At 61.7% G+C, this 111183-nt stretch carries 110 protein-coding genes and 2 pseudogenes (2 of these 112 running past the window's edge); 58 read left to right on the top strand and 54 right to left on the bottom strand.

Annotation, left to right across the window (positions count from 1 at the left end; translation table 11 throughout):
• The 4 genes from AC19YY_RS06775 to aspA form a co-directional block, all read right to left on the bottom strand.
• On the bottom strand, positions 1–624 hold the 5' portion of the coding sequence (locus AC19YY_RS06775; RefSeq protein WP_076963115.1) for an ABC transporter permease. Its footprint begins 150 nt before the window's first position; only the first 624 of its 774 coding nucleotides appear in the window; it begins with the start codon at positions 622–624; its stop codon lies off the left edge, out of view.
• Positions 625–652: 28 nt separating this feature from the next.
• Positions 653–1645 carry an ABC transporter substrate-binding protein gene (locus AC19YY_RS06780; protein WP_170042054.1) on the bottom strand — a complete coding sequence of 331 codons (993 nt, stop codon included), beginning with the start codon at positions 1643–1645 and terminating at the stop codon, positions 653–655.
• Positions 1646–1684: 39 nt separating this feature from the next.
• On the bottom strand, positions 1685–2521 hold the full coding sequence (locus AC19YY_RS06785; protein ID WP_262376972.1) for an ABC transporter ATP-binding protein: 837 nt from the start codon (positions 2519–2521) through the stop codon (positions 1685–1687).
• 521 nt (positions 2522–3042) lie between these two features.
• Positions 3043–4467: an aspartate ammonia-lyase gene (gene aspA / locus AC19YY_RS06790; protein ID WP_038444539.1), complete on the bottom strand. Its 1425-nt coding sequence runs from the start codon at positions 4465–4467 to the stop codon at positions 3043–3045.
• Positions 4468–4647: 180 nt separating this feature from the next.
• On the opposite strand from aspA, the gene AC19YY_RS06795 reads away from it, so the two are divergent.
• The 5 genes from AC19YY_RS06795 (at position 4648) to AC19YY_RS06815 (ending at position 8435) form a co-directional block, all read left to right on the top strand.
• The gene (locus AC19YY_RS06795; protein WP_170057522.1) at positions 4648–5571 is read left to right on the top strand and encodes a LysR substrate-binding domain-containing protein; all 924 of its coding nucleotides are present in this window, start codon (positions 4648–4650) and stop codon (positions 5569–5571) included.
• A 313-nt stretch (positions 5572–5884) separates the two neighbouring features.
• Complete coding sequence (purE, locus tag AC19YY_RS06800) at positions 5885–6376, top strand: 5-(carboxyamino)imidazole ribonucleotide mutase (protein WP_057440545.1); 492 nt, start codon at positions 5885–5887, stop codon at positions 6374–6376.
• A gap of 12 nt (positions 6377–6388) precedes the next feature.
• A complete protein-coding gene (locus AC19YY_RS06805; RefSeq protein WP_092232200.1) occupies positions 6389–7474 on the top strand; it encodes a 5-(carboxyamino)imidazole ribonucleotide synthase in 1086 nt (361 codons plus the stop codon).
• A gap of 100 nt (positions 7475–7574) precedes the next feature.
• A complete protein-coding gene (locus AC19YY_RS06810) occupies positions 7575–7820 on the top strand; it encodes a GlsB/YeaQ/YmgE family stress response membrane protein (RefSeq protein WP_029289950.1) in 246 nt (81 codons plus the stop codon).
• A gap of 78 nt (positions 7821–7898) precedes the next feature.
• Positions 7899–8435, top strand: coding sequence for a DUF3299 domain-containing protein (locus AC19YY_RS06815; RefSeq protein ID WP_169955434.1), 537 nt, complete (start codon positions 7899–7901; stop codon positions 8433–8435).
• Between the two features lie 126 nt (positions 8436–8561).
• Here the strand turns inward: AC19YY_RS06815 and AC19YY_RS06820 are convergent, their stop codons facing one another.
• Together AC19YY_RS06820 and AC19YY_RS06825 are read right to left on the bottom strand one after the other, a co-directional pair.
• On the bottom strand, positions 8562–9449 hold the full coding sequence (locus tag AC19YY_RS06820) for a D-hexose-6-phosphate mutarotase (RefSeq protein ID WP_500603993.1): 888 nt from the start codon (positions 9447–9449) through the stop codon (positions 8562–8564).
• Positions 9450–9506: 57 nt separating this feature from the next.
• Positions 9507–9911, bottom strand: coding sequence for an acyl-CoA thioesterase (locus tag AC19YY_RS06825; RefSeq protein WP_003176975.1), 405 nt, complete (start codon positions 9909–9911; stop codon positions 9507–9509).
• 562 nt (positions 9912–10473) lie between these two features.
• On the opposite strand from AC19YY_RS06825, the gene AC19YY_RS06830 reads away from it, so the two are divergent.
• From AC19YY_RS06830 to AC19YY_RS06865, 8 genes are all read left to right on the top strand, one after another.
• Complete coding sequence (locus AC19YY_RS06830; protein WP_170042267.1) at positions 10474–11754, top strand: MFS transporter; 1281 nt, start codon at positions 10474–10476, stop codon at positions 11752–11754.
• Between the two features lie 292 nt (positions 11755–12046).
• Positions 12047–13033: a phosphate ABC transporter substrate-binding protein PstS gene (locus AC19YY_RS06835; protein ID WP_492633889.1), complete on the top strand. Its 987-nt coding sequence runs from the start codon at positions 12047–12049 to the stop codon at positions 13031–13033.
• A gap of 487 nt (positions 13034–13520) precedes the next feature.
• Positions 13521–15554: an ABC transporter permease subunit gene (locus tag AC19YY_RS06840; RefSeq protein ID WP_172313897.1), complete on the top strand. Its 2034-nt coding sequence runs from the start codon at positions 13521–13523 to the stop codon at positions 15552–15554.
• A 15-nt stretch (positions 15555–15569) separates the two neighbouring features.
• Positions 15570–17240 carry a phosphate ABC transporter permease PstA gene (pstA, locus tag AC19YY_RS06845; protein ID WP_169955431.1) on the top strand — a complete coding sequence of 557 codons (1671 nt, stop codon included), beginning with the start codon at positions 15570–15572 and terminating at the stop codon, positions 17238–17240.
• Positions 17241–17404: 164 nt separating this feature from the next.
• Positions 17405–18238, top strand: a complete 834-nt coding sequence (pstB, locus tag AC19YY_RS06850; RefSeq protein WP_029289934.1) for a phosphate ABC transporter ATP-binding protein PstB — start codon at positions 17405–17407, stop codon at positions 18236–18238.
• A 70-nt stretch (positions 18239–18308) separates the two neighbouring features.
• Complete coding sequence (gene phoU, locus AC19YY_RS06855; RefSeq protein WP_057961181.1) at positions 18309–19070, top strand: phosphate signaling complex protein PhoU; 762 nt, start codon at positions 18309–18311, stop codon at positions 19068–19070.
• Positions 19071–19238: 168 nt separating this feature from the next.
• Positions 19239–20138 (top strand): response regulator, encoded by a 900-nt coding sequence (locus AC19YY_RS06860; RefSeq protein WP_169955430.1) that lies wholly within the window; start codon positions 19239–19241, stop codon positions 20136–20138.
• Positions 20139–20306: 168 nt separating this feature from the next.
• Positions 20307–20987 (top strand): M23 family metallopeptidase, encoded by a 681-nt coding sequence (locus AC19YY_RS06865; RefSeq protein ID WP_170057525.1) that lies wholly within the window; start codon positions 20307–20309, stop codon positions 20985–20987.
• Between the two features lie 117 nt (positions 20988–21104).
• Here AC19YY_RS06865 and AC19YY_RS06870 read toward each other — a convergent pair whose 3' ends face one another.
• The 3 genes from AC19YY_RS06870 to phoB all read right to left on the bottom strand — a co-directional run bounded on the left by AC19YY_RS06870 (position 21105) and on the right by phoB (position 24762).
• Complete coding sequence (locus AC19YY_RS06870) at positions 21105–22445, bottom strand: hemolysin family protein (protein ID WP_029289929.1); 1341 nt, start codon at positions 22443–22445, stop codon at positions 21105–21107.
• Positions 22446–22704: 259 nt separating this feature from the next.
• Positions 22705–23991 carry a phosphate regulon sensor histidine kinase PhoR gene (gene phoR / locus AC19YY_RS06875; RefSeq protein WP_500604086.1) on the bottom strand — a complete coding sequence of 429 codons (1287 nt, stop codon included), beginning with the start codon at positions 23989–23991 and terminating at the stop codon, positions 22705–22707.
• An 81-nt stretch (positions 23992–24072) separates the two neighbouring features.
• The gene (phoB, locus tag AC19YY_RS06880) at positions 24073–24762 is read right to left on the bottom strand and encodes a phosphate regulon transcriptional regulator PhoB (protein ID WP_003176964.1); all 690 of its coding nucleotides are present in this window, start codon (positions 24760–24762) and stop codon (positions 24073–24075) included.
• Between the two features lie 152 nt (positions 24763–24914).
• On the opposite strand from phoB, the gene AC19YY_RS06885 reads away from it, so the two are divergent.
• Positions 24915–25295 carry a COG4315 family predicted lipoprotein gene (locus AC19YY_RS06885; protein WP_169955427.1) on the top strand — a complete coding sequence of 127 codons (381 nt, stop codon included), beginning with the start codon at positions 24915–24917 and terminating at the stop codon, positions 25293–25295.
• A gap of 102 nt (positions 25296–25397) precedes the next feature.
• On the opposite strand, the gene ubiA is transcribed toward AC19YY_RS06885, so the two are convergent.
• Together ubiA and AC19YY_RS06895 are read right to left on the bottom strand one after the other, a co-directional pair.
• Positions 25398–26288 carry a 4-hydroxybenzoate octaprenyltransferase gene (ubiA, locus tag AC19YY_RS06890; protein ID WP_169955426.1) on the bottom strand — a complete coding sequence of 297 codons (891 nt, stop codon included), beginning with the start codon at positions 26286–26288 and terminating at the stop codon, positions 25398–25400.
• Positions 26288–26851 (bottom strand): chorismate lyase, encoded by a 564-nt coding sequence (locus tag AC19YY_RS06895; protein ID WP_169955425.1) that lies wholly within the window; start codon positions 26849–26851, stop codon positions 26288–26290. The genes ubiA and AC19YY_RS06895 overlap by 1 nt, the downstream gene beginning before the upstream one ends.
• A 196-nt stretch (positions 26852–27047) precedes the next feature.
• On the opposite strand from AC19YY_RS06895, the gene AC19YY_RS06900 reads away from it, so the two are divergent.
• The 4 genes from AC19YY_RS06900 (at position 27048) to AC19YY_RS06915 (ending at position 29532) form a co-directional block, all read left to right on the top strand.
• Positions 27048–27215: a rubredoxin gene (locus tag AC19YY_RS06900; RefSeq protein ID WP_003213373.1), complete on the top strand. Its 168-nt coding sequence runs from the start codon at positions 27048–27050 to the stop codon at positions 27213–27215.
• Between the two features lie 38 nt (positions 27216–27253).
• On the top strand, positions 27254–28402 hold the full coding sequence (locus AC19YY_RS06905) for an NAD(P)/FAD-dependent oxidoreductase (RefSeq protein WP_169955424.1): 1149 nt from the start codon (positions 27254–27256) through the stop codon (positions 28400–28402).
• A 190-nt stretch (positions 28403–28592) separates the two neighbouring features.
• Entirely contained in the window at positions 28593–28868 is a 276-nt protein-coding gene (locus tag AC19YY_RS06910) for an HU family DNA-binding protein (RefSeq protein WP_003213368.1), read from the top strand.
• A 286-nt stretch (positions 28869–29154) separates the two neighbouring features.
• Positions 29155–29532 (top strand): hypothetical protein, encoded by a 378-nt coding sequence (locus tag AC19YY_RS06915; RefSeq protein WP_029289848.1) that lies wholly within the window; start codon positions 29155–29157, stop codon positions 29530–29532.
• 122 nt (positions 29533–29654) lie between these two features.
• On the opposite strand, the gene AC19YY_RS06920 is transcribed toward AC19YY_RS06915, so the two are convergent.
• The 6 genes from AC19YY_RS06920 to exbB all read right to left on the bottom strand — a co-directional run bounded on the left by AC19YY_RS06920 (position 29655) and on the right by exbB (position 36586).
• On the bottom strand, positions 29655–31055 hold the full coding sequence (locus AC19YY_RS06920) for an aminoacyl-tRNA deacylase and HDOD domain-containing protein (protein WP_170057527.1): 1401 nt from the start codon (positions 31053–31055) through the stop codon (positions 29655–29657).
• Positions 31056–31157: 102 nt separating this feature from the next.
• The gene (gene recG, locus AC19YY_RS06925) at positions 31158–33233 is read right to left on the bottom strand and encodes an ATP-dependent DNA helicase RecG (protein WP_057961010.1); all 2076 of its coding nucleotides are present in this window, start codon (positions 33231–33233) and stop codon (positions 31158–31160) included.
• Between the two features lie 7 nt (positions 33234–33240).
• Positions 33241–34161, bottom strand: coding sequence for a hydrogen peroxide-inducible genes activator (locus AC19YY_RS06930; protein ID WP_169955422.1), 921 nt, complete (start codon positions 34159–34161; stop codon positions 33241–33243).
• Between the two features lie 236 nt (positions 34162–34397).
• Entirely contained in the window at positions 34398–35144 is a 747-nt protein-coding gene (locus AC19YY_RS06935) for a TonB family protein (protein WP_169955421.1), read from the bottom strand.
• Positions 35141–35566, bottom strand: a complete 426-nt coding sequence (gene exbD, locus AC19YY_RS06940; protein WP_029289838.1) for a TonB system transport protein ExbD — start codon at positions 35564–35566, stop codon at positions 35141–35143. The genes AC19YY_RS06935 and exbD overlap by 4 nt, the downstream gene beginning before the upstream one ends.
• 6 nt (positions 35567–35572) lie before the next feature.
• Complete coding sequence (exbB, locus tag AC19YY_RS06945; RefSeq protein ID WP_500603994.1) at positions 35573–36586, bottom strand: tonB-system energizer ExbB; 1014 nt, start codon at positions 36584–36586, stop codon at positions 35573–35575.
• 190 nt (positions 36587–36776) lie between these two features.
• Between exbB and AC19YY_RS06950 the strand changes: the two genes are divergently transcribed.
• A complete protein-coding gene (locus AC19YY_RS06950) occupies positions 36777–37628 on the top strand; it encodes an NAD-dependent epimerase/dehydratase family protein (RefSeq protein WP_500603995.1) in 852 nt (283 codons plus the stop codon).
• 101 nt (positions 37629–37729) lie between these two features.
• Here AC19YY_RS06950 and AC19YY_RS06955 read toward each other — a convergent pair whose 3' ends face one another.
• The 7 genes from AC19YY_RS06955 to AC19YY_RS06985 all read right to left on the bottom strand — a co-directional run bounded on the left by AC19YY_RS06955 (position 37730) and on the right by AC19YY_RS06985 (position 43839).
• Entirely contained in the window at positions 37730–38464 is a 735-nt protein-coding gene (locus AC19YY_RS06955) for a hypothetical protein (RefSeq protein ID WP_492633886.1), read from the bottom strand.
• A 66-nt stretch (positions 38465–38530) separates the two neighbouring features.
• A complete protein-coding gene (locus AC19YY_RS06960) occupies positions 38531–39274 on the bottom strand; it encodes a hypothetical protein (protein WP_169955417.1) in 744 nt (247 codons plus the stop codon).
• Between the two features lie 55 nt (positions 39275–39329).
• A complete protein-coding gene (locus tag AC19YY_RS06965) occupies positions 39330–39710 on the bottom strand; it encodes a RidA family protein (protein ID WP_025130815.1) in 381 nt (126 codons plus the stop codon).
• Between the two features lie 37 nt (positions 39711–39747).
• A complete protein-coding gene (gene spoT, locus AC19YY_RS06970; RefSeq protein ID WP_032856810.1) occupies positions 39748–41853 on the bottom strand; it encodes a bifunctional GTP diphosphokinase/guanosine-3',5'-bis pyrophosphate 3'-pyrophosphohydrolase in 2106 nt (701 codons plus the stop codon).
• A gap of 60 nt (positions 41854–41913) precedes the next feature.
• Complete coding sequence (rpoZ, locus tag AC19YY_RS06975; RefSeq protein ID WP_169955416.1) at positions 41914–42177, bottom strand: DNA-directed RNA polymerase subunit omega; 264 nt, start codon at positions 42175–42177, stop codon at positions 41914–41916.
• A gap of 167 nt (positions 42178–42344) precedes the next feature.
• Positions 42345–42965 (bottom strand): guanylate kinase, encoded by a 621-nt coding sequence (gene gmk, locus AC19YY_RS06980; RefSeq protein WP_169955415.1) that lies wholly within the window; start codon positions 42963–42965, stop codon positions 42345–42347.
• A 10-nt stretch (positions 42966–42975) separates the two neighbouring features.
• Positions 42976–43839: a YicC/YloC family endoribonuclease gene (locus AC19YY_RS06985; protein ID WP_169955414.1), complete on the bottom strand. Its 864-nt coding sequence runs from the start codon at positions 43837–43839 to the stop codon at positions 42976–42978.
• Between the two features lie 233 nt (positions 43840–44072).
• On the opposite strand from AC19YY_RS06985, the gene rph reads away from it, so the two are divergent.
• The gene (gene rph, locus AC19YY_RS06990; protein WP_057961002.1) at positions 44073–44795 is read left to right on the top strand and encodes a ribonuclease PH; all 723 of its coding nucleotides are present in this window, start codon (positions 44073–44075) and stop codon (positions 44793–44795) included.
• A 23-nt stretch (positions 44796–44818) separates the two neighbouring features.
• Positions 44819–45187, top strand: coding sequence for a DUF4870 domain-containing protein (locus AC19YY_RS06995; RefSeq protein WP_169955413.1), 369 nt, complete (start codon positions 44819–44821; stop codon positions 45185–45187).
• A gap of 58 nt (positions 45188–45245) precedes the next feature.
• Here AC19YY_RS06995 and crc read toward each other — a convergent pair whose 3' ends face one another.
• Positions 45246–46025, bottom strand: coding sequence for a catabolite repression control protein Crc (gene crc / locus AC19YY_RS07000; RefSeq protein ID WP_029289816.1), 780 nt, complete (start codon positions 46023–46025; stop codon positions 45246–45248).
• Between the two features lie 82 nt (positions 46026–46107).
• On the opposite strand from crc, the gene pyrE reads away from it, so the two are divergent.
• Positions 46108–46752 (top strand): orotate phosphoribosyltransferase, encoded by a 645-nt coding sequence (pyrE, locus tag AC19YY_RS07005; protein WP_169955412.1) that lies wholly within the window; start codon positions 46108–46110, stop codon positions 46750–46752.
• 196 nt (positions 46753–46948) lie between these two features.
• Here the strand turns inward: pyrE and argB are convergent, their stop codons facing one another.
• The 4 genes and pseudogenes from argB to coaBC form a co-directional block, all read right to left on the bottom strand.
• On the bottom strand, positions 46949–47854 hold the full coding sequence (gene argB / locus AC19YY_RS07010; RefSeq protein WP_076963434.1) for an acetylglutamate kinase: 906 nt from the start codon (positions 47852–47854) through the stop codon (positions 46949–46951).
• Between the two features lie 21 nt (positions 47855–47875).
• Positions 47876–49279: pseudogene (locus tag AC19YY_RS07015) on the bottom strand (phosphomannomutase/phosphoglucomutase); the annotation flags it as partial.
• A 150-nt stretch (positions 49280–49429) separates the two neighbouring features.
• Positions 49430–49885: a dUTP diphosphatase gene (dut, locus tag AC19YY_RS07020; RefSeq protein ID WP_169955410.1), complete on the bottom strand. Its 456-nt coding sequence runs from the start codon at positions 49883–49885 to the stop codon at positions 49430–49432.
• A 5-nt stretch (positions 49886–49890) separates the two neighbouring features.
• A complete protein-coding gene (coaBC, locus tag AC19YY_RS07025) occupies positions 49891–51099 on the bottom strand; it encodes a bifunctional phosphopantothenoylcysteine decarboxylase/phosphopantothenate--cysteine ligase CoaBC (protein WP_029289805.1) in 1209 nt (402 codons plus the stop codon).
• Positions 51100–51231: 132 nt separating this feature from the next.
• Between coaBC and radC the strand changes: the two genes are divergently transcribed.
• Positions 51232–51906 (top strand): RadC family protein, encoded by a 675-nt coding sequence (radC, locus tag AC19YY_RS07030; protein ID WP_169955409.1) that lies wholly within the window; start codon positions 51232–51234, stop codon positions 51904–51906.
• Between the two features lie 47 nt (positions 51907–51953).
• Here the strand turns inward: radC and AC19YY_RS07035 are convergent, their stop codons facing one another.
• The gene (locus AC19YY_RS07035; RefSeq protein WP_500603996.1) at positions 51954–53546 is read right to left on the bottom strand and encodes an ABC transporter substrate-binding protein; all 1593 of its coding nucleotides are present in this window, start codon (positions 53544–53546) and stop codon (positions 51954–51956) included.
• Positions 53547–54004: 458 nt separating this feature from the next.
• Between AC19YY_RS07035 and rpmB the strand changes: the two genes are divergently transcribed.
• Both rpmB and rpmG read left to right on the top strand, forming a co-directional pair.
• The gene (gene rpmB / locus AC19YY_RS07040; RefSeq protein WP_007920377.1) at positions 54005–54238 is read left to right on the top strand and encodes a 50S ribosomal protein L28; all 234 of its coding nucleotides are present in this window, start codon (positions 54005–54007) and stop codon (positions 54236–54238) included.
• Between the two features lie 11 nt (positions 54239–54249).
• Positions 54250–54405 carry a 50S ribosomal protein L33 gene (rpmG, locus tag AC19YY_RS07045; protein ID WP_003176906.1) on the top strand — a complete coding sequence of 52 codons (156 nt, stop codon included), beginning with the start codon at positions 54250–54252 and terminating at the stop codon, positions 54403–54405.
• Positions 54406–54485: 80 nt separating this feature from the next.
• Here the strand turns inward: rpmG and AC19YY_RS07050 are convergent, their stop codons facing one another.
• Complete coding sequence (locus tag AC19YY_RS07050) at positions 54486–54848, bottom strand: cupin domain-containing protein (RefSeq protein WP_170042068.1); 363 nt, start codon at positions 54846–54848, stop codon at positions 54486–54488.
• A 227-nt stretch (positions 54849–55075) separates the two neighbouring features.
• Between AC19YY_RS07050 and AC19YY_RS07055 the strand changes: the two genes are divergently transcribed.
• Both AC19YY_RS07055 and AC19YY_RS07060 read left to right on the top strand, forming a co-directional pair.
• Positions 55076–56569, top strand: a complete 1494-nt coding sequence (locus AC19YY_RS07055) for an aldehyde dehydrogenase (protein ID WP_057440504.1) — start codon at positions 55076–55078, stop codon at positions 56567–56569.
• A gap of 166 nt (positions 56570–56735) precedes the next feature.
• Positions 56736–57878, top strand: coding sequence for an MFS transporter (locus AC19YY_RS07060; protein WP_500603997.1), 1143 nt, complete (start codon positions 56736–56738; stop codon positions 57876–57878).
• Positions 57879–57960: 82 nt separating this feature from the next.
• Here AC19YY_RS07060 and AC19YY_RS07065 read toward each other — a convergent pair whose 3' ends face one another.
• Together AC19YY_RS07065 and AC19YY_RS07070 are read right to left on the bottom strand one after the other, a co-directional pair.
• Positions 57961–59526, bottom strand: coding sequence for a phospholipase D family protein (locus tag AC19YY_RS07065; RefSeq protein WP_500603998.1), 1566 nt, complete (start codon positions 59524–59526; stop codon positions 57961–57963).
• 62 nt (positions 59527–59588) lie between these two features.
• Positions 59589–61022, bottom strand: a complete 1434-nt coding sequence (locus tag AC19YY_RS07070; RefSeq protein WP_500603999.1) for an aminotransferase-like domain-containing protein — start codon at positions 61020–61022, stop codon at positions 59589–59591.
• A gap of 165 nt (positions 61023–61187) precedes the next feature.
• Between AC19YY_RS07070 and AC19YY_RS07075 the strand changes: the two genes are divergently transcribed.
• Positions 61188–61421: a DUF1127 domain-containing protein gene (locus AC19YY_RS07075; protein ID WP_169955403.1), complete on the top strand. Its 234-nt coding sequence runs from the start codon at positions 61188–61190 to the stop codon at positions 61419–61421.
• Between the two features lies 1 nt (position 61422).
• Here the strand turns inward: AC19YY_RS07075 and AC19YY_RS07080 are convergent, their stop codons facing one another.
• The gene (locus AC19YY_RS07080) at positions 61423–62715 is read right to left on the bottom strand and encodes an NAD(P)/FAD-dependent oxidoreductase (protein ID WP_500604000.1); all 1293 of its coding nucleotides are present in this window, start codon (positions 62713–62715) and stop codon (positions 61423–61425) included.
• Positions 62716–62830: 115 nt separating this feature from the next.
• Here AC19YY_RS07080 and AC19YY_RS07085 point away from each other — a divergent pair, with 115 nt between their 5' ends.
• On the top strand, positions 62831–63184 hold the full coding sequence (locus AC19YY_RS07085; protein WP_169955401.1) for a YkgJ family cysteine cluster protein: 354 nt from the start codon (positions 62831–62833) through the stop codon (positions 63182–63184).
• A gap of 105 nt (positions 63185–63289) precedes the next feature.
• Here AC19YY_RS07085 and AC19YY_RS07090 read toward each other — a convergent pair whose 3' ends face one another.
• Positions 63290–63778, bottom strand: a complete 489-nt coding sequence (locus AC19YY_RS07090; protein ID WP_003206849.1) for an Lrp/AsnC ligand binding domain-containing protein — start codon at positions 63776–63778, stop codon at positions 63290–63292.
• 156 nt (positions 63779–63934) lie between these two features.
• Here AC19YY_RS07090 and dadA point away from each other — a divergent pair, with 156 nt between their 5' ends.
• From dadA to AC19YY_RS07120, 6 genes are all read left to right on the top strand, one after another.
• Positions 63935–65236, top strand: coding sequence for a D-amino acid dehydrogenase (gene dadA, locus AC19YY_RS07095; RefSeq protein ID WP_029289774.1), 1302 nt, complete (start codon positions 63935–63937; stop codon positions 65234–65236).
• Positions 65208–65561, top strand: a complete 354-nt coding sequence (locus AC19YY_RS07100; RefSeq protein WP_032856829.1) for a RidA family protein — start codon at positions 65208–65210, stop codon at positions 65559–65561. Before dadA ends, AC19YY_RS07100 begins: the two co-directional genes overlap by 29 nt.
• Before the next feature lie 77 nt (positions 65562–65638).
• Complete coding sequence (gene alr / locus AC19YY_RS07105) at positions 65639–66712, top strand: alanine racemase (protein ID WP_170057536.1); 1074 nt, start codon at positions 65639–65641, stop codon at positions 66710–66712.
• Positions 66713–66828: 116 nt separating this feature from the next.
• Positions 66829–67377 carry a cupin domain-containing protein gene (locus tag AC19YY_RS07110; RefSeq protein ID WP_029289768.1) on the top strand — a complete coding sequence of 183 codons (549 nt, stop codon included), beginning with the start codon at positions 66829–66831 and terminating at the stop codon, positions 67375–67377.
• Positions 67378–67558: 181 nt separating this feature from the next.
• Complete coding sequence (locus AC19YY_RS07115; protein ID WP_169955452.1) at positions 67559–67972, top strand: c-type cytochrome; 414 nt, start codon at positions 67559–67561, stop codon at positions 67970–67972.
• A gap of 133 nt (positions 67973–68105) precedes the next feature.
• Entirely contained in the window at positions 68106–70028 is a 1923-nt protein-coding gene (locus tag AC19YY_RS07120; RefSeq protein ID WP_500604001.1) for an acetyl-CoA hydrolase/transferase C-terminal domain-containing protein, read from the top strand.
• A 131-nt stretch (positions 70029–70159) separates the two neighbouring features.
• Here the strand turns inward: AC19YY_RS07120 and AC19YY_RS07125 are convergent, their stop codons facing one another.
• Both AC19YY_RS07125 and rep read right to left on the bottom strand, forming a co-directional pair.
• Positions 70160–70732, bottom strand: a complete 573-nt coding sequence (locus tag AC19YY_RS07125; RefSeq protein ID WP_029289761.1) for a xanthine phosphoribosyltransferase — start codon at positions 70730–70732, stop codon at positions 70160–70162.
• A gap of 57 nt (positions 70733–70789) precedes the next feature.
• Positions 70790–72799 carry a DNA helicase Rep gene (gene rep, locus AC19YY_RS07130; RefSeq protein ID WP_169955398.1) on the bottom strand — a complete coding sequence of 670 codons (2010 nt, stop codon included), beginning with the start codon at positions 72797–72799 and terminating at the stop codon, positions 70790–70792.
• A 268-nt stretch (positions 72800–73067) separates the two neighbouring features.
• Here rep and AC19YY_RS07135 point away from each other — a divergent pair, with 268 nt between their 5' ends.
• Positions 73068–74741, top strand: coding sequence for a putative bifunctional diguanylate cyclase/phosphodiesterase (locus tag AC19YY_RS07135; RefSeq protein WP_170042074.1), 1674 nt, complete (start codon positions 73068–73070; stop codon positions 74739–74741).
• A gap of 129 nt (positions 74742–74870) precedes the next feature.
• Here AC19YY_RS07135 and AC19YY_RS07140 read toward each other — a convergent pair whose 3' ends face one another.
• Entirely contained in the window at positions 74871–76238 is a 1368-nt protein-coding gene (locus tag AC19YY_RS07140; RefSeq protein ID WP_500604002.1) for a NorM family multidrug efflux MATE transporter, read from the bottom strand.
• 152 nt (positions 76239–76390) lie between these two features.
• Between AC19YY_RS07140 and AC19YY_RS07145 the strand changes: the two genes are divergently transcribed.
• Both AC19YY_RS07145 and AC19YY_RS07150 read left to right on the top strand, forming a co-directional pair.
• Complete coding sequence (locus AC19YY_RS07145; RefSeq protein ID WP_169955395.1) at positions 76391–77311, top strand: LysR substrate-binding domain-containing protein; 921 nt, start codon at positions 76391–76393, stop codon at positions 77309–77311.
• Positions 77312–77500: 189 nt separating this feature from the next.
• Positions 77501–79483 (top strand): methyl-accepting chemotaxis protein, encoded by a 1983-nt coding sequence (locus AC19YY_RS07150; protein ID WP_500604003.1) that lies wholly within the window; start codon positions 77501–77503, stop codon positions 79481–79483.
• Here AC19YY_RS07150 and AC19YY_RS07155 read toward each other — a convergent pair whose 3' ends face one another.
• Positions 79484–80395, bottom strand: coding sequence for an ABC transporter six-transmembrane domain-containing protein (locus tag AC19YY_RS07155; protein ID WP_500604004.1), 912 nt, complete (start codon positions 80393–80395; stop codon positions 79484–79486).
• A gap of 113 nt (positions 80396–80508) precedes the next feature.
• On the opposite strand from AC19YY_RS07155, the gene AC19YY_RS07160 reads away from it, so the two are divergent.
• Positions 80509–81084 carry a TetR/AcrR family transcriptional regulator gene (locus tag AC19YY_RS07160; RefSeq protein WP_500604005.1) on the top strand — a complete coding sequence of 192 codons (576 nt, stop codon included), beginning with the start codon at positions 80509–80511 and terminating at the stop codon, positions 81082–81084.
• A gap of 6 nt (positions 81085–81090) precedes the next feature.
• Here AC19YY_RS07160 and AC19YY_RS07165 read toward each other — a convergent pair whose 3' ends face one another.
• Together AC19YY_RS07165 and AC19YY_RS07170 are read right to left on the bottom strand one after the other, a co-directional pair.
• Positions 81091–82587: a YifB family Mg chelatase-like AAA ATPase gene (locus AC19YY_RS07165; protein ID WP_170042079.1), complete on the bottom strand. Its 1497-nt coding sequence runs from the start codon at positions 82585–82587 to the stop codon at positions 81091–81093.
• A gap of 176 nt (positions 82588–82763) precedes the next feature.
• Positions 82764–83024 carry an accessory factor UbiK family protein gene (locus AC19YY_RS07170; RefSeq protein ID WP_057444205.1) on the bottom strand — a complete coding sequence of 87 codons (261 nt, stop codon included), beginning with the start codon at positions 83022–83024 and terminating at the stop codon, positions 82764–82766.
• A 420-nt stretch (positions 83025–83444) separates the two neighbouring features.
• Here AC19YY_RS07170 and glnK point away from each other — a divergent pair, with 420 nt between their 5' ends.
• The 4 genes and pseudogenes from glnK to sutA all read left to right on the top strand — a co-directional run bounded on the left by glnK (position 83445) and on the right by sutA (position 85995).
• Positions 83445–83783, top strand: a complete 339-nt coding sequence (glnK, locus tag AC19YY_RS07175; protein ID WP_002555808.1) for a P-II family nitrogen regulator — start codon at positions 83445–83447, stop codon at positions 83781–83783.
• A 34-nt stretch (positions 83784–83817) separates the two neighbouring features.
• The gene (locus AC19YY_RS07180) at positions 83818–85155 is read left to right on the top strand and encodes an ammonium transporter (protein WP_029289659.1); all 1338 of its coding nucleotides are present in this window, start codon (positions 83818–83820) and stop codon (positions 85153–85155) included.
• A 191-nt stretch (positions 85156–85346) separates the two neighbouring features.
• Positions 85347–85568 (top strand): annotated as a pseudogene (locus AC19YY_RS07185) (YjbQ family protein); the annotation flags it as partial.
• A 103-nt stretch (positions 85569–85671) separates the two neighbouring features.
• Positions 85672–85995, top strand: coding sequence for a dormancy-specific transcriptional regulator SutA (gene sutA, locus AC19YY_RS07190; RefSeq protein WP_169955390.1), 324 nt, complete (start codon positions 85672–85674; stop codon positions 85993–85995).
• A 110-nt stretch (positions 85996–86105) separates the two neighbouring features.
• On the opposite strand, the gene AC19YY_RS07195 is transcribed toward sutA, so the two are convergent.
• The 6 genes from AC19YY_RS07195 to lptM are packed head-to-tail and all read right to left on the bottom strand — an operon-like array spanning position 86106 to position 90691.
• Positions 86106–86801, bottom strand: a complete 696-nt coding sequence (locus tag AC19YY_RS07195; protein ID WP_172313735.1) for an HAD family hydrolase — start codon at positions 86799–86801, stop codon at positions 86106–86108.
• Positions 86798–87697 (bottom strand): tyrosine recombinase XerC, encoded by a 900-nt coding sequence (xerC, locus tag AC19YY_RS07200; protein WP_170042082.1) that lies wholly within the window; start codon positions 87695–87697, stop codon positions 86798–86800. Before xerC ends, AC19YY_RS07195 begins: the two co-directional genes overlap by 4 nt.
• A 2-nt stretch (positions 87698–87699) precedes the next feature.
• On the bottom strand, positions 87700–88425 hold the full coding sequence (locus AC19YY_RS07205; RefSeq protein ID WP_169955387.1) for a DUF484 family protein: 726 nt from the start codon (positions 88423–88425) through the stop codon (positions 87700–87702).
• A 13-nt stretch (positions 88426–88438) separates the two neighbouring features.
• Entirely contained in the window at positions 88439–89269 is an 831-nt protein-coding gene (gene dapF / locus AC19YY_RS07210; RefSeq protein WP_169955386.1) for a diaminopimelate epimerase, read from the bottom strand.
• A gap of 3 nt (positions 89270–89272) precedes the next feature.
• The gene (gene lysA, locus AC19YY_RS07215) at positions 89273–90520 is read right to left on the bottom strand and encodes a diaminopimelate decarboxylase (protein ID WP_170042083.1); all 1248 of its coding nucleotides are present in this window, start codon (positions 90518–90520) and stop codon (positions 89273–89275) included.
• A gap of 9 nt (positions 90521–90529) precedes the next feature.
• Positions 90530–90691, bottom strand: a complete 162-nt coding sequence (gene lptM, locus AC19YY_RS07220) for an LPS translocon maturation chaperone LptM (RefSeq protein ID WP_038444426.1) — start codon at positions 90689–90691, stop codon at positions 90530–90532.
• 239 nt (positions 90692–90930) lie between these two features.
• Here lptM and cyaY point away from each other — a divergent pair, with 239 nt between their 5' ends.
• The 3 genes from cyaY to rnk all read left to right on the top strand — a co-directional run bounded on the left by cyaY (position 90931) and on the right by rnk (position 92038).
• Positions 90931–91263 carry an iron donor protein CyaY gene (gene cyaY, locus AC19YY_RS07225; RefSeq protein WP_038444425.1) on the top strand — a complete coding sequence of 111 codons (333 nt, stop codon included), beginning with the start codon at positions 90931–90933 and terminating at the stop codon, positions 91261–91263.
• Positions 91264–91265: 2 nt separating this feature from the next.
• Positions 91266–91484: a DUF1289 domain-containing protein gene (locus AC19YY_RS07230; RefSeq protein ID WP_169955384.1), complete on the top strand. Its 219-nt coding sequence runs from the start codon at positions 91266–91268 to the stop codon at positions 91482–91484.
• Between the two features lie 143 nt (positions 91485–91627).
• The gene (gene rnk / locus AC19YY_RS07235) at positions 91628–92038 is read left to right on the top strand and encodes a nucleoside diphosphate kinase regulator (protein ID WP_169955383.1); all 411 of its coding nucleotides are present in this window, start codon (positions 91628–91630) and stop codon (positions 92036–92038) included.
• Here rnk and AC19YY_RS07240 read toward each other — a convergent pair.
• The 3 genes from AC19YY_RS07240 to AC19YY_RS07250 all read right to left on the bottom strand — a co-directional run bounded on the left by AC19YY_RS07240 (position 92035) and on the right by AC19YY_RS07250 (position 95732).
• Positions 92035–94875 carry a class I adenylate cyclase gene (locus AC19YY_RS07240; RefSeq protein ID WP_500604006.1) on the bottom strand — a complete coding sequence of 947 codons (2841 nt, stop codon included), beginning with the start codon at positions 94873–94875 and terminating at the stop codon, positions 92035–92037. The genes rnk and AC19YY_RS07240 overlap by 4 nt on opposite strands.
• Before the next feature lie 168 nt (positions 94876–95043).
• Positions 95044–95298 carry a TIGR02647 family protein gene (locus tag AC19YY_RS07245; RefSeq protein WP_169955381.1) on the bottom strand — a complete coding sequence of 85 codons (255 nt, stop codon included), beginning with the start codon at positions 95296–95298 and terminating at the stop codon, positions 95044–95046.
• Positions 95299–95447: 149 nt separating this feature from the next.
• A complete protein-coding gene (locus AC19YY_RS07250) occupies positions 95448–95732 on the bottom strand; it encodes a hypothetical protein (RefSeq protein WP_057440482.1) in 285 nt (94 codons plus the stop codon).
• 126 nt (positions 95733–95858) lie between these two features.
• Between AC19YY_RS07250 and AC19YY_RS07255 the strand changes: the two genes are divergently transcribed.
• On the top strand, positions 95859–96521 hold the full coding sequence (locus AC19YY_RS07255) for a glutathione S-transferase family protein (RefSeq protein WP_500604007.1): 663 nt from the start codon (positions 95859–95861) through the stop codon (positions 96519–96521).
• A gap of 167 nt (positions 96522–96688) precedes the next feature.
• On the opposite strand, the gene argH is transcribed toward AC19YY_RS07255, so the two are convergent.
• Positions 96689–98083, bottom strand: coding sequence for an argininosuccinate lyase (gene argH, locus AC19YY_RS07260; RefSeq protein WP_500604008.1), 1395 nt, complete (start codon positions 98081–98083; stop codon positions 96689–96691).
• A gap of 552 nt (positions 98084–98635) precedes the next feature.
• Between argH and AC19YY_RS07265 the strand changes: the two genes are divergently transcribed.
• The 7 genes from AC19YY_RS07265 to AC19YY_RS07295 all read left to right on the top strand — a co-directional run bounded on the left by AC19YY_RS07265 (position 98636) and on the right by AC19YY_RS07295 (position 105025).
• Positions 98636–99382 (top strand): LytR/AlgR family response regulator transcription factor, encoded by a 747-nt coding sequence (locus tag AC19YY_RS07265; protein ID WP_169955379.1) that lies wholly within the window; start codon positions 98636–98638, stop codon positions 99380–99382.
• A gap of 137 nt (positions 99383–99519) precedes the next feature.
• Complete coding sequence (hemC, locus tag AC19YY_RS07270; protein ID WP_432754777.1) at positions 99520–100461, top strand: hydroxymethylbilane synthase; 942 nt, start codon at positions 99520–99522, stop codon at positions 100459–100461.
• Positions 100458–101225, top strand: coding sequence for a uroporphyrinogen-III synthase (locus AC19YY_RS07275; RefSeq protein WP_500604009.1), 768 nt, complete (start codon positions 100458–100460; stop codon positions 101223–101225). The genes hemC and AC19YY_RS07275 overlap by 4 nt, the downstream gene beginning before the upstream one ends.
• Before the next feature lie 19 nt (positions 101226–101244).
• Positions 101245–102357, top strand: a complete 1113-nt coding sequence (locus AC19YY_RS07280) for a uroporphyrinogen-III C-methyltransferase (RefSeq protein ID WP_169955376.1) — start codon at positions 101245–101247, stop codon at positions 102355–102357.
• Positions 102358–102362: 5 nt separating this feature from the next.
• A complete protein-coding gene (locus AC19YY_RS07285; RefSeq protein ID WP_170042086.1) occupies positions 102363–103604 on the top strand; it encodes a heme biosynthesis protein HemY in 1242 nt (413 codons plus the stop codon).
• Between the two features lie 236 nt (positions 103605–103840).
• Positions 103841–104362 carry a disulfide bond formation protein B gene (locus tag AC19YY_RS07290; protein ID WP_169955374.1) on the top strand — a complete coding sequence of 174 codons (522 nt, stop codon included), beginning with the start codon at positions 103841–103843 and terminating at the stop codon, positions 104360–104362.
• A 204-nt stretch (positions 104363–104566) separates the two neighbouring features.
• Complete coding sequence (locus tag AC19YY_RS07295; protein WP_070994033.1) at positions 104567–105025, top strand: Rsd/AlgQ family anti-sigma factor; 459 nt, start codon at positions 104567–104569, stop codon at positions 105023–105025.
• 55 nt (positions 105026–105080) lie between these two features.
• Here the strand turns inward: AC19YY_RS07295 and AC19YY_RS07300 are convergent, their stop codons facing one another.
• A complete protein-coding gene (locus tag AC19YY_RS07300) occupies positions 105081–105746 on the bottom strand; it encodes an FKBP-type peptidyl-prolyl cis-trans isomerase (protein ID WP_170042087.1) in 666 nt (221 codons plus the stop codon).
• Between the two features lie 192 nt (positions 105747–105938).
• Between AC19YY_RS07300 and AC19YY_RS07305 the strand changes: the two genes are divergently transcribed.
• Positions 105939–107069, top strand: a complete 1131-nt coding sequence (locus AC19YY_RS07305; RefSeq protein WP_500604010.1) for an AlgP family protein — start codon at positions 105939–105941, stop codon at positions 107067–107069.
• Here AC19YY_RS07305 and AC19YY_RS07310 read toward each other — a convergent pair.
• On the bottom strand, positions 107066–107530 hold the full coding sequence (locus AC19YY_RS07310; RefSeq protein ID WP_432754773.1) for a TIGR02444 family protein: 465 nt from the start codon (positions 107528–107530) through the stop codon (positions 107066–107068). The genes AC19YY_RS07305 and AC19YY_RS07310 overlap by 4 nt on opposite strands.
• A 50-nt stretch (positions 107531–107580) precedes the next feature.
• Here AC19YY_RS07310 and AC19YY_RS07315 point away from each other — a divergent pair, with 50 nt between their 5' ends.
• The 3 genes from AC19YY_RS07315 to AC19YY_RS07325 all read left to right on the top strand — a co-directional run bounded on the left by AC19YY_RS07315 (position 107581) and on the right by AC19YY_RS07325 (position 110763).
• Positions 107581–109491 (top strand): ATP-binding cassette domain-containing protein, encoded by a 1911-nt coding sequence (locus tag AC19YY_RS07315; RefSeq protein ID WP_029289609.1) that lies wholly within the window; start codon positions 107581–107583, stop codon positions 109489–109491.
• The gene (locus AC19YY_RS07320; RefSeq protein ID WP_057440468.1) at positions 109491–110060 is read left to right on the top strand and encodes a mechanosensitive ion channel family protein; all 570 of its coding nucleotides are present in this window, start codon (positions 109491–109493) and stop codon (positions 110058–110060) included. The genes AC19YY_RS07315 and AC19YY_RS07320 overlap by 1 nt, the downstream gene beginning before the upstream one ends.
• Positions 110061–110130: 70 nt before the next feature.
• The gene (locus AC19YY_RS07325; protein WP_432754771.1) at positions 110131–110763 is read left to right on the top strand and encodes a LysE family transporter; all 633 of its coding nucleotides are present in this window, start codon (positions 110131–110133) and stop codon (positions 110761–110763) included.
• A 122-nt stretch (positions 110764–110885) separates the two neighbouring features.
• Here the strand turns inward: AC19YY_RS07325 and AC19YY_RS07330 are convergent, their stop codons facing one another.
• Positions 110886–111183, bottom strand: the 3' end of a protein-coding gene (locus AC19YY_RS07330; RefSeq protein WP_500604011.1) for a penicillin-binding protein activator LpoB. It continues 443 nt past the right edge of the window; the window shows 298 of its 741 coding nt (coding positions 444–741); its start codon lies beyond the right edge, outside the window; it ends in the stop codon at positions 110886–110888.

The raw sequence follows: 111183 nt of genomic DNA on the forward strand, positions 1-111183 counted from the left end.
CAGCAAGAAGCCCAGGCCCTGGTTGCCACCGACCAGCTCACCGACGGTGACGCCGATCACGGCCAGGGTCGAGGCGATACGCAGGCCGGAAAACAGTGCGGCCATGGCCGACGGGAACTCCACCAGGCGGAAGATCTGCCAGCGGCTGGCATTCATGGTGCGTACCAGGTTGATCATGTCCGGGTCGACGGTGCGGATTGCCGAGAGCACGTTGATCATCACTGGGAAAAACACGATCAGGATCGCGATCAGAATCTTCGGGTAGATGGTGTAGCCCAGCCACATCACGAACAGCGGCGCGAAGGCGACTTTCGGGGCGATCTGCAAGGCCAGGATGTACGGCGACAACATGGCTTCGGCCGCCGGCGACAGGCCCAGCGAGACGCCGATCATCACTCCCAGCAGGGCGCCGAGGGCGAAGCCGACGACGATCTCCAGGGCGGTGATCAGGGTGTGTTGCAGCAGGCCGCCGGTTTGCCACATCACCAGGCCTTCCTGGGCCACGCGGCTGAGTTTGGGCATGACGAACTCGGGCATGCCGAGCAGGCCGGGGCCCCATTGCCACAGCACCAGGAACAGGATCAGCAGCGCGACGCTACCGAGCACGGAGTTGTTGTTTTTCATCGTGTACGTACCTCAATGTCCCGGTGGTTCACTGTGCGGCGACCGGGCTGTCGACGAATTGGTTGGTGAAGAGGTCTTCAAGCGGAGTCGCCTGGGTGACGATGCCTTCGCTGACATAGAACTGCAGGACCTTGTCCAGGTGCTGCGGATCGATGTGCCCGAGCACGGCCTGCTTGGCGTAGACGTGTTCGACGTAGAGCTTGAAGATCTTCTCCAGCGAGTCTTCCTTGCCGGCGTAGGCCGGTACCGCCTTGGCGAAGGTCGCGGCGGCGGCGCGCGGGTCCTGGATGATGTCGCGCATGCCTTGCAGGGTGCCCTGGACCACGCCGCGCACAATCTGGGGCTGGTTCTTGATCGCGTCGTCGGAGGCGAGAATCGCCTGGGCCATGCTCTCGAAAATCTGGTCCTGGGGGATCAGCTTGATCTGCACCCCGGCTTCCTCGGCATTGATCACCCAGTCCGGCACGCCCGCCATGGCCTGGGCCTTGTTGGCGGAGAACAATTGCCAGACCCCGGCGGGGCCGGCGGCCTGGATGTTCACGTCGTTCTTGCCCAGCCCGGCTTTGCGCAGCGAGGCGAGCAGGGCGTAGTAGGTGGTGTCGGAGTACGACATCACCGTCATGGTCTTGCCCTTGAGGTCGCTGACGCTGTTGATGTTGTCCTTGGCATTGGTGGCGATCATCGTCACCCCGCCGTCGCCCAGCACCGCCACGGCGCGCACCGGGATGCCATTGGCCCGCACCACGATCGGCGTGTCACCGATGGCTCCGCCGATCAGCGCATTACCGGCGCCGATCTGCTTGGCCACGTCCACGCCACCTTTGGCGGCGATAAAGGTCAGGTCCAGGTCCTGGGCCGTGTAGTAGCCCTTTTCCTTGGCGATGATCCACGGAGCGAACGCGGGCGAGTTGGGCGGCGCCGGCAGCAGGTAGGTGACCTTGGTCGGCTGCGCCTGGGCGGCACAGGCCATGCCGAGGCCCAGGCTGAGGGCGCAAAGACGTTGAAACAGAGACTTGAGCATGGGGACTCCTGAATCGGTTGGGGGCCGCAAGGGCGGTGATCAGTGCAGTTCGGTGTCGGCGCCGACCTGGAGCAACTCCATCAGGCGGCCGACCAGCGGGCCGATTTCCGGCAGCTTGCGGCGCTCCAGGGGGTTGTCGCGAAACGGCAGGTCGATACTGATTTCTTCGATGATCGTGCCGGGGCGGGCGCTCATGACCAGCAAGCGGTCGGACATGGCAATGCCTTCGATCAGGTCATGGGTGATGAACAGCGCGGTCTTCTTCTCGTCGAACAGCATCCGCGCCATGTCCTGTTGCAGGATCATCTTGGTCTGGGCATCGAGTGCCGAGAACGGCTCGTCGAGGAACAGCACCTGCGGGTCGATGGCCAGGGTGCGAGCCAGGGCGGCGCGCTGGCGCATGCCACCGGATAGCTGGAACGGGTAGTGATCGGCGTAGCCATTGAGGTGGCAGCGCTCGAGCAGGTCGAGGGCGACTTTCTGCCGGGTGGCGGCGGGTACGCCCTGGATCTCCAGGCCCAGCTCGACGTTGCGGCGGATGCTGCGCCAGGGCATCAGCAGGTCCTTTTGCAACATGAACGCGACCTGCGGCACCGGCCCGGTGACCGGCTCGCCACCAACGAACACTTCACCTTCGCTGGGGCGGTACAGGCCTGAGCCCATGTTCAGAATGGTGCTCTTGCCACAACCGGATGGGCCGATGATCGACACCACTTCACCCCGGCGAATCTTGAAGTTCACCTCGCGAATGGCGAAGGGCGCGTCTGCTTTACCCTTGGCCGGGAAACATTTACCGACATTGCGAAATTCAATTTCAGTCGGCTCCAGCTCTTCCCTGAGAGCTTGGTTATTCCATTGGGGCGTCACGGCGTACATCTCTTTCACAGCCATCAGGTAGGTACTCTGGTCTGTTTTATAGGTGATACGCCGTTTAGTGCATGAACAATGCCAGGGGGTTATTTCCTACAAACTATTAGTAAATATCCTTTGATATTAGTGATTTAGGTTCTAGTAGTTGGAAGTTGGTTGTTTCATATATGAAACGTTGGTTCTTATATGGCACGAAATTGCACACTGCTTGAGCGTGTAATGGGAAGTTGCAAGAAGTCGGTGCTTTATTGGGTAACGCGGGGAAGTTGCGAAAGGCGTTATTTGTTTTATATGTAAAACGCATTCGAGGGACTGGTTGCGTTTATGTAGGAGCCGGCTTGCCGGCGATGGCGTTCTTGAAATGTTGTACCTGCCTTGAGGACCTCATCGCCGGCAAGCCGGCTCCTACAAAGGTTGGGGGTTGGCAAATTGCGGGCAAAAAAAAGGGCCTGAAGAGCAAGTCTTCAAGCCCTCAAAAGGGTGAGAGGTGTCTAGTCCCTCAACCTGGTGAGCGGTGCTACATGCGTTCAGGCCTTCAAAGGCACCAGACGCGGGGCAATCATGTTTTCCGGGCGCAGGATGTCGTCGAGCATGGCGTCGTCGAGCAAGCCTTCTTCGCGCACCAGTTCCAGCACGCCGCGGCCGCTTTCGAGGGCAATGCGGGCGATGCGGGTGGCGTTTTCATAGCCGATGTACGGGTTCAGCGCGGTGACCAGGCCGATGGAGTGCTCCACCAGTTCGCGGCAGCGTGCTTCGTTGGCGGTGATGCCGACGATGCAGTGCTCGCGCAGCATGTCCATGGCGCGTTGCAGCAGGCGGATCGAGTCGAAGATCTTGAAGGCGATCAGCGGCTCCATCACGTTCAGTTGCAGCTGGCCGCCTTCGGCCGCCATGGTCAGGGCCAGGTCGTTACCGATGACCTGGAAGGCCACCTGGTTCACGGCTTCCGGGATGACCGGGTTGACCTTGCCGGGCATGATCGAGCTGCCTGGCTGACGCGCTGGCAGGTTGATTTCGTTGATCCCGGTACGTGGGCCGCTGGACAGCAGGCGCAGGTCGTTGCAGATCTTCGACAGCTTCACCGCCGTACGCTTGAGCATGCCGGAGAACAGCACGAACGCGCCCATGTCGGAGGTGGCTTCGATCAAGTCGGCCGCCGGTACCAGCGGCTGGCCGCTGATGGTGGCCAGGCGCTGTACAGCCAGGGCCTGGTAGCGCGGGTCGGCGTTGATGCCGGTACCGATGGCGGTGCCGCCCAGGTTGACTTCGGTCAGCAGCTCCGGCGCCAGGGTCTTGAGGCGTGCCAGGTCTTCACCCAGGGTCGTGGCGAAGGCACGGAATTCCTGGCCGAGGGTCATCGGCACGGCATCTTGCAGCTGGGTACGGCCCATTTTCAGGACGTGGCCGAACTCGACACCCTTGGCGGCGAACGCCTGGATCAGGCTGTCGAGGCTGGCCAGCAGCGCGTCATGGCCCAACAGCAGACCCAGGCGGATCGCGGTCGGATAGGCGTCGTTGGTCGACTGCGCCATGTTCACGTCGTTGTTGGGGTGCAGGTATTGGTACTCGCCCTTGTTGTGGCCCATGGCCTCCAACGCGATGTTGGCGATGACTTCGTTGGCATTCATGTTGGTTGAAGTGCCAGCGCCGCCTTGAATCATGTCCACCACGAACTCTTCGTGGAAGTCGCCGCGGATCAGGCGGGCGCAGGCTTCGCTGATGGCAGCGTGCTTGGCTTCGCTGAGCTGGCCCAACTCGCGGTTGGCATCAGCGGCGGCTTGCTTGACCATTGCCAGACCGACCACCAATTTCGGGTAATGCGAAATCGGAACGCCGGAGAGACGGAAGTTATTCACGGCTCGCAGGGTCTGGATGCCGTAATACGCTTGGGCAGGTACTTCGAGTACGCCAAGCAGGTCTTTTTCTGTGCGGAATGATGCAGCGGAGGACATGACGGAAATCATCTCGATATGGACCCGGGCTAGGCCGGAACGCTGTGAATGCTAGGCTTGTGGGAGTTTTTGGGCCAATGCTATTAAGCGCTGGCCTATGCACAAACGGCATAATGTTGATGTGACCCGGTTAACATGGCGGGCGTGTGTGCCAAAATGGTGCATGCCCTGGAGAATCAGATGAACCTTGAAAGCAAATGGCTGGAAGACTTTAGCGCCCTGGCGGCCACGCGCAGCTTCTCCCAGGCGGCGGAGCGGCGCTTTGTCACCCAGCCGGCCTTCAGTCGACGCATCCGCAGCCTTGAGGCCGCCCTGGGGCTGACGTTGGTCAACCGTTCGCGCACGCCGGTCGAATTGACGGCGGCGGGGCAGTTGTTCCTGGTAACGGCGCGCACGGTGGTCGAGCAACTGGGCGAAGTGCTACGCCATTTGCATCACCTTGAAGGCGGCCAGGGCGAAGTCATGCAAGTCGCGGCGGCGCACTCCCTGGCGCTGGGCTTTTTCCCACGCTGGATCGCGCAATTGCGCAACGAAGGGCTGAACATCGCCACGCGGCTGGTCGCGACCAACGTCGGCGACGCGGTGCATGCCCTGCGCGAAGGTGGCTGCGACCTGATGCTGGCGTTCTACGACCCGGATGCGGCAATGCAGATGGACCCGGATATTTTCCCGTCGCTGCACCTGGGCAACACCGAAATGCTTCCGGTGTGCGCCGCCGATGCCGATGGCAAGCCGCTGTTTGACCTGGAAGGCGAGGGCAGCGTGCCATTGCTGGCCTACAGCGCTGGGGCATTCCTCGGGCGTTCGGTGAACCTGCTGCTGCGCCAGCGCGCCCTGCGCTTTACCACGGTGTATGAAACCGCCATGGCCGACAGCCTTAAAAGCATGGCGCTGGAAGGGCTGGGGATTGCCTGGGTACCACAGTTGAGCGTACGCGCCGAGCTGGCCCGGGGTGAACTGGTAGTGTGCGGCGGGTCGCAGTGGCATGTGCCGCTGGAGATCCGCCTGTATCGCTGCGCGTTGGTGCGCAAGGCGAACGTGCGGTTGTTGTGGCGCAAGTTGGAAGGTGGGGCAACGCAGAATCCGCCGGCCGAACGCGGTTAACTATAGGAGCTGGCTTGCCAGCGATAGCAGTGTGCCAGTCGAATATTTGGTGCTGATTGACCGCAATCGCCGGCAAGCCGGCTCCTACAGGTTTTGGGTGTTTTGGCTGACTCTGAAGTCAATAAAACCGCAGGTTTGACCGGTAAGACAGATGGTCATTCCAGGGGCTGTTTATCTGCATTATTACGGTATACTGCGCGGCCTTCGGCCGGTCCAACCGGCCTTAATTCGTACAACAAGCCACGCCGGATTTCCCGCGTGGCTTGTTGTTTTTTGACGCGCCTGCGGGCGCCCAGAGAGAAGAGGCACGACGATGAGTGCATTGGTTGGCGTGATCATGGGCTCCAAGTCCGATTGGTCCACCCTTAGCCACACCGCCGATATGCTGGAAAAACTCGGCATTCCGTTTGAAGTGAAGGTGGTTTCCGCCCACCGCACGCCGGACTTGCTGTTCCAGTATGCCGATGAAGCAGAATCCCGTGGCATCGAGGTGATTATCGCCGGTGCCGGTGGCGCAGCCCACCTGCCGGGCATGTGTGCGGCCAAGACCCACTTGCCGGTACTCGGTGTGCCGGTGCAGTCGTCGATGCTCTCGGGCGTGGATTCGCTGCTGTCCATCGTGCAGATGCCCGCCGGCATTCCGGTGGCCACCCTGGCGATCGGCAAGGCTGGCGCGATCAACGCGGCATTGCTGTCGGCCAGTATCCTGGGCGCCAAGCATCCACAGTTCCACGCGGCCCTGAAGAAATTTCGCGCCGAACAGACTGACAGCGTCCTGGACAATCCAGACCCACGCATCGCCTGAGGTTGTTGATTGATGAAAATCGGTGTAATCGGTGGCGGCCAACTGGGTCGCATGCTGGCCCTGGCGGGTACGCCGCTGGGGATGAACTTCGCGTTTCTTGATCCGGCGCCGGACGCCTGTGCGGCGGCCCTGGGCGAACACCTGCGGGCGGACTACAGCGACCCGGACCACTTGCGCCAACTGGCCGATGAAGTCGACCTGGTGACCTTCGAGTTCGAAAGTGTGCCGGCCGAAACCGTGGCGTTCCTGTCGCAATTCGTGCCGGTGTACCCGAGCGCCGAAGCCCTGCGCATCGCCCGTGACCGCTGGTTCGAAAAGAGCATGTTCAAGGACCTGGGCATTCCGACCCCGGCCTTCGCCGACATCCAGTCCCAGGCGGACCTGGACGCTGCCGTCGCCAGCATCGGCCTGCCGGCTGTGCTGAAAACCCGCACCCTGGGTTATGACGGCAAGGGCCAGAAAGTCCTGCGTACCGAAGCCGATGTGGTCGGCACCTTCGCCGAGCTGGGCAGTGTCGCCTGCCTGCTGGAAGGCTTCGTGCCGTTCACCGGCGAAGTCTCGCTGGTGGCCGTGCGCGCCCGTGATGGCGAAACGCGCTTCTACCCGTTGGTGCACAACACCCACGACAGCGGCATCCTCAAGCTGTCCGTGGCCAGCACCGACCACCCGTTGCAGGCCCTGGCCGAAGACTATTCCAGCCGCGTGCTCAAGCAACTGGATTATGTCGGCGTGATGGCCTTCGAATTCTTTGAAGTGGACGGTGGCCTCAAGGCCAACGAAATCGCCCCGCGTGTACACAACTCCGGGCACTGGACCACCGAAGGCGCCGAGTGCAGCCAGTTCGAAAACCACCTGCGGGCGGTTGCGGGCCTGCCACTGGGTTCCACGGCCAAGGTGGGCGAGAGCGCGATGCTCAACTTCATTGGTGTGGTGCCGCCGGTAGAGCAGGTCATTGCGATTGATGACTGCCACCTGCATCACTACGGCAAGGCCTTCAAGGTCGGGCGCAAGGTCGGCCACGCCAACCTGCGCTGCAAGGACCGCGCGACACTCGACGCTCAGATCGCCAAGGTCCAGGCACTGATCGCCGCGCAATAAGCCATGGAGCGGCGGGAACCATTGGTGACCGCCATCCTCTGATTGCAGGATGCCAAAGTCTGACTAGGCTTCAGCTAACTTTCATTCAGAGGGAAATGCCATGGGTATCATTGGGACCATCTTTATCGGTTTGATCGTCGGCCTGCTGGCGCGTTTCCTGAAACCAGGCGACGACAGCATGGGCTGGATCATGACCATCCTGCTGGGTATCGCCGGCTCCCTGGCGGCGACCTATGGCGGCCAGGCGCTGGGTATCTACCAGGCAGGCCAGGGCGCAGGCTTCATTGGCGCGCTGGTCGGTGCCATCGTGTTGCTGGTGATCTACGGTCTGCTGAAAAAGAAATGATTTAGCGACAAGCCCTCTGCGCTGCGCAGGCGCAGAGGGCTAGAATGCCGGCACTGTGTTCATTTGCCGAGCTCCTTCATGCGCCGCCTTCTGTTGACTGTCCTTTTGCTGGGTTCAAGCCTGGCCCACGCCGCCCAATTGCCGGAAACCGACTGGCTGGAACTGATGCCTGAGTCAGACCAGAAAGCCCTGGAGCAAATGCCGGATATCGACCACAACTCCCCGGAAGCCCTGGGCACCTTTACCGAAAAGGGTGGCTTGAAGCAGAGCAAAGGCTTGCCGGCGGTGATGTATTCGACCAAGACCGTGGCCGCCCTGAACGGCAAGCATATCCGCCTGGGGGGCTACCCGGTGCCATTGGAAACCGACGCCAAGGGCCGCAGCACCTTGTTCTTCCTGGTGCCTTACCCGGGCGCGTGCATCCACGTGCCGCCGCCGCCGCCAAACCAGTTGGTGTTGGTGCGTTATCCCAAGGGCTTGAAGCTGGATGATATCTACACGCCGCTATGGGTGACCGGCACCTTGAAGGTCGAGACGGTCAACAACGACCTGGCGGATGCGGCTTATGCGCTGGATGCGGGAGTGGTGAGGGTGGTGCAGGAAGCGGATCTATAACCAGCGCTACAAAACCCTGGGCTTGGGTGGGAGCGGGCTTGCTCGCGATAGCGGTGTATCAGTCGCCGAATGTATCGGCTGAAACACCGCCATCGCGGGCAAGCCCGCTCCTACATTTTGGTTAGGTTACAGGGGCAGACTGGTGATGCTCACGCCCATGGTGTGACTAGCGCCCGGTGCCAGTGCCACCACATCGTCCAGCACATTTGCCGTCTCGATGCACAGCATGCCCTGCCAGCCATCGTCGGCCATGTCATCGAAGGCCTTGGCGCGTTCAGTCCAGGGGTTCCAGATCACCGTCGATTTTGATCCTTCGCTGGTGAGCTGGATCTGGCGCTGCCAGTCTTTATCAACGATGTTCAATTGTGCCGGGGTGTCGAGGTAGATGCGGTCGGTCTCGGCAGTAAAGTGCAGGAGGCCAAATTGCTTTTTGGTCACCCAGCCGTCGGCGGTATCGATGTAGTCCAGCCCATCCAGGCCATCGACCTGCACCTTGCGCACGTCGCTGACCGCGAAGTAGCTGTGCAGCGCCTGGCTGATGGTCACGGTGTCGGTGCTGCGGTTGTGGCTGGTCAGGCGGATATGCAGTTGATCGTCGAGCAGGATGCTCATTTTCAGATCGACCTGATGGGGCCAGCCAGGGAAGCCGCCAGCAGGTGCCGGCAGTACCAGCTCAACCCGGTTGTCTTCGACGCCGGCCAGGGTCCAGATGGCTGTGCGCGCGAAACCATGGGCGCCGGCCGGCTGATCACTCTGGCGCATCGCCTTGACGCTTTGCGGGTTGCGCTCGAACACACCAAACCACGGCCAGCACACCGGCACACCCGTACGGATACCTTTGCCAGCCTTGAACACCGCCTTGTCGTTAGGCCAGATCACCGGCTTTGCGCCCGCGGGCTGGTAGCTGAAGATGTGCGCGCCTTGTTGGGCCACCAGCACTTCGGCGCCGTTGTGGCGGATGCGCCAGCAGTCCAGCTCATCCATTTTCACGGCTTCAACGTGGGGCGTAGGCATACAAGGCTCTCTTAGTGACAGGCAATGGGGCAATGGACCGTCAAACCGCCGCGAGGTTTAACGCGCCCGCGACGGAACCGACCGGGTGCGCCCGCTGCCATCGATGGCGACGAACACAAACACCGCCTCGGTGACTTTGCGCCATTCGCTGGACAGCGGGTCATCGCTCCACACTTCGACCATCATCTGGATCGAGCTGCGGCCGATTTCCAGGGCCTGGGTGTAGAAGGACAACTGCGCGCCCACCGCCACCGGAACCAGGAAGGCCATGCGGTCGATGGCTACGGTAGCCACGCGGCCGCCGGCGACCTTGCTGGCCATTGCCGTGCCGGCCAGGTCCATCTGCGCTACCAGCCAGCCGCCGAAAATATCGCCGAAACCGTTGGTTTCACGGGGCAGTGCGGTGATTTGCAGGGCGAGATCGCCTTGCGGGATAGGATCTTCTTGTTCGAGTTCGATCATGCCGGGGGTGCCTCTGACCCGTGACTCTTGGACTATGTAATCGGTGAATAGCCGTCTTGGAAAAACGATTCAGCCCCGAACATACTACGTTCGTCACGTTTTTCGAAAGGCGCCTTGAGGGAAACTCTGCGAAATCGGCTGGCCGGTGCCAACGACGTTTTCGCGCAACTTCCACTGATATGCCGGTGCAAGGCGGGCAGTATATCGGTCGCTAGCCTGCGCGACGACCATTGGGGCCGGATTTTGTACATCTATCTGCGTGGCTTTGAAGGTGTCGGGCAAATGGCCAAAACAGTCATGCAACTTGAGGGGTTTGACCATTGTTTCTTTTAAACCCAGCACCCCAGTATTTGCTGGCGTTTTTGGTCCCCGACAATAATTCGAAGAAGGAAGAGGCGGGCCTTGCAAGGTGGTGACTTTGCGAGTCGGCGCCAACCGCTGTGCAGGTGTTTAGACTGTGCTTTTCCAGGCAATTTGTTATCTTGCCGGACCTGCCAGGCCAAACCAGCACTGTTGCGGATTCCTGATCTGACCTAATAAGAGAAGCCTTGCCATGACCACAGTGCCTTCAAGCATTGCGCCGCCCGCACGACCGCTGAACCGCAACGACTACAAAACCCTGTCGCTGTCGGCCCTGGGCGGCGCGCTGGAGTTCTACGACTTCATTATCTTCGTGTTCTTCGCCACTGTGGTCGGGAAGCTGTTTTTCCCCGCCGACATGCCCGAATGGCTGCGTCTGATGCAGACCTTCGGCATCTTCGCCGCCGGCTACCTGGCGCGGCCGCTGGGCGGGATCATCATGGCGCACTTCGGCGACCTGCTGGGGCGCAAGAAGATGTTCACCTTGAGCATCTTCATGATGGCCGTGCCGACCCTGATCATGGGCCTGTTGCCGACCTACGCGCAGATCGGCCTGTGGGCTCCGATCCTGTTGCTGCTGATGCGCGTGATCCAGGGCGCGGCGATTGGTGGCGAAGTGCCGGGGGCGTGGGTTTTTGTTTCTGAACATGTCCCACCACGCCATATCGGCTACGCCTGCGGCACCCTGACCAGCGGCCTGACCGCCGGGATCCTCCTGGGTTCGCTGGTGGCCACCGCCATCAACACCCTGTACACCCCGGAGCAGGTGTCGGACTACGCCTGGCGGATCCCGTTCCTGTTGGGCGGTGTATTCGGCCTGTTTTCGGTGTACCTGCGCCGCTGGCTGCACGAAACGCCGATCTTCGCCGAAATGCAGCAGCGCAAGACCCTGGCCGCCGAGCTGCCCTTGCGTGCGGTCCTGCGTGACCACCGTGGCGCCATCGTGCTGTCGATGCTGCTGACCTGGCTGCTGTCGGCCGGTATCGTCGTCGTGATCCTGATGACCCCGACCGTGCTGCAGACCATCTACCACTTCAGCCCGACAGTCTCGTTGCAGGCCAACAGCCTGGCGATCGTCACCTTGAGCCTGGGCTGCATCCTCTCCGGCGCGCTGGCTGACCGCTTTGGCGCCGGTCGCGTGCTGATCGCCGGTTGCGCATTGCTGCTTGCGACCTCGTGGACGCTGTATCACAGCCTGCTGGACCACCCGAACTGGCTGTTCCCGCTGTACACCCTCACCGGCCTGTTCGTCGGCGTGGTCGGCGTGGTGCCCTACGTGATGGTCAAGGCCTTCCCGCCGGTGGTGCGCTTCAGCGGCCTGTCGTTTTCCTACAACGTTGCCTACGCGGTGTTCGGTGGTCTGACGCCGTTGGTGGTGTCGCTGCTGATGAAAGAAAGCCCAATGGGCCCGGCGTACTACGTTGCCGTGATCTGCACGATGGGGATGCTGGTGGGTGCCTACCTGTGGAAACGCGGGCGCTGAACCTGGCAAGTCCCCTGTAGGAACCGGCTTACCGGCGATGGCGTCCCTTGATCAGTGCACAATTCAAGGGCCCATTGCCGGCAAGCCGGCTCCTGCAACGTTTACAGAGTGTTTCTGAAATTACCGCAATCCCTCGCCTCGCCCCCGCGTTTACTCAGCGTCCCCCCCCGCATCCGCTTTCCTAGCCAATACTGGCCTTTCATCTAATTGTCATATTCCAGACATAGAGTGTTCACACGGCCTACCGATACTTGGCCCCGATCCAACTATCCCTATCTGCTAGGAGTAAGGCATGAAACTGAAGCGTTTGATGGCGGCAATGACTTTTGTCGCTGCTGGCGTTGCGACTGCCCACGCGGTGGCCGCTGGTGTTGACCCGGCAATTCCGGCCTATACCAAGACCACTGGTGTATCGGGCAACTTGTCCAGCGTCGGTTCCGATACCCTGGCCAACCTGATGACCCTGTGGGCCGAGAACTACAAAAAAGAATACCCGAACGTAAACATCCAGATTCAAGCCGCCGGCTCTTCCACCGCGCCGCCTGCACTCACCGAAGGCACCGCTAACCTGGGCCCGATGAGCCGCAAGATGAAGGACAACGAACTGCAGGCTTTCGAGAACAAATACGGCTACAAGCCGACGGCTATCCCGGTGGCCGTGGACGCCCTGGCTGTATTCGTACACAAGGACAACCCGATCAAGCACCTGACCATGGCTCAGGTCGATGCCGTGTTCTCGTCGACTCGCCTGTGCGGCGCCAAGGCTGACGCCAAGACCTGGGGTGACCTGGGTGTGACCGGTGACCTGGCCAACAAGCCAGTGCAACTGTTCGGCCGTAACTCGGTATCCGGCACCTACGGCTACTTCAAGGAAGAAGCGCTGTGCAAAGGTGACTTCAAGCCAAACGTCAACGAACAACCAGGCTCGGCTTCGGTCGTTCAGTCCATCAGCTCCTCGCTGAACGGCATCGGTTACTCGGGCATCGGCTACAAGACTGCCAGCGTGAAAACCGTGGCCCTGGCCAAGAAAGAAGGCGGCGAGTTCGTCGAAGATACCGAAGAAAACGCCCTGAACGGCAAGTACCCGCTGTCGCGTTTCCTCTACGTGTACATCAACAAAGACCCGAACAAGCCTCTGGCCCCGCTGGAAGCCGAGTTCGTGAAACTGGTTCTGTCCAAACAGGGCCAGGAAGTTGTAGTCAAGGATGGCTACATCCCACTGCCAGCCAAAGTTGCCGCCAAGGCACTGGCTGACCTGGGTCTGAAAGAAGGCAAATAAGCCTGCACTACCTGGTGTAGATGCATGCTCTTGTGTGGGAGCGGGCTTGCCCGCGATGCAGGCGACGCGGTTTAAAATTGAAATCGTGTTGATGCCATCGCGGGCCAACCCGCTCCCATGACAAGCCGGTCTACACCCCTAATTTTTCGGTCCGCTGCCAGCCCTGCTACGCGGCGGATTTTTTGCGTCACTGCATTGTCATCTTTCTGTCATACAGGATCGCTAGGGTGTGCGCATGAATGATCTGGCCAATTCCACCATGACGACGACTTCTCCTCCCAAGCGCATTGATTTCAATACGCCTGAGCTGCAACGCAAGCGCCGCATCCGCGCGCTCAAGGACCGCCTGACCCGTTGGTACGTACTGGTCGGCGGCCTTGCCGTCCTCGGCGCTATCACGCTGATTTTCTTCTTCCTGGCCTACGTGGTCGCGCCGCTGTTCCAGGGTGCCAGCCTGACCAAGGACGAGGCCCTGAGCCCGGCCTGGATGCAGGATGCCGGCAAGCCGTTGCTGATCTCGCTGGAAGAGCAGAACCAGGTCGCCATGCGGGTTTCCGACAAGGGCCAGGCGTTGTTCTTCAGCGTTGATTCCGGTGCTGAACTCAAGCGTGTCGACCTGGCCCTGCCGGCCGGCGCCAGCGTGGTGTCCATCGGTGAAGACCAGCCCGGCAGCCCGCTGGTAATCCTTGGCTTGTCCAATGGCCAGTCCCTGGTGTTCCGTCACTCTTATAAAGTGTCGTACCCGGACGGCAAGAAGACCATTTCGCCCGAAATCGAATACCCCTACGGCGACACGCCAATAGTGCTCGACGAAGCCGGTCGGCCGCTGGAACATGTCGCCCTCAACGCCACTGACAGCTCGCTGATCGTTGCCGGTTCCGCCGGTTCGCACCTGAACGTGCTGTCGGTGAGCCGCGAAGAAAACATGATGACCGGCGAAGTGGTCAGCGAGCAGAAGCGCATCGACCTACCGCAAATGACCGAGCCTGTTAAAGCGATCTTTGTCGATCCGCGCCAGCAATGGCTGTATGTGATCAACGGTCGCGCCCTGGCCGATGTGTTCAGCCTGCGGGACAACAGCCTCAACGGTCGATACAAATTATTGGAAGATGGCAACGCCGAAATCACCGCCAGCACCCAACTGGTGGGCGGTATCTCGCTGATCGTCGGCGACTCCAAGGGTGGCCTGGCCCAGTGGTTCATGGCCCGTGACCCGGATGGTGAGCAACACCTCAAGCAGATCCGTACTTTCCAGATGGGCACCACGCCTATCGTTGAAATCACCGCTGAAGAGCGTCGCAAAGGCTTCACCGCCCTGGATGCCTCCGGCAAGTTCGGGGTGTTCCACAGTACCGCGCACCGCACTTTGCTGGTGGACCCGGTGGTCGAAGGCCAGGGCATCTTTGGCATGTCGCCACGGGCCAACCGCGTGATCGTCGAAGCCGGCGGCAAGCTGCAGCCGTTGACCCTCGACAACCCGCACCCGGAAGTGTCCTGGAGCGCGTTGTGGAGCAAGGTCTGGTACGAAAACTACGACGAGCCTAAATACGTCTGGCAATCGACCGCCGCCAACAGCGACTTCGAACCGAAGATGAGCCTGGCGCCACTGACCTTCGGTACGCTCAAGGCCGCGTTCTACGCCATGCTGCTGGCTGCACCCCTGGCCATCGCCGCGGCGATCTACACCGCTTACTTCATGGCTCCGAGCCTGCGCCGCAAGGTCAAGCCGGTGATCGAGCTGATGGAAGCGATGCCGACGGTGATCCTCGGCTTCTTCGCCGGCCTGTTCCTGGCGCCGTATGTCGAAGGGCACCTGCCGGGGATTTTCAGCCTGCTGATGTTGTTGCCGATTGGCATCCTCGTCGCCGGCTTTGTTTTCAGCCGCCTGCCTGAGTCGATCCGCCTGCGGGTTCCCGATGGCTGGGAAAGCGCGATCCTGATCCCGGTGATCCTGTTTGTGGGCTGGCTCTCGCTGTACATGAGCCCGTACCTGGAAACCTGGTTCTTCGGTGGCGACATGCGCATGTGGATCTCCCACGACCTGGGCATCACCTACGACCAGCGCAACGCCCTGGTAGTCGGCCTGGCCATGGGTTTTGCGGTGATCCCGAACATCTACTCCATCGCCGAAGACGCCGTGTTCAGCGTGCCGCGTGGCCTGACCCTGGGCTCCCTGGCGCTGGGCGCTACGCCTTGGCAGACCATGACCCGTGTGGTGTTGCTGACCGCAAGCCCGGGGATTTTCTCGGCGCTGATGATCGGCATGGGCCGTGCAGTGGGCGAAACCATGATCGTGCTGATGGCCACGGGTAACACCCCGGTCATGGAAATGAACCTGTTCGAAGGCCTGCGAACGCTCGCCGCCAACGTCGCGGTGGAAATGCCCGAGTCGGAAGTGGGCGGCAGTCACTACCGCGTGCTGTTCCTCTCGGCGCTGGTGCTGCTGCTGTTTACCTTCGTCATGAACACCCTCGCCGAGCTGATCCGTCAGCGTCTGCGCAAGAAATACTCGTCGCTTTAAGAAAGGTAGAAGTCTGTGAAACAGAACTCCCTGAATGGATGGTTCAAGAGCGGCGCCCCTGGCGTCTGGATCAGCGGTGGCGCGGTGGCCATCGCGGTCATCATGACCATTGGTTTGCTGGCTGTGATTGCCGTACGCGGCTTGGGTCACTTCTGGCCGGCCGACCTGATCCAGGCCAACTACAACGTGCCGGGCCAGGCCAACCACATCGTCATCGGCGAAGTGGTACAGAAAGAACAAGTGCCGCGCGAGCGCCTGAAAAGCGCTGGCCTGCCGGTGCCGGACGAAGGTCCGGAGTTCATGACCCGCGAGCTGATCAAGGTCGGCAACCGGGACTTGAACGGCAATGACTTCACCTGGATCGTCGGCGAGTGGCTGACCAACCAGACCACGCCTGTCGAGTTGATGGCCATCGAGCGTCGTGAGTGGGGCAACTTCTACGGCACCCTGGTCAACGTCAAGCAGGATGGCAAAGTCATCGCCGAAGGCGAGGCGGCGTGGCCCGAGCTGCAGGCGCGGGTTGAGCGGGTGAACAGGTTGGCCGCCGATCTCAAGACCCTTGAGAAGAGCGACATTGGTGCGATCAACGCCGGCCTGGAGCGAATCCGCCTGCACGGTCGCAAACTGGAACTCAGCGGCAAGCTCGACGCTGCCGCCCAGGCTGACATGGATGCCGACCGCGCCGAGCTGAATGCGCGTTACCAGGCCGTCGAGGCGCGCCTGACCGACCTGCACGCCCAGTTCAACCGCGACAGCCTCACGGCCCGTGATGCCAACGGCAAAGAGCTGGAAATCAACATCGGCCATGTGGTGCATGCCTACCAGCCGAACGCCATGGGCACCCTGACCAAGATGGGTTTCTATGTCAGCAAGGTCTGGGAATTCCTCAGCGATGACCCGCGGGAAGCCAACACCGAAGGCGGGATCTTCCCGGCGATCTTCGGCACCGTGATGATGACCCTGATCATGGCGATGATCGTGACTCCGTTCGGCGTGCTGGCGGCGGTCTACCTGCGTGAATACGCCAAGCAGAACACCTTGACCCGCATTATCCGTATCGCGGTGAACAACCTGGCGGGCGTCCCGGCGATTGTCTACGGCGTGTTCGGCCTGGGCTTCTTTGTGTACGTGCTGGGTGGTTCGGTGGACCGCCTGTTCTTCCCCGAAGCCCTGCCGGCGCCGACCTTCGGTACGCCGGGCCTGTTGTGGGCTTCGTTGACCCTGGCGCTGCTGGCGGTGCCGGTGGTGATCGTGGCCACCGAAGAAGGCCTGGCGCGAATCCCACGCACGGTGCGTGAAGGTTCCCTGGCACTGGGTGCGACCAAGGCCGAAACCCTGTGGAAAATCGTCCTGCCCATGGCCAGCCCGGCGATGATGACCGGCATGATCCTCGCGGTGGCCCGCGCTGCGGGTGAAGTAGCGCCGCTGATGCTGGTGGGTGTGGTCAAGCTGGCGCCATCGCTGCCGCTGGACGGCAACTACCCGTACCTGCACCTGGACCAGAAGATCATGCACCTGGGCTTCCATATCTACGACGTCGGCTTCCAGAGCCCCAACGTCGAGGCCGCCCGTCCGCTGGTGTACGCCACCGCGTTCCTGCTGGTGCTGGTGATCGCCACGCTGAACCTGTCGGCGGTATGGATTCGTAACCACCTGCGCGAAAAGTACAAGGCACTGGATAGCTGACACGGTCCAATGTGGGAGCTGGCTTGCCTGCGATGCAGACGACGCGGTGTATCAGTAAGACCGCAGTGATGCCATCGCAGGCAAGCCAGCTCCCACAGACACAGAATTTGAGTAAGCCGCTCCGGCGGTTCAACGAAACGAATTGGTAGCACAGGGAGCATCCCATGCAACATGAAACCCATTCCCACGGCATCAACATGTCAGCCCTGGGTCGCGACAAGCAGAGCCTGAGCCTGGCCGAAGAAACCGTGGCCATCGAAGTCCCGGGCCTGAGCCTGTACTACGGTGAGAAGCAGGCCCTGTTCGACGTCAGCATGAACATCCCCAAGCAGCGCGTGACCGCCTTTATCGGCCCGTCGGGTTGCGGCAAGTCCACGCTGTTGCGCACCTTCAACCGCATGAACGACCTGGTGGACGGTTGCCGTGTGGAAGGCGCGATCAACCTCTACGGCAGCAACATCTACCGCAAGGGCGAAGACGTGGCCGAGCTGCGTCGCCGGGTGGGCATGGTGTTCCAGAAGCCTAACCCGTTCCCCAAGACTATCTACGAAAACGTGGTCTATGGCCTGCGGATCCAGGGCATCAACAAGAAGCGCATCCTCGACGAAGCGGTGGAGTGGGCCCTCAAGGGCGCGGCGCTGTGGGACGAGGTCAAGGACCGCCTGCACGAATCGGCCCTCGGCCTGTCCGGCGGCCAGCAGCAGCGTCTGGTGATTGCCCGGACCATCGCCGTGGAGCCGGAAGTGCTGCTGCTCGACGAACCGTGCTCGGCACTCGACCCGATCTCGACGCTGAAAGTCGAAGAGCTGATCTACGAGCTCAAGTCCAAGTTCACCATCGTCATCGTGACCCACAACATGCAACAGGCGGCGCGGGTTTCCGACTACACCGCGTTCATGTACATGGGCAAACTGGTGGAGTTCGGCGATACCGATACCCTGTTCACCAATCCGGCGAAGAAGCAGACCGAAGACTACATCACCGGTCGCTACGGCTAGGAAGCTGTGGTTTTTATTGCACTGACGCTGCGGTTCTCCGCACCTTACCGGACGCTCCAAGGACGCCAACATGATTAGCAAAGAAGGCCTTACCCACCACATCTCCGCGCAGTTCAACGCCGAGCTTGAGGAAGTGCGCAGCCACCTCCTGGCCATGGGCGGGCTGGTGGAGAAGCAAGTCAACGACGCGGTGACCGCGCTGATCGAGGCCGACTCGGGCCTGGCCCAGCAAGTGCGCGAGATCGACGACCAGATCAACCAGATGGAGCGCAACATCGACGAGGAATGCCTGCGCATCCTCGCTCGTCGCCAGCCGGCGGCCTCCGACCTGCGGTTGATCATCAGTATTTCCAAGTCGGTGATCGACCTGGAGCGCATCGGCGATGAAGCCACCAAGATCGCCCGTCGCGCCATCCAGTTGTGCGAAGAAGGCGAAGCGCCGCGCGGTTACGTCGAAGTGCGTCACATCGGCGACCAGGTGCGCAACATGGTGCGCGATGCGCTGGATGCGTTTGCCCGCTTTGACGCCGACCTGGCGTTGTCGGTGGCCCAGTACGACAAGATCATCGACCGCGAGTACAAGACCGCCCTGCGTGAGCTGGCGACCTACATGATGGAAGATCCGCGCTCCATCTCGCGGGTATTGAGCATCATCTGGGTGCTGCGCTCCCTGGAGCGGATCGGCGACCACGCGCGCAATATCTCGGAATTGGTCATTTACCTGGTACGCGGCACCGACGTACGGCACATGGGCCTCAAGCGCATGAAAGCCGAAGTTGAAGGCACGGCCGATCAAATCCCTAATGTTCCGGCCGAATCTGACGATAAGTAAGATTGCCCGAGAAATAAACGCCCGGCCTCTGGTCGGGCGTTTGCGTTTGTGGCGTATGAGTTTTGCGCTGCGGGCAGCCATAAAGTCCCGGCGTGACTGACGAGTTTTTGGCAAAATGCCATCAGTTAAGCGTTTTGCTTGCCGGGGTTTTGAGAGGATGAAGGGTCGATGAGTAAAGTCAGTGTATTGGTGGTGGATGACGCCTCGTTTATTCGCGACCTGGTGAAGAAGTGCCTGCGTAACTACTTCCCCGGTATCAAGATTGAAGATGCGGTGAACGGCAAAAAGGCCCAGGCCATCCTGATGCGCGAAACCTTCGACATGGTGCTGTGCGACTGGGAAATGCCGGAAATGTCTGGCCTGGAACTGTTGACCTGGTGCCGTGAGCAGCCACAGCTCAAGTCCATGCCGTTTGTCATGGTCACCAGCCGTGGCGACAAGGAAAACGTGGTCCAGGCCATCCAGGCCGGCGTCTCCGGCTATGTCAGCAAGCCGTTCACCAACGAACAGTTGCTGAACAAGGTCAAGCAGGCCCTGAATAAGATCGGCCGCCTCGACGCTTTGCTGGCCAGTGCGCCGACCAAGATGAACTCGGCTTTCGGCAACGACTCCCTCAGCGCCCTGACCGGTGGCAAGCCCGAAGCGGTCAAGCCCGCCCCGGTGGCCGCGCCGAGCAAAGGCCTGCTCAACAGCCCGCCCGTTCAGTCCACCGCCGCCCCCTCGGCCGCCAGCGGTCGCGGCCAGGGCCAATTGCGCCTGTCCAGTGGCACCCAGCAATGTGTGATCAAGGGCCTGAGCATCAAGGAGGCGCTGCTGGTGGTGCGCCGTGGCGACGTCCTGCCGCAAGTGCTGGAAAGTGCTGTGCTTGACCTTGAACAAGGCGAGAACGCCGAAACCGCCCGCCTCAACGGCTACCTGCACGCCATCGTCGCCTACGAACCACGCCCCGACAGCGACTGGCTGCAACTGACCTTCCGCTTTATCGACCAGGACGCGCAGAAGCTGGACTACATCTCCCGGCTGATTGCCCGGGGCACCGCGCAGAAGCATTTTGTGCCGGGTGCCTGAACCAACCCCCTGATCCCTGTAGATGCTGGCTTGCCAGCGATGGCGTGGCGCGGTGACTGATAAACCGCCATCGCCGGCAAGCCGGCTCCTACAGGGGCTTCGGTCCACACAACAGTGTCATGAACCCTTGCTAGCCTGCCGTTCAGTCATACCCGGCAGGTTTATCCGATGCTTGTGCGTTTTATGTTGTTTTGTGGCCTGTGCGCGGTCGCTTCATCGACCCTGGCCATGACCCTCTATCGTTCCACCGATGCCCGTGGCGTGGTGTTTTTCAGCGAGCAGAAGACCCCCGGCGCCCAGGCGTTTGTGTTCCAGGAACGGCGGGTGGTGCCGGTGAAGCGCCAGGTGCTTGATCCCCAGCCGCGGCGCAACTTGCGGCCGGCGCAGTTCCAGCGCTACCCCTTGCCCTGGCGTGGCGGGCCTTTCCGCCTGACCCAGGGGCCTGGCGGCACGTTCAGTCATTCTGACGTCAAGAGTCGCTACGCCATGGATATCGCCATGCCCGAGGGCACGCCGATCATCGCTGCGCGGGCCGGCTTGGTGGTGAAGACCGAGAACAACCAATCCGGGCGCGGCAGTGACCCGTCGGGCAACTTCGTGCGGGTGTTGCACGATGACGGCACCCAGGGTGTGTATCTGCACCTCAAACGAGGGTCGGTCAGCGTCAGGGATGGGCAGCACGTGGGGGTGGGCAGCCCGCTGGGGCAGTCGGGCAATACCGGTAACAGCAGCGGGCCACACCTGCATTTTGTGGTGCAGCGCGATACGGGGGCGGGGTGGGTGTCGATTCCGTATGAGTTCACGCAGCCGGTACAGGCCTTGCCCAACTTTGCGTCGGGCACGCGGTAAGGCTTTTGTAGGAGCGAGCTTGCTCGCGAAAAACCTGAGGGCGCTGCCGGGTGTCAGGATCCCAGCGTTATCGTTAACGTCCTTCGCGAGCAAGCTCGCTCCTACAGGGGGTGTGCCCTAGTCGAGCATCAGGACCTTGGCCAGCACGATTTTCGGGCCTTTCATCTTCTTGATGATGATCCGCAGGCCTTCCACTTCCAGCACTTCTTCCTCTTCCGGCACCCGGTTGAGGGTGTCGTAGATCAAGCCAGCGAGGGTTTCGGCCTCGATGTGGTCCAGGTCGATGCCCAGCAGGCGCTCGATCTTGAACAGCGGCGTGTCACCACGCACCAGCAGTTTGCCCGGCTGGTAGGCGAGGATGCCGCGCTCGGCCTTGCGGTGTTCGTCCTGGATATCGCCCACCAGCACTTCCAGCACGTCTTCCATGGTCAGGTAGCCGATGATGTTGCCGTCGGCTTCCTCTACCAGGGCAAAGTGCGCGCCGCCCTTGCGGAACTGTTCGAGCAATTGCGACAGCGGCATGTGCCGCGACACGCGCTCCAGCGGGCGGGTCAGCTCGGCCAGGTTGAACGACTCGGGAATATGATCCAGGGCCGCCAGTTCCAGCAGCAGATCCTTGATGTGCAGCAGGCCGACAAACTCACCACGCACCGGGTCGTACACCGGGTAGCGACTGAATTTGTGGCGGCGGAACAGCGCGAGGATTTCCTTGAGCGGCGCGTTGAAGTCCAGGGTCACCAGGTCTTCCCGCGAGTTGGCCCAGTCCACTACTTCCAGCTCGCCCATTTCCACGGCCGAGGCCAGCACGCGCATGCCTTGGTCGCTTGGGTCCTGGCCACGGCTGGAGTGCAGGATCAGCTTGAGTTCTTCGCGGCTGTAATGGTGCTCGTGATGGGGGCCGGGCTCGCCCTGGCCGGCGATGCGCAGGATCGCGTTGGCGCTGGCGTTGAGCAGGTAGATTGCCGGGTACATTGCCCAGTAGAACAGGTACAGCGGCACCGCCGTCCACAGCGACAGCAGCTCGGGCTTGCGAATGGCCCAGGACTTGGGCGCCAGCTCACCGACCACGATGTGCAGGTAGGAAATCACGAAGAAGGCGGCAAAGAACGACACGCCCTTGATGACTTCAGGCGACTCGACGCCCATGGCCCCCAGCAACGGCTCCAGGATGTGCGCAAAAGCCGGCTCACCGACCCAGCCCAAGCCCAGGGAGGCGAGGGTGATACCCAACTGACAGGCCGACAGATACGCGTCGAGCTGGCTGTGTACGGTGCGCAGGATCTGCCCGCGCCAGCCGTTGGTGTGGGCGATGGCCTCGACCCGGGTGGAGCGCAGTTTGACCATGGCAAATTCCGCCGCAACGAAGAAACCGTTGAGCAGTACCAGGATCAGTGCAAAAAGAATCATGCCGAAATCGGCGAAGAGTGTCGCGAGGGTGATACCAGGGGAAGGGTCCATGATGGGGTTTTGCGGGTTCCGTGTATTCAAAAAGGGGTGATGGCTGTGCCTCAAGGGCGGGCACAAGTCAGGCAATGTAGCGGCTGAAGGGGCGCTTGCCTAGTGGCGGCTGCCGGGCGGATCCGTGAATGCCTGCTGCATTGGGCTTATGTGGGAGCTGGCTTGCCTGCGATGCAGGCGCCTAGGTCTTACAGATGCACCGAGGTGATGCTATCGCAGGCAAGCCAGCTCCCACAGGAGGGTGGGGGTTATTTTCAGATTAATCCTTCGTCGCGATTGCTTGCGAACGACTGACCTGCGTCGGCGCAAAGTGGCAGGTAAAGGTGCTGCCGTGGCCCAGGACGCTGCTGATTTCCAGGCGGGCCCGATGGCGCAACAGCACGTGCTTGACGATTGCCAAGCCCAGCCCCGTACCGCCGGTGTTGGAGTTGCGGCTGGAGTCGACGCGGTAGAAACGCTCGGTCAGGCGTGGCAGGTGTTTGCTGTCGATACCAATCCCCGAATCCTGCACGCTCAGGTGCGCCCCCTGCTGATCGACCCACCAGCGGATGCGGATCGTGCCTTTGTCCTGGGTGTACTTCACGGCGTTGAACACCAGGTTGGAAAAAGCACTGCGCAATTCGCCCTCGCTGCCCTTGAGCAGCACCGACGGGTCGGCTTCCAGGGTAATGATCTGGCCGCGCTCGCCGGACAGGGCCTGGGCATCGTTTTTGATGGTCTGCAGCAGGCTCTGTACGGCCACCGGGTGGTTGTCCGAGGGGTAGTCGGTGGCTTCCAGTTTGGCCAGCAGCAGCAGGTCGTTGAGCAGGGTCTGCATGCGTGAGCCCTGTTGCTGCATCTGCTGCAAGGCACGGTTCCAGCGCGGGTTGACGCCTTCGACGTTGTCCAGCAGCGTCTCCAGGTAGCCACAGATCACCGTCAGCGGCGTACGCAATTCGTGGGAGACGTTGGCGACGAAATCCTTGCGCATCTGTTCCAACTGATGGATGCGGGTGACGTCGCGCACCAGCATCAAGTGTTCATTGTTGCCATAGCGCGTGAGGTACAGCTGGATGCGCACCCGATCGTTGGTGGGCGACGGGATTTCCAGGGCTTCTTCGTAGTTATCCTGCTCGAAGTATTCCTTGAAGCGCGGATGGCGTACCAGGTTGGTCACCGGCTGGCCGCTGTCCTGGGGCGTCTTGAGGCCCAGCAGGGTCTCGGCGGCGCGGTTCCACCATTCCAGGTTGCCGTCGCTGTCGAGCATGATCACCGCGTCCTTGAGCGCGGCCGTCGACTCCTGGACCCGGTCGATCACCGCTTGCAGGCGGCCCCGCACCCGCTGGTCGCGGCGTTGCAGGTGATAGATGCTGTCGAACACCTCGCCCCACAGGCCGTAGCCGTCGGGTGGTGCTTCGTCGGGTTTGTGCTGGCGCAGCCACTCGTGCAGGCGCAGCAATTGCTTGAGGGTCCAGCCCAGGTAGAGGCCCAGGCCGATGGCCAGGCTCCAGCCGTAGTAGCCGCTGATCAGGCCGACCAACAGGCAGCCGGTGACCAGCAGGAGCATGTGGCGGATCAGGGTGCCATGCCAGTTTTGGTTCACTTGAACATGCGTCCTTGTCGGCTGTTAAGTCTGGGAAGGGCTGGCTCAGCCTTTGGTGGAAAACCGATAGCCGGTACCGCGCACGGTTTGTACCAGATTCTCGTAGGCATCGCCCAAGGCTTTGCGCAGGCGGCGGATGTGCACGTCCACGGTGCGCTCCTCGACATACACATTGCCGCCCCACACCTGGTCCAGCAATTGCCCACGGGTATAGGCGCGTTCCTGGTGGGTCATGAAGAACTGCAACAGGCGGTATTCGGTGGGGCCCATTTCGGCAGGCTTGCCGTCGATGGTCACGCGGTGGCTGATCGGGTCCAGCAGCAGGCCGCCGACTTCAATCGGCGCCTCGCCATCGGTCGGGCCGGCGCGGCGCAGCACGGCCTTCAGACGTGCAACGAGTTCCCGTGGGGAAAACGGCTTGGTGATGTAGTCATCGGCGCCGACTTCCAGGCCCTGGATCTTGTTGTCCTCTTCGCCCTTGGCGGTGAGCATGATGATCGGGATATCCCCGGTCAGCTCATCGCGCTTGAGGCGCCGGGCCAGCTCGATGCCAGAGGTGCCGGGCAGCATCCAGTCCAGCAGGATCAGGTCCGGCTTGCGGTCGACGATAATGGCGTGGGCCTGCTGGGAGTTCTCTGCCTCCAGGCAGTCATAGCCGGCCATTTCCAACGCAACGGCGATCATTTCGCGAATGGGCGCTTCGTCGTCAACGATCAGAATGCTCCTGCCAACCATGCTAAGTCCTCTTGTCATTTAACTGTCTTGCGCCGCATTAGATAACGGAATTATTGCAGTCGTGTGACAGTATTTTACTGGCCTGCGCAATCGGCCTAGTCCTGAACTACGCTTTGAGTCCGAATCCTGACAACCGCAAAAGGAAGGTTCTGATGACTCAAGGTATTTTTTCCTGGAAAGCCCTGCTGGTCACGGCGGCGTTGACGCTGCCGACACTGGCTGTCGCGGCGGACCCGGCCATGACTAAAGACGGGATGTTGGTGGACCACAAGGGCATGGCGCTCTATACCTTTGCCAAGGATGCCGACGGCAAGTCCAACTGCAACGACAAGTGCGCCACCAACTGGCCGCCGTTGAAGGCCGAGTCCACCGATAAACCGATGGGCAAGTGGACCGTCATCACCCGTGACGACAACACCAGCCAATGGGCCTATGACGGCAAGCCGCTGTATACCTTCATCGCCGACAAGAAGGCCGGCGATGCGACCGGCGACGGCAAAATGGACGGCGCCTGGAAGGTCGCCAAGCCCTAATCTCCCCTGTAGGAGCCGGCTTGCCGGCGATGGCGGCCCTGAAATCACCGCAGGGCTGCTGGCCTCATCGCCGGCAAGCCGGCTCCTACAAGCTACAGGGCATTATCGGAAGGCGTAGTCGGCCACAATCCCGAGAAAAATCGCCAACCCTGCCCAATGGTTGTGCAAAAACGCCTTGAAGCACTTCAACCGGTCCCGATCCCGGGTGTACCAGAACTCCCAGGCAAAACACCCCGCCGCCGCCACCAGCCCCAGGTGGAACCAGCCGCCCAGTTCGAAGCGTGAGCCCGCCAGTAGCAGGCAAAGCAGCGCCAGCCCCTGCAAGGTAAGGATGATGATCCGGTCGGCATCGCCAAACAGGATCGCGGTGGATTTGACGCCGATTTTCAGATCGTCATCGCGGTCGGTCATGGCGTAGTAGGTGTCGTAGGCCACGGTCCACAGCAGGTTGGCGATGTACAGCAGCCACGCAATGGCCGGCAGGCTGCCGGTCTCGGCGGTAAACGCCATGGGCATGCCCCAGGAAAACGCCGCGCCGAGCACCACTTGCGGGTAATAGGTGTAGCGCTTCATGAAGGGGTAGCTGACGGCCAGGGCCAGGCCGCCCAGGGACAGCCAGATGGTGGCGGCATTGGTCAGCAGCACCAGCAAAAAGCTGATGGCCATCAGCACCGCAAAGAACACCAGGGCCTCTTTGGAGCTGATCTTGCCGCTGGCCAACGGGCGTTGCGCGGTGCGCTTCACATGGCCGTCGACCTTGCGGTCAGCCCAGTCATTGATCACGCAGCCCGCCGCCCGGGTCAGGGTCACGCCCAACACAAAAATCACGATATTGCTCAACGATGGCGAGCCCTTGCCGGCAATCCACAGTGCCCACAGGGTGGGCCACAGTAGCAGATAGATGCCGATGGGCTTGTCCATCCGCGTCAGTTGCACAAAGTCCCAGGCCCGTGGGTTCAAGCGGTTCAGGGATTGGAGCAGGCGCTGGTACATCAGCAATCCTCCGCAGATTGCTGCACGGCTTGCCACAGGCTCGGCAGGAACACTTCCGCCACCAACACGCTCAACGCGCCGCGATCAAAGCGCGAGCGCCGCGCCCACAAGCCATTGGCCTGATCGGCTTGCGGCAGCCAGGCGCGTGGGTAGTGGCAGACCTCGATGGCCTGGCGGGTGAAGGCCTGGTCACAAAACAGCAACTCGCCCAGGGAGCGACTGCCCAACTCATCCATATGCAAGCCATCGCCCTGCAAGGCACTGCGCGCCGCCACGCTGCGGGCGAACACCCAGGCCTGGCCGTGACCGCGCAAATACACCTCGCGTACCCAGCCAATACTGGCCGCTGGCAGGTCGAGGGCGGCGCATTCGTCGTCTCGCAGGGGCTGCCAGCCTTCGTACAGCGGCGTAACACTGAAACCATCGTTGGACAGGTGCGTCAGGCGGCGGGTCAGCGAGCCTTCATCGAACAGCCAGTCAAGGGCAGGGGGGGCGGGCAGAGGGCGCAGAAGGCTCTGGTTCAGCCATTGGCAGGCATCGGGAACGGCAATCGAATGCGGCACGGGGAGTCATTATTGGCAGTTAATGAGGCGCCGAGCTTACCATGGCAGCCTGGATTGTTGCCGGCGTGTGCCGGGACATTGGGTCGAACATGCTTGCATCTGGGCGCCCCGATCAGTACAAAACGCCCTGAGCCGCACGGCAATGCTGGATCTATCGACCGTCGGCCAGTAAGCCTGGACCCTGAGGAAGCAAGTAATGAAGAAGTGGCAATGTGTAGTCTGTGGCCTGATCTATGACGAGAAGGACGGTTGGCCGGATGACGGGATCGCCCCAGGTACCCTGTGGCAGGACGTCCCGGAAGACTGGCTGTGCCCGGACTGCGGCGTCGGCAAAATGGATTTTGAAATGATCGAAATCGGTTGATTCGCTGAATTTAAGAAATGCACTACAAGGAGAATGGAATGAGCGCACCTGTCGTGATCATCGGTACGGGCTTGGCCGGTTACAACCTGGCTCGGGAGTTTCGCAAGCTCGACAGCGAAACCCCGCTGTTGCTGATCACCGCGGATGATGGGCGTTCCTACTCCAAGCCCATGCTCTCCACCGGTTTTGGCAAAAACAAGGATGCCGATGGCCTGAGCATGGCGACCCCTGGCGCCATGGCCGAGCAACTCAAGGCCGAGGTGCGCACCCATACCCGAATCAGTGGGATCGACCCTGGGCATAAGCGCCTGTGGATCGGCGAGGAGGCGGTGGCCTACCGCGACCTGATCCTGGCCTGGGGCGCCCAGACTGTGCAGGTGCCCGTCGAGGGCGATGCCGCTGAATTGATTTTCCCGATCAACGACCTGGAAGACTACGCGCGCTTTCGCCACGCCGCTGTCGGCAAGCGCCGGGTGTTGCTATTGGGTGCGGGCCTGATCGGCTGTGAATTTGCCAACGACCTGATCCTGGGTGGCTACACCATCGACCTGGTGGCACCGTGCGAGCAAGTCATGCCGACCCTGCTGCACCCGGCGGCGGCTGCAGCGGTGCAGGCCGGGTTGGAAGGCCTGGGCGCACGCTTCCACCTGGGCCCGGTGCTTAACCGCCTGCAACGCACGGCTGACGGCCTGGAGGCCCACCTGTCCGATGGCACGGTGATTGATTGCGACCTTGTGGTTTCCGCCATCGGCCTGCGCCCCCGGGTGGACCTGGCGGCTGCGGCCGGCCTGCAAATCAGCCGTGGGATCATGGTCGACCGCCACCTCAAGACCTCCCACGCCAATATCTACGCCCTGGGCGACTGCGCCGAGGTCGATGGCCTGAACCTGTTGTACGTCATGCCCCTGATGAGCTGCGCCCGCGCCCTGGCCCAGACCCTGGCGGGCAACGCCACGGCGGTCAACTACGGGCCGATGCCGGTCACGGTGAAAACCCCGGCGTGCCCACTGGTGGTCTCACCACCGCCACGGGGCACTGAAGGCGTGTGGAGTGTCGAAGGGCAGGGCGGGGACATCAAGGCCTTGTGCCGCGATGCCAGCGGTCGCCTGCTGGGCTATGCGCTTACCGGTACGGCAGTCATGGAAAAACTGGCCCTGAATAAGGAACTTCCGCCTCTGCTGGCGTAAATGCTGGTCGTTCTGTCGGAATAAGCACCTTTTTCCCCCTAGAAAGGTCGCCGCGAGACTGGCGCAGGCACCAATGGCATGCCATCCTCACTCCCGTCTGCCGCAGAGTAGAGCCTGCGGCGCCTTGGCGCTGCTCCAGCAGAGAGCAGCACGGACATAACAACAAAAAACCGTCAAAGAGGCTTCACCTATGCGTAAACCAGAACTCGCAGCCGCCATTGCAGAAAAAGCAGACCTGACCAAAGAACAGGCCAACCGCGTCCTCAACGCCGTTCTTGAAGAAATCACTGGCGCCTTGCACCGCAAGGACAGCGTCACCCTGGTTGGTTTCGGCACCTTCCTGCAGCGCCACCGTGGCGCCCGCACCGGCAAAAACCCGCAAACCGGCGAGCCGGTGAAAATCAAGGCGAGCAACACCGTAGCGTTCAAACCGGGCAAGTCGCTTAAAGACAGCGTCAACCCGTAAGCGCGGCACCGCCTCGAAGGGAGGCGTGGAGGTATGAAAAATGGGCACGCCGACTGGGTCGGGTGCCCATTTTTGTTGGGGCGCGTTCTTGGGCCACGACGGTTGTGTGGGTGGCGCTTGGAGTGACCGACTGGGCACCGATGCCTTGCCCTGACGTTTAAGCCAAGTTGTTGCTATAAGCGGTAAACGCCAGCCGATCTCCGGCTAACGCGGGAGATCGGTGGCGTTCCGCGCGCAAATCGTTAAACTGCTGCGGCCACCCAATAATTACACTGAGGCCGTGTGCATGAAATTTCGTTTTCTCCTGTGGGTGCTGGGCCTGATGATGGCCAAAGCCAGCCGCAACAACCCCGCGTTCCAGCAGCAGTTGGGTGACAAAGACCTGGCATTCCAGCTGCAGACCCTCGACGGCAAGGTCGCCCGCCACTTCATCGTCAAAGACCAGCGCATCACCAGCCGCTCGGGCGTACACCCGGAGCCTGCGTTCGCCATCGCCTTCAAAGACGCCGCCTATGGCTTCGCCACGATGCAGGCGAAGAACAAGCAACTGGCGTTTATGACGGGGATTCAGGACAAGTCGATCCAGATCAAGGGCAACCCGGCCCTGGTGATGTGGTTCCAGGGCTTGACCAAGTATTTGAAGCCGAAGAAAAAGAAGGCCTGAAAGACCGAGTTGCATTCATCGCAGGCAAGCCAGCTCCCACTTTTGACCGAGTTCCAACGCTGGAATGCACTCAAAATGTGGGAGCTGGCTTGCCTGCGATAGCGGTACAACAGGCACCAGCTTTACCCCTGGCTGAACTGCGACGCCAGTTCGCGCAATAACACCTCAGCATCGAGCACCTTGCTCACCACGTCCTCAGCCTTGTCGCGGCTCAGACCCAGGCGCTCCAGCAGCTCGTCCGGAATCTCGGCCTCAGGCCCGGAACCAATCCCCCGCCCGCGCAGCAAACGCACCGCCAGGCATACCAGGTTCGGGTATTCGGCGTATTGGCCGTCGTAGCTCGGGTCGTGCTGGAAGCGCAGGGCCGTGGACAGCTCTTGCGGCATATCCCAGTAACGCATCAGCCAGGCGCCGATCTGTTCGCGGCTGATGCCCAGCAAGTGCTGCTCGATATAGCTGTGGCACAGGTGCGGGTTGACCTCCAGGTGCCGGCAGATCAGTGAGAAGTGCGGTGGGAAGACGTGGGCCAGTAACAGGTAACCAAAGTTGTGCAGCAGGCCCGCCAGGTAGGTCAGGCCGGCCTCCGGACGCTGGGCGCGGGGCATGGCGCGGGTCAGGCCTTCGATCACCGCAGCGGTGTAGATCGACTGGTGCCAGTAGGGCGTGGCCTGTTGCGGATGGTCCTTGGGCAGGCTCAGGGTCTTGCCCAGCGCCAGGCCCAGGGCCAGGTTGATCACCAGGTCGAAGCCCAGCACGCGCACAATCGCATCCTCTACCGAGCGGATCTTGCCCGGCGAGGCGTAGTAAGGCGATGCCGCCCAGCTCACCACTTGGGCGGCCAGGGCCGGGTCGGTCTCGACCACGCCGGTGATGTCGTCGATGGTCGCGTTCGGGTCAACCCGCAGCTTGATGATCTTCTGCGCGGTGTCGGCCAGCGGCGGAATCTCGATGGTGGCTTCCAGCCTTTGCTGGATGCGGCGGGCGGTAAACGCCTGCATGGCCTGGGAGATTTCGTCGCGGTCATCGTTAGGGCGATCGAAGTTGGGCCGGATGCTGCTCAAGGGCTCGCCGAAGTTGGCGGCGCTGGCTTTGCTCAGCATGCGCTTGAAGTCATCGCTGGCGATTTCCAGCAGCACCGTGGCTTCGCCCGAGTGCACCAGCAGGGTCGGCTCGCGCAGCAGGCGTTCTTCATACAGGCATGGCGAGCTGGTCAACGGCGGCAGGCCGGGCAGCAGGCTCAGGCTGTGTTTGCCGAGCATGCGCTCCAGGCGCTCCGGTGCGACGGCGGTGAGGTTGCGCCCGGTCAGCTCGGTAAGGCGATTGAGATCCAGCAACTGGCTCTGGGGGAACAGCACCATCAGGGCGCCCACCGCGTCATCGAGCAGTACCGCTTGAACCTTTCGGGCCGGGTTAAGGCCTGGGTGTTCGGTGACTTCCGTGTAGCTGATGGCGAGTTTCGCGAGCAGGTCCCGAATGACCGATGGGGCAGTCGGCGGGGCTGTGGCGTGGGCAACTTCTGACATGGCCGGATCCAATTTCCTACATTTGCTTGGAGTATAACCAGCTTGGTTCGGCGGGGGTGTGTCTAACTGCGGTTTGTGATGGTGTCGGCTACTGGCAGTCTGTCAGACCTGGCCGTATTGCTGGCCGTGGCGTAGCCAGCGATCCAGCAGCGGGCTGACGTGGTGCGGCCAGCGTTCCAGCAGGGCCTGGGCGGCGTCGCGCACGGCGGGCAGCAGGTCGGCGTCGCGCATCAGGTCGGCCACTTTAAATTGCAGCAGGCCGGTCTGGCGGGTGCCGAGCATTTCGCCGGGGCCGCGCAGTTCCAGGTCTTTTTCGGCGATCACGAAGCCGTCGTTGGTCTCGCGCATGATCCCCAGGCGCTGGCGGCCAATCTGCGACAGCGGCGGATGGTAGAGCAGCACACAGTGGCTGGCGGCACTGCCCCGGCCGACACGACCGCGTAGCTGGTGCAGTTGCGCCAGGCCCAGGCGCTCGGGGTTTTCGATGATCATCAGGCTGGCGTTGGGCACATCCACGCCGACTTCGATGACTGTGGTGGCGACCAGCAATTGCAGGTTGCCGGCCTTGAACTCGGCCATCACTGCAGCTTTTTCCGCAGGCTTCATGCGCCCGTGGATCAGCCCGACCTTGAGCTCGCCCAGGGCGCTGGTGAGGTCTTCGTAGGTGGTTTCGGCCGCCTGGCAGGTCAGCTCTTCGGACTCTTCGATCAGCGTGCATACCCAATACGCCTGGCGCCCCTCGGCGCAGGCGCCGCGCACGCGCTCGATGACTTCGACGCGGCGGGTGTCGGTGACCAATACGGTGTTGACCGGGGTGCGGCCGGGCGGCAGCTCGTCGAGGATCGAGGTGTCGAGGTCGGCGTAGGCACTCATGGCCAACGTGCGTGGGATCGGGGTGGCCGTCATGATCAGCTGGTGCGGGTTCATCCGCCCGCCCACGCCCTTTTCGCGCAGGGCCAGGCGTTGCTGCACGCCAAAGCGGTGCTGTTCGTCGATGATCACCAGGGCCAGGTTCTTGAATTTCACTTCGTCCTGGAACAGCGCGTGGGTACCCACCACCATCGGTGCGCCGGCGGCGATCTGCTCCAGGGCGGCAGTGCGGTTCTTGCCCTTGAGCTTGCCCGCCAACCACGCCACTTCCAGGCCCAGGGGTTCGAGCCAGCGCTTGAAGGTGATGAAGTGCTGCTCGGCGAGGATCTCGGTCGGTGCCATCAACGCCACCTGGTAACCGGCCTCCAGGGCCTGCAGCGCGGCCAGGGCGGCGACCACGGTCTTGCCGGCGCCAACATCGCCCTGGATCAGGCGCAGCATTGGTTCTTTCTGACTCAGGTCGTAGGCAATTTCGTTGCCTACCCGCTGCTGCGCGCCGGTCGGCGCAAAGCCGAGGTTGGCCAGGTATTGCGCGGGCAGGCGCGTGGCCTTGGGCATCGCTGGCGCACGCAGGGAGCGCATGCTTTCGCGCAGGCGCTGCTGGGACAGTTGGTGGGTCAGCAACTCTTCAAAGGCCAGGCGATGCTGGGCCCAGTGATGACCCAGGGCCAGCTCATCGACATCGGCATCGGCCGGTGGATGGTGCAGATAGCGAATCGCATCCGCCAGGGGCGCCAACTGGTAGTCACGGGCCAGCTCCTGCGGCAGCCAATCGGGCAGGCTTTGCGGGCCGAGCAGGGTCAGGGTCTGCATGCACAGCTGGCGCAGGCGCTGTTGCGTCAGGCCCTCGGTGAGCGGGTAGATGGGAGTGAGGGTGGTGTCTACCGGCGGCGGTTCGTCGCCGGTAATGGCGCGGTATTCCGGATGGTAGATTTCCAGGCCCGAGGCGCCCGGGCGCGCTTCACCGTAGCAACGCACGCGAGTGCCGCGCTTGAGGCCTTCCTTTTGCGCGTTGCTGAAATGGTAGAAGCGCAGGCTCAGGCCACCGGTGCCGTCCTGCAGGCGCACCACCAGACTGCGGCGCTTGCCCATCACTACATCGGCACCGCTGACGGTGCCTTCGACCACCGCGTCCTGCCCGGGGCGCAGATGGCCGATGGGCACTACGCGGGTGCGGTCCTGATAGCGCAGGGGCAGGTGAAAGAGCACGTCCTGGAGGTTTTCCAGGCCGACCTTGGCCAGCTTCTCGGCCATGGCTTCACCGACACCCTTGAGTGCCGTCACCGACACCTGCGACAACTCAGTCATACAAGGCTTAGCTCGCAGCGGGCGGCTTGGCCACCGAGCACAGGCGGATCGAGTCGGCGAGGATATCAATCGCTTTCGGGCGCGGGAAACTGGCCCGCCAGGCAATCGCCACGGTGCGGAACGGCACGGGTGGGGTGAGCGGACGCACTTCGATCACGCCGGCTGCATAGTGATGGCTGTCCACGGCCGACAGCGGCAGGATCGAGATGCCCAGGCCAGACGCCACCATATGGCGGATGGTCTCCAGGGAGCTGGATTCCACCGTGGTGTGCTTGGCGCCGTCGTTGCCCTTGGTCAGGGTCGGGCAGGCTTCCAGCACCTGGTCGCGGAAGCAATGGCCTTCACCGAGCAGCAGCAGGCTCTTGTCGTTGAGCAGGCCGGCGTCGATCGTGTCTTTTTGCGTCCACGGGTGGGAGGCGGGCATCAGCACGTAGAACGGCTCGTCATAGAGTGGCAACGTCAGCACGTCGGCTTCGTTGAACGGCAGGGCGATGATGATCGCGTCCAACTCACCGTTGCGCAGTTTGTCGCGCAGTACGTGGGTGAAGTTTTCCTCGATATACAGCGGCATCTGCGGCGCAACGCGATGCAGTTGCGGGATCAGGTGTGGGAACAGGTACGGGCCGACGGTGTAGATCGCGCCGACTTTCAGCGGGGCAGTCAGTTGGTTCTTGCCGGCCTGGGCCAGTTCACGAATGCTCTGGGCCTGCTCCAGTACCTTCTGGGCCTGGGCCACAATGCCTTCGCCTACCGGAGTGAGGCGCACGGCGCTCTTGCTGCGCTCGAAAATCAGCACACCGAGTTCGTCTTCAAGCTTCTTCACACCCACCGACAGCGTCGGCTGGCTGACATGGCAACGTTCGGCGGCATGGCCGAAGTGTTGCTCTTGGGCGAGGGTCACGATGTAGCGTAATTCTGTAAGAGTCATAGCGGGCGTCCATGAGGTTGCGGGCCAAGCATACCGGCTGCAATCGATAGGCGCACGTTATCAGAACTAGATTGGGGATTGAGCGGTTTGTGCGGGGGATTTTGCTTAATGGCGTTGGCGGCTTTGTGTGGGGGTGGGCTTGTTCGCGATGGCGGTGTGTCAGTCATTGTGGATGTTGACTGTTACACCGTCATCGCGGGCAAGCCTGCTCCCACACAAGCCCGCTCCCACAGGGGTTAGCGGCGACGCTTCTCGATGTTGTAGACAAACGGCGCAACGATTTCGATGCTGCCGTTTTTCAACATGTCGGCCGGTGGCTTGGGCAGCGGCTGGGCACGACGGATCATCTCCAGAGTGGCGCGGTCCAGGTCGGCGTTGCCGGAACGGCCCACCAATTCATAAGACAGCACCTTGCCTTCAGCATCCACCACGAACCGCAAGCGGTTCAAGCCTTCCTTGCCACGGGCCTGGGCGCCTGGCGGGTACTTCTTGTATTTCGCCAGGTGACCGAGCAGCGTGCTTTCCCAGGTGGCCTTGGCCGCGACTTGCGCCGGCGAAGGGCCGGGTTGCGGTTGGGCCGACTTTTCCGAAGGCGCGTTGTTCTGAGGGCTTTCGCTCGGCGGGTCCTCGGAAGGTTTCTCCTTGGGCTGCTCGACCTTTTTCTCAGGCTTGGGCGGCTGCGGCTTGGGCTTTGGCTTGACCGGCTTGGGCACGGAAATCGTCGGCTTGGGTGCCTCGGCCAGTTTCGGTAAGGGCAACTCTTCCACCGGCGCCGGCGGTTGCGGCGGCGTCACCACCTTCGGCGGGGCCGGAGGCGGTGGTGCCGGCATCGGCGCCAGGTCGATGACCATGGCCGCCGGTGGCAACTGCACCATATGGGGTGCCGACCATTGGTACGCGAGGATGATCGCGACGGCGTGGACGCCCAGCACGACGGCGAGGCTGGTGCCATAACGCGTCAGTTTGTGGCGCGTCGTGATCATTTTTTGGCTGCCGTCTCAAGTCCGACCAGACCGACCTTGAGGTAGCCGGCCGCCCGCAGGGCATCCATCACGCTCATCAGGTCGCCGTAGTCCACGCCTTTGTCGGCTTGGAAGAAGATCGTCGTGTCTTTCTTGCCCTGGGTCCGCGCGTCGAGCACCGCACCCAGGGTTTCGGATTTGACTTCTTCTTCGCCCAGGAACAGGCGCTGGTCAGCCTTGACGCTGAGGAACACCGGTTTCTCCGGCCGCGGCGCAGGTTTCGCGCTGGAGGCGGGGAGGTCGACCTTGATGTCCACCGTGGCCAAGGGTGCTGCCACCATGAAGATGATCAGCAGCACCAGCATCACGTCGATAAACGGCGTGACGTTGATTTCGTGGTTCTCGACGAGCTCGTCGTCGCCTTGATTCAAATGCAGGCCCATGGCCGATTACCCCACTTTCACCATGTGCGGTTGCGAGCTGCGCTCGGTAGGCAGGTGATCGAGGTCACGGCTGACCAGCAACAGGACTTCTGCCGAAGCATCCGACACCTGGGCCTTGTAGCCGGCGATCGAGCGTGCGAAGACGTTGTAGATCACCACCGCCGGAATCGCGGCGACCAGGCCCAGGGCGGTTGCCAGCAGGGCTTCGGCGATGCCGGGGGCAACGACGGCGAGGTTGGTGGTCTGGGTCTTGGCGATGCCGATGAAGCTGTTCATGATGCCCCACACGGTACCGAACAGACCGACGAACGGTGCGGTAGAACCGATGGTTGCCAGCACGCCGGTGCCGTTGCTCATGTTGCGACCGCAGGCCGCTACCAGGCGCTCCAGGCGGAAGCTCACGCGTTCCTTGATGCCTTCCTTTTCGCGGGTGTTGGCCGACAGGCGCATTTCTTCCAGCGCGTCGTGCACCAAGAGATGCGCCAGGGTGCCCTTGATGGCCGCGCTTTCGCTGGCTTCTTTAAGGGTGGTGGCTTTTTTCAGGTTGACGATTTCAGTGCGCAGGCGGCGTTTGGCGCCCAGCAGTTCGAAGCCTTTGGCGATCCAGATGGTCCAGGTGATGATCGAGGCGATAGCCAGGCCGACCATCACGATCTTCACGATGATGTCGGCGTTCTGGTACATGCCCCACGGCGACAGGTCGTGGGCCATGCCCAGGGTGTTGTCTTCTTCCAGGACCACGCCGGTTTCATCTTGTTGGGTAACACCTTCGGCTGCGACCGGGTCGGTGGCCGCAGGTGCGGCAGCCGGTGCGCCGGGAGCGGCGGCGTTTTGCTCAGGTGCTGGGGCTGCAGCCGGGGCTGGTGCAGCGGCGGCAGGCGGGGTGGCCGGTGCCGTGGCATCGGCGAACGCGGCGGTCGGAGCCAGCAGGACGCTGAGCAGCAACGCAGTTATCGCGCGCCAGGCGCGGGACGGGCTGTGAGGCTTGGTTGGCGAAGCGGGGAGGTTATTGCGTGTCATGCTGGCCGGACCTGAGAGGAAAAAATAAGGGATTGCCCTGCCAGGCCGCAAAAGGGCCGAGGACAAATGGGCCGTTATTATTGCAAGTAATTCTTGTTAACAGAAGTAATACAGTAACTTTATTTGTGCTTTTTCTGGCCGCTGGTCACCTGCGAGGGCTAATCTAGACCTTTGAGAACGGAGTTTTGTGATGTCTGCGCCTTCTGTGGTGATTGCCGGTTGTGGTGATGTAGGTAGTCGGCTGGCGAGTCAATTGCTGGTCGCGGGATGGGAGGTGCATGGCCTGCGACGCAATGTCTCGCGCCTGCCGGAAGGGGTGATTGGCATTGCCGGCGACCTGTTCAAAAAGGAATGCCCCGACACCTGGCCGATTGGTGGCGTGGACTACCTGGTGTACTGCGCGGCTGCGACCGACCACGATGAAGCGGGCTATCGCAAAGCCTATGTCGAAGGTTTGCAGCATGTGCTGGAGTGGCTCGATGACTATGGTCAGCAGCCCAAGCACCTGCTGTTTGTGTCCAGTAGCAGCGTCTACGGCCAGCAAAACGGTGAATGGGTCGATGAAACCTCGCCCACCCATGCCGTTGGGTACTCCGGGCAGGTGATGCTGGAAGCCGAGCAAGTGGCATTGGACAGCGGTATCCCGGCCACGACTGTACGCTTGACCGGTATCTATGGTCCTGGTCGCGAGTGGTTGTTGAGCCAGGTGCGCCAAGGCTATCGCGTGGCGGTTGAGCCACCTTTATATGGCAACCGCATCCACGTCGATGATGCGGCAGGGCTGCTGGCCTTTTTGCTGCTGCATGTGGAGCAGGGCGGTACGTTGGACAAGGTCTACATCGGTGTCGACAACGCGCCTGCGCCGCTGGCCGAAGTCGTGGATTGGCTGCGCGAGTACCTTGGGGTCACCGAGTGGGCCGAAGACGCCAGCGTGCGGCGTGCGGGCAGCAAGCAGTGCAGCAATGCGCGAGCCAAGGCGCTGGGCTGGACGCCAACCTATCCAAGCTACCGCGAAGGCTACGCCGCTATCCTCAAGGGCTGACCTCTCCTGTGGGAGCCGGGCTTGCCTGCGATGCAGGCAGCTCGGTGTGTCAGTGAAACAGAGGTGATGCTATTGCAGGCAAGCCAGCTCCCACAGTGGTCTTACTGTTTTTCCAGCAGCCACTGGCGCTGCCCAGGGCTCAACTGAGGAATTTCGTCTGGCCTGGAATGATTGATCGCCTGGAAAATTTCCAGCGTGTTGCCGTTGCGCACGAAAATCCAACTATCCCCCGCGTCGCCTTTGCCCAGGTACAGGGTGTCATTGCCGGCGCCCTGAGTGGCGCAGTCCCCGCCCAGGCACAATTCGTATCGGTCATTCTTCCCCAGGCCCGACAGGTTGCCATGCGCATTGAACACTACGGTGCCGCCGGCGCCTTCGCCCTCAAGGATTTTCCACGGGCCACCCATGTAAGCTGAGTTCAGTGCCTGCCGGAATGTACTCCCCCATTGCGCTCCCTCCGTGGTCGATGGGTGGGCACGCTGGAACACCTGGCCGGGCAGATCCTTGCGAGGCAGTTGGAGCAGTTGCTGATCCTTTAATTGCAGTTCGTCACGGCCATGGCCGTTGTGATCGACGGTCCATGCGCCAGGTGCTTTTGGCAGGAGTTGGCCTTCATCTACCTCAAAGGCACTGCTGGCATGAGCTTGGCCGGTGCGGGTGTCGACATTCCACTCCAGGTTCCTGCCGTTGGCTTGCAGGCTGTTGAGCAGCGGCCGGCCCTGGGCGGCGGCATCGATGGCGGCCTGGTTGATCCAGATCCCGCTGATGTCGACGGGTTGCGATACGTGGGTGCAGCCGCCCAGCAAGGCCAGGCCAATGAGGAGTGGTTTGAACATGGCGTAGTCCGAGGCAAAGGATTGCTGGCTAAAGAAAAAGGAGCCTGTAGGCTCCTTTGTTTCGTATCACTGTTTTTCCAGCAGCCACTGGCGCGGCCCAGGGGTGAACGAAGGCACTTCGTCGGCCTGGGAGGTATTGATCGCCTGGAAAATCTCCAGTTGCTTGTCGTTGCGACTGAAGATCCACGGGTTGCCCTGGCCGCCTTGTTGCAGCCAGATGCTGTCGTAGCCACCGCTCATGGAGGCGCAATCGCCTGCCAGGCACAGTGAATACTGGTCGGCACCCGGCAGGCCGGTAACCTGGCCGTTGGCCTGGAACTGTACGGTCTCGCCCAGGCCGCTGCCGCTGGTGATTTTCCAACTGCCGCCCATGTAGGCCGCGTACAGCGCCCGTTCGAAGTTGGCACCCAACGGTGCGCCTTCAGGGGCAGGGTCCTTGGGGCGATCAAAGAGCTGTTCGGGCTCGTTGTCGTTGGCCACTTGCAGCAGCTGTTTGCCCTTGCGCTTGAGTTCGGTGGTCGAGCTGCCGTAGAAATCAACGTTCCAGGTGCCGGATTTTTCGCCGGCCAGGGTGCCTTCAGGGCGTTCAAAACCGTTGAAGTAGCGCGCCTGGTTGGCCCGGGTGTTGACCTCCCATTCGAGGTTCGGGCCGTAGGCTTGCAGGGCTTCACGCAAAGGGCCGCCCTTGGACGCCGCATCGATGGCAACCTGGTTGATCCAGGTGCCGCTCACATCCCGGGTGGCAGGACTGCTGGCGCAGCCGCCAAGAAGAAGGGCCAGCAGCGTGGAGGCAACGAGCGCTTTGCGCATTACGAAATCCTTTTAAAACGAAGTCGGCGCAACCCCGTGGGTTGCGCCGAATGTATTACTCGATGACCAGAATCGCGTCCATCTCAACCTGGGAACCCTTGGGCAGGGCAGCAACGCCAATGGCGGCGCGGGCTGGGTAGGGTTGTTCGAAGTACTTGCCCATGATCTCGTTGACCTTGGCGAAGTGGCTGAGGTCGGTGAGGAAGATGTTCAGCTTGACGATGTCCTTGAACGAACCGCCTGCTGCTTCAGCTACCGACTTGAGGTTCTCGAAGACTTGTACGGTCTGGGCTTCAAAGCCTTCAACCAGTTCCATGGTCTTTGGGTCCAGTGGGATCTGGCCGGACATGTAGACGGTGTTGCCCGCCTTGATCGCCTGGGAATAAGTACCGATGGCAGCAGGTGCCTTGTCGCTGGTGATAACAGTCTTGGTCATGAATGACTCCTTGTAATGTCCGGGCTATAGGGGGGTGTTATGCGCGCATGCGAGTGATGCGGATAACCCCGGTCAGGGCACGCAGTTTCTTGATCACACGGGCCAAGTGCACGCGGTCGTGCACGCTGACCACCAGTTGGACCACGCTGATGCGACCATCGCGTTCGTCCATGCTGATTTTTTCGATATTGCCGTCGGCCGCGTTGACACTGCTGGCCAGCAGGGCGATCAGGCCGCGCTGGTGCTCCAGCTCCACCCGCAGCTCGACGTTGAATTCGCCGGTCACATCCTTGGCCCATGACAGCTGGATGCATTTTTCCGGGTTGTGGCGGATTTCGCTGATATTGCGGCAGTTGTCCAGGTGCACCACCATGCCTTTGCCGGCGGACAGGTGCCCGACAATCGGGTCGCCCGGGATTGGCGTACAGCATTTGGCGTAGCTCAGCACCAGGCCTTCGGTGCCACGAATGGCCAGCGGGCCTTCGGGGCTCGGCAGTTGCTCGCCTTCGCCCAGCAGGCGACGGGCGACGACGTAGGCCATGCGGTTGCCCAGGCCGATATCTTCGAGCAGGTCTTCGATGGTTTCCTGGCGGTACTCGTGGAGGATCGCCTGCACGCGCTCGGCGGGAATCTTCTCCAGGGAACTGTCGAAACCGTTGAGCACCTTGTTCAGCAGGCGTTCGCCCAGGCTGATGGACTCGGAGCGACGTTGCAGCTTCAGCGCGTGGCGGATATGGGTGCGAGCCTTGCCGGTGACCACGAAGTTGAGCCACGCCGGATTCGGCCGGGCCCCCGGCGCGCTGACGATTTCCACGGTGGAACCGCTTTGCAGCGGTTCCGACAGTGGGGCCAGGCGACGGTTGATCCGGCAGGCAATGCAGCTGTTACCGACGTCGGTGTGAACCGCGTAGGCAAAGTCGACCGCCGTGGAGCCCTTGGGCAGCTCCATGATCCGGCCTTTGGGCGTGAACACGTAGACCTCGTCCGGGAACAGGTCGATCTTCACGCTTTCGATAAATTCCAGGGAGTTGCCGGCACGCTGCTGCATTTCCAGCACGCCCTTGACCCACTGGCGGGCGCGGGCATGGGTGCCTTTGGGCTGCTCGTCGCCGCTGGACTTGTACAGCCAATGGGCGGCGATGCCGTTGTTGGCCATCTCTTCCATTTCCCGGGTGCGGATCTGGATCTCGATCGGCACCCCATGCATACCGAACAGCGTGGTATGCAGCGACTGATAGCCGTTGGCCTTGGGGATCGCGATGTAGTCCTTGAAGCGGCCTGGCAGGGGTTTGTACAAATTATGTACAGCACCCAGCACGCGGTAGCAGGTATCGACCTTGTCGACGATGATCCGGAACGCATACACGTCCATGATCTCGTTGAAGGCCCGGCGCTTGCCGCGCATCTTCTTGTAGATGCCGTAGATATGCTTCTGCCGCCCGCTGACTTCGCCTTCAATCTCGTCGATTGCCAGGCAATGGCTCAGGGACTCTTCGATCTTGTTGACGATTTCCTTGCGATTGCCCCGGGCGCGCTTGACCGCCTGGTAGATACGCGCTGAGCGCATCGGGTGCATCGCCTTGAAACCAAGGTCTTCGAATTCGATACGAATGGCATGCATGCCCAGCCGGTTGGCGATGGGCGCGTAGATTTCCAGGGTTTCCTTGGCAATGCGCCGACGTTTCTCGCCGGACAGCACTTCCAGCGTGCGCATGTTGTGCAGCCGGTCGGCCAGTTTGACCAGGATCACCCGGATATCCCGGGCCATGGCCATGGCCATTTTCTGGAAGTTTTCCGCCTGGGCCTCGGCCTTGGTTTCGAAGTTCATCTGGGTCAGCTTGCTGACCCCGTCGACCAGGTCGGCCACGGTTTCGCCAAATTGCGCGCTGAGCGCTTCCTTGGCAATGCCGGTGTCTTCGATCACGTCATGCAGCATCGCGGCCATCAGGCTTTGATGGTCCATGTGCATGTCGGCAAGAATATTGGCCACCGCAAGAGGATGGGTGACATATGCCTCGCCGCTGCGGCGGCGTTGGCCGTCGTGGGCTTGTTCGGCGTAGAAATACGCTCGGCGGACCAGGTTGACCTGGTCGGTACCGAGGTAGGTCGATAAGCGATCGGCGAGGGCGTCTATGCTCGGCAAGGTATTAACTCCTGCCGAAGGCTTTGACCCCGCGCCGTGCTACGTCGACCAGGCATAGGCTTAGACGGCCTCGTTGGACTCGTCCTCGAACGCTGCAAACAGCGGTTCGTCTTCAACGATCTCGGCGTTGGCGATGAACTCGTAGCTCATCACGCCGGCAGCGATTTCGCGCAGGGCCATCACGGTAGGCTTGTCATTTTCCCAATTGAGCAACGGCTCTTTGCCGCCAGTGGCCAATTGACGGGCACGCTTGGTAGAGAGCATGACCAGCTCAAAGCGGTTATCCACGTGTTCTAGGCAGTCTTCAACGGTTACGCGGGCCATGGTATTCCTCGGAGCGAATGCAAGATGCGCGCTGCCCGGTTGGGCGAGCGGACTCAACAGTTTAAAAAATCACCAGCGTTTAGGGAAGCGCTGATTTTCCGCAGGCCCCGGCAAACACGCTACAAGCGCCAATGTAAGGCCCTTGCAGCGGTTTTGGGAAGAGCCATTCAACCGAGCAGTTCGGCCAACAATTTGCCAAAACGCTGCTGCTGGCGTTTTTGCTGGAGCTGATTGGCACGGAAAATCGCCTTCAGGTCGTCCAGGGCGTGGGCAAAGTCGTCGTTGATGATCAGGTAGTCGTAGTCCACATAGTGGCTCATTTCACTGACGGCTTCGCGCATGCGCCCAGCGATGATCTCGTCACTGTCCTGGCCGCGATTGGTCAGGCGCTGGTGCAAGGCTTCCAGGGACGGCGGCAGGATAAAGATCGAGCGCGCCTTGGGCATCAATTGGCGCACCTGTTCGGCGCCCTGCCAGTCGATTTCCAGGATCAGGTCATGACCTTCGTCGAGGGTCTGCTGCAAATGGCTCTGGGACGTGCCATAGAGGTTGCCGAACACTTCGGCACGCTCCAGGAAGTCACCGTGTTCGATCATCTTCACGAACTCGCTGCGCTCGACGAAGTGATAGTTCACGCCGTTCACCTCACCCGGACGCATGGCGCGGGTGGTATGGGAGACCGATACGCGGATCTCCGGGTTGGCGTCGGTCAGGGCCTTGACCAGGCTGCTTTTGCCCGCGCCCGAGGGCGCGGAAATAATGTAGAGGGTGCCGGTGCTGTGGGTCATGGGAGTTGCCTTACTCAATATTCTGTACTTGTTCGCGCATTTGCTCGATCAACACTTTGAGGTTGACCGCAGCCTGGGTGCTGCGCGGATCGAAGGCTTTGGAGCCCAGTGTATTGGCTTCGCGGTTGAGTTCCTGCATCAGGAAGTCCAGGCGCCGACCAGCGGCACCGGCCGACTTGAGCACGCGGCGCACTTCCAGGATGTGGGTGCTCAGGCGGTCGAGTTCTTCGGCGACGTCGCTTTTTTGCGCGAGCAGGACCATTTCCTGCTCCAGGCGCACCGGGTCGAGGTCGGCCTTCATGTCGGCGAAGCGGTCGAGGACCTTCTGGCGCTGGGTGGCCAGCATTTGCGGGACCAACTCGCGCAGGGTCACCACGTCGGCTTCGATAGCGGTCAAGCGCTCGCTGATCAGGCGCGCCAGTTCGGCGCCTTCGCGCTCGCGCCCGGCCTTGAGCTCCTTCAGGCCTTGGTTGAACAGGGCCAGGGCCTCGGCATTCAGCGCCTGCGGGTCAGTGGCGTCGGCCACCAGTACGCCGGGCCAGGCCAGGACTTCCAGCGGGTTCAGGGCTGCCGGCTGCTTGATCAGGCTGGCGATGGTCTCGGCGGCGGCGACCAGTTGCGCGGCGCGTTCGCGGTCAACCTGCAGCGGCTTGCCGGTGGTTTCCTCGGTAAAGCGCAGGGTGCATTCCAGCTTGCCACGGGAGATGCCGGCGCGCAGGGCTTCGCGCACGGCGCCTTCAAGGTCGCGAAAGGATTCGGGCAGGCGCAGGTGCGGCTCCAGGTAGCGGCTGTTGACCGAGCGCAGTTCCCAGCTCAGGGTGCCCTGGGCGCCGGCTTTTTCGACGCGGGCGAAGGCGGTCATGCTGTGCACCATGGAGGTACCTCGCGATACAGTCCCGCAAACGGGCGGGCTGGTAGGTAGATTGAAGCCGACTGGCTGCGAAGGCGCAGAATTGTAGCGCAACGGGGCGAGCGCCCCCAAATGCTGGCTGTGACAAAGGGTGGCAGCGCTTGTCCATTCGTTACCGAATTTATTAGCAGTGCCGAGAAGCGGCCTGCGGCTCTATAATGCTCGGCAGTTTTTCGTCCTTAGTACAGGTATCCCCTATGAAACGTCCAAGTGGTCGCGCTGCCGATCAGCTCCGCTCGATCCGCATCACCCGCAACTACACCAAACACGCCGAGGGATCTGTACTGGTCGAGTTTGGCGATACCAAGGTCATCTGCACCGTCAGCGTCGAGAACGGCGTGCCGCGTTTTCTCAAGGGCCAGGGCCAGGGTTGGTTGACTGCAGAGTACGGCATGTTGCCGCGCGCCACCGGCGAGCGTAACCAGCGTGAAGCCAGTCGTGGCAAGCAGGGTGGTCGTACCCTGGAAATCCAGCGCCTGATCGGCCGCTCCCTGCGCGCTGCGCTGGACATGTCCAAACTGGGCGACGTGACCCTATATGTCGACTGCGACGTGATCCAGGCCGACGGCGGCACCCGCACCGCGTCCATCACTGGCGCCATGGTCGCCCTGGTCGATGCGCTGAAAGTGATCAAGAAACGCGGTGGCCTGAAAGGTGGCGACCCGCTCAAGCAGATGATTGCCGCTGTGTCGGTGGGCATGTACCAGGGCGAGCCGGTACTGGACCTGGATTACCTGGAGGACTCGGCTGCCGAGACCGACCTGAACGTGGTCATGACCAGCACCGGTGGCTTCATCGAGGTGCAGGGCACCGCCGAAGGTGCGCCATTCCAACCGGCCGACCTGAACGCCATGCTGGCCTTGGCCCAGAAAGGCATGAGCGAAATCTTCGAACTGCAGAACGCCGCACTGGCTGACTGAAACCGGCCTCAAGGAGCAACGCCATGAGTGACAACCAGCTTCCCGTGTCGGCCCAGAACAAAGAAGTGCGTCAGTGGGCGATGCTCTGTCACTTCGCGGCGTTCCTCGGCCTGGTGTTCCCCTTTGGCAGTGTGTTGGGGCCGTTGATCCTGTGGCAGGTGAAGAAGGACATGGACCCGCTGATCGATGACCAGGGCAAGGAAGCGCTGAACTTCCAGCTGACCGTGGCCATCGCGTGGCTGGTCTGCTTTGTCCTGGGGTTCGTGGTGATCGGCTTCCTGTTGATGGTGGTGCTGGTAATTGCCGCGCTGGTGTTGACCATCATCGGCGGGGTCAAGGCGAACAAAGGCATTGCCTACCGTTACCCGCTCACCTGGCGATTGATCAAATAATCATCGCCCACAAAAAAACCGACAGCGATGTCGGTTTTTTTGTGCCTGGATATTGACCTCAGATGGTCAAGGTCCAGTCGTAGTCCACGATCAACGGCGCATGTTGCGAGAAGCGCGGTTGACGCGGCAGACGTGCGCTGCGCACAAACCGGCGCAGGCCGGGGGTCAGCAACTGGTAGTCGAAACGCCAGCCCAGGTTAAGCATCTCGGCCTGTTCGTTGTCCGGCCACCAGCTGTACTGGTCGCCTTCGCGGCTGACTTCACGCAGGGCATCTACATAACCCATGTTGCCGACAATCTCGTCCATCCAAGCCCGTTCCGGCGCCAGGAAACCCGGGGATTGCTGGCTGTCGCGCCAGTTCTTGATATCCAGCTTCTGTTGCGCCACGTACAACGAGCCACAATAAATGTACTCGCGACGTTTGCGTCGCTGTTTATCCAGATAACGGGCGAAATCGTCCATTAGCTTGAACTTCTGGTTCAAGTCTTCATCGCCGTTCATCCCCGAAGGGAGCAGCAAGGTAGCAATACTGACTTTGTCGAAATCGGCTTGCAGGTAGCGCCCGTAGCGATCGGCTGTCTCGAAGCCGAGGCCGCTGATGACCGCCTTGGGTTGCAACCGTGAATACAGAGCCACGCCACCTTGGGCAGGGACTTCGGCATCACAGGCATAAAGGAAGTAGCCATCCAGTTGGAAGGCTGGGTCGTCCAGTTCAAAGGCGGAGGCGCGGGTGTCCTGCAGGCAGATGACGTCGGCATTCTGGGCTTGCAGCCAACTGAGCAAACCACGCTCGACTGCAGCCTGAATACCATTAACGTTCACACTGATGATCCGCATAAATGGCCCCAAAAATCGCGTGCGTGTATGATACACGCCGTCTACCTATTTAGCTAAATCCGTGGTATCTGAGGCTTTTTTCATGCAGGCGTATCAACGCGATTTCATTCGTTTTGCCATCGATCGCGGGGTTTTGCGCTTCGGTGAGTTCACCCTCAAGTCCGGGCGCACCAGCCCATATTTCTTCAATGCTGGCCTGTTCAACTCGGGTTCTGCCCTGGCGCAACTGGGGCGTTTCTACGCCGCCGCCATTGTTGAAAGCGGTATTTCCTTCGATGTGCTGTTTGGCCCTGCCTACAAAGGCATTCCGTTGGCCGCCGCGACCGCAGTGGCCCTGGCCGAACATCACGACCGGGATCTGCCATGGTGTTTCAATCGCAAGGAAGCCAAGGCCCACGGCGAAGGCGGCAGCCTGGTCGGCGCACCGCTGGCCGGTGATGTGCTGATCATCGACGATGTGATCACCGCCGGCACCGCGATTCGTGAAGTGATGCAGATCATTGCATCCCAGGACGGCGCCAAGGCCGCCGGCGTGCTGATCGCACTGAACCGCCAGGAGCGCGGCAACGGTGAGTTATCGGCGATCCAGGAAGTAGAGCGTGATTTTGGCATTCCAGTGGTCAGCATCGTGTCGCTGAACCAGGTATTGCAGTTCCTCGAAGACGACCCGCAGCTCAAGCAGCACCTGCCGGCAGTGCGTGCGTACCGCGAGCAGTTTGGCGTCTGACCCCTTGTAGCTGATGAGCTTGTGTAGAAGCGAGCTTGCTCGCGATGGCGATCTGTCAGTCAACATCAGTGTTGAATGGACTACCGCTATCGCGGGCGAGCCCGCTCCTACAGGGGATCTCCACGATGCTGCAGGTCGGTGCACATAAAAAAGCCCCCGTTCAACCAGGTTGAACGGGGGCTTTTTGTTTCAGCGGTCAGGGACGCTTGCGATTGCTGATCAGCGTGCCCATGCCCGTATCAGTGAAGATCTCTAGCAGCACCGCATTGGGTACCCGGCCGTCGATGATCAGCGAGCTGCCGACACCACCTTGCACGGCTTCCAGTGCGCAGCGGATCTTCGGCAGCATGCCGCCGTAGATAGTGCCGTCGGCGATCAGGTCGTCGACTTGCTGGGTGGTCAGGCCGGTCAGGACCTTGCCTTCCTTGTCCATCAGGCCGGCGATGTTGGTCAGCAGCATCAGCTTCTCGGCCTTCAGGGCCTCGGCCACCTTGCCGGCTACCAGGTCAGCGTTGATGTTGTAGGACTCGCCATTGGCCCCCACGCCAATCGGCGCGATCACCGGGATGAAGTCGCCCTTGACCAGCAGGTTGAGCAAATCGGTGTTGATGCCGATCACTTCGCCCACCTGGCCGATGTCGATGATTTCCGGCTGGGTCATCTCCGGGGTCTTGCGGGTCACGGTGAGTTTCTTCGCGCGGATCAACTCGGCGTCCTTGCCGGTCAGGCCAATGGCGCTGCCGCCGTGACGGTTGATCAGGTTGACGATGTCTTTGTTCACCTGGCCGCCCAGGACCATCTCCACCACATCCATGGTCTGTGCATCAGTGACACGCATGCCGTCGATGAAATGACTCTCGATGGACAGGCGCTTGAGCAGGTCGCCGATCTGCGGGCCGCCGCCGTGCACTACCACCGGGTTGATCCCGACGGCTTTCATCAACACGATGTCGCGGGCAAAGCCGGTTTTCAGCTCGTCGCTTTCCATGGCATTGCCGCCGTACTTGATCACCAGCGTCTTGCCGACGTAGCGTCGAATGTAAGGCAGCGCTTCGGAAAGGACCTTGGCGGTATTGGCGGCGGCGTCGCGTTCGAGGGTCATTCAGGGCTCCGGGGCAAATAATCAGAACGGTAGTTGGAGATCAGGGGCAACACGTTTCAACTGGGCGTGGAACACGTCCTTGATGCGCTGCAACTCGGCCTCGGTATCCGCCTCGAAACGCAGGACCAGCACCGGAGTGGTGTTGGACGCGCGAACCAGGCCCCAGCCTTCGGCATAATCGACTCGCACACCATCAATGGTGGTCAGGTTGGCGCCTTCACCCCATTGCGCATCGTGCAATGCGTCAATGATGCTGAATTTGCTCTCTTCGGTCACATGGATATTGATTTCCGGCGTAGAAATATCGTTCGGGAAGGTCTCGAACAAGTCTTCAGCGCTGGATTTCTCCTTGCTGAGGATCTCCAGCAGGCGGGCGGCGCTGTAGATGCCGTCGTCAAAACCGAACCAGCGTTCCTTGAAGAACACGTGGCCGCTCATTTCGCCGGCCAGCAGGGCACCGGTTTCTTTCATTTTCTTTTTGATCAACGAATGACCGGTCTTCCACATCAGTGGGCGGCCGCCATATTCCTTGATCAACGGCGTCAGGCGCCGGGTGCACTTGACGTCGAAGATGATCTCGGCGCCTGGGTTGCGTGCAACCACGTCGCGGGCGAACAGCATCAGCAGGCGGTCGGGGAACACGATGCTGCCGGTGTTGGTCACCACGCCCACGCGGTCGCCGTCGCCATCGAAGGCCAGGCCGACATCGGCCCCCACTTCTGCGACCTTGGCGATCAGGTCCACCAGGTTTTCAGGCTTGCCCGGGTCCGGGTGATGGTTGGGGAAGTTGCCGTCGACATCGCAGAACAGCGGGATCACTTCGCAGTTCAGGGCTTCGAGCAGTTGCGGGGCGATCACGCCGGCTGCGCCGTTGCCGCAGTCCACCACGACTTTCAGGCGGCGCTGGAGCTTGACGTCCCGGGTGATTTCGTCCGAATAGCGCTGGAGGATATCGACCTGGGTGATGCTACCCTGGCCGCTGGTCAGGTCATTGGTCTTGAGGCGAGTGTGCAGGGCCTGGATCTGCTCGTTGGCCAGGGTGTCGCCGGCAATCACGATCTTGAAGCCGTTGTAGTCCGATGGGTTGTGGCTGCCGGTGAGCATCACGCCGGATTTGCCGGCCAGCACGTTGGCGGCGTAGTACAGCGCCGGCGTTGGCACCAGGCCTACGTCACTGACATGGCAGCCGCTGTCGGCCAGGCCCTGGATCAGGCGCTCCACCAACTCGGGGCCGGACAGGCGACCGTCACGCCCCACCGAGACGTTGGGCTCGCCCTGGGCCAGGCTTTGGGAGCCGATGGCGCGGCCGATCCAGTAGGCGGTTTCGGCGGTCAGGGTTTTCGGGACGACGCCACGGATGTCGTAGGCGCGGAAAATGCTGTCGGGAAACGTCGGTGCGACTGGGGCTGCGTTGCTCATCACTGGGAAACTCCATCGATACGGGGCGGACAGGCCTGAGTGCGGCGACCGGCAGGCTCAAACTGAAGGGTAAGACGGCGTTTTAGCCCTAGAGTTCGTAGTGCGAAAGTGCCACTGGGGCATACCGGACGCTGCGCCCGGCATGCCTGAGCGTAGTCAGTGGCTGCCGGAATGCCCGAAACCGCCTGCGCCGCGCTGGGTTTCGTCGAACTCGGTCACCAGCTCGAAATGCGCCTGCACCACCGGTACCAGCACCAGTTGGGCGATACGCTCGCCGACGGCGATGTTGAAGGCGGTCTGGCCACGGTTCCAGCACGAGACCATCAGCTCACCTTGGTAGTCGGAGTCGATCAGGCCCACCAGGTTACCCAGCACGATCCCGTGTTTGTGGCCAAGGCCCGAGCGCGGCAGGATCAACGCAGCCAGGCCAGGGTCGCCGACGTAGATCGACAGGCCGGTAGGGATCAGCAGGGTCTGGCCCGGCTCAAGGACGGTGTCTTGCTTGAGCATGGCGCGCAGGTCCAGGCCGGCGGAGCCGGGTGTGGCGTAGGCCGGCAGTGGGAAGTCGGTGCCGATGCGGGGGTCGAGGATCTTGGCTTGCAAAGCGTGCATGGAAATTAAACCTGGTTCAGCCGTTGGGCGATAAAAGAGATCAGTTGGCGGGCAATCTTGCCCTTGCTGGTCTGGGCGAAAAGGGTGGCGTGCAGCTCGCGGTCAATCACGCTGCAGGCGTTTTCCTCGCTGTTGAAGCCGATGCTGGGGTTGGCAACATCATTGGCAACGATCAGGTCGAGGTTTTTGTCTTTCAGTTTGCGTGCGGCGTAGTCCAGCAGGTTTTCGGTCTCGGCGGCGAAACCGACGCTGAACGGACGATCGGCGCGGGTGGCAATGGTGGCCAGAATGTCCGGGTTGCGGACCATTTGCAGGAGCAGGCCATCGCCGCTTGTAGGGTCTTTCTTGAGTTTTTGCGGCGCAACCACTTCCGGGCGGTAGTCTGCGACCGCTGCCGAAGCGATAAACACATCACAGGGAATCGCCGCCTCACAGGCCGCGAGCATGTCGCGGGCGCTGACGACGTCGATGCGGGTGACCCGGTCCGGGGTTGGCAGATGCACCGGGCCGGTGATCAGGGTCACGCGCGCGCCTGCCTCAACCGCCGCCTCAGCCAGGGCAAAGCCCATTTTCCCTGAGCTATGGTTGGTGATGTAGCGCACCGGGTCGATGTTTTCCTGGGTCGGGCCGGCGGTAATCAACACGTGCTTGCCGGTCAGGGCCAGGTGCTGGAAACACTCGGCGGCGCACAGCGCCAGGTCCGTGGCTTCGAGCATGCGGCCCAGGCCGACGTCACCACAGGCCTGGCTGCCGGAGGCCGGGCCAAAAACCTTGAGGCCACGGCTTTGCAGCAATTGGGTGTTGGCCTGGGTGGCCGGGTCGCGCCACATGGCCTGGTTCATCGCCGGGGCGATGGCGACGGTGGCGTCGGTGGCCAGTACCAGCGTGGTCAGCAGGTCGTCGGCAATGCCTTGGGCGAGGCGCGCGATGAGGTCGGCGGTGGCGGGTGCGATCAGCACCAGGTCGGCCCATTTGGCCAGTTCGATATGGCCCATGGCGGCTTCGGCAGCCGGGTCCAGCAGGTCCAGGTGTACCGGGTGGCCGGACAGTGCCTGCATGGTCAGTGGGGTAATGAACTCACTGCCGCCACGGGTCATGACCACGCGCACTTCGGCGCCCTGGTCCAGGAGCCTGCGAACCAACTCTGCGCTCTTGTAGGCGGCAATGCCGCCGCCGACGCCGAGAACGATGCGTTTCCGATACAGACGCTGCATTGGTTTGCCTTTCCAGTTCAGTGATGGCGTTGCGATCCCCCCTCCCCAGGGTGAAATCGCGCGCAAAAAAGAGCGGCTAAGATAACACAGCGTCCGCCATGCAACAGCGGCGCACATGCACACGGAGGTGCCATGAGTATTCGCAATTGGCCTGCGGCGGAGCGTCCGCGGGAGAAGCTTTTGGAGTTGGGCGCGCAGAGCCTCTCGGATGCCGAGTTGCTGGCGATTTTCCTGCGTACCGGTGTCTCGGGTAAAAGCGCGGTGGACCTGGCGCGCCACCTGTTGGGGCAGTTTGGCAGCCTGCGTACGCTGCTGGAGGCGCGCCAGGCCGTATTCATCCAGCACCTGGGCCTGGGGCCGGCCAAGTTCGCCCAGTTGCAGGCGGTACTGGAAATGGGGCGGCGTCATCTGGCCGAGCATGTGCGTAACGAGTCGGTACTGGAAAGCCCGGTAGCCGTGCGTGATTACCTCAAGGCCCTGCTGCGCCACCAGCCCCACGAGATATTTGGCTGCCTGTTTCTCGACTCCCGGCATCGGGTGCTGGGTTTCGAGGCGCTGTTCCAGGGCACCATCGACAACGCCACGGTCTACCCGCGACAAGTGGTCAAGCGCGCCCTGGACTACAACGCGGCGGCCTTGATCCTGTGCCACAACCATCCCTCCGGGAATGCCGAGCCGAGCGTTGCTGATCGAAAATTGACCAAAGTGCTGCAAAAGGCCCTGGATCTGGTGGATGTGCGGGTACTGGACCACATCATTGTCGGCGACGGTGACCCGCTGTCGATGGCTGAATATGGCTGGCTGTAAAGCAACCTCTTGTAGGAGCCGGCTTGCCGGCTCCTACAAAGGCCGGGTCAGGGTTTTACGCTGACCTTGGAGAAGTCCTGGCGCCCAAACGGGCTGACCTGATACCCCTCGATACTCTTGCGTGTCAGGGCAAAGGCCGTCGGGTGGGCCAGTGGCAACCACAGTGCCTGCTGCTGGATCTGCGCCTGCGCCTGTTGGTACAGCTTGCTGCGCACGCCTTGCTCGTTGGTGGTCTTGCCGGCACTGATCAGCTTGTCCAGCGCGGGGTCGCAGTAGCGGGCGAAGTTGGTGCCGGATTTGACCGCTGCGCAGGAAAACTGCGGGGTCAGGAAGTTATCCGGGTCGCCGTTGTCGCCGGCCCAGCCCATAAACAGCAGGTCGTGCTCGCCCGCCTTGGCGCGGCGGATCAGCTCGCCCCATTCGATCACGCGGATCTCGGCCTGGATGCCGACCTTGGCCAGGTCCGCCTGCAACAACTGGGCGCCCAGGCTTGGGTTGGGATTGAGCAGGCTGCCCGAGGGCCGGGTCCAGATGGTGGTCTTGAAGCCGTCACTCAAGCCGGCACGGGCCAGCAGGGCCTTGGCCTTGGCGATGTCCTGTGGATAACCCGGCAATTCCTTGGCAAAGCTCCAGGTATTGGGCGGATAGGGGCCGGTGGCGGCTTCGGCGGTGCCTTCAAACACGGCCTTGAGGTAGCTGGCCTTGTCGAAGGCCAGGTTGATCGCCTGGCGCACTTCTGGCTTGTCCAGCGGAGGGTGCTGGCTGTTGATGGCCACAAAGGCGGTCATGAAGGCTGCGGTCTTTTCCACCTTGAGCGCCGCATCCTTTTGCGCCTCGCCGATATCCAGGGGCTTGGGTGACAAGGCGATCTGGCACTCATCCCGGCGCAGTTTCTGCAGGCGCACGTTGGCGTCCGGGGTGATCGCAAAGATCAAGTTATCCACAGCCGGTTTGCCGGCAAAGTAATCCGGGTTGGCCTTGTAGCGAATGGCCGCATCTTTCTGGAAACGCCCGAAAACGAAGGGCCCGGTGCCGATGGGTTGGCTATTGAGCTTCTCCGGGGTGCCGGCCTTGAGCAGCTTGTCGGCGTATTCGGCCGGGTAGATCGAGGCAAAGCCCATGCTCAGCGCGGCAAGGAACGTGGAGTCGGCGTGATTCAGGGTAAAGCGCACGGTCAGCGGGTCGAGGGCGTCGATCTTCTTGATCAGCGCCGGCAGTTGTAGCGACTGGGCGTGAGGGAAGCCGCTCTGGGCAATCTGGTGCCAGGGGTTGGCCGGGTCGAGCATGCGCTCGAAGCTGAAGCGTATGTCTTCGGCGGTGAGGCTGCGGCTTGGGTTGAAATACGCGGTACGGTGAAATTTCACGTCCGGGTGCAATTTAAAGGTGTAGGTCAGGCCGTCTGGCGAGACTTCCCAGCTGTCGGCCAGGCTCGGCACCAGCTTGCCGCTTGCGGCGTCGAAGTCCACCAGGCGGTTCATCAACACATCCGCCGAGGCGTTGGTGGTGGTCAGGGAGTTGTACTGCACCACATCGAACCCTTCGGGGCTGGCCTCGGTGCAGACGCTCAACGTGGAGGCCGCCTGGGCCAACGGGGCGAGGAAGAGCGGGGCGAGCAGGAGTGGCAGGGCAGCGAGGCGCATGGTCGGTTTCCTTTGCAGATCGGAGGCCCATCTGCGAGTGCAGTCTGGAAAAGGCCTACCGTAGTGGCCTGATTCACAAATGACTAGCCCATTTTTGCCTGTGCATTTGCAGCAAATACTGTTTTGATGGCGCCTCAGGTCATTTTGCCCGGGGCCTTGGCCTACAAGCAGCGGCGATAAATCATTTGGTGCGACGAGCGGTTCGCCAGCACGGCGGCCCACCCTGGCAGCGCTTGAGAGCTGTTCGGGCGAGATTTACAGCGGGAAAAACACACCGGCTGTTGTTGCACTGGGGTCTTTCTGGTATAAAGCAGCGCTCTTTTCTAGGGGCCCGGTTCCTTCACTGTAGGTGTAGCCGGTAAGACCCTTAAAGAAACGCGGCGCCTGGCGCCAAATGACTGAGAGATTAAGCGGCCAACCCATGCCGGGTTGGGCATGTGGTTTTAGAGGGCTGAGGCATGTCGAGAGTCTGTCAAGTTACCGGTAAGGGTCCGGTGACTGGGAATAACATTTCCCACGCAAACAACAAAACCCGTCGTCGTTTCCTGCCAAACCTGCAGCATCACCGCTTCTGGGTTGAAGAAGAGAAACGTTTTGTCCGTCTGCGCGTATCTGCCAAAGGCATGCGTATCATCGACAAGCGTGGCATCACTGTCGTGCTCGCTGAACTGCGCCGCGACGGCAAAATCTAAGGAGCTAAATCATGCGTGAATTGATTCGAATGATCTCTAGCGCCGGTACTGGTCACTTCTACACTACCGACAAGAACAAGCGTACTACCCCGGACAAGCTCGAAAAGAAAATGTTCGACCCGCGCGTTCGCAAGCACGTGATCTACAAAGAAGGCAAAATCAAGTAATTGGTTTTCTTTCTTGTGAAAAAAACCCGTATCTCACGATGCGGGTTTTTTTTGCCTTTTGAAAAGTCGCGCTCGACCGATCAGGCCTTTTCTTCGAACACCACGTAGATCTTGCGGCACGGCTCCAGCACTTCCCAGGTGCCACTGAACCCGGCCGGGATCACGAAGCGGTCACCGGCGCGCAAGGTCTTGGCGTTGCCTTCGGCATCGCGTAGCACCGAAACCCCCTGCACGATCTCGCAGTACTCGTGTTCGGTGTAGTTCACCTTCCATTGCCCGACTTCACCTTCCCAGACCCCGGCGTTCATCTGGCCGCACGGGCTGTTGTAGTGGTTGTAGAGCGTCTGCTCGGGGTCGCCCTTGAGGACTTTTTCTGTGGCGGGGCGGTAGCGTTCGGCGGCGGTGTTCGCCTGGCTGAAATCGACGACATCCTGAATGTTCATGCACGTATCCCGTCTAGGCCTGGGGTTGGAGAGCCAAAGTCTATGTTTATTAAAATGAACATCGCAAGGGCGTTTGCCGCGGTTATGTCAAATATATTGAAACATCCCTTGCGGCTGGTTTAGGGTGGCGGGTGCCTCGGACCGAATAGCTGGCTGGCCGGGCAAGCATTTGGAAGGGAGCGGTTATAACGCCGGGCCCTTATATTTAATAAGAGGAGGACACTCGCATGACCACCCTGACCCGTGCCGACTGGGAACAACGCGCCAAGGACCTGAAGATCGAAGGCCGCGCCTACATCAATGGCGAATACACCGCCGCGGTTTCCGGCGACACGTTCGAATGCCTCAGCCCGGTCGATGGCCGCCTGCTGACCACGGTTGCCAGCTGTGACGTCGCCGACGCCCAGCGCGCCGTGGAAAACGCCCGCGCCACCTTCAACTCCGGTGCCTGGTCACGCCTGGCCCCGGCCAAGCGCAAAGCCACCATGATCCGTTTCGCCGCGCTGCTCAAGGCCAATGCCGAAGAGCTGGCCCTGCTCGAAACCCTGGACATGGGCAAGCCCATCGGCGACTCCCTGGGCATCGACATCCCTGGCGCGGCGCAAGCCCTGAGCTGGAGCGGCGAGGCCATCGACAAGATTTACGATGAAGTGGCCGCCACCCCCCATGACCAACTGGGCCTGGTGACCCGCGAGCCCGTCGGCGTAGTGGCGGCCATCGTGCCGTGGAACTTCCCGCTGATGATGGCCTGCTGGAAGCTGGGGCCGGCGCTGTCCACCGGTAACTCGGTCGTGCTCAAGCCGTCGGAAAAATCCCCGCTGACTGCCATCCGCATCGCCGCCCTGGCCGTTGAAGCCGGTATCCCCAAAGGCGTGCTCAACGTGCTGCCGGGTTATGGCCACACTGTCGGCAAGGCCCTGGCGCTGCATATGGACGTCGACACTTTGGTGTTCACCGGTTCGACCAAGATCGCCAAGCAACTGATGATCTACTCCGGCGAATCGAACATGAAACGCGTCTGGCTGGAAGCCGGCGGCAAGAGCCCGAACATCGTGTTTGCCGATGCCCCGGACCTGCAAGCCGCCGCCGAATCCGCTGCGGGCGCCATCGCCTTCAACCAGGGCGAAGTCTGCACCGCCGGCTCGCGCCTGCTGGTGGAGCGTTCGATCAAGGACAAATTCCTGCCAATGGTGATCGAGGCCCTCAAGGGCTGGAAGCCGGGCAACCCGCTGGACCCGGCGACTAATGTCGGTGCGCTGGTGGATACCCAGCAGATGAACACCGTGCTGTCGTACATCGAGGCCGGGCACGCCGATGGCGCCAAGCTGGTGGCCGGTGGCAAGCGCACCCTGCAGGAGACCGGTGGTACTTATGTCGAGCCGACGATTTTCGACGGCGTGACCAACGCCATGAAAATTGCCCAGGAAGAGATCTTTGGCCCGGTGCTGTCGGTGCTGACTTTCGACAGTGCTGAAGAAGCGGTGGCGATTGCCAACGACACGCCTTATGGCCTGGCCGCTGCAGTCTGGACTTCGGATATCTCCAAGGCGCACCTGACCGCCAAGGCCCTGCGCGCCGGTAGCGTGTGGGTCAACCAGTACGATGGCGGCGACATGACTGCGCCGTTTGGTGGGTTCAAGCAGTCGGGCAACGGTCGCGACAAGTCGCTGCACGCGTTCGACAAGTACACCGAGCTGAAGGCGACCTGGATCAAGCTGTAAGTCCGGACTCCGGGCCCAAGCTGCAGTAGACCCAAATGTGGGAGCGGGCTTGCCCGCGATAGCGGTATATCAGTCACTCATGAGTTGGCTGGTACTCCCTCATCGCGGGCCAGCCCGCTCCCACAGTATTTTGTGTGATCTGGAAATAACCCACAGGAGCGTGGCAATGCGTTGGGCGACTTACTTCGCCGTCCTGGCGTCGGTACTCAGCGTCGGCCTCGCCCTGGGCGTGAGCATGCCGTTGGTGTCCCTGCGCCTGGAAAGCTGGGGCTATGGCAACTTTGCCATCGGCATCATGGCGGCCATGCCGGCATTCGGTGTGTTGTTGGGCGCCAAGGTGTCCAGTCGCCTGGCCTCCTGGTTGGGCACGGCGAACCTGATGCGCCTGTGCCTGTGGGCCGGGGCGATTTCCATCGGTTTACTGGCGGTACTGCCCAGCTATCCGGTGTGGCTGGTGCTGCGGTTGATGATCGGGGTGATCCTGACCATCGTGTTTATCCTCGGCGAGAGCTGGATCAACCAGTTGGTGGTGGAGCAGTGGCGTGGCCGGCTGGTGGCGCTGTATGGCTGTACCTACGCCTTGAGCCAGCTGTCGGGGCCGTTGTTGCTCGGTGTACTGGGCACCGATCATGACTATGGTTTCTGGGTTGGTGTCGGCCTGTTGATCGTTGCGCCGGTCCTGCTCCTGGGGCGCAGCGGGGCGCCGACGGCAGAAGCCTTCAGCGTGACCTTTGGCGACTTGTGGGGTTTTTGCCGTGGCCTGCCGGCGATTGCCTGGGCGGTGGCGCTGTTTGCCGCGTTCGAAGCGATGATTCTGACGCTCTTACCGGTGTATTGCCTGCAACAGGGCTTTACCGCCGAGGTGGCGCTGGCGATGGTCAGCACCGTGGTCGTCGGCGATGCCCTGCTGCAATTGCCGATTGGCGCCCTGGCCGATTACCTGCCAAGGCGCACCCTGTTTCTGGGCTGCGCGGTGCTGTTGCTGCTGTCGAGCCTGGCGATTGCGCCGTTGCTCGATACCTGGCTGATCTGGCCGATCTGGGTGCTGTTCGGTGCCAGTGCCGGGGGCTTGTTTACCTTGTCGTTAATCCTGATCGGCGAACGCTACCGTGATGATGCGCTGGTGCGGGCCAATGCCCATATCGCGCAGTTGTGGGGCATTGGTTGCCTGATCGGCCCACTGGTAGCGGGGGCTGGCAGCCAGTGGATCAGCGGGCATGCGTTGCCGTTGTTGATGGCGGTGGGGGCCTTGGGGCTGGTGATTCTGTTGTTGCGCCAAGGAGCGTTTGGCGTTGAGCAGCCAGCCTAGGTAAACCTGTAGGAGCCGGCTTGCCGGCGATAGCAACTTACCTGACCCGCCGCTATCGCCGGCAAGCCGGCTCTTACAGGGGTTAGAGCATGCGCTCCAGGCCCACGGTGGTAGCGAACCAGGCATTGAACCGGCGCCACCAGCTACCCGGCTCACGGGTCAGGGTGTGCAACTGGCCGTTATCTTCCGTCACCCAGACCACCTGGCCTTCCTGCAGTTTCGCCTCATAACTCAAGGCGGGCGCCATCCCTTGCAGGGCCAGGTTGCGCACGTGTTCGGCCAGCTCAGGACTGTCCACCAGCACCCCGACCTCGGTGTTCCACAGCACCGAGCGCGGATCGAAATTGAATGAGCCGATAAACGACTTCTGCCGATCAAAGATCATCGCCTTGCTGTGCAGGCTGGAGTCCGAGCCATGCAGCGCGCGGCTACCCAGCAGGTGCGGGCCACTGCCGCCGCCGTCGCCCGGTTGGCGGCGCAGTTCGTACAACTTCACCCCGTGTTCCAGCAGCGCCTTGCGATAGGGCGCATAGCCGCCATGCACCGCCGGCACGTCGGTGGCTTCCAGGGCGTTGGTCAGCAGGCGTACGTCCACACCCGCGTCTGCGCGGCCGGTCAGGTACACCAGGCCCGGCTGACCGGGGACGAAGTAGGCCGAAATCATCATCAGTTCACTGTGCACGCCTTCCAGTTCTGGCCCCAGTTGAGTGGTGAGCAGCAGTTGCGGGTCGGGATCGGCCTTGGCCAGGACCTTGCTCGGTGCATCCCACAGTGCCTGGTTCCAGGCCCAGATCAGTTCTCGGCGCCAGATGTCCATGCGGGGCCGGGTCTGGTAGGTGCGCAGACGGTTGTACAGGGCATGGTTTTGCTGGCGCGACTCGGCCAGGGACTTCTCCAGGAGCCCGCGCGCGGTGGCCAGGTCGCGGGAGGAGGGGGCGCTGGAGATAAAGTCGGCGATGGGTTTGCTCAGTGCACTGTTCCAGTACTGGTCAAAGCTGTGGCCCAGTTGTTCGGCCACAGGCCCGACGCTGAGCATGTCGATATCGGTGAAGTTCAGGTTGGGCTCGGCATCGAAATACTCATCCCCCAGGTTGCGCCCGCCGACTATCGCCACGCTGTTGTCCGCCAGCCACAGCTTGTTGTGCATGCGCCGGTGTTGCAGCGATAGGTTGAACAGCCGACCCATGGCCCGCGTCACGCCGGTGCTGCGCCCCAGGTGCAAGGGGTTGAACAGGCGAATCTGGATCTGCGGGTGCGCGGCCAGGGTGGCGATGATCTGGTCCAGACCGTCGCTGGTGGTGTCGTCCAGGAGGATGCGCACCCGCACGCCCCGGTCGGCCGTGGTGAGCAACTCGTCCACCAGCATGCGCGTGCTGATGCCGTCATGGACAATGTAGTACTGCAGGTCGAGGCTGGTCTGGGCATTGCGGATCAGTTCGGCGCGGGCCATGAACGCTTCGCTGCTGTTGGGCAGCAGGCGGAACCCGGAGCGGCCCTGATAGGGCGCGGCCTGGGCCTGGATCGAGCGGCCGAAGGCGGACTGCGTGGCCGGCAGCGCTTCGCTGGGTACGCGGGGTACGTTGAGGGTGGCGCAACCGCCCAGGCCCAAGAACCCCAGCAAAAGAAGCGCTAACAGCCGTTGGCTCATCAAGGAGGCAGGTTCCGAATCAGGGCGGTGGTGGGCATATGACGGTGATTGCTGGCAAAAGGTCAGTCCACCCGCTGTTCGGCTTCGGCGAGCATCTTGATCGCCGTGGCCCCGACCTTGCGCACCGCCTCTTCAATCTGGGGTGTTGGCTTGGCAGCGTAGTTCATCCGCAGGCAGTTCCGGTATTTGCCCGAGGCAGAAAAGATGCTGCCCACGGCAATCTGTACGCCTTGCTCGACCAGGGCGCGGTTGAGCCTGAGGGTGTCGAAGCCCTCGGGCAGTTCCACCCACAGCATAAAGCTGCCCTGGGGCCGGCTGGCGCGGGTGCCGGCGGGGAAATAGCGGCTGACCCAATCGAGCATCAGGTCGCGATTGCGCTGGTATTGGCTGCGCATCCGCCGTAAATGAGGCTCGAAGTGCCCGTTCTTGAGGAACTCGGCAATGGCGATCTGCGGTTGGGTGGCGGTGGAGCCGGTGCTGATGTACTTCATGTGCAGCACCCGCTCCAGATAGCGGCCAGGGGCTACCCAGCCGATCCGCAGGCCGGGGGCCAGGGTTTTGGAGAAGGAACTGCAGAGTAGGACGCGGCCATCTTCGTCGAAGGATTTGATTGTGCGTGGTCGCGGGTAGCTGTAGGCCAGTTCGCCATACACATCGTCTTCGATGATTGCCACGTCAAAGCGCTGGGCCAGGGTCAGCAGCGCCCGTTTGCGGGCCTCGGGCATGATGTAGCCCAGGGGGTTGTTGCAGTTGGGGGTCAACTGGATGACTTTGATCGGCCATTGTTCCAGGGCCAGTTCCAGGGCTTCGAGGCTGATGCCGGTGAGCGGGTCGGTGGGGATTTCCAGGGCTTTCATGCCCAGGCCCTTGAGGGTCTGCATGGCGCCATGAAAGCTTGGCGAGTCGACGGCGACGATATCGCCAGGCTCGCAAATCGCACGGATGCTGGAGGACAGCGCCTCATGGCAGCCGGTGGTGATCACGATGTCCTGGGCGTCGAGCTGGCAGCCGGAATCCAATGACAGACGGGCGATTTGCTCGCGCAGCTCCATACAGCCGTAGATATTGTCGTAGTACAGGCCTGGCAGGTCCTGGCGCCGGCTCACCCGGGCCAGGCTGCGCAGCAGCGGCTTGATGGTCGGCGACAGTACATCCGGCATGCCTCGGCCCATCTGTATGACATCTTTGCGCGGTACCGCGCGGACCAGTTCCAGCACCTGGTCCCACTGGGAAATCTCCACCGGGCGCTGGGCCGGCCGACCTACGGCGGGCAACGCCGGCAGCTCGCGCCCGACAGGCACGAAGTAGCCGGATTTTGGCTTGGGCGTCGCCAGGCCGTGGTCTTCCAGCAGCCGGTAAGCCTGCTGGACGGTGCTCAGGCTGACCCCGTGTTCCACGCTCAGGGCGCGCACCGAGGGCAGGCGGTCGCCGGGGCGATAGAAGCCCTGTTCGATTCGGGTGCCCAGCAGTTCGGCGAGGTTGACGTAAAGCGTCATGGCGGTTGCTCCCGAGGACCAGTACAGATGCCTGGAAAATACAGGATTCAGCGTGTGCTGTGGAGTATCTGTATGGATTTAATATAGGTTGGTTGAATCTGTAATGGTTTTGCTGCGGCGCTCATTCTAGTCACTCATGGCAACAGGCAAATGAGGGGCAAGACAATGAGTGGCTTGAGCGACGTGCGGCTGGCATTACACAGTCAGGAACTGGAAGCAGGGCAGGAGCGTGGGCTGGCCGGGCTGGCGCCTGGCAATCCGAGCCGTTGGGAACTGTTCTGGCGCCGGCGCCACACGCGCAAGGCCTTGCTGGAGTTGAGCCGGGAGCAACTGCGCGACATCGGCCTGAGTGCCGAGCAGGCGCGCCAGGAAGGCTTGAAGCCGTTCTGGCGCGGCTGAGTCAGAGCAGTTCTTTCAAGCGGTGCCAGAGCATGCCCAGGGCCAGCAGCGGTGAGCGCAAGTGCTTGCCGCCAGGGAAGGTGATGTGTGGCACCTGGGCAAACAGATCGAAGCGCCCACTGTGCTGGCCGCTGATGGCTTCGGCCAACAGTTTGCCGGCCAGGTGGGTGGCGTTCAGGCCATGGCCGGCGTAGGCCTGGGCAAAGTACACATTGGGCTGGTCGGCCAGCCGGCCAATCTGCGGCAGGCGGTTGGCGCCGATGCCGATCATGCCGCCCCATTGATAGTCGATCTTCGCCTCGGCCAATTGCGGGAAGACCTTGAGCATCTTCGGCCGCATATAGGCGCCGATGTCCTGGGGATCGCGTCCGGAGTAGTGGCAAGCACCGCCGAACAGCAGGCGCCGGTCGGCCGACAAGCGGAAGTAGTCCACCGTGACCCGCTGATCACACACCGCCATATTTTGCGGCAGTAACTCGGCGGCCTGGGTTGGGCTCAAGGGTTCGGTGGCAATGATGTAGCTGCCAGCGGGCAGCACCTTGCCGCTCAGGTGCGGGTTGAGGCCATTGAGATAGGCATTGCAGCCCAGCACCAGGGTCTTGGCGCGCACGCTGCCCTGGGCGGTGTGGACTTTGACTTCCGGGCCGTAGTCGATGCGCAGGGCTTCGGACTGCTCGAACAGCCTGACCCCCAGTTGCTGCGCGGCGGCGGCTTCACCGAGGGCCAGGTTCAGCGGGTGCAGGTGGCCGGAGCCCATGTCGATCATGCCGCCCACGTAACGGTCGGAGCCGATCACGCTGCGCATCTCCCCGGCTTGCAGCAGGCGCAGTTCATGGCGATAACCAAGCCCGTGCAGTTCTTCGGCGTCGGCGGCCAGGCCTTGCAGGTCGCGGGGCTTGTTGGCCAGGTCGCAGTAGCCCCAGGCCAGGTCGCAATCGATCTGAAAGCGCTCGACCCGCTGGCGCACGATTTCCACGGCTTCCAGGCCCATCAGCTTCATCTGCCGCACACCTTCGGTGCCGACTACATTGGCAAACTGATCCAGGCCGTGACCGACGCCACGAATCAACTGCCCGCCGTTGCGCCCGCTGGCGCCCCAGGCGATCTTGCGCGCCTCCAGCAGCGCCACGCTAAAGCCGCGCTCGGCCAGCTCCAGCGCGGTGTTCAGCCCGGAAAACCCGCCGCCCACCACGCACACATCGGCGACGACTTCGCCTGCCAGCACCGGATAATCGGGCTGCGGCCGGCTGCTGGCGGCGTAGTAGGAAGTGGTGTGCCGGGCGCTGGCGGTCATGGGGAGCATCCGTGTTTGGAAAATTTGACGCAGGATACAGCGGTCGGGTGAAGCTGTCTCACTCGGGGCTTTTAGGGCAAAATCCACGCCTATTCGCCGTTCGGTATGGGTTTCGATGAGTTGCAACAGCCAGAAAGTCAACGCGCTGCGCCGGCAGATTCCCTCGTTCGAGTGTGTGCCGGGTTGCCATGATTGCTGTGGGCCGGTGACTACATCCACCGAGGAAATGTCGCGCCTGCCGCGCAAGACGGCGGCCGAGCAGGAAGCGGCCATGGATGAGCTCAATTGCGTACACCTGGGCCCCGACGGCTGCACGGTGTACGACGAACGCCCGCTGATCTGCCGGCTGTTTGGCACTACCCCCAGCCTGCCATGCCCCAACAACCGTGGCCCGGTGGAGTTGATTCACCCGCGGGTGGAGAAGCAGATCCACGAGTATATGGCGACCACCCGGCAGGTCCTGGTCTGACTGCTCCCCTTGTAGGAGCCGGCTTGCCGGCGATGGCGTCATTCAATTGAATGCATGACTCCAGGGCCTCATCGCCGGCAAGCCGGCTCCTACACGGTAGGGGCGTCAATCCGGGATCGGCAGGTTCAGGCTCTCCTTCACCTCTTCCATCACGATATAGCTCTTGGATTCGCGCACATGGGGCAGCTTGAGCAGGATGTCGCCCAGCAGTTTGCGGTACGAAGCCATCTCGGAGATCCGCGCCTTCACCAGATAGTCGAAATCCCCTGAGACCAGGTGACACTCCAGCACATGGGGCAGTTTCAGCACGGCACGTCGGAATTCTTCGAAGGTATCGCCGGATTTGTAGTCGAGGCTGATCTCGACAAACACCAGCAGGCTACCCTTCAAGTGCTGCGGATTGAGGCGGGCGTTGTAGCCCATGATGATCCCCTCGCGCTCCAGGCGCCGGACCCGTTCGGTGCAAGGCGTGGTCGACAGCCCGACCTTCTCCCCCAGCTCGGTAAACGAAATCCGCCCGTCGGCCTGCAGGATGCGCAGGATGTTGCGGTCGATCTTGTCCAGCTCCCGCTTGGTCTGGGTATTGGTCCGCATAGGGGATGCTCCTCCGTGAAAAGGGTTTTTGCCGAGAATTGTCGCCAAATATAGGCACTTATATAGTGAAATGCACTGGCCATTGCTTTTTATACTGCCCACATCTTTGTGCTGAACAACAAACGTCAGCGGTCAAGCCGTGATGAGGATATAAAAATGCGCGTTTTGGTCTTGGGTAGCGGTGTCATTGGTGTGGCCAGTGCCTACTATTTGGCGCGTGCCGGTTTTGAGGTGGTCGTGGTCGACCGTCAGCCGGCCGTTGCAATGGAGACCAGCTTCGCCAACGCCGGCCAGGTCTCGCCCGGTTATGCGTCGCCATGGGCCGCGCCGGGCGTGCCGCTCAAGGCCATCAAGTGGTTGCTGCAGCGCCATGCGCCGCTGGCGATCAAGGCCACCGCCGATATCGACCAATACCTGTGGATGGCGCAGATGCTGCGCAACTGCACGGCCAACCGTTATGCGGTGAACAAAGAGCGCATGGTGCGCCTGTCCGAGTACAGCCGCGACTGCCTCGACGAACTGCGCGCCGAAACCGGTATCGCCTACGAAGGCCGTAGCCTGGGTACTACGCAATTGTTCCGCACCCAGGCGCAACTCGATGGCGCGGCCAAGGATATCGCCGTGCTGAAAGAGTCCGGGGTTCCGTTCGAGCTGCTTGACCGCGCCGGCATTGCCCGCGTCGAGCCGGCCCTGGCCAGTGTCACGGATATCCTGGCCGGTGCCCTGCGCCTGCCCAATGACCAGACCGGCGACTGCCAGATGTTCACCACCCGCCTGGCCGATATGTGCAAGCAGTTGGGTGTGGAGTTCCGCTTTGAACAGGACATTCAGCGCCTGGACCACGCCGGCGACCGCATCAACGGCGTGTGGATCGACGGCAAGCTGGAAACCGCCGACCGCTACGTGCTGGCCCTGGGCAGTTACTCGCCGCAGTTGCTCAAGCCGCTGGGGATCAAGGCGCCGGTGTATCCGCTCAAGGGTTACTCCCTGACCGTGCCGATCACCAACCCGGCGATGGCCCCGACCTCGACCATTCTCGACGAGACCTACAAGGTCGCGATCACCCGTTTCGACAACCGTATCCGGGTCGGTGGCATGGCTGAAATAGCCGGTTTTGACCTGTCGCTGAACCCGCGCCGGCGCGAAACCCTGGAGATGATCGTCAACGACCTTTATCCTCAGGGCGGTGATTTGAGCGAAGCCACCTTCTGGACCGGCCTGCGTCCGACTACCCCGGACGGTACGCCGATCGTCGGCGCCACGCCCTTCAAGAACCTGTTCTTGAATACCGGCCACGGCACCCTCGGCTGGACCATGGCCTGTGGCTCTGGTCGCCTGCTGGCGGACCTGATGGCCAAGAAAACCCCGCAGATCAGTGCCGCAGGCCTTGATATTTCCCGTTACGGCAACCCTCAGGAGTCCACAAAACATGTCAATCCAGCGCCAGCTCACCAATGAGCGCATGAGCCAGATCGTTGTCCACAGCGGTACCGTGTATCTGGCAGGACAAGTCGGCGACGACATGAGTGCCGGGATTGAACAGCAGACCCGAGAAACCCTGGCCAATATCGAGCGATTGCTGGATCTGGCCGGTACCGACAAAACCAAGTTGCTGTCGGTGACGATCTATCTCAAAGACATCGACGCCGACTTTGCCGGCATGAACGCGGTTTGGGACAAGTGGCTGCCAAAAGGCGTGGCCCCGGCCCGTGCCACGGTCGAGTCGAAGCTGTGTGAGCCAGAAATCCTGGTGGAGCTGTCCGTCGTGGCTGCTCTGCCATAAACGATCCCTCTTCCGGTGCCGGCGCTATTGGCCGGTACCGGTTTTTTCTTCCCACCGCCGCCTAGAAGCCTGCCGCCATGCGTCCTGCCCGTGCCCTGATCGACCTACAAGCCCTGCGCCATAACTACCAATTGGCCCGCGAACTGACCGGGGCCAAGGCCCTCGCCGTGATCAAGGCCGATGCCTATGGCCATGGTGCCGTGCGTGTGGCCCAGGCCCTGGAAGACCAGGCCGACGGTTTTGCCGTGGCCTGCATCGAGGAAGCGCTGGAGCTGCGCGCCGCTGCAGTTGGTGGGCCGGTGTTGTTGCTCGAAGGATTCTTCGAGGCCGACGAGCTGCCGCTGATCATCGAGCATGACTTGTGGTGCGTGGTGCATTCGCTGTGGCAACTGGAGGCGATTGAACAGGCGCGCCTGAGCAAGCCGCTGACGGTGTGGTTGAAGCTGGATTCGGGCATGCACCGGGTTGGGCTGCATCCCAAGGACTATCACGATGCGTACCAGCGCCTGCTGGCCAGCGGCAAAGTCGCAAAGATTGTGCTGATGAGCCACTTCGCCCGTGCCGATGAGCTGGACTGCGCCAGCAGCGATGAGCAGGTCGCGGTATTCGAGGCGGCGCGCCAGGGCCTGGCGGCCCAGGTCAGCCTGCGCAATTCGCCGTCGGTGATGGGCTGGCCGAGCGTTTCCAGTGATTGGGTACGACCGGGCATCATGCTTTACGGTGCGACGCCCTTTGGCGAAGACCAGGCAGTTGCCGCGCGTTTGCAGCCGGTGATGACCCTGGAGTCGAAAGTCATCTGCGTACGCGAGCTGCCTGCGGGCGAGCCAGTGGGTTATGGCGCGCGCTTCGTGACGCCCAAGCCGATGCGTATCGGTGTGGTTGCCATGGGGTATGCCGACGGTTATCCACGGCACGCGCCGACCGGCACACCGGTGCTGGTCGCCGGCCAGCGCAGCCAGTTGCTGGGGCGGGTGTCGATGGACATGCTGTGTATCGACCTGACCGACGTGCCCCAGGCCGGCCTGGGCTCGACCGTGGAATTGTGGGGCAAAAACATCCTCGCCAGCGATGTGGCGAGCGCCGCCGATACCATTCCCTACCAGATTTTTTGCAACCTGCGCCGCGTGCCACGGCTCTATTCCGGCATATAGCCGCAGGCCGCCGATCACGCCCACCAGGATTCAGACCAAAGTGTTGTAAATACTGAACGCTGTCGCCATGATAACGCTCAATTACAACAAAGCCTGAATCCTAGGAGGCTCCTGCATTGGACGTCGGCGAACGACTGCAATCCATCCGTAAACTGAAAGGTCTTTCCCAGCGTGAACTCGCCAAGCGTGCGGGCGTCACCAACAGCACCATTTCGATGATCGAGAAAAACAGTGTCAGCCCCTCCATCAGCTCCTTGCGCAAGGTGCTGGGCGGCATTCCCATGTCCATGGTCGAGTTCTTTTCCGAGGAGATCCTCCAGGAAAAACCGACGCAGATCGTCTATAAAGCCAATGAGCTGATCGACATCTCCGATGGCGCGGTCACGATGAAACTGGTGGGCCGGGCGCATCCCAGCCGGGCGATTGCGTTTCTCAACGAAATCTACCCGCCAGGCGCCGATACCGGCGAGGAAATGCTGACCCATGACGGTGAGGAAACCGGGATCTTGTTGGAAGGTCGTCTGGAGTTGGTCGTGGGCGTCGAAACTTTTGTGCTCGAAGCCGGCGATAGCTACTACTTTGAAAGCACCAAGCCGCACCGTTTTCGCAATCCGTTCGATGTGCCGGCGCGACTAATCAGCGCAGCCACGCCCGCGAACTTTTAACAGAAGAGGCGCCCTGCCTACCTTGCAGAGGTGCCCATCGTTGTATTTCGCCCTACTGAATCTCCCCTTGGATAATAGGGTTGTTTCAGTGAGGCGGCCTAACCGTTATACTTTCGCCGCCTGCGAAACCGTGGCCGCAGGCGTGAATAGCCACCATGAGGGTGAACGCGTGAACCTAATTATGAAAATGCTGGCCGTACCAGCAACCGTACTGGCCCTTTGGGCTGCCAGCGCTCAAGCTGCGACCAATGATGATATTGCCAAGCGCCTGGCGCCTGTCGGACAGGTGTGTGTCCAGGGGCAAGAGTGCAAGGGGATGGAAGTCGCTGTGACAGCAGGCGGCGGCGGTGCGAAAACGCCGGACGAAGTCATTGCCAAACACTGTAACGCTTGCCACGGCACGGGCCTGTTGGGTGCACCGAAAATCGGTGACACCGCAGCCTGGAAAGAACGCGCCGACCACCAGGGCGGCCTCGATGGCATCCTGGCCAAAGCCATCACCGGCATCAACGCCATGCCGCCTAAAGGCACCTGCTCCGATTGCTCGGATGACGACCTCAAGGCTGCGATCGAGAAGATGTCTGGTTTGAAATAAACCGATCTTCGCCAAAAAGCCGCTGACCAGCGGCTTTTTTGTGGGCGCAATTTGGCGGCCAAGGCTGTTCATTGCAGCAAAGACCCGGCAAGCTCGGTCCAACCCCTAATCACGGAATGTTCAGGAGGGTCGGATGGTGCAGTTGTGTTCAATCGAACAAGCGGTCGATGACGTACTGGAGCGCTTGCCTGCGCATATCCACATGGGTATGCCGTTGGGCCTGGGCAAGCCGAATCTGTTTGCCAACGCCTTGTACCGGCGCATTGCCAAGCTGCCCGAGCGGGCGCTGACCATCTACACGGCCCTCAGCCTGGGCCGCCCACCGTTGGGAGATGGCTTGCAGAAGCGTTTCCTGGAGCCGTTTATCGAGCGGGTGTTTGGCGATTATCCCGAGCTGGACTTCCTCGCCGCCCTGCGCAAGGACAGCCTGCCGGCCAATATCCACGTGCAGCAGTTCTTTATGCAGCCCGGCAGCCTGCTGCATAGCGCCTCGGCCCAACAGGACTATGTCAGCAGCAACTACAGCCATGCCGCCCGCGATATCAACGCCGCCGGCCTGAACCTGGTCGCGCAGTTGGTGGCCAGCAGCAGCGAACACCCGGATCGCCTGAGCCTGAGCTGCAACCCCGATATCACCCTCGACCTGTTGCCGATGATCGCCAAGCGCCGTGCGGCCGGGGAGACCATCCTGGTGGTCGGCCAGGTGCATGAAGATTTGCCCTACATGCCCGGTGATGCCGAGCTGGGCATGGATCAGTTCGACTTCCTGATCGACGAAAAAGACCGCACCACGCTGTTCTCCACGCCAAACATGCCCGTGGGTTTGCAGGACCACTTCATCGGTTTGCACGCCAGCACCCTGGTGCGCGACGGCGGTACGTTGCAGATCGGCATCGGTTCGATGGGCGACGCCCTGACCGCTGCGCTGCTGGCGCGCCAGGCCGATAACGAAGGCTACCGGCAGTTGCTCACAGACCTTGATGTGTACCAGTGGGCACCGCTGATCAGCCGTGAGGGCGGGGTCGAGCCGTTTGCCCGGGGCCTTTACGGCTGCAGCGAAATGTTCGTCAACGGCTTGCTGGTGCTGGCCGACGCCGGGATTGTGCGGCGCAGGGTGTACCCGGATGTGGCGACGCAGCAGCAGGCTAACGCTGGCCTGCTGGACGATGCGGCGCAGCCGGATGGCGTTTCGATCCACGGTGGTTTCTTCCTCGGGCCACGCAGTTTTTACCAGCGCTTGCAGGAAATGACTCACGCCAAGCGCCTTGAATTCAACATGACCCGCATCAGCTACATCAACGAGCTGTACGGGCAGGAAGAGCTCAAGCGCTTGCAGCGCCTGGATGCGCGGTTTATCAACAGCGCGATCATGGTCACGTTGCTGGGCGCCGGTGTTGCCGACCAACTGGAAGACGGTCGCGTGCTCAGCGGGGTGGGCGGGCAATACAACTTTGTCGCCCAGGGCCATGCGCTGGAGGGCGCGCGCTCGATCCTGATCCTGCGCAGCTGGCGCGAGTCGGGTGGCGATGTCAGCTCCAATATTGTCTGGGAGTACGGCCACTGCACGATTCCCCGGCACCTGCGCGACATTGTGATCACCGAATACGGCATCGCCGACCTGCGCGGCCAGACCGACGCCAAGGTGATCGAGGCGCTGCTCAATATCACCGACTCGCGATTCCAGGCCGACCTGATCGAGCAGGCGCAAAAAGCCGGCAAGTTGCCCAAGGACTTCCAGCTCGACCCGCGCTTTGCCGACAACACGCTCGAGCGCTTGGAGGCCGTGCAGGCGCGGCATCCAAGGCTGTTCCCGGAGTACCCGCTGGGCAGTGACTTCACCGATGAAGAGCGCGATTTGTTGCGCGCGTTGAACTGGCTCAAGAGCAAATTCAAGCTGACGGAGATTCTGGAACTGGGTAAGGCGGCGCTGGATGCACCGGAGCCTGAGGCGTTTGCCGAGCACCTGCTGCGCATGCGCCTGGAAAAGCCGGAGGGGTTTAAAGAGGATTTGTATCAGCGTCTATTGCTTGCTGGCCTACAGGCCACCGCACGCTGACAGGTAACACAAGGCAAATGTGGGAGCTGGCTTGCCTGCGATGAGGGCCTGACAGTCGACATCTCTGTCGCCTGACACTGCGCTATCGCAGGCAAGCCAGCTCCCACATTTTTAACTGTGCTCGCTCACCTTCAGTCGATGAAGGTCACGACACCGCCAGCCAGGGACTTGACCCGCGCCAGCGACTCAACCCGGTAACCCTGGGCATCCAGCTCGGCACGCCCGCCCTGGAACGACTTCTCGATCACGATCCCCAGGCCTGCCACGGTGGCGCCAGCCTGCTTGATGATCGAAATCAGTGCCTGGGACGCCTTGCCGTTGGCCAGGAAGTCATCGATCACCAGCACGCGGTCGCTGCTGGTCAGGTGGCGCGGGGAAATTGCCACAGTGCTTTCGACTTTCTTGGTGAAGGAATACACCGTCGCCGACAGCAGGTTTTCCGTCAGGGTCAGGGACTGCTGCTTACGGGCGAAGATCACCGGCACGCCCAGGTTCAGGCCGGTCATGATCGCCGGCGCGATGCCAGAGGCTTCGATAGTGACGATCTTGGTGATCCCCGAGTCCTTGAACAGCGCGGCGAATTCGTCGCCGATCAGCTTCATCAGCGCCGGGTCGATCTGATGGTTCAGAAAGGCGTCGACCTTGAGTACCTGGTCGGAAAGCACGATGCCTTCTTCGCGAATTTTCTTGTGCAGTGCTTCCACAAAAGCTTCCTCTGGTGGCGCAAGGGGCGCCGAAAGTAGATTAAAAAGTAGTCGATTCTAGCGCTTTAGCATCGCGCGTATATCCGCCAGGGCGGTGTTGCCGCGTACCGCCTTGACTTCAGTTGGGGTGTCGTCGTTGCCTTCCCAGGCCAGGTCGTCCGGTGGCAGCTCATCGAGGAACCGGCTCGGGGCGCAGTCGATGATCTCGCCGTACTGCTTGCGCTTGGCCGCAAAGGTGAAGGCCAGGGTCTGACGCGCGCGGGTAATACCCACGTAGGCCAGGCGCCGTTCTTCTTCGATGGTGTCGGCTTCGATGCTGGAACGGTGTGGGAGGATTTCCTCTTCCATGCCCATGATGAACACGTAGGGGAATTCCAGGCCCTTGGACGCATGCAAGGTCATCATTTGCACACCTTCGGCGCCATCCTCTTCTTCCTGCTGGCGCTCGAGCATGTCGCGCAGCACTAGCTTGCCGATGGCGTCCTCGACGGTCATTTCGCCGTCTTCGTCTTTTTCCAGGGTGTTCTTCAACGCCTCGATCAGGAACCAGACGTTGCCCATGCGGTAGTCCGCCGCCTTGTCGCTGGAACTGTTGGTGCGCAGCCAGTTTTCATAGTCGATATCCATGACCATGCTGCGCAGGGCGCTGATCGGGTCTTCGCCGGCGCATTGCTCGCGCACCTTGTCCATAAAGCGCTTGAAGCGCGACAGGCGATCGGTGAAGCGCGTATCCAGGTGCTCGCCCAGGCCGATTTCATCGGTGGCGGCGTACATCGAGATCTTGCGTTCGGTGGCGTAGTTACCGAGCTTTTCCAGGGTGGTGGAGCCGATTTCCCGGCGTGGCACGTTGATCACGCGCAGGAAGGCGTTGTCGTCGTCCGGGTTCACGATCAGCCGGAAGTAGGCCATCAGATCCTTTACTTCCTGGCGTCCGAAAAAGCTGTTGCCGCCTGACAATCGATAAGGAATCTGGTGGTGCTGCAACTTCAGCTCGATCAGCTTGGCCTGGTAGTTGCCGCGATACAGGATGGCGAAGTCGCTGTAGGGGCGGTCGGTGCGCAGGTGCAAGGTCAGCAGTTCGACGGCCACGCGCTCGGCTTCGGCGTCTTCGTTGCGGCAGCGGATCACGCGGATCTCGTCGCCGTGGCCCATCTCGCTCCACAGTTGTTTTTCAAACTCGTGGGGGTTGTTGGAGATCAGCACGTTGGCGCAACGCAGGATGCGGCTGGTGGAGCGGTAGTTCTGCTCCAGCATCACCACTTTCAGGGACGGGTAGTCGTCCTTGAGCAGCATCAGGTTTTCCGGGCGCGCTCCGCGCCAGGCGTAGATCGACTGGTCATCGTCGCCGACCACGGTGAACTGGTTGCGCGTGCCGATCAGCAGCTTCACCAGCAGGTATTGGCTGGCGTTGGTGTCCTGGTATTCGTCCACCAGCAGGTAGCGCACCTTGTTCTGCCACTTTTCCAGGATGTCCTTGTGTTCCTGGAACAGTTTCACCGGCAGCAGGATCAGGTCGTCGAAGTCCACCGCGTTGAACGCCTTGAGCGTGCGCTGGTAGTGGGTATAGACAATGGCGGCGGTCTGTTCCTTGGGGTTGCGCGCGTTTTCCAGGGCTTCGGCGGGCAGGATCAGGTCGTTTTTCCACGAGCCGATCATGTTCTTGATCTCGTCTACGCCGTCGTCGCCGGCATATTCCTTCTGCATGATGTCGGTCATCAGGGACTTGACGTCGGTCTCGTCGAAGATCGAGAAGCCCGGCTTGTAGCCCAGCCGCACATGCTCCTTGCGGATGATGTTCAGCCCCAGGTTGTGGAAGGTACACACGGTGAGGCCACGGCCTTCGCCACCCTTGAGCAGGGTGCCGACGCGCTCTTTCATTTCCCGCGCCGCCTTGTTGGTAAAGGTCATGGCGACGATGTACTGGGCACGGATGCCACAGTTCTGGATCAAGTGCGCGATCTTGCGGGTGATCACGCTGGTCTTGCCGGAGCCAGCACCGGCGAGCACCAATAGAGGGCCGCCGACGTAGTTCACGGCTTCTTGCTGCCGGGGATTGAGTCGGGACATACAGGGTTTTGGGAGTCTTTGAGCGAAAAGGGCGGGCATTTTAACAGGCTGGCAAGATTCTGCCGCCTCTGAACGACAGTGTGACGTACCACTCGATCTAAATTTGCCGGTTTTGTTACTTTGCCGCAGGATGTGCGGGGTTTTTGGGTCTATTGTTCGATCTAGAGCCGCACAGCACGTATTTGATAACCAATATCATTGGTCATTATCAGGCTGCACGTCATAATGCCCGCCGCCAACGAAATTTTGCAAAGTCTAGGGAGCTAGCTTGTCTACGCCTGTCGAACCCTTGCGTTTGCTGCTACTGGCCGATGAGCCTGCGTGGGCAGCGTTGTTGCGCGAGTGCCTGACGCCGATGGGCGATGGGGCTGTGCTGATCAGTGCGCCAAACTGGGAGTCGGTGAGCAGCCTGTTCGACGACGACCGCACGGCTGTATTGCTGACCACCCCCAGCCTGCAACCCGGCCCTGGCCGCTGTAGCCTGCCCACCGTGTTGCTGCTGGAGCAGGAACCGCTGGTTGCGCCATTGGGCGCCAGCGACTGGTTGATCCGTGGTGCGTTTGACGTGGATACGCTGCGCCGCTGCCTGCGCCACGTGCGCGAGCGCGGCGTGCTGGAAAATACCCTGCAACGCCTGGCCGAACAGGATCCGCTGACCGGCATCGCCAACCGTCAGGGCTTCCAGACCTTGCTGGCCGCGCGCCTTGCCGAAAACGACGGGCGTGGCCTGGCCCTCGGCCACCTGGACCTGGACAACTTCCGCCACGCCAACGATGCCCTCGGCCACCAGGCGGGCGACCGGCTGATCCTGCAAGTGGTCTCGCGGCTCAAGAGCCAACTGGAAGTCGGCGACCAACTGGCACGCCTGGGCAGTGACGAATTCGCCTTGCTGATCGACACCCGCCGTGCGCCGCAGCGCGCCGAGTGGATGGCCGAGCGCATCACCGAGGCCATGGCGGAACCTTATTGGGTCGATGGCGAGAGCCTGCTGATCGGTTGCAGCCTGGGTGTGGCCCATGCCCGCGCCAAGGCCGGCGCCGACCCGTTGATGTGGCACGCGCATATCGCCATGCAGCAGGCCAAGAGCACCCAGGGCTGCACCTTTCATATCTTCAATGAACGCATCAACCGCAACGCCCGCAGCCTCGCCGACCTGGAAAGCGAACTGCGCCGGGCGCTGCGCCGTGACGAACTGGAACTGCATTATCAGCCGCGTCTGGACCTGGACGATGGGCATATCGTCGGCCTCGAAGCCCTGGTGCGCTGGCGCCATGGTGAGCGCGGGTTGTTGCCGCCTAGCGAGTTCGTGCCGCTGGCCGAGCAGAGTGGCCTGATCGTGCCGTTGGGCTACTGGGTGATTTCCCGGGCCCTGCGCGATATGCAGGACCTGCGCGAACGCGGCCTGCCGCCGCTGCACATGGCGGTCAACCTGTCGTTCCGTCAGTTCCAGGACAGCCAGTTGCTGTCGACCTTGAGCCGCTTGATTGCCGAGCGCGGGGTGGAGGCGCAGTGGCTGGAGTTCGAGCTGACCGAAACCGCCGTGATGCGCCGCAGCGACCTGGTCAAGCAGACCATGGATGCCCTGGGCCGCCTGGGGGTGCGTTTCTCCCTGGATGACTTTGGTACCGGTTTCTCGTCCTTCGTACACCTCAACAGCCTGCCGATTGCCTTGCTCAAGATCGACAAGAGCTTTGTCGGCGGCATGGAAGAACGCGAGGAAAACCGCAAGCTGGTGCATGCCATGATCAACCTGGCCCACAACCTCAACCTGGAAGTGGTGGCCGAAGGCGTGGAAACCCCCGAGCAACTGGCGTTGTTGCGCTTGTTTGGGTGCGACCAGGCCCAGGGTTACCTGATCAGCAAGCCGTTGCCGCTGGCGGAATTGGTGGAATACCTGACGTTTGGCAGCAGCCAGCAGGCGTTGTTGGGTGAAGTGATCTAGGCCGGTGCGGTCAAACCAATCATTGTAGGAGCTGGCTTGCCAGCGATAGCAGTCTGTCGGTCAACGATACTGTGACTGATACATCGCCATCGCTGGCAAGCCAGCTCCTACAGTGAACGCGTACCTTCTTCAGTTTGTCTGGGCAATCATCCGCCTCATCTTTCTTTCAAACGCCCACGTCAGGGTAATCGCCGCGCAGGCCAGCCCCAGCGCCAACCCCCACCACACCCCGGTCGGCCCCCACCCCAGGGTAAACGCCATCAGCCAGGCCGCCGGTGCGCCAATCAACCAGTAACAGCCCAGGCCGACGAGGAAGGTCGTCTTGGCATCCTTCAGCCCGCGGATGCAGCCCATGGCGATAGTCTGCACACCGTCGAACAACTCGAACCACGCCGCCACGGCCAACAGGCTCACCGCCAGGCTGATCACCTGGGCGAAGGCCGGGTCGTCATGGTCGAGGAACAGGCCGATCAGCGGGTCTGAAAACAGCCAGAACACCATGGCAAACCCCAGCATCACCGTCGCGCCGAAGGCGATACCCACACGCCCGGCGAGCCGTGCGCCGAGCAGGTGCCCGCCGCCGTAATGCAAGCCGATGCGCATGGTGACCGCATAGGACATGCCCGCCGGGACCATGAACGCCACCGAGACGATTTGCAGGGCAATCTGGTGGGCCGCCAACTGCGTACTGCCCATGGTGCCCATGCACAGCGCCGCGAAGGCGAACAAGCCGACTTCCACTGCATAGGTGCCGCCAATCGGCAGGCCCAGGCGCCACAGCTCGCGCAAGTAATGCAGGTTGGGCTGCAACAGGCCCTTGCCCAATGGGTAGGCGGCGTAGGCGCGGTTGTATTTGATGTACCACAACAGCGCCAGGGCCATGCAGTTGGCGACAATCGCCGTGACCAGGCTGATGCCCATCAGGCCCAGTTTGGGCAGGCCGAACATGCCTTCGATCAATGCATGGTTGAGCAGGTAGTTGATCACCGTGCCGCACAGGCTGATCACCATCACCGGGGTGGCTTTGCCGATGGCGCTGGTGAAGCCGCGCAGGGCCATGAATGTCAGGTAGCCGGGCAGGGCAAACGGCAGGATCATCAGGAACTGGCCGGCCGACTGCACGTTGGTCTCGGTCTGGCCGAACATCAGCAGCACCGGCTTGAGGTTCCACAGCAGCAGGCCCGCCACCAAGGCCATCAGCCAGGCCAGCCACAGGCCGGCCTGGGTCAGGCGGGTAGCGCCTTCGATATCACCGGCGCCCTGGCGAATGGCGACCAGGGTGCCCACGGCGGCTATCACGCCGATGCAAAAGATCGACACAAACGAATAGCTCGCCGCGCCGAGCCCACCGCCGGCCAGGGCTTCGGGGCTCAGGCGGGCCATCATCAGGGTGTCGGTCAGCACCATCAGCATGTGCGCCAGCTGTGAGGCAATCAACGGCCCTGACAGCCGCAGAATGGCCCAGAGTTCGGTACGCGCCGGATGCTGCATGATCATCACGCTCAATATTTGCACAAAGGGTAGAAGGGTTGATTCTCGGCGCTCTCAGCGCTTTGCACAAAGGGATAAATGCGATCATTGGCATGATTAAAACTCATGCCAGGATGATTCTGGTAGGGTTTGCGGATCGTGCCGTCGGAGTTTTCCTCATGTCTCGTCGCCTTCCTCCGCTGTATGCCTTGCGTGCATTTGAAGCCGCCTCACGGCACAACTCCTTCACCCGTGCCGCCGAAGAACTGTCCATCACCCAAAGTGCAGTCAGCCGGCATATCCGCACCCTGGAGGAGCATTTCGCCTGTCGCCTGTTCCAGCGCAGCGGGCGCACCTTGCAGCTCACCGAATCGGCGCGCTTGCTGCTGCCGGGCGTGCGCGAGGGCTTCGCCGCCCTGGAGCGCGCCTGCCATACCTTGAATGCCGAAGATGACATCCTGCGCATGAAGGCCCCGTCGACCCTGACCATGCGCTGGTTGCTGGCACGCCTGAGTCGGTTCCGGCACTTGCAGCCGGGCAACGAGGTGCAGTTGACCAGTGCGTGGATGAGCATCGATGAGGTGGATTTCAACCAGGAGCCGTTCGACTGCGCGGTCCTACTGAGCGATGGGCACTTTCCCACAGATTGGGAGGCCAGTTACCTGTTCCCCGAACTGCTGATCCCGGTGGGCGCGCCGAACCTGCTCAGCGATGGCCCCTGGGATGTGGAGCGCCTGGCCGGCGCTGAACTGCTGCACCCCACGCCGGACCGGCGTGATTGGCGCCGTTGGTTGCAACGCACCGGCCTGGCCTCTCGTGTCGCCATCAAGGGCGGGCAGGTGTTCGATACGCTGGAGTTGGGCATGATTGCCGCCGCTCGGGGCTATGGCGTGTCCATGGGGGATTTGCTGATGGTTGCCGAAGATGTGGCGCAGGGGCGCTTGAGCCTGCCCTGGCCTACTGCGGTGGCCAGCGGCGAAAGTTACTACCTGGTCTGGCCCAAGACCCGCCCCGGCGGCGAGCGCCTGCGCAGGCTCTCGGACTTCCTGCAAAGTGAGGTCCGGGCCATGACACTGCCGCCAGTCGAGCAGCTCGACTGAATCGATGCAGCGCGCGCAAACAATGCGTTTGAGTGATACCCCTGTAATTTGCTCAAGTATTGATCCAGGCCGCCGAAGTAGGTGTGTCGGAGCCGCCATTAGTTGCGGCTCAGCGTGCCCCCCAATCCAAGAAATTCGCCGATTAGCGCTATGAGATCAGGACGATCCGGGCCTCGGCCAGGAGCTGTCATGTCTCAACCCCGCGCCCGCATCGCTTCGCAGCTGGGCATTGCCTTGGCGGTCATATTGGCTGTCGTGATCAGCGCCAGCACCCTATTTGCCCTGCGCTCCCTGGATTCGGCCAACCTGCAAACCCGCGAAGAACACCTGGCCAGCGAAGCGCGCTTGCTCGCCGACCAACTCAATACCTTCCACAGCACCCTGCGCGAGAGCACCGAGCGTTTGAGCGGGTTGTTTGAGCAGCGTTTCGCCGCCGGGTTGCGCGTGGGTTCCGAGCAGAAAGTGAATGTGGCCGGGGTACAGACCCCGAGCCTGTACCTGGGCGACCAGGTGTTGAACAACAACTTCGACGAGGTTGATGAGTTCAAGCAGATGTCCGGTGGCGTGGCTACGGTGTTCGTGCGCAGTGGCGAAGACTTTGTCCGCATCAGCACCTCCCTGACCAAACAGGACGGCAACCGTGCGATCGGCACCGTGCTGGATCGCCAGGGCCCGGCCTACCAGCGCCTGCTTGCCGGGCAGAGCTACATTGGCCGTGCGGTTCTGTTCGAGCGCTCCTACATGACCCAATACAGCCCGGTGCGCGATGCCAGCGGCCAGGTGATTGCGGTGTTGTTTATCGGTTTTGACTACACCGATGCGCAGAACGCCCAGTTCGCCAACCTCAAGCGTTTTCGCATTGGCCAGACCGGCTCGCTGGCGTTGCTGGACGAGCAAAAGCACTGGCTGGTGCCGCCCGCTGGTGTGCAAGCCCCGGAGCAGGCGGTTGTGCCGATTCTGGAGCTGGCGCAAAAGCCCGGCCAGGGGCGTTTCTGGAGTGACCAGGGCGAGGACTTCTACAGCGTTGCGGTGCCGTTTGACGGCGGCCCGTGGTCGGTGGTGGCGAGCATGCCCAAGGCCGAGATCCGGGCGGTGACCTGGGCCGTGGGTATCCGCCTGGTAATCGGCAGCGTGCTGGCGATGCTGTTGGCCGTGGGCGCGGCGGTCTGGCTGCTGCGCAGCAAACTCCAGCCCCTGGGTGACCTGGTGCGCCAGGCCGAAGCCCTGGGCGCCGGTGATTTGAGTGCGCGGCTGAATGTGTCCAGCCATGACGAGATCGGTCAACTGGCGCGCAGTTTCAACCAGATGGGTGAAGCCCTGTCGACCATGGTCTCCCACATCCGCGAGGCGGCCGAAGAGGTCAACAGCCGCGCCCAGGCGCTGTCGGGCCTGTCGGGCGGGGCCTATGAGGGCATGGAGCAGCAGTCCGGCGAGATCACCAGCATGGCCGGCGCGGTGGAAGAGTTCAGCGCCACCTCGTTGAACATTGCCGACAACATGGGCAATACCGAGCGCCTGGCCCAGGAAAATGCCCAGCAGACCCGCATCGGTCGCAACTCGATGCAGGAGGCGTCGTCGTCCCTGGAACATATCGCCACGGCACTCAACAGCACGGCCACGGTGATCAATACCCTGGGCCAACGCTCCCAGGAAATCGGCGGCATCGTCGGTGTGATCACCTCGATTGCCGATCAGACCAACCTGCTGGCGCTCAACGCCGCCATCGAGGCGGCGCGGGCCGGGGAGCAGGGGCGTGGGTTTGCCGTGGTCGCCGATGAAGTGCGCAACCTAGCCTCACGCACCCGCCAGGCCACCGATGAAATTTCCGGAATGATCCAGAGCATCCAGCAGGAAACCGGCAACGCCATCAGCACCATGGAACAGGGCAATGTGCTGATGCAGGAAGGCCTGTCGCGCAACGCCGACGTCGCATCAGCCCTGGCGCGCATCGACGAACAAAGCCGTTCGGCGGGGCAGCAGTTCGCCGCGATTACCACCGCGACCCAGGAGCAAAGCAGCACCGCGACTTTGCTCAGCAGCAACCTGCAGAGCATTGCCCTGGCCAACAGTGAGCAGCGGGAAGTGGTGTCGAACCTTGCGATCACTGCCCGGGAGCTGGAGACGTTGGCGGCGGGGTTGCGGCAGGAGGTGGATCGGTTTCGACAAGGCTGATCAATCCCCGAGCCCCGGGTCCACCCGTTTGCCGATGTCCTTGAGTCGCGCCAGTTGATCAACCATCCCTGGTGCTTCGTCGAGACTGCTGACGAAGGTCCACAGGTACGTCATCACCGCATAGACATGACCGGCCTTGACCGCTGGCGACAAGGCCAGTTGGCTGATCGCTACGATGAACAGTAGCGCTGCCAGCGTGCCGAGAAACAGGTAGGCAGCGGCTTCGCGGTCCGACAGCCAGATACGCAGGCGTGACAGCAACTGGTAATGGCGTCGCAACGTCTGGGCGCCCACCTTTTCCACCAGGCCAATTTCTTTCTCCAGGCGGTTATTCAACCGTTCGTGCAACTGCTCGTTACGGCGGGCAAATCGCGGTAGCAGGATGATGCAAAGCAGCAATGCCGCAAAGCAGGCCAGGCCCACCCAAGGTTCAATCACCAGCAGCATCGCAGCTGCGCCAACGATGGAGACCAAGGCCGTTGCGATCACGGGCACATGTTTTTCGAAAAAATCGACAAAGTCCCGCGCCAGCACCACCCGTGCGGCTGCCTTGGACGTGCTGTGGTTCTGCAGACGCTGATTGAGAATCACAGGTACGGCAAGATCGGCGTAGATCCGCGTGAAAGTGCGGGTATCCAACGCCCGGCGTGCGGCGCCGACCACCCAGAACGCCATCACCACGGCCGCATAGAACAGCGCACTGCCGGCATCGCCGCGCAGGATCGAGTCCACGGCGAAACCGGCAAACAGGGGATAGGCCAGCAGCAACGCGTTCTCCAGCGCAACCAACGACAGCGTGCAGAACAGCTTGCCGGGATAAGCCTTGGCGATTGCCTTGAGGGTTTGGCTGGCCGATTGCTGGCCGAGTTTCTTGCTTTCTTCGATCAGGATGTGTGGCGTTGTGGATGGCATGGGTGCACCAAAGGAGTAATAGGCGCTACTATTGAGCGACTGCTCAAGTATCTTTGAGCGATCGCTCAAAAAGCAAGCGCCGCTTATCTGGTGGCGCCCGTAAGGAATTGCCCATGTCGCGTATCGACCGTAAAGACCAGATCATCGCCGCTGCCTTGGAGCTGTTTCGCAGCAAGGGCTTTGCCGATGTATCCACCCGTGACTTGGCCGAACATGCCGGGCTGTCGCGCAGCCATGTCTATCACTACTTCAGCGACTGGAATGAATTGCGCCGCGAAGCCTTTGTGCGCTTTGCGAATGAGCAATTGGATGAAGTGCGCGAGCCCTTGGCCGATGCGCCACCACTGGAGGCGCTCGTAGGATTCTTGAGCGACTGCCTGCCCAGCACCGCCGATGCAGGCTGGGCGCTCTGGCTGGACGCCTGGGACGAGGCCATGCATGACGCGCAAATGGCCCAGGCTTACCTGGTGATCAATGCCCAATGGCAAGGCATGCTTGCCGAGGTGATCGAGCGGGGTGTCGCTGCCGGGGTCTTTCGCTGCAAGTCGCCCCAACGCGCTGCACGGCAGCTCTTCGCCCTGGCGATGGGCTACGCCGATCACCTGATGCTCAAGCCTTCCGCCGAGTCGTCAGAAGCGGTACTGGGTGAGGTGCTGGAAGTGGCGAGGCTGCTGCTGGATTTTTCCTGAACGCTGCTAGCCAACTGATGCCGGCCGGTACTGCAATGCCTCCGCCAAGTGATGGCGAGCGATGCCTTCCACTTGCTCAAGGTCTGCCAGGGTACGCGCGACCTTGAGCAGTCGGTGGGCTGCGCGCAGCGATAACGTCAGCCGCTCGCAAGCGCTCTCCAGCCAGCTTTCATCGGCGTTTACCAGTGCGCAGTGCTCGCGTAATCCCGCCAGGTCGAGGAAGGCATTCGCGCAACCCTGGCGCCCTTGCTGGCGCTCCCGGGCCTCGGCCACTTGGGCGGATGCCTTCGCCGTGTCATCACCGACCTTTTGGGAGGGGTTCAGCACGGTGGTTTCACGTGCCACGGTCAGGTGCAAATCAATCCGGTCCAGCAACGGCCCGGAGAGTTTGTTGCGGTAGCGCTGGATCTGCTCCGGCGTACACCGGCAACGTCCACTGGGCTCACCCATGTAACCGCAAGGGCAGGGGTTCATCGCCGCCACCAGTTGAAAGCGTGCCGGGAAGCTGACGCGGTCGCGTGCCCGGGAAATCACGATATGTCCCGATTCCAGCGGTTCGCGCAGCACCTCCAGCACCTTGCGATCAAATTCCGGCAGTTCATCGAGAAACAACACCCCGTGATGGGCCAGGGTGATTTCCCCAGGCTGCGGTTTCGAGCCGCCGCCCACCAGCGCCGGCCCGGACGCGGAATGGTGCGGCTGGCGAAAGGGCCGATGAGGCCAGTGGCTCAACGGCGCCAGGCTGACCACTGATTGGATCGCCGCCACTTCCAGCGCCTCCTGTTCGCTCAAGGGCGGTAGCAGGCCGGGCAGGCGGCTGGCAAGCAAAGTCTTGCCGGTGCCGGGTGGCCCGCTGAACAGCAAGTTGTGGGCACCCGCTGCCGCAATCAGCAGTGCGCGCTTGGCGGCCAGTTGGCCCTGCACCTCGCTCAGGTCCGGGTAAGGTTTGTTCAGGTACAGCAATCCGTCGGACGTGTAAGGCTCGATCGGCACCAGCCCATTCAGGTGCGCCACCACTTGCAGCAGATGATCCACCGCAATCACCTTCAACCCGCCGGCCAGGCACGCCTCTTCGGCATTGGCCCTGGGCACGATCACGCTGCGCCCGGCCTTGCGTGCGGCCAACGCGGCTGGCAACACACCTTTGACGGCGCGCACTTCGCCAGACAGGGCCAGTTCGCCGAGGCACTCCACGCCATCCAACGCCTGTGTCGGCACCTGCACGCTGGCCGCGAGAATCCCCAGGGCAATCGCCAGATCAAAACGCCCGCCGTCCTTGGGCAGGTCGGCGGGCGCCAGGTTAAGGGTGATCCGGCGCGCGGGGTATTGCAGCGCACTGTTGAGAATGGCGCTGCGCACGCGGTCTTTGCTTTCCTTGACCGCTGTCTCCGGCAAGCCCACCAGGGTCAGGGACGGCAAGCCATTGGCCATATGCACTTCGACAGTGACGGCGGGGGCTTCGACGCCGATCTGGGCGCGGCTGTGGACGATGGCGAGGGACATGTTCGTTCCTTGAAGGGAGGGCCGCTTTGCGGTTTTTCAAGGGTAGACGAGAGAGGGGGAGGCGCCTTGCGCAGGTTTTACTGAACGTATCCGGGCGTTGAAATTGCAGGAGCCGGCTTGGTGTGTCAGGTAGACAGCCATCGCCGGCAAGCCGGCTCCTACAGGGGGCAGGGTGGTTATTCCTGGGGTGGATTCAACCGCGCTTCCAACTCTGCCACCTTCGCCTCCAGGCTCTCCAGGCGTGCTCGGGTGCGGGCCAGGACTACCATCTGGCTGTCGAATTCTTCCCGGCTGACCAGGTCCAGTTTGCTGAACCCGCTTTGCAGCAGTGCCTTGAACTGGCTTTCGATTTCATTGCGAGGCAGCGGGGTCTCGCCGCTGAACAGGCGAGAGGCGTGGCCGCTCAGGGCGTCGAGGAGGTCTTTGGGCGCGAGCATGGGAAACATTCCGGAAAACAGTTGGCCGGCAGTGTATCACGCAGCGCCTATAGTCTTTTCCCAGTGCTCTGCGCACGCTTTTCGCGCATTGGCCCGAATGTGGATGCACTGTTTTTGTGCGTATGTGGGCTGCTACACCGGCCCACTGCTCGGTGTGAGCGGGCAACGGATTGATTTCAGTGATTTTTACGGAGCTGGCAAGGTTTCTGCTTAGACGATCATGACCCATGCACTGATGCAGTCGCTGTGACGAATGCAGTGCGCTGACGGACCAGGGTACATGTTTCGTCACCAACGGTTAGCTGGCGTCGCCAAGGCAATTGCCGAGGCGACGATGCGTTACAAAGCCAGGCACTGCGCTTAGACTTGAGACGGGTTTGTTTTCCTGGGGCAAGTCCACCAATTCGGGAGAGAGTTTTCATGAAGCTAGTCACTGCCATCATCAAGCCGTTCAAGTTGGACGATGTACGCGAGTCACTGTCCGAGATCGGCGTGCAGGGCATTACCGTCACTGAGGTCAAAGGCTTCGGTCGGCAGAAGGGTCATACCGAGCTGTATCGCGGCGCGGAATACGTAGTCGATTTCCTGCCGAAGGTGAAGATTGATGTCGCCATTGACGACAAGGATCTTGATCGGGTTATCGAGGCGATAACCAAGGCGGCCAACACCGGCAAGATCGGCGACGGCAAGATCTTCGTGGTCAATCTGGAACAGGCTATTCGCATCCGTACCGGCGAAACCGATACCGACGCAATCTAAGCCGCCAAACCCCAACGCCCCAGGAGAAAACAATATGACTCTGCGTAAATTCGCAGGGCTAGGAGCCCTGTTGTCCATCGTAATGCCCAGCCTGGCCATGGCGGCAGACGAAGTGGCGGCTCCAGTCCTCAATTCCGGCGACACTGCCTGGATGCTGACAGCCACCGCACTGGTGCTGTTCATGACCATCCCTGGCCTGGCGCTGTTCTACGGCGGCATGGTCCGCTCCAAAAACATTCTTTCTGTGATGATGCAGTGCTTCGCCATTACCGGTCTGATCAGCATCCTGTGGGTCGTCTACGGCTACAGCATTGCGTTCGACACCACGGGAATGGAGCAAGGCGTCGTCAACTTCAACTCGTTCTTCGGCGGCATGGGCAAGGCGTTCCTGGCGGGTGTCACACCGTCCAGCATCACTGGGCCTGCAGCGCTGTTCCCGGAAGCGGTGTTCATCACCTTCCAGATGACCTTCGCGATCATCACCCCGGCGCTGATCGTCGGTGCGTTTGCCGAGCGTATGAAGTTCTCCGCCATGCTGCTGTTCATGGCCATCTGGTTCACCCTGGTCTATGCGCCGATCGCGCACATGGTCTGGAGCGGCAACGGCGGCCTGATGTGGGACTGGGGCGTGCTGGACTTCGCTGGCGGCACCGTGGTGCACATCAACGCCGGTGTGGCTGGCCTGGTGGCGTGCATCGTGCTCGGCAAGCGTAAAGGCTACCCGACTACGCCGATGGCCCCGCATAACCTGGGCTACACCCTGATCGGTGCGGCGATGCTGTGGATCGGTTGGTTCGGCTTCAACGCCGGCTCTGCTGCTGCGGCCAACGGCACGGCGGGCATGGCGATGCTGGTGACCCAGATCGCTACCGCGGCTGCGGCGCTGGGCTGGATGTTCGCCGAGTGGATTACCCACGGCAAACCAAGCGCCCTGGGCATCGCCTCGGGTGTGGTCGCCGGCCTGGTGGCCGTTACTCCGGCCGCCGGTACCGTGGGCCCAATGGGCGCCCTGGTGATCGGCCTGGCGTCTGGCGTGATCTGCTTCTTCTGTGCCACCAGCCTCAAGCGCAAGCTGGGCTACGATGACTCCCTGGATGCCTTCGGCGTGCACGGTGTTGGCGGGATTGTCGGGGCGATCCTCACCGGTGTATTCGCGGCGCCGATCCTGGGTGGCTTCGGCACGGTGACCGATATTGCCGCGCAGGTCTGGATCCAGGCCAAGGGCGTAGGCTTTACCGTGATCTACACCGGTATCGTGACCTTTGTGATTCTCAAGGTGCTGGACTTGACCATCGGCCTGCGTGTGACCGAAGAGGAAGAGGCCGTTGGCCTGGACCTGGCGGAACACAACGAACGTGGCTACAACTTGTAAGAACCTATGAAAAAAACATGCCCGGCTTGCCGGGCATTTTTTTGTCTGGTATTTGCCTGTGGTGAAAGCGTGTGAGAATTTTTGTGTCGAGTTTGTGATCGGATCCACACGGTACTTTTCAGTGTGCGAATGTCTTACAGGCATGTAGGCGTATTCGGCACTTTGTTTTTTCCCAGAGCGCGCTAGAATGCGCGCCGATGGGCGCAGAACTGTATACATCGGCAGACCCTGATTACCCTGCGGGCCAAGCCCCGGGTCATTTCGAGGGCAGCCTTTCGGCTCGCCAACTGAGTTTGCCGGTCACGGCCGGCCATTTGGCAATGGGCACATGGCAAGGCGTTTATCTGGGCGAGCAGCGTGATCATGGCGGTGCTCGTAACGTCCTCGGCACCTTGCACGGTGACGGGGCATAAGCCACTGGTTATCCGGTGGACGTTGATTTTTTTCCGGCAGCCTTCGACAGATGGTGAAGCTGGGCTATAACTAATCTGCTTTTCGCAAGTCATGAGGTAGAACATGAGCGACGATGATCTGGAAAACGACGACCTCGAAGTAGGTGACGACGAAACCGAAGAAGGTCTTGAGGCGGCTGCCGAAGACGTAGCTGACGACGACGGCGGCGATGACGCGCCGGCCCCGACCGCCAAGGGCAAGGCCAAGGCTGCTGTGTCGGTTGATGAGTTGCCGAGCGTTGAAGCCAAGAACAAAGAGCGCGATGCGCTGGCCCGCGCGATGGAAGAATTCCTCGCCAAGGGCGGCAAAGTGCAGGAAGTCGAGGCCAACGTGGTGGCAGATCCACCGAAGAAGCCGGACAACAAGTACGGCAGTCGGCCTATCTGAGGCCGGTTACTTGCTTGCTGCAAAAGCCCGCCGTCGCTGCGGGCTTTTTCATGCCTGAGACAAATGGCCAGTGCCGCAAACCCATGTGGGAGCTGGCTTGTCGGGTCGCGTTATTTCCAGCTGTGGAGCAGCGAAGGCAGCTCGCTCAAGCTGCGAATCTGCGCATCCGGCAATTTCTCGCCTTCCCAGACCTTGCCCGCCGGGTTGAACCACACCGCCCGTAACCCCGCCTGCTGCGCCCCGGCGATGTCATCGCCCGGATGGTCGCCAATATGTACCGCCGCACTGGCATCCACCCCACCTCGCTGCAACGCTTCCTGAAACAAGCGCGCATCCGGCTTGGCGATGCCGATATCTTCGGCCCTCAGGGCAAAGTGGAAGTAATCCGCCAGGCCCACGCGCTGGACATCGGCATTGCCATTGGTGATCACCCCCAGCAGGAAGTGCTGGCGCAGGGCTTGCAGCATCGGCTCAGCTTCCGGGAAGACCGTGAGCTGGTGCCGCGCATGAATAAACGCTTCAAAACACACATCGGCCATTTCCGTGGCCTGCGGCTGTGGATAACCGGCCTCTTCAAAGGCGTGCATCAGCACCCGGTGGCGCAGGATGCTGATCCGGTGCTTGAGTTCGGGATGACGTTGCAGTACGTGCTGGCGCAGGCTGGCGAAATGCTCCAGGGGCAAGTCGCCGACCTTGGACGCATGGGTCGCCAGCCAGTGGCGCATCGACGCTTCGGCGCTGATGATGACGGGGACGTTGTCCCACAGGGTATCGTCCAGGTCGAAGGTGATTAGCTTGATGCTCATGAGTCGCCGCCTTTAACGCGTTTGGCCCGTGGATGGGCGCTGTCGTACACCGTCGCCAGGTGCTGGAAGTCCAGGTGGGTGTAGATCTGGGTGGTCTTGATATCCGAGTGGCCGAGCAGCTCCTGCACGGCGCGCAAGTCTTGTGATGACTCCAGCAGGTGACTGGCAAAGGAGTGGCGCAGCATGTGCGGATGCAGGTTCTGCCCCAGTTCCCGCTCGCCGGCGGCCTTGACCCGCAGCTGAATGGCCCGTGGCCCGAGGCGTCGGCCTTGCTGGCTGACAAACACCGCATCGTCCGGCGGGTTGGCCAGGGCTCGTAGGGGCAGCCATACCAGCAGGGCGTCGCGGGCTTTTTTGCCAATGGGCAGCACGCGGGTCTTGCTGCCTTTGCCGTGTACTTGCACCAGGCCATCGGCCAGGTCCAACTGCTCGAGGTTGAGGCTGGTCAGCTCCGACAGCCGCAGGCCCGAGGAATAGAACAGCTCCAGGATCGCCTGGTCGCGGTGAGCCAAGAAGTCATCCTCGACCGCGCCATCGAGCAATTGCAGGGTGCGGTCGGCATCCAGGGTTTTGGGCAGGCGGCGCTCACCCTTGGGCGGCGCCAGGCCGTTGGCCGGGTCGTGATCGCACAGGCCTTCGCGGTTGAGGTAGTGATACAGGCCACGCACCGCTGACAGCAGGCGCGCCAGGCTGCGGGAGGATTGGCCTTGCTGGTGCAGGCGCGCAACCAGGCTGCGCAGGCCCTGGATATCGAGGGCCTTCCAACTGCCGATCTGTTGTTTCTGGCAGAACGCCAGGACCTTGTTCAAGTCCCGCCGGTAGGCTTCCAGCGTATGGGGAGACACCTGGCGCTCGCTGCGCAGGTGAGCGCAGTAGGCGTCCAGTTGTCGCTCCATTGCTAGCGCACCGCGCGCAGGGCGCTGGTGAAGCGTGGCAGGCTGCGGCTCAACACTTCGGCAATGTAGGTCAAGAACAGCGTGCCCACGGTGCTTTTGTAGTGCTGCGGATCACGGCTGGCGATGGCCAGGACACCGTGCAAGCCTTGATGGCTGAGGGCGACCACGGCAGTCGAGCCGATCTGCACGCGCTGGTCTTCGCCAAACAGGAAGTCCAGCTCATGCTCGCGCAGAGTGCCGCTGATGGTCTTGCCTTCCGACAACAGGCCGCCGATGGCGGTCTGTGCGTCGCTGCCCTTGACCCAGCGCCCGACCGGCATCGGGTTGTCACTGAACAGGATCAGGCTGACAAACGGCACCTGGAAGTCCTGGCGCAGGCTGTCTTCGACGGCAATGGTCAGGTCTTCCAGGCTGGCGGCATCCAGCAGCGCCAGGATCAGGCGGCGGGTCTTGTCGAACAGGCGGTCGTTGTCGCGGGCCACGTCCATCAACTGTGAGAGTCGATGGCGCATTTCGATATTGCGCTCGCGCAGGATCTTCATCTGCCGCTCCACCAGCGACACGGTATCGCCGCGCTGGTGAGGGATGCGCAGGGCCGGCAGCAGCTCGTCGTGTTCGACGAAGAAGTCCGGGTTAGCCTCCAGGTAAGCGGCGACGGCCGCTGCCTCCAGGCTTTCGCAAGGGGATCCTTCGGGCTGCTTGGCGGGTGCCTGGGGCTTATCGGTCATTAGCGAGTCGCTCTCATAGACGGACCTGTCCTTCGTATACACGGGATGCCGGGCCGGTCATCTTCACCGGTTGGCCTGGGCCTGCCCATTCGATGGACAGGCGTCCACCAGGCAGGTCGATCAACAGTGGCGAATCCATCCAGCCCTGGCTGATCGCCGCCACGGCGGCGGCGCAAGCACCGGTGCCACAAGCCTGGGTTTCCCCGGCGCCGCGTTCCCAGACCCGCAACTGCGCGCGGGAGCGGTCGATGACCTGCAGGAAGCCGACGTTGACCCGTGCCGGAAAACGCGGGTGATGTTCGATCTTCGGGCCCAACTCATGCACTGGCGCATTGTTGATGTCGTTGACCCGCAGCACTGCATGGGGGTTGCCCATGGACACGGCGGCCACCTCGACCACGGTACCGTCGACATCCAGCGGATAGCTCAACGCCTGGGCATCAGCCACGAACGGAATATCGGCCGGTACCAGGCGCGGGGCGCCCATGTCGACGCTGATCTGGCCGTCGCTGCGGATATCCAGCTCGATAATGCCGCTTTTGGTCTCGACGCGAATCTGCCGTTTGGCGGTCAGGCGCTTGTCCAGCACGAACCGCGCGAAGCAGCGCGCACCGTTGCCGCATTGCTCCACTTCGGAACCGTCGGAGTTGAAGATCCGGTAACGGAAATCCACCTCCGGGTTGCTCGGCGCTTCGACGAGCAGCAGTTGGTCGAAGCCGATGCCGGTATGGCGGTCGCCCCACAGTTTGGCGTGCTTGGGCAGGATATGCGCGTGCTGGCTGACCAGGTCAAGGACCATGAAGTCATTGCCCAGCCCGTGCATCTTGGTAAAACGCAGCAGCATGGCTTACTCCGGCAGCAGGCTTTCGCCAGCAAACAACTCGGCTACCGTCTCGCGGCGACGCACTTCAAACGCTTGATCACCGTCCACCAACACTTCGGCGGTACGCCCGCGGGTGTTGTAGTTGGAACTCATGACAAACCCATAGGCACCGGCCGAATGCACGGCCAGCAGATCGCCTTCTGCCAGGGCCAGTTCACGGTCCTTGGCCAGGAAGTCACTGGTTTCACAAATCGGGCCGACGATGTCATAGGTGCGCGGCGCGCTGTCGCGCGGGCGCACGGCGCTGACATCCATCCAGGCCTGGTACAGGGCCGGGCGGATCAGATCGTTCATCGCCGCATCGACGATGGCGAAATCCTTGTGTTCGGTGTGCTTGAGGTACTCGACCTGGGTCAGCAGTACGCCCGCATTGGCAACGATGTAGCGGCCCGGCTCGAATATCAGCTTCAGGTCGCGGCCTTCGGTGCGCTCGCGTACGGCCTTGACGTAGTCGGCCACCAGCGGCGGCTCTTCGTCGCGATAACGCACGCCCACGCCACCACCCAAATCAATGTGGTGCAGGTAGATGCCGCACTCGCCGAGGCGATCGATCAGCGCCAGCAGGCGGTCGAGGGCATCGAGGAACGGTGGCAGGCTGGTCAGTTGCGAGCCGATATGGCAGTCCACGCCCAGCACTTCCAGGTTCGGCAGTTGGGCGGCGCGGATGTACACGTCTTCGGCGTCGGCAATGGCGATGCCGAACTTGTTCTCTTTGAGACCGGTGGAAATGTACGGGTGCGTGCCGGCATCCACGTCCGGGTTGACGCGCAGGGAAATCGGCGCACGCACGCCCATCTCGGCGGCCACCACTTGCAGGCGCTCGAGCTCGTCGGTGGACTCGACGTTGAAGCAATGCACGCCGATTTCCAGGGCGCGGCGCATGTCTTCGCGGGTCTTGCCGACACCGGAGAACACGATTTTGTCAGCCTTGCCGCCCGCGGCCAGTACACGCTCCAGCTCGCCACGGGACACGATGTCAAAACCAGCGCCCAGGCGCGCCAGGACATTGAGTACACCCAGGTTGGAGTTGGCTTTTACTGCATAGCACACCAGGCTTGGCGTACCCTCCAGTGCATCGGCAAAGGTGCGGTATTGCGCTTCGATATGCGCTCGCGAGTACACATAGGTCGGGGTACCGAAGCGTTCGGCAATCGCGGACAGCGCCACGTCTTCCGCGAACAGCTCGCCGTCCCGGTAGTTAAAAGCGTCCATGAAATTCCCTTAGTAGGTGTCGTGCTTGTGCGCTTTGGATTGCGACGTTTGCGCCTGTTCATTCGGGTCTTTGCTGTCATCGGGCAGGTACAGCGGGCCTTTTTGACCACAGGCACTGACGAGGCAAGCGACCGCGACGAGCGCAGCAAGGGAAGAGATCAGGCGCTTCATGGCTAAATCCTTGAATATGCATTAATTGCGCCCGAGTATACCGACCACCCGCCAGCTTGCCTATGCGCCGGGACACCCGTCCGGCGGGGCTTTGCCGAGTATGTCGTGATGTGGCCTACATCCCGTCGGGATAATTCGCACGGCTGGTGGGAATGAAATCGGTATCCTTTGCAATCATCATGGCGCCTCCGTATCGTGCGGCGCTTGAGCGTGAGTAGACACTTTTTGAGGTTCCCACCATGAGTTTGACCGAAGCCCGCTTTCACGACCTGGTCGATGCGACCCAGCAAGCGCTGGAGGATATTTTCGACGAGAGTGGCCTGGACGTGGATCTGGAAAATTCTGCAGGCGTGTTGACCGTCAAGTTCGAGAACGGCAGCCAATTGATCTTCAGCCGCCAGGAGCCGCTGCGCCAGCTGTGGCTGGCCGCGCGTTCCGGAGGGTTTCACTTCGACTACGACGAAGAAGAAAAACGCTGGTCGAACGACACCAGTGACGAGCTGTTGAGCGAAATGCTTGCACGCATCACCCTGGAACAAGCCGGCGTCGAGCTGGACTTCGACGAGATCTGATCGTGACCCAGCCCGCGCCCGTCCGCCCGCCCAAGCCGCTGTTCAGCAATGTCAGCCCGGCTGTGCCGTCACCTTGTATCAGTTTGTGTCGGCTGGATGAGCAAAAAGTCTGCCTTGGCTGCTTCCGGCATGTGGAAGACATCCGGGAATGGCGCTCCGCCGACGACCAGCGGCGCCGCGTGATCGTCGCCCAGGCCGAGCAACGCAAGGCTGGCGCCTGACCTTCAGGCCGGCCCATCTTGTTTATTTGGTGTGCTGTGGTAGTGTCCGGGTATACCTCAACTCATCGAGGTCCGTGAGAACCCCGCCGTTTATTGGCGGGGTTTTGCTTTTTTGTGCAGAAAAAAAGGAGTCTGCCGCAATCATGACTGCACCTTCCATCATCCTCACCCGTCTCGATGTGCAACGTCTTGAGCAACTGATCGACCGTATGGACGACAAACTGCCAGGCGTCATCGCCCTGCAAGCCGAACTTGACCGCGCCGAAGAGGTGGTTGGCCACGATGAAGTGCCTGCCGGTGTCGTGACCATGAACTCCAGCGTGCATTGCCGTGAGCAAAGCAGCGGCAAGGACTATCACCTGACCCTGGTCTACCCCAAGGACGCGAATGCCGACGAAGGCAAGATCTCGATCCTGGCCCCGGTGGGCAGTGCGTTGCTGGGCCTGCAAGTCGGCCAGCATATCGATTGGCCTGCTCCGGGCGGCAAGACCCTCAAGCTTGAGCTGCTGAGTGTCGAAGGCCAGCCGAAGGACGGCGGCGCATTCGCGCTCTAAACCTCATTCAAGGCCTGGTTGAGCGCCTGCTCCAACTCGGCTTTGTAGCGCAGGTACAGATTGCTTGGGCTTTGAACATCACCGAGTAGGCCGGATAGGTCCAAATCGGTGATGTAGCAACGATAGCGCTCGGTTTCCCGGCGCTGCCCGACGATCTCCTGGGCGACCACAGCAAACAGTTGGTCGCCAAACTCCAGTTCGCAAAACTCCCGCTGATTGCAGTACAGGGTGATCCCCACCTGGCCTGGCGCACCCTTGCCGATAATCGCCTGCACGTCGTAGAACGGTTTGTTGGCCGGAGTCTGCGGCGCAGGCCGTGGCTCGACCCGACGGGTACGGCCGCCTGCCGATGGCAGCAGTTGGTAATACAGCGTCTGCACCGCCCCCAGTGGCTGCTGCGGGTCCAGCGGTGACAGCGCGTCCCGTCGATAAATGATCGATTGCAGAAAGCGCTGCAAAGGCGCGAGCAAGCTCTGCTCATCATGAAACGGCAGGCGCTGTTGCCAGAGGGCGTTGAACTCGTCGAGTACGTACAGCTCGGCGAAGCCGTCGTTGATGCGGTAGAACACCTGCACACAATCGGCCTGGCCCATGGGCAGCAGTGCTGCCAGGTCGTGGTCTTCCAGGGCCATGGCATCCAGGTGCAACGGGCTGTAGCTGGCCAGCTCCTCGCTGAGGTAGTCCACCAGCGCCTGCTGGCTGGGCAATGACACGTGATTGGCTTGCCCCGGTGCCAGCTCCATGACGTGATAGTGCTGTTGTACCTGGATCAGATAGCGGTGGTTGAGCTGGCTGAGCATCAGGTTTTGCGCGGTATCGAAAATCTCTTCGACCCGCTGGGCAATGAACTGCGCACGGTTGTGACAGAAACAACGCACCCGCAGCCGCGGCAATCGGTCATGCGGTAACTGATTCAGGTAATCGCGCAGGCAATCGAGCAGGGCGTGGGGCCCCTCGTAGCGGCTGACCATCACCTCGTTCCAGCTGTTGAGCGTCACCTGGTCCAGGGTCAGCACCAGGTTTTCCCTGACGCCGGCGTAACTCAGGGAGTCGGTGCGCTCGGTGGTCATCAGGATATTCAAGTCACGGTGATGCTTGAGGGGGTCGACGCCGACGTTGATCAGCAACAGCACCTCCTCGGGTATCGCCGTACGCAGCAGGCGTTCTTCATCGACCGTGGCCAGGGGCAGGGCGACAGTCTGTTGCAGGCTGCCCAGCAGGTTGAACAGCTCGAATTCGCTCAAGTCGCTGGTGCCGGGGTGCAGGGCCAGGCGTGTGCTGCTGTCGATCACGCCGTTGCGATGGCACCAGGTGAGCATCTCCAGCAGGTCGCGGCTGCGTTTGATCGGCGCAAAGTGCTCCCATTCCAGGGCGGTCAGGCTGCCGTTGTACAGGCCCCAGTGAAACTGACCCGGCTCCTTGCGATTGGGCGAATGAACCAGGGTGAGGGTGTCTTCGGCCAGGTCCGGAGCAATCCCTGGGTTGATGAACTCGACCTTGCCGGCCTTGCGTTCGAAGGCCGCGTACAGGCGCCGGCCCAGCACATTGAGGTCGCGCTTGTTGATCAGGCTCACGGTCTGTTCGGTGCGGGCGAACTGGGTCAGGAAGCGATAACTGTAATTGAGCTCATTGACCAGGGCCCGGCGCTCGGACGCGACCTGGCGCACTTTCCACTGGCTGCGGCTGTCGAGCAGGGCCAGTTGCCGCTGGTCCCAGCCCCATTCATTGGCCAGGCGCTCCAGCAGTGCGCGCTGCCAACCGATGGTGCGCTGGCCGGTGGTGAGCTTGCGGTTGACCTTCAGGTACAGGCTGCGCCGCACCAGTTCCAGGCGTTCGGGTTCGTTGCGGCTGCGCAGGTATTCCTCGATGCGGCGGTAGACCACGATATACGGGTCCAGCTCATCCAGATCCAACTGGTTGGCGAACACTGCGCGTTTGAAACGCAGGCTCAGGCACAGCACCTTGGGGTGTTCGCTGGCATACACCTCGGTCAGCAACAGCTTGAGCACCGACTTATAGGGTGACTCGATGCCCTTGAACAGTTGCCACAGGCCGGCGCCGATGAATTCCCCAGGTGGAATATGGGCCAGGTGCCCGAGGTCGAGGGTTTCGTCGGCGCGGATAAAACGTTTGGAAATCAGCGTGTGGGTAAATTCGGCGTAGCGCGCTTCTTCGTAGACCGGTACCAGCCACCAGATCGGCGTACGCCCGGCCAGCCAGATGGCGGTGCGGTAGAACTCGTCGAGCAACAGATAGTGCTGGCTGGTGCCACAGTCATCCGAACTGAGCTGGGTATCGCGACCGCCCTGTGCAAAGCGGCTCGGTTCGATCAGGAAAAAATGCGCTTCGGCGCCCATGCCCAGGGCCCAGGCTTCCAGCAGTTGGCATTTTTTGCGCAGCTCGCCCAGCTCGGCCTCGCTCAGGTCGGCGGCGTGGCACACCCACACGTCCATATCGCTCTGGTCAGCCTGGGCCAACGTGCCGAGGCTGCCCATCAGGAACAGGCCGTGGATCGGGGTGGGCGGGTTGCCGTGGCGTGGCTTGTAGGAAAACGAGCGGGTCAGGCGCTGGGCTTCGGCCAGGACCTGGGCATCCGGTTCAAAATTCGCCAAGCCGGCCGGCGTACTGCCCGAGACATAGCCCGGCAGCAGCGGGTGATTGACGTGGAAAAACAGCGGCAGCAGCGCCAGCACGCTTTGCTGGCGCGGCGTCAGGCCTTCGACGGCGCGGGCCATGCGGCCGGCATTGAGGGTCAGGAAACGCGAGCGCAGTTGGGCCAGTACCTTGCGGTCAATGCCTTCATCCAAGTCAGGGCGGATTTCATGGGTACTGGTCATGTCGAACTCAACGGCTCGCAGGGCCCGGCGTGGGCAGCCGTGTAGGAGTTTACAGACAGAATCGTAGGAGGTTTAAGGGGAATTTGTTTTTGACGTCAGAATTTTATCGTGCACACGGGAATGCCCGCGGAATCCGTGAACAGAGGATCCCGTGGGCGATACGGTGGATCAGGCGGCTTCTTTGGTGGTAGCGGTAGTCAGAATCGTCAGCAATGTTTGCGCTTGTTCTGCCGCGTCGCGGCCCAGGCTGGTCAGGTAGCCGCCATCTGGCTGGTCGATCAGTTTTTTCTCGAACAGGCGTTTGGCAGCAGCAATGGCAGTGGGAGCGGCGGTCTGATGGACTTTCAGGCCTTCCTGGATATTGCCCAGGTTAAAAAGTGCAAGGATTTCCAGTTCGGCAACCAACTCAGGGGTATACGACATAAGGACTCCAGACGTTCTAGGAATTGTCAGACGCTAGCAGCCCCTAAGGTGAACGTACTTGGGCGAACTGTCCAGTGCGATATGGGCACAGGGGAGGCAAGCCGCACTCCTGTAGGAGCCAGCTTGCCGGCGATGGCGGTTCCAGGGGCCTACTGGTTTTCCGGCGGCAGCTCTGGCAGTGCGCGCAGGGCGGTTTCATACCAGTCGGTGTTGAACGGCCGGTCTTCTTCCAGCATCGCGTCGATTTCCACGGCCAGCACATGGGCCATCAGGTTCAGGATGTCTTCGCGCTCGTAACCCACCAGGGTCAGCTTGTTGAACGTGGCCTTGGCCGCGGGCGGGTTGTCGCTTTCGATCTGGTTTTCGATCGCTTGGGTCAGTGTGGATTCGGCGAACTCTTCGTCGTCGTTGTCGATATCGGTTGGCTCGCTCATGGCTGCCTCCTGTCAGGAAAGGGCGCCAGTCTACCTCCATTCAGCCAGGTGATGCTGCTGGTCAGGCGGCGCATCACGTTCTATAACCTACCCAGCCAACCCCCTGCACGGCCTGGAGGCTTTGTGATGCTCAAGCTCTACGGATTTTCGGTCAGTAACTACTACAACATGGTCAAGCTGGCGCTCCTGGAAAAAGGCCTGCCCTTCGAGGAAGTGGCTTTTTATGCCGGGCAAACCCCTGAAGCCCTGGCTGTGAGCCCGCGCGGCAAGGTGCCGGTGCTGAAGGTCGAGAGAGGTTTTATCAACGAAACCAGCGTGATTCTCGAATACCTCGAACAGACCCAGTCGGGCCCGGCCCTGCTGCCAGGCGATGCATTCCAGCGCGCCCAAGTGTTGGCGCTGTGCCGGGAAATCGAGTTGTACATCGAACTGCCGGCCCGCGCTTGTTATGGCGAGGCGTTCTTTGGCATGACGGTACCGCAGGCGATCAAGGACAAGGCCAAGGCCGAGTTGCTGTTGGGGATTGCGTCGCTGGGCCGGCACGGCAAGTTTGCACCGTATGTGGCGGGGGAGAGTTTTACGCTTGCCGATCTGTATTTTATGTACAGCGTGGACTTGGCGTGTGCGGTCGGTGGGAAGCTGTTTGGCCTGGATCTGCTGGCTGAGTTGCCGAAGGCCAAGGCCTTGCTGAAGAAGTTGCAAGACCTGCCCAACGCCCGGCGAGTGGCGGCGGACAAGGAGGCGGCGATGCCAGCCTTCATGGCGATGGTCGCGGCGAAGAAGTCATAAATGTGGGAGCGGGCTTGTGTGGGAGCTGGGCTTGCCCGCGATGCAGGCACCTCGGTGTGTCAGTGACACTAAGGTGATGCTATCGCCGCCAAGCCAGCTCCCACATTTTGACCGAGTTAAATTGAAGGCTCTGGTCAAAGGTGGGAGCTGGCTTGCCTGCGATGCTTTTAGCGGTTGGCGAGCAGGGCCTGGCCGCGCACCACTGCTGCCTTGACCTGGGCCGGAGCCGTGCCGCCGATATGGTTGCGGGCATTGACCGAGCCTTCCAGGGTCAGCACCGCGAACACATCCTGCTCGATCTGGTCGCTGAACTGACGTAGCTCTTGCAGGCTCATTTCCGCCAGGTCCTTGCCGGTGTCCACGCCGTACTTCACGGCATGCCCGACGATTTCATGGCAGTCACGGAACGGCAGGCCACGGCGCACCAGGTAGTCCGCCAGGTCAGTGGCGGTGGAGAAACCGCGCAGCGCCGCTTCACGCATGATCGCGTGCTTGGGCTTGATCGCCGGGATCATGTCGGCAAATGCGCGCAGCGAGTCGCGCAGGGTGTCGGCGGCGTCGAACAGCGGTTCCTTGTCTTCCTGGTTGTCTTTGTTGTAGGCCAGGGGCTGGCCCTTCATCAGGGTCAACAGGCCCATCAGTGCGCCGAATACACGGCCACTTTTACCGCGCACCAGCTCCGGCACGTCGGGGTTTTTCTTTTGCGGCATGATCGAACTGCCGGTGCAGAAGCGGTCCGGCAGGTCGATGAACTGGAACTGTGCACTGGTCCACAACACCAGTTCTTCGGAGAAACGCGACAAGTGCATCATCGCGATGCTGGCTGCTGCACAGAACTCGATGGCGAAGTCGCGATCCGATACGCCGTCCAGGGAGTTGCCGCCCACGGCGTCGAAACCCAGCAGTTGCGCGGTGTACTCGCGGTCGATCGGGTAGGTGGTGCCGGCCAGGGCCGCGCTGCCCAGAGGCATGCGGTTGGCGCGCTTGCGGCAGTCGACCAGGCGCTCGTAGTCGCGGCTGAGCATTTCGAACCAGGCCAGCAGGTGGTGGCCAAAGGTCACGGGTTGTGCGGTCTGCAGGTGGGTGAAGCCGGGCATGATGGTGTCCGATTCACGCTCGGCCTGCTCCAGCAGACCTTTTTGCAGGCGGGTGATTTCGGCCAGGATCAGGTCGATTTCATCGCGCAGCCACAGGCGGATATCGGTGGCCACCTGGTCGTTGCGGCTGCGCCCGGTGTGCAGCTTCTTGCCAGTCACGCCGATGCGGTCGGTAAGACGCGCCTCGATATTCATGTGCACGTCTTCAAGGTCCACGCGCCAGTCGAAGGTGCCAGCCTCGATTTCGCCACGGATGGTGGTCAGGCCATCGATGATGCTGTCGCGCTCGGCATCGGTCAGCACGCCGACCTTGGCCAGCATGGTGGCGTGGGCGATCGAGCCCATGATGTCGTGGCGATAGAGGCGCTGGTCGAAATTGACGGAGGCGGTGAAGCGCGCGACGAAGGCGTCGACGGGCTCACTGAAGCGGCCGCCCCAGGACTGGTTGGTCTTGTCGGTGCTCATGGATTCGCTCGTGATCTGCTTAAAAGAGGGCATGAAAGTGTGCCGCCGATAATAACAGGGTTGTCCGTGGAGGCGTTGATACGCCGCGTCGGCATTTTTATTTGTTTGATGGGTGGCAAAGTGCCTTGCCGTTGGCCGCGTCCGGGATGAGACTGGAGGCGGGAGTGAACGCGGGGGTTTAAACCGGTCGGTTCCTGAGGTAAACAAAGGGTGTTTATTGAGACGATATTTGACGATTGAGCAATGTCGCCTTCGTGAGCGTCTACAGTTGCACTGACAGGGGTGCAGTGCACCAATGCCAGGCGATGAGGTCGAACTCCAGGCTAACCTTAAAGTAGAGGGGGTGTTCATATTGAGTATCAGCAAACCCTATGACGATGCCCTGCGGTATCGGGTTTTGGGCGGTATTGAACAGGTCCGGGTAAATATTGGTGTCGCTCTCGGGGCACTTTTTGCCGCTCACGCTAGTCTTAGCGTGGATCGCCGTGACGGAAGTCACCGCACCTGTCTACGCTATCCTTGTGCGAGACTCACGCAGGAATCCAGCGCAATATGAATGTCCTGATCGTTGATGACGAACCCCAAGCCCGCGAGCGACTGAGCCGTATGGTCAGTGAACTCGAGGGATACACTGCCCTTGAACCGAGCGCGTCCAGTGGCGACGAGGCATTGACCTTGATCGACAGCCTGAAGCCGGACGTGGTGCTCCTCGATATCCGCATGCCGGGCCTTGATGGCCTGCAGGTCGCCGCCCGCTTGAGCGAGCGCGAGTCGCCGCCGGCGCTGGTGTTATGCGCCAGCGACGAGGAGTTTTCTGCCGAGGCCCTGGAGGCCAGCGGTGTCAGCTTCCTGGCCAAGCCGGTATCAGCCGATGCCCTGCTCAAGGCCTTGAAGAAAGCCGAGCGGCCCAATCGCGTGCAACTTGCCGCCCTGACCCAGCCCGCGGCGCAAAGTGGCAACGGCCCCCGCAGCCATATCAGTGCCAGGACTCGCAAGGGCATCGAGCTGATTCCCGTGGACCAGGTGATTTATTTCATTGCCGATCACAAGTACGTGACCTTGCGTCACGAGCACGGTGAAGTGCTGCTCGATGAGCCGCTCAAGGCCCTGGAAGACGAATTTGGCGAGCGTTTCGTGCGTATCCACCGCAACGCGCTGGTGGCCCGCGAACGCATCGAGCGTCTGCAGCGCACGCCCCTGGGCCATTTCCAGCTGTTCCTCAAAGGGCTCAACGGCGACGCATTGATCGTCAGCCGGCGCCACGTCGCAGGCGTGCGCAAGATGATGCAGCAGCTTTAGCCCGAAGGCTGTAGCGACCTGCATGCCCCAATTGCGGTGCGCTGCGGCCAGGGAGGCCCCGCACTTGCTGATTCAAATCAAGGCGGTTCTGCCTGAGCTGTTATTATCTGCCGTATCTATTCAGTACGGATTGATCCATGTCCTCTCGCGAAATCCGCATCGCCACCCGTAAAAGCGCCCTGGCCTTGTGGCAGGCCGAATACGTCAAAGCCCGCCTTGAGCAAGCCCATCCTGGCCTCACGGTGACCCTGGTGCCCATGGTCAGTCGCGGCGACAAGCTGCTCGACTCGCCGCTGTCGAAAATCGGTGGCAAGGGCCTGTTCGTCAAGGAGCTGGAAACCGCTCTGCTGGAGAACGAAGCCGACATCGCCGTGCACTCGATGAAAGACGTGCCGATGGACTTTCCCGAAGGCCTGGGCCTGTATTGCATCTGCGAGCGTGAAGACCCGCGCGATGCCTTCGTGTCCAACACCTACGCCTCCCTCGATGAATTGCCGCAGGGCAGTATCGTCGGCACCTCCAGCCTGCGTCGCCAGGCCCAGTTGCTGACCCGTCGCCCGGACCTGCAGATCCGCTTCCTGCGGGGCAACGTCAATACCCGCCTGGCCAAGCTGGATGCCGGCGAGTACGACGCGATCATCCTGGCGGCGGCTGGCCTGATTCGCCTGGGCTTTGAAGACCGCATCACCTCGGCCATCAGTGTCGAGGACAGCCTGCCGGCCGGTGGCCAGGGAGCAGTCGGTATCGAATGCCGCACCGCAGACTGGGAAATCCAGACGCTGCTCAAGCCTCTGGATCACCACGACACTGAGGTTCGTGTCACCGCCGAACGCGCCCTGAACAAACACCTCAATGGTGGCTGCCAGGTACCGATTGCCTGCTACGCGGTACTTGAGGGTGAGAACCTGTGGCTGCGCGGCCTGGTGGGCGACCCTGACGGTGGTTTGCTGCTCACCGCGCAAATCCGCGGGCCACAAGCCGAAGCCGCGAGCCTGGGCGTGCAGGTAGCCGAAGAACTCCTGGCAAAAGGCGCCGGCGCCATTCTGCAAAAAGTCTATGGCGAGGCCGGTCCGCAGTGACCGACTGGCGTGTGCTGCTGACGCGGCCTGCCGAGGATTCGGCAGCCTTGGCGGCCTCGTTGTCCGAAGCCGGTATCTTCAGCAGCAGCCTGCCGTTGCTGGAAACCCAACCCTTGCCCATCACTGCTGAACACCGGGCGGTTTTTCAGGGCCTGGATCGCTATTGTGCGGTGATCGTCGTGAGCAAGCCGGCCGCACGCCGGGCGTTGCACTTGCTTGATCGATACGCGCCAGCAGTGCCGGCCTTGCCGTGGTTCAGCGTTGGTGCGGCAACGGCCCAGGTCCTGGCTGAGCATGGCCTTAACGTGAGCTACCCCGAGCTTGGGGATGACAGTGAGGCCTTGCTTGCATTGCCCAGGTTGCGCGAGGCTGTCGCTGTTGACCATGCGCGGGTATTGATCCTGCGCGGGCAGGGTGGGCGAGAGCTGCTGGCTGAGCGTTTGCGCGGCCAAGGTGCTAGTGTCGATTATCTGGAGTTGTATCGTCGGTTTCTGCCGGCCTACGACCCGGATGTGCTCGCCCAACGCATTGCAGTGGAACGCTTGAACGGCCTGGTGGTCAGCAGTGGGCAGGGTTTTTTGCATCTGCAAGGCCTCGCCGGTGCCCATTGGCCACGCGTGGCCCAGTTGCCGTTGTTCGTGCCCAGCCCACGAGTCGCCGAAATGGCGCGGGCGGCGGGCGCGGAAAAAGTTGTGGATTGCCGTGGTGCCAGTGCCGCGGCTTTGCTAGTGGCGTTACGGAGCCAGCCCGTTCCCACTCTCTAATAACGCAAAGGATGGACACGTGAGCGAAACAGCCTTGCCTAAAGATGAAGCTCAGCCCGCGCTCGATGCGCCTGTTGAGACCCCGATCACTGCGCCTCGCCGTGGCAATGGCCTGGCGATCCTCGCTCTGCTGCTTGGTGCCGCCGGTGTTGCGGCTGGCGGCTGGGGGCTCTGGCAGGTCCGGGCCTTGCAAGCGAGCAGCCAGCAACAGTTGGGGCAGGTGCGCACCCTGGATGAACAATCCCAGGGCATCGCGCAGGCGCAACAGCAGTTGGCCGCACGTCTGGCACAATTGCCCGGTGCTGATGAGCTGGAGGAACGCCGCCGGTTGGTCGCGCAATTACAGGGCGACCAGCAGCGCCTGAACCAGCGTCTGGAAACCGTGCTGGGTGCCAGCCGCAAGGACTGGCGCCTGGCCGAGGCCGAGCATCTGCTGCGCCTGGCCAGCCTGCGTTTGTCAGCGTTGCAGGACATCAACAGTGCCCAGGCGCTGGTGCAGGGCGCCGATGAGATCCTGCGCGAGCAGAGCGATCCGGGTTCGTACGCCGCCCGCGAGCAATTGGCCAAGAGCCTGGCGGCGTTGCGCAGTGTCGAGCAGCCGGATCGTACCGGGCTGTACCTGCAACTGGCGGCGCTGCGGGACCAGGTGGTGCAACTGGCGGCCGTGTCCCCGGAATATCAGCTGCAAGAAAGCCCGCAAGGCCTTGCGACTACCGACACTGACAATCGCTGGAGCCAATGGTGGGAGCAGATTTCCCGCTACTTCCGTATCGACTTCAATCCCGACGATAACATCCGCCCGTTGCTGGCAGGCCAAGGCCTGAACCAGGTGCGCCTGGCCCTGAGCCTGGCGCTGGAGCAGGCGCAATGGGCCGCACTCAATGGCGAGCCGGCGGTATACGCCCGAGCGCTGGGCGAGGCGCGCAGCGTGTTGCAGGGCAACTTCAACCAGGACAATCCGCAAAGCCAGGCCATGCTGGCGCGTATCACCGAGCTTGAGCCCAAGGCCGTCTCGGTGGTGACCCCGGACCTCGCCGCGAGTTTGTCTGCGGTGCAGGCTTACCTTGAACGCCGCCACCTGTCTGCCGATGAAGCCAAGGCTTCAGCCGGTAAGCCGGCGACCCAGGAGTAAAGCCGATGAAGCGTTTCTATGTGATCCTGGTGCTGGCGATAGCTCTCGCCCTGGCGCTGGCTGTGGGCATCTCGAAACACACCGGCTATGTGCTGATCAGCTACCCCCATGTGCTGCATTATGAGTCCGGCCTGTGGTCGACCCTGGTGGCGGTGTTTGTCGTCGGCCTGGCGATCTATCTGCTGCGGGTACTGCTGGGCCTGGTGACGACTTCCGGTGGCGTGGTCAACCCGTGGTCGCGGCGTAATCGCAGTCGACGGGTGCAAGTCGCTATTGAACAAGGGCAGATGGACCTGGCGGAAGGCCGCTGGGCCAGTGCCGAGCGGCACCTGCACCGCGCGGCGGAAGCCGAACGCCAACCATTGCTGTATTACCTTGGCGCAGCTCGGGCGGCCAACGAGCAGGGCCGTTATGAAGAGTCCGACAGCCTGCTGGAGCGCGCCCTGGAACGTCAGCCCCAGGCCGAGCTCGCCATCGCCTTGAGCCACGCGCAGTTGCAGATGGACCGTGGCGACACGGATGCGGCCCTCGTGACGCTGCAGGCCATGCATGAGCGCCATCCGCACAACGCCCAGGTCTTGCGCCAGCTCCAGCGCTTGCACCAGCAGCGCGGTGACTGGTCCTCGGTGATCCGGCTGTTACCGGAACTGCGCAAGGACAAAGTGCTGCCCGCCCCCGAGCTGGCGGATCTGGAGCGCCGGGCCTGGGGTGAAAACCTGAGCCTGGCGGTACAGCGTGAAGAACAAGGCGAGGCGGGTCTGCAGTCCCTTGAACGGGCCTGGCAACAATTGACCTCGGCCCAGCGCCAGGAGCCCCAGTTAGTGTTGGCCTATGCCGAGCAATTGCGCCAATTGGGCGCCGATGCCAAGGCCGAAGAGGCGTTGCGTGTTGCGCTCAAGCGTGGTTACGACAGTCACTTGATCAGGTTGTATGGCCTGCTGCGCGGTAGCGACCCGGCACGCCAGCTGAAATTCGCCGAAGGTTGGCTCAAGGACCATCCGGGGGACGCCAGCCTGTTGCTGACGCTGGGCCGGCTCTGCCTGCAAAACAGTCTTTGGGGCAAGGCGCGGGACTATCTGGAAAGCAGCCTGCAAGTGCAGCGCAACCCCGAGGCCTGCGCCGAATTGGCGCGATTGCTGGCGCAGTTGGGTGACACCGAGCGCAGTAATCAACTGTTCCAGGAAGGCCTGGGGTTGTTGGATAGTCGCCTGCTGGCTTCGCCGCTACCGGTGCCTGCACGGGTTTAACGTAGGATGTTTTGAAGGGTTGGCTCGGAAGCATCTGGTAACCAGCCCTTCAAAATCCCTGGGTTTTCTCGATTTCAGGGGCTTGAGGTGGTTTCCCACACCGGGCCACGTAAAGTCGCCTGCCCTCTGACGGGATATCCCTGCTATCTCGCGGAAGCGTCTGCTCCAGCGCGTATTGAAAGGGGTAAGGTCTTTCCTCTACCGTAACTACCTATCTCTTGCGTTGCGGATAAACAATGTCTTTGGCCCCCTCACGCTCCTTGTTCTTCCTGGCGTTCATGGCCGGTGTGCTGACGTTGGGCGCGTCTTTTTATCTGGAATACGGGGCTCTGCTGCGACCTTGTTTCCTGTGCCTGATCCAGCGCAGCCTGCTGGCGGTGTTCACCCTGATTACCCTGATAGCAACGCTCCATGGCCCCAGGCGCGTGGGCATTTACCTGTACTGGGCGGCGAGCATGGGTTGTGCGCTGCTCGGCGCAGTGACAGCGGTGCGCCAGGTGCTGTTGCAGAACATCCCGCCTGACCAGATGCCCAACTGCTGGCCAAGCCTGGAATACATGATCGAAAACCTGTCGCTGGGGCAAGCCTTGCAACTGGCATTCAAGGGCACCGTCGATTGTGTGGAAATCAACTGGACGCTGTTCGACTTGAGCATCCCGGAGTGGAGCCTGCTGTTCTTCGTGGCCATGCTCATCCTGGGGGCAACGCAGTTTTCGCGTTTGTTGCCCGGCCCGGGTTTGCGGTTCGTGAAGCACTGATTGGGTGTGTTGGCTCGTAGGATGGGATTAAACACTTGTATGAACTTTCTGGTCTGCGTACCTTGAAGCCATAGTCACGCGGGCATAATCTGGCCCGCACGCGTTATTGAAACAGTTTGTTCGATGCGGCGTTGTCCGCTTGCCGCTTATCCTCGACGTATTGCGCGGGCAAAAGCGGCACCGCCCATAAGGGAAGAGATCATCATGTTGGAAAGTTGTCAGAATGCTCAGGAACGCTGGGGTGGTGTGCATAAGCTGATCGACAGCTGGTTGAAAGCACGTCACGAATTGGTTCGGGCCTTTGATGCTCTTGGTGAGAAACCCGAGGCTCTGGCTGAGAACCGCAAGCCTCTGCAGGAGTTCTGTGGTGTCTTGGTGGACTACGTCTCGGCAGGGCACTTCGGGGTGTATGAGCAACTGACCAAGGAGGCCGAGGCCTTTGACGACCAGCGTGGCCTGGACTTGGCCAAGACCATTTACCCGCGCATCGACGTCATCACCGAAAAGCTCCTGGCTTTTAACGACCTCTGCGACAAGGGTGAGTGCGTTGCCGCAAAATTCAAAGAGCTGGGCGGCTTGCTCCATGAGCGTTTCGAGCTGGAAGACTGCCTGATCGAAGTGCTGCACAACGCCCACAAGGAAGAGCCTGCAACCCAGGCTTGAGCCTTCGCGGCGAGACAAGAAAACGGTGCGCATGGCGCACCGTTTTTCGTTGGGGTCAGGCTCCGGTTGCGAGCAACTCAATCTCGAAAACCAGTGGCGTGTAAGGTGCTATCAACTCACCTGCGCCGTCTGCGCCATAGGCTTGTGCCGATGGAATCACCAGGCGCCACTTCGCGCCCACCGGCATCTGCTGCAACGCGCTTTGCCAGCCGTTGATCACACTGTCCAGGCGAAACCATTGGGGCTGGGCACTCTGGTCGAAAATCGTGCCATCGGGCAATCGCCCCACATACGTCACTTGAACCCGATCATGGGCGCCCGGCTTTTTCCCGCTGCCGGGGGTAAGTTCCGTGAGCAAGATACCGTCGGCCAATTCCCGCACGCCGGTCCGGGCTTTTTCCGTTGTCATGAATTGTTGTTCGGCGGCGAGAGCCTTTTCGCTTTGCGGCACTTGGGTCTCGTGGCTGGCCTGCGCTTCGTGCTGGGCGAGAATCTGTGCGATGCGTGCCTCATCCAGTGCCAGGGGCTTGCCTTGATAGGCTTGTTTGAGACCGTCGAGCAAGGCCTGGATCTGCAGGTCGGGGACTTCCTGGCGCAGGCGCTCACCCAGGCTGGCGCCCAGGCTGTAGGCCAGGTCGTGGCTGTCTTTGGACGCCGCCGGTTCAGTTGCATTGGCCACTGAAATCGACAAACCCAGGATGAAAAAAAGGTAACGCGACATGGGTATTCTCCAGCCGAAAGTGCGGTGGATTATGCCAGTGTGAGGGGGTAAAGAATGGAGTGGTTTTTCGTTATATCGATAAGAATTTTTGTGCGGTGCAACGCAACGCATTCGATACTGTCAACATGCCCTAGCGGCGGTAAGAGCAGAGGGCTAGTATGAGCCGCACCCACGTCAGCCAGGAGGTAAACCATGTCGGCCAAACAGAAGCCTGTTAATACCCCGTTGCACTTGCTCCAACAACTCTCGGGCAGCCTGCTCGAACATTTGGAAAGTGCTTGCTCCCAAGCCTTGGCTGATGCAGAAAAATTGCTCGCCAAGCTGGAAAAGCAACGCGGCAAGGCGCAAGAAAAACTGCATAAATCCCGTACCAAACTGCAAGACGCCGCAACCGCCGGCAAAGCCAAGGCGCAAACCAAAGCCAAGGGCGCCGTGAAAGAACTTGAGGACTTGCTCGATGCCCTCAAGGATCGTCAATCCGAAACCCGCACCTACATCCTTCAACTCAAGCGCGATGCCCAAGAGAGCCTGAAATTGGCGCAGGGTGTTGGTCGTGTGAAAGAAGCGGTGGCCAAAGTGCTGAGCACTCGTACACCGGCCAAGGCCGTTGCGGCCAAGGCGCCGGCCAAAGTTGCGGCCAAGCCTGCTGCTAAAAAAGCGCCTGCGAAACCAGTTGCCAAAACCGCTGCTGCGAAACCAGCCGCTAAACCAGCTGCCAAAACCGCTGCTGCGAAACCAGCCGCCAAGCCAGCTGCCAAAACCGCTGCTGCGAAACCAGCCGCTAAACCAGCTGCCAAAACTGCTGCTGCGAAACCAGCCGCCAAGCCAGCTGCCAAAACCGCTGCTGCGAAACCAGCCGCCAAGCCAGCTGCCAAACCTGCTGCTGCGAAACCAGCCGCTAAGCCAGTTGCCAAAACTGCTGCTGCGAAACCAGCCGCTAAGCCAGTTGCCAAAACTGCTGCTGCAAAGCCTGCCGCTAAACCAACTGCCAAAACTGCTGCTGCGAAACCAGCCGCCAAGCCAGCTGCCAAAACTGCTGCTGCAAAGCCGGCCGCTAAGCCAGCTACTAAAACTGCTGCCGCAAAACCAGCCGCCAAGCCAACTGCCAAACCTGCTGCCGCAAAACCAGCTGCCAAACCTGCTGCTGCAAAATCAGCGGCTAAACCTGCTGCTGCCAAGCCAGCTGCTGCAAAGCCAGCCGCCAAACCAGCTCCAGCAGCCGCCAAGCCTGCTACCCCTGCCGCTCCAGCCGCTACCACCGCACCGGCCAGCAACACGCCTGCCCCGGCAGCACCCGTCACCACCCCAACCAGCGCTTCCTAAGTGCCGGTGGCCGCGGCGCGCAGCTGATGCAGCGCGTCGTGGTCGAGGTTGGCGGCTTCGGTCGCCAGTCCTTCAAGCCATGTTTGATCCGTGGCTCGTTCCCCTGTTGGCCAACCCTTCGCCAGCGCCTCCAGGCGTAACAGCAACTGCCGTTCGGCTTCCAGCTCCAGGGCCTTGACCCGCTCGCGCAAAGCTCCCAGTTCCACATCCTGCTGCGCCATAGCGCGCCATTGCGTGCGCACCTTGCGCAAGGGCTGTACGACATCTGCCTGCCAGGGGTCGGCAATTTCCCGTAGTGCCAGCACACGCGCAGGTTCGGGTGCGACGCCACGCTGTTCCAGCCACAGCCCGCACAACAACAGACACACATTCGCCCCTTGTTCCTGCAAGCGCAGGCAGGCATCTTCAGCGCCCGCACGGGCGTAGGTCGAGAGGGCAAAGCTCCACAGGTCAGCGCACATGTTCACACCCAAGCCAGCGGTCAACGAAGCTGGTAGACTCCGCCGCCATTATGATCCGACTTCAAAGCCTAACATTACAGCGTGGCCCGCAACGTCTTCTTGAAGACGCCGAGCTGACCCTGCACGCCGGTCACAAAGCCGGCCTGATCGGTGCCAATGGCGCCGGCAAATCCACGTTGTTTGCCCTGTTGCTCGGTGAGCTGACCCCGGATTCCGGGGATTGCCTGCTGCCGGCCGACTGGCGTATCGCCCATATGCGCCAGGAGATCGACACCCTGGACCGCATCGCGATCGACTACGTGCTCGATGGCGACCTGCGCCTGCGCCAGGTGCAACACGACCTGGCCGAGGCTGAGAAAGCCCAGGACGGTGCCGCCCAGGCCCGCCTGCACTCGGAACTCGACAGCGCCGACGGCTACACCGCGGACGCCCGCGCGCGCAAAATGCTCGCTGGCCTTGGGTTCACCAACGAACAGATGGATCGCCCGGTCGCCGACTTTTCCGGTGGCTGGCGCATGCGCCTGAACCTGGCCCAGGCGCTGATGTGCCCCTCGGACCTGTTGCTGCTCGATGAGCCGACCAACCACTTGGATCTCGATGCGATCCTGTGGCTGGAGGATTTCCTCAAGAGCTACCCCGGCACCTTGTTGCTGATTTCCCACGACCGGGATTTCCTCGACGCCGTGGTCGATAACATCGCCCATGTCGAGCAAAAGAAAATCACCCTCTATCGCGGCGGCTACACCGCGTTCGAGCGGGCCCGTGCCGAACGCCTGGCCCAGCAGCAACAGGCTTTCGAGAAGCAGCAGGCGCAGCGTGCGCACATGGAAAGCTACATCGCCCGGTTCAAGGCCCAGGCCACCAAGGCCCGCCAGGCCCAGAGCCGGATCAAGGCCCTGGAGCGCATGGAAGAACTGTCGGCGGCCCACGTCGATTCGCCGTTCGACTTTGTGTTTCGCGAGTCGGTGAAAATCTCCAGCCCCTTGCTCGATCTCTCGGATGCACGCCTGGGTTATGGCGACAAAACCATCCTGGAGAAGGTCAAGCTGCAGCTCACCCCGGGTGCGCGCATCGGTTTGCTCGGCCCCAACGGCGCGGGCAAATCGACGCTGATCAAGAACCTGTCAGGCGAGCTGCAACCCCTGGCCGGGCGCCTGACCCGTGGCGAGAACCTGGTGGTGGGCTACTTCGCCCAGCATCAACTGGACTCCCTCGACTCCAAGGCCAGCCCGCTGTTGCACTTGCAGCGCCTGGCGCCAACGGAGCGCGAACAGACCCTGCGTGACTTCCTCGGTGGCTTCGACTTCCGTGGCGCACGCATCGATGAGCCGGTGCTGAATTTCTCCGGCGGCGAAAAAGCCCGCCTGGCCCTGGCCCTGATCGCCTGGGACCGGCCAAACCTGCTGCTGCTCGACGAACCGACCAACCACCTGGACCTGGAAATGCGCCTGGCGCTGACCATGGCCTTGCAGGAGTTCAGCGGGGCGGTACTGGTGGTGTCTCACGACCGCCACTTACTCAAGAGCACCACCGACAATTTCCTGCTGGTGGCCGATGGCAAGGTGGAAGAGTTCGACGGCGACCTGGACGACTACGCCCGCTGGTTGACCGACTACCGTCTGCGTAATGCGCCGGTCAGCAACACCCCGGTCAACCCGGACAAGACCGACAAGAAAGCCCAACGCCAGGCCGCCGCTGCCCTGCGCCAGCAGTTGGCGCCGCACAAACGCGAAGCCGACAAGCTCGAAGCCGAGTTGGGCAAGGTCCACGAGCGCCTGGCCAAGATCGAAGCCAGCCTCGGCGACAGCGCGGTGTACGAAGCGGCCCGCAAGGATGAACTGCGTGACTTGCTGGCCGAACAGGCCAAGCTCAAGGTGCGTGAAGGGCAATTGGAGGAAACCTGGATGGAAGCCCTCGAATTGCTCGAAGGCCTGCAAGCGGAGCTGGAGGCGCTGTCCTGATGGAAGCCTTGCAACTGCCGCTGCCAGCGCAATGGATCGAACCGGTGTGGGTCGGCGTGCAAATCCTGCTGATCCTGCTGGCCGGCTACCTGGCCCAGCGCTTCGTCGCCAAGGGCCTGACGCGCCTGGGCGAGCGCTACCCGTTCCCGCCACAACTGCTGATGCCCCTGCGTGGTGGCCTGCGCTGGCTGATCATGGGCAGTGCACTGATCTTCGTCCTCGAACGCCTGGGCGTGTCGGCCACCGTGCTGTGGACTGCGCTGTCGGGTTTTGTGGCCGTGGCGGCGGTGGCGTTCTTTGCCATGTGGTCGGTGCTGTCCAACCTGCTCTGCGCGATCCTGATTTTTACCGTCGGGCCGTTTCGCCTGGGCGATGTGGTCGAGCTGGTGGACACCGTCGACAAGCCTGGCGTCAAAGGCCGGGTGATCGCGATCAACCTGCTTTACACCACGCTGATCGAAGTGGCCGAGGCGGGCACCGACAGCGCGGTGGTGCAAGTGCCCAACAGCCTGTTCTTCCAGCGTTCGGTACGCCGCTGGCGCGGTAGTGATATCAGCCCCTTGCCTTAAAATTCTCTAGCCAGCCCTCGGCCCTCGGAGTTAGCTTAGTGCTCACAACGAATTTGCTACGAGGTGTGTAATGGCGCTCGACACATGGCTGGCCTTTTTCCTGGCCAGCTGGATCATCAGTCTCTCCCCCGGCGCGGGCGCCATCGCCTCCATGTCCAGCGGCCTGCAATACGGTTTCCTGCGCGGTTACTGGAACGCCATCGGCCTGCAATTGGGCCTGGCGATGCAGATTGCCGTGGTGGCGGGCGGCCTGGGCGCCATTCTTGCGGCGTCTTCTACCGCGTTCTATGCGATCAAGTGGTTTGGCGTGGCGTACCTGGTGTACCTGGCCGTCAAGCAATGGCGCGCCTTGCCCATGGACATGAGCGATGACGCGGCCGTACGCCCGATCGGCAAGCCGATGGCGATGATGTTCCGTGGTTTCTTGGTCAATGCCAGCAACCCCAAGGCCCTGGTCTTCATGCTGGCGGTGCTGCCGCAGTTTGTGAACCCGCAGGCACCGCTGCTGATCCAGTACCTGATCCTCGGCGCGACCATGATCGGCGTGGATATGGTCGTGATGGCCGGCTACACCGGGCTGGCGTCGAAGGTACTGCGCCTGTTGCGCACACCCAAGCAGCAAAAACGCGTGAACCGTACGTTTGCCGGGCTGTTCGTGGGCGCGGCGGGTTTCCTCGCCAGCCTGCATCGCGCAACGGCCTGACTGAATAAACCCAATCAAAACTGTAGGAGCTGGTTTGCCGGCGATAGCGGTGTATCAGCCAGCATATATTGCACTGACCCATCGCTATCGCCGGCAAGCCGGCTCCTACATTGGTTTTGGGTTCAGTGCAGGATCTTCGGCGCCTCATCCCTTGGCAGGTTATTGCGCAACGCAGGCTGGCCGGGCTCTTGATACCCGCCGCCCAACTGCTCTTGTAGCTGGCGCGCCACATCTTCACCCAGGGTTTTCGACACTTCCTTCACCACCCGTGGCCGGCTCAGGCTCACGCGCACGTCGCGACTGCTCACCAACTTGGTGTCCTGGCCTTCACCCATGGCGGTAAATGCCGAGGTGATCTCGTAGGTACGGGTGTTGATCAGGCTGAAGTCCGCCACGACCGCCAGCCCCAGTACCGCTGAA

The sequence above is a fragment of the Pseudomonas sp. MF09156 genome (genome assembly GCF_059862305.1).

Bases quoted from the DNA above. Each gene is read 5' to 3' on its own strand.
- AC19YY_RS07155 (WP_500604004.1), bottom strand. From the start codon at position 80,395: ATGCCATCCACAACGCCACACATCCTGATCGAAGAAAGCAAGAAACTC.
- AC19YY_RS06960 (WP_169955417.1), bottom strand. From the start codon at position 39,274: ATGCGCAAAGCGCTCGTTGCCTCCACGCTGCTGGCCCTTCTTCTTGGC.
- AC19YY_RS06825 (WP_003176975.1), bottom strand. From the start codon at position 9,911: ATGATCGAACTCGAACAAGAAGATCCTATCCCGCAAGGCGATCTCGCC.
- AC19YY_RS06905 (WP_169955424.1), top strand. From the start codon at position 27,254: ATGAGCGCACCTGTCGTGATCATCGGTACGGGCTTGGCCGGTTACAAC.
- argB (WP_076963434.1), bottom strand. From the start codon at position 47,854: ATGACCCTCGAACGCGACGCCGCCGCCAATACCGCCAAGGTCCTTTCC.
- AC19YY_RS06955 (WP_492633886.1), bottom strand. From the start codon at position 38,464: ATGTTCAAACCACTCCTCATTGGCCTGGCCTTGCTGGGCGGCTGCACC.
- crc (WP_029289816.1), bottom strand. From the start codon at position 46,025: ATGCGGATCATCAGTGTGAACGTTAATGGTATTCAGGCTGCAGTCGAG.
- AC19YY_RS07290 (WP_169955374.1), top strand. From the start codon at position 103,841: ATGTCTTTGGCCCCCTCACGCTCCTTGTTCTTCCTGGCGTTCATGGCC.
- aspA (WP_038444539.1), bottom strand. From the start codon at position 4,467: ATGTCCTCCGCTGCATCATTCCGCACAGAAAAAGACCTGCTTGGCGTA.
- AC19YY_RS06995 (WP_169955413.1), top strand. From the start codon at position 44,819: ATGAGTGACAACCAGCTTCCCGTGTCGGCCCAGAACAAAGAAGTGCGT.
- AC19YY_RS06900 (WP_003213373.1), top strand. From the start codon at position 27,048: ATGAAGAAGTGGCAATGTGTAGTCTGTGGCCTGATCTATGACGAGAAG.
- ubiA (WP_169955426.1), bottom strand. From the start codon at position 26,288: ATGTACCAGCGCCTGCTCCAATCCCTGAACCGCTTGAACCCACGGGCC.
- AC19YY_RS06870 (WP_029289929.1), bottom strand. From the start codon at position 22,445: ATGGACCCTTCCCCTGGTATCACCCTCGCGACACTCTTCGCCGATTTC.
- exbD (WP_029289838.1), bottom strand. From the start codon at position 35,566: ATGGGCCTGCATTTGAATCAAGGCGACGACGAGCTCGTCGAGAACCAC.
- recG (WP_057961010.1), bottom strand. From the start codon at position 33,233: ATGACTGAGTTGTCGCAGGTGTCGGTGACGGCACTCAAGGGTGTCGGT.
- AC19YY_RS07065 (WP_500603998.1), bottom strand. From the start codon at position 59,526: ATGAGCCAACGGCTGTTAGCGCTTCTTTTGCTGGGGTTCTTGGGCCTG.
- AC19YY_RS07055 (WP_057440504.1), top strand. From the start codon at position 55,076: ATGACCACCCTGACCCGTGCCGACTGGGAACAACGCGCCAAGGACCTG.
- AC19YY_RS06780 (WP_170042054.1), bottom strand. From the start codon at position 1,645: ATGCTCAAGTCTCTGTTTCAACGTCTTTGCGCCCTCAGCCTGGGCCTC.
- AC19YY_RS07150 (WP_500604003.1), top strand. From the start codon at position 77,501: ATGTCTCAACCCCGCGCCCGCATCGCTTCGCAGCTGGGCATTGCCTTG.
- AC19YY_RS07295 (WP_070994033.1), top strand. From the start codon at position 104,567: ATGTTGGAAAGTTGTCAGAATGCTCAGGAACGCTGGGGTGGTGTGCAT.
- AC19YY_RS07265 (WP_169955379.1), top strand. From the start codon at position 98,636: ATGAATGTCCTGATCGTTGATGACGAACCCCAAGCCCGCGAGCGACTG.
- AC19YY_RS07165 (WP_170042079.1), bottom strand. From the start codon at position 82,587: ATGTCCCTCGCCATCGTCCACAGCCGCGCCCAGATCGGCGTCGAAGCC.
- AC19YY_RS07195 (WP_172313735.1), bottom strand. From the start codon at position 86,801: ATGAGCATCAAGCTAATCACCTTCGACCTGGACGATACCCTGTGGGAC.
- AC19YY_RS06840 (WP_172313897.1), top strand. From the start codon at position 13,521: ATGCAGGATGCCGGCAAGCCGTTGCTGATCTCGCTGGAAGAGCAGAAC.
- AC19YY_RS07120 (WP_500604001.1), top strand. From the start codon at position 68,106: ATGGTGCAGTTGTGTTCAATCGAACAAGCGGTCGATGACGTACTGGAG.
- exbB (WP_500603994.1), bottom strand. From the start codon at position 36,586: ATGACACGCAATAACCTCCCCGCTTCGCCAACCAAGCCTCACAGCCCG.
- AC19YY_RS06885 (WP_169955427.1), top strand. From the start codon at position 24,915: ATGACTCAAGGTATTTTTTCCTGGAAAGCCCTGCTGGTCACGGCGGCG.
- sutA (WP_169955390.1), top strand. From the start codon at position 85,672: ATGAGCGACGATGATCTGGAAAACGACGACCTCGAAGTAGGTGACGAC.
- coaBC (WP_029289805.1), bottom strand. From the start codon at position 51,099: ATGCAGCGTCTGTATCGGAAACGCATCGTTCTCGGCGTCGGCGGCGGC.
- argH (WP_500604008.1), bottom strand. From the start codon at position 98,083: ATGAGCACCGACAAGACCAACCAGTCCTGGGGCGGCCGCTTCAGTGAG.
- AC19YY_RS06965 (WP_025130815.1), bottom strand. From the start codon at position 39,710: ATGACCAAGACTGTTATCACCAGCGACAAGGCACCTGCTGCCATCGGT.
- AC19YY_RS07170 (WP_057444205.1), bottom strand. From the start codon at position 83,024: ATGCTCGCGCCCAAAGACCTCCTCGACGCCCTGAGCGGCCACGCCTCT.
- gmk (WP_169955415.1), bottom strand. From the start codon at position 42,965: ATGACCCACAGCACCGGCACCCTCTACATTATTTCCGCGCCCTCGGGC.
- phoB (WP_003176964.1), bottom strand. From the start codon at position 24,762: ATGGTTGGCAGGAGCATTCTGATCGTTGACGACGAAGCGCCCATTCGC.
- AC19YY_RS07325 (WP_432754771.1), top strand. From the start codon at position 110,131: ATGGCGCTCGACACATGGCTGGCCTTTTTCCTGGCCAGCTGGATCATC.
- AC19YY_RS06865 (WP_170057525.1), top strand. From the start codon at position 20,307: ATGCTTGTGCGTTTTATGTTGTTTTGTGGCCTGTGCGCGGTCGCTTCA.
- AC19YY_RS07255 (WP_500604007.1), top strand. From the start codon at position 95,859: ATGCTCAAGCTCTACGGATTTTCGGTCAGTAACTACTACAACATGGTC.
- AC19YY_RS06915 (WP_029289848.1), top strand. From the start codon at position 29,155: ATGAAATTTCGTTTTCTCCTGTGGGTGCTGGGCCTGATGATGGCCAAA.
- rnk (WP_169955383.1), top strand. From the start codon at position 91,628: ATGACTGCACCTTCCATCATCCTCACCCGTCTCGATGTGCAACGTCTT.
- AC19YY_RS06815 (WP_169955434.1), top strand. From the start codon at position 7,899: ATGCGCCGCCTTCTGTTGACTGTCCTTTTGCTGGGTTCAAGCCTGGCC.
- lptM (WP_038444426.1), bottom strand. From the start codon at position 90,691: ATGAAGCGCCTGATCTCTTCCCTTGCTGCGCTCGTCGCGGTCGCTTGC.
- AC19YY_RS07060 (WP_500603997.1), top strand. From the start codon at position 56,736: ATGCGTTGGGCGACTTACTTCGCCGTCCTGGCGTCGGTACTCAGCGTC.
- rpmB (WP_007920377.1), top strand. From the start codon at position 54,005: ATGTCGAGAGTCTGTCAAGTTACCGGTAAGGGTCCGGTGACTGGGAAT.
- AC19YY_RS06820 (WP_500603993.1), bottom strand. From the start codon at position 9,449: ATGCCTACGCCCCACGTTGAAGCCGTGAAAATGGATGAGCTGGACTGC.
- AC19YY_RS07035 (WP_500603996.1), bottom strand. From the start codon at position 53,546: ATGCGCCTCGCTGCCCTGCCACTCCTGCTCGCCCCGCTCTTCCTCGCC.
- AC19YY_RS07240 (WP_500604006.1), bottom strand. From the start codon at position 94,875: ATGACCAGTACCCATGAAATCCGCCCTGACTTGGATGAAGGCATTGAC.
- AC19YY_RS07075 (WP_169955403.1), top strand. From the start codon at position 61,188: ATGAGTGGCTTGAGCGACGTGCGGCTGGCATTACACAGTCAGGAACTG.
- alr (WP_170057536.1), top strand. From the start codon at position 65,639: ATGCGTCCTGCCCGTGCCCTGATCGACCTACAAGCCCTGCGCCATAAC.
- AC19YY_RS07320 (WP_057440468.1), top strand. From the start codon at position 109,491: ATGGAAGCCTTGCAACTGCCGCTGCCAGCGCAATGGATCGAACCGGTG.
- rpoZ (WP_169955416.1), bottom strand. From the start codon at position 42,177: ATGGCCCGCGTAACCGTTGAAGACTGCCTAGAACACGTGGATAACCGC.
- phoU (WP_057961181.1), top strand. From the start codon at position 18,309: ATGATTAGCAAAGAAGGCCTTACCCACCACATCTCCGCGCAGTTCAAC.
- AC19YY_RS06910 (WP_003213368.1), top strand. From the start codon at position 28,593: ATGCGTAAACCAGAACTCGCAGCCGCCATTGCAGAAAAAGCAGACCTG.
- cyaY (WP_038444425.1), top strand. From the start codon at position 90,931: ATGAGTTTGACCGAAGCCCGCTTTCACGACCTGGTCGATGCGACCCAG.
- glnK (WP_002555808.1), top strand. From the start codon at position 83,445: ATGAAGCTAGTCACTGCCATCATCAAGCCGTTCAAGTTGGACGATGTA.
- purE (WP_057440545.1), top strand. From the start codon at position 5,885: ATGAGTGCATTGGTTGGCGTGATCATGGGCTCCAAGTCCGATTGGTCC.
- AC19YY_RS07310 (WP_432754773.1), bottom strand. From the start codon at position 107,530: ATGTGCGCTGACCTGTGGAGCTTTGCCCTCTCGACCTACGCCCGTGCG.
- AC19YY_RS07180 (WP_029289659.1), top strand. From the start codon at position 83,818: ATGACTCTGCGTAAATTCGCAGGGCTAGGAGCCCTGTTGTCCATCGTA.
- rep (WP_169955398.1), bottom strand. From the start codon at position 72,799: ATGTCCCGACTCAATCCCCGGCAGCAAGAAGCCGTGAACTACGTCGGC.
- AC19YY_RS07205 (WP_169955387.1), bottom strand. From the start codon at position 88,425: ATGACCGATAAGCCCCAGGCACCCGCCAAGCAGCCCGAAGGATCCCCT.
- AC19YY_RS07085 (WP_169955401.1), top strand. From the start codon at position 62,831: ATGAGTTGCAACAGCCAGAAAGTCAACGCGCTGCGCCGGCAGATTCCC.
- AC19YY_RS06785 (WP_262376972.1), bottom strand. From the start codon at position 2,521: ATGTACGCCGTGACGCCCCAATGGAATAACCAAGCTCTCAGGGAAGAG.
- AC19YY_RS07285 (WP_170042086.1), top strand. From the start codon at position 102,363: ATGAAGCGTTTCTATGTGATCCTGGTGCTGGCGATAGCTCTCGCCCTG.
- pyrE (WP_169955412.1), top strand. From the start codon at position 46,108: ATGCAGGCGTATCAACGCGATTTCATTCGTTTTGCCATCGATCGCGGG.
- AC19YY_RS06930 (WP_169955422.1), bottom strand. From the start codon at position 34,161: ATGACTCTTACAGAATTACGCTACATCGTGACCCTCGCCCAAGAGCAA.
- dapF (WP_169955386.1), bottom strand. From the start codon at position 89,269: ATGCTGCTGCGTTTTACCAAGATGCACGGGCTGGGCAATGACTTCATG.
- AC19YY_RS07100 (WP_032856829.1), top strand. From the start codon at position 65,208: ATGTCAATCCAGCGCCAGCTCACCAATGAGCGCATGAGCCAGATCGTT.
- rpmG (WP_003176906.1), top strand. From the start codon at position 54,250: ATGCGTGAATTGATTCGAATGATCTCTAGCGCCGGTACTGGTCACTTC.
- AC19YY_RS07305 (WP_500604010.1), top strand. From the start codon at position 105,939: ATGTCGGCCAAACAGAAGCCTGTTAATACCCCGTTGCACTTGCTCCAA.
- AC19YY_RS07250 (WP_057440482.1), bottom strand. From the start codon at position 95,732: ATGAGCGAGCCAACCGATATCGACAACGACGACGAAGAGTTCGCCGAA.
- AC19YY_RS07090 (WP_003206849.1), bottom strand. From the start codon at position 63,778: ATGCGGACCAATACCCAGACCAAGCGGGAGCTGGACAAGATCGACCGC.
- rph (WP_057961002.1), top strand. From the start codon at position 44,073: ATGAAACGTCCAAGTGGTCGCGCTGCCGATCAGCTCCGCTCGATCCGC.
- AC19YY_RS06795 (WP_170057522.1), top strand. From the start codon at position 4,648: ATGAACCTTGAAAGCAAATGGCTGGAAGACTTTAGCGCCCTGGCGGCC.
- AC19YY_RS07050 (WP_170042068.1), bottom strand. From the start codon at position 54,848: ATGAACATTCAGGATGTCGTCGATTTCAGCCAGGCGAACACCGCCGCC.
- AC19YY_RS07315 (WP_029289609.1), top strand. From the start codon at position 107,581: ATGATCCGACTTCAAAGCCTAACATTACAGCGTGGCCCGCAACGTCTT.
- AC19YY_RS06810 (WP_029289950.1), top strand. From the start codon at position 7,575: ATGGGTATCATTGGGACCATCTTTATCGGTTTGATCGTCGGCCTGCTG.
- AC19YY_RS07140 (WP_500604002.1), bottom strand. From the start codon at position 76,238: ATGATCATGCAGCATCCGGCGCGTACCGAACTCTGGGCCATTCTGCGG.
- AC19YY_RS06985 (WP_169955414.1), bottom strand. From the start codon at position 43,839: ATGGTGCACAGCATGACCGCCTTCGCCCGCGTCGAAAAAGCCGGCGCC.
- AC19YY_RS06860 (WP_169955430.1), top strand. From the start codon at position 19,239: ATGAGTAAAGTCAGTGTATTGGTGGTGGATGACGCCTCGTTTATTCGC.
- AC19YY_RS06950 (WP_500603995.1), top strand. From the start codon at position 36,777: ATGTCTGCGCCTTCTGTGGTGATTGCCGGTTGTGGTGATGTAGGTAGT.
- AC19YY_RS06805 (WP_092232200.1), top strand. From the start codon at position 6,389: ATGAAAATCGGTGTAATCGGTGGCGGCCAACTGGGTCGCATGCTGGCC.
- hemC (WP_432754777.1), top strand. From the start codon at position 99,520: ATGTCCTCTCGCGAAATCCGCATCGCCACCCGTAAAAGCGCCCTGGCC.
- AC19YY_RS06835 (WP_492633889.1), top strand. From the start codon at position 12,047: ATGAAACTGAAGCGTTTGATGGCGGCAATGACTTTTGTCGCTGCTGGC.
- AC19YY_RS07115 (WP_169955452.1), top strand. From the start codon at position 67,559: ATGAAAATGCTGGCCGTACCAGCAACCGTACTGGCCCTTTGGGCTGCC.
- xerC (WP_170042082.1), bottom strand. From the start codon at position 87,697: ATGGAGCGACAACTGGACGCCTACTGCGCTCACCTGCGCAGCGAGCGC.
- lysA (WP_170042083.1), bottom strand. From the start codon at position 90,520: ATGGACGCTTTTAACTACCGGGACGGCGAGCTGTTCGCGGAAGACGTG.
- AC19YY_RS06920 (WP_170057527.1), bottom strand. From the start codon at position 31,055: ATGTCAGAAGTTGCCCACGCCACAGCCCCGCCGACTGCCCCATCGGTC.
- dut (WP_169955410.1), bottom strand. From the start codon at position 49,885: ATGCACGCTTTGCAAGCCAAGATCCTCGACCCCCGCATCGGCACCGAC.
- AC19YY_RS07160 (WP_500604005.1), top strand. From the start codon at position 80,509: ATGTCGCGTATCGACCGTAAAGACCAGATCATCGCCGCTGCCTTGGAG.
- AC19YY_RS07300 (WP_170042087.1), bottom strand. From the start codon at position 105,746: ATGTCGCGTTACCTTTTTTTCATCCTGGGTTTGTCGATTTCAGTGGCC.
- dadA (WP_029289774.1), top strand. From the start codon at position 63,935: ATGCGCGTTTTGGTCTTGGGTAGCGGTGTCATTGGTGTGGCCAGTGCC.
- phoR (WP_500604086.1), bottom strand. From the start codon at position 23,991: ATGCTCCTGCTGGTCACCGGCTGCCTGTTGGTCGGCCTGATCAGCGGC.
- AC19YY_RS07245 (WP_169955381.1), bottom strand. From the start codon at position 95,298: ATGTCGTATACCCCTGAGTTGGTTGCCGAACTGGAAATCCTTGCACTT.
- AC19YY_RS06935 (WP_169955421.1), bottom strand. From the start codon at position 35,144: ATGATCACGACGCGCCACAAACTGACGCGTTATGGCACCAGCCTCGCC.
- AC19YY_RS07080 (WP_500604000.1), bottom strand. From the start codon at position 62,715: ATGACCGCCAGCGCCCGGCACACCACTTCCTACTACGCCGCCAGCAGC.
- AC19YY_RS07070 (WP_500603999.1), bottom strand. From the start codon at position 61,022: ATGACGCTTTACGTCAACCTCGCCGAACTGCTGGGCACCCGAATCGAA.
- AC19YY_RS07145 (WP_169955395.1), top strand. From the start codon at position 76,391: ATGTCTCGTCGCCTTCCTCCGCTGTATGCCTTGCGTGCATTTGAAGCC.
- radC (WP_169955409.1), top strand. From the start codon at position 51,232: ATGAGTATTCGCAATTGGCCTGCGGCGGAGCGTCCGCGGGAGAAGCTT.
- pstB (WP_029289934.1), top strand. From the start codon at position 17,405: ATGCAACATGAAACCCATTCCCACGGCATCAACATGTCAGCCCTGGGT.